Source organism: Mesorhizobium tianshanense, from assembly GCF_007830515.1.
In the GTDB taxonomy this organism is placed as follows: domain Bacteria; phylum Pseudomonadota; class Alphaproteobacteria; order Rhizobiales; family Rhizobiaceae; genus Mesorhizobium; species Mesorhizobium tianshanense.
On the sequence record NZ_VLKT01000005.1, the window covers coordinates 1 to 114,505 of the forward strand.

Here is a 114,505-nt window from a genome sequence, read left to right on the forward strand (position 1 = left end):
GGGCTATCGGTCGGGAGGTCGCACCGTCATAGACAGGTCTCGACCCGACCCGCTGCACAGCGTTGGGGGTGGGGCCACGGTGGGGAACTCCCGTCGCTAGTTATGTGGCCGAGCCAACCCGCTCGACGCCCGCCCTCTAGACAGAGGACAGCCCCGAGACGAAGACACGGAAGGCGGTATCCAACCCGCGGATGAGAGCCTGATCAACCGTCGTCTCTGAGCTCCACCCCCAGCCCTGTGCAGCTTCAGCCGATCCAACTGCTTCGCCCACGCCGAGCAGACCATCCGTCTTGCGCTCAGCCTTGACAGGGAACATGAGAGACTAGCAGCCAGCGGGCACCGATGGCCGTGATCGAGCTTTCGCTCGGTCTGACCGGTGATATGAGCGGCCTGCTCGGCACCCGCCAGACCCTCATCGTCGAGGGTGGAGACGACGCCCTGATCCTGCACAAGCTTTCGGGCATCCTCCGGGGCGAAGGCAAGGCGCATCTTTCCGACCGCGTCTATCTATGGCCGGCGCGCGGCGCGCCGAAGACTCCAATGTATGCTGACTTTGCTGTCGGCCAGGGATGGGACTCGGGCGTGCTGCTCGACACCGACCCCGAAGGGCTTGCTGCTGAGAAAAAGATCGAAGAACTGACGCTGAAAGGGCTAGCGGCGGCGCAGAAGGCCCGGTTTCGCGTGCTGATGCTGGGCAATGCGGCGGGCATCAAGCAAACCGACGCCGCCATCGAGGACCTGTTCGATGATCAGTTTTATATCGACTGCGTCAACGCTGCCTTCGGGATCGCGATCAAGGCGGAGGACCTTCCCGCCGATGGCTCGGACATGATTGCAAGGCGCATCGAGACCGTGCTCACGCAGCGCTACGGCCACAAGGAACTCGATAAGCGCCGCGTCATGGGAGAAATTCTGCGCCGCTTCGATGCCTGGGAGAAGGTTTCGGACCTGCCAAAGGACACAGTCGCCAGGGCGGAAAAGTTGTTCAAGGCAATTAATACCGCTTTTGAGGGCGCGCCCGGCTGAGCCGGACCGGGTTCCCCACGGCGATATCTGAGGTTGGCGCGTCCGGCTGGCGCCGGACCGGGTTCTCGTAAACCGAACTCCGGCTTCGCCACGCTATGCCGAGATTTCGGCCATCCGGCTTCCATCCCTCGCGCTAGTGCGGCCCTTCAGGCCGTGAACTGAACGGGCCGTTTCGGCCCGTGCAACCTTTTCTCTCTTGATCCGGGGCTGCCGCCCCCTGCCGTCAAGGCCGGGCGCTATTCGCGTGAAAATCAAAGGCCGTGTCCTCGCTCCGCTGCGGGCCGCACCATCCTTTGATCTTTCAGCCTTGACCGCATTCCACCCGCTCATTGGCGCGGGGCCTAGTCCGGTTGCAGCAGCAGCTGCTGCGCAACCGTAAAACTAGGAGGAAAGACCAATGAATGCAGATGTTTATGAGAGGGTAACGGCGAGCATTGTTGCCGAACTGGAGAAGGGTGTGCGCCCGTGGCTGAAGCCTTGGAATGCAGGGCACGCCGCCGGGCGGATTTCGCGGCCCTTGCGTCATAACGGCGTGCCCTATCAGGGAATCAACGTCATCATGCTGTGGTCGGCAGCCATGGCGCAGGGCTTTGCCGCGCCGATCTGGATGACCTTCAAACAGGCGCAGGAGATGGGCGCGCATGTCCGCAAGGGCGAGAAGGGCAACCTTGTCGTTTATGCCGACCGTATCCGCAGGACAGAGAAGGACGAAGCGACCGGCGAGGAGCAGGAGCGGGATATCCCGTTTATTAAGGGCTACACCGTCTTTAATGTCGAGCAGATCGAAGGCCTACCGGCGCAATTCTATGCCCCGGCGGAACAGCGCCTCGATCCGGTAGCACGCATCGAGCATGCGGAAACTTTCTTCGCCGCGCTGCGCGCCGATATCCGCCACGGCGGCAATCAGGCCTACTACAGCATGGGCAGCGACCATGTGCAGATGCCGCCGTTCGAGACCTTCCGCAATGCCGAAAGCTATTACGCAACGCTGGCGCACGAGTGCACGCACTGGACGCGCCACCCCTCGCGGCTGGAGCGGGATTTTGGCCGCAAGCGCTGGGGCGATGAAGGCTACGCGATGGAAGAACTCGTCGCCGAACTTGCTTCGGCCTTCCTGTCCGCCGATCTCGACCTGACGCCCGAAACCCGGCCCGACCATGCCGCCTATATCGGCTCATGGCTGAAGGTGCTTAAGAACGACAAGCGGGCGATCTTCACCGCAGCCAGCCACGCGCAGCGCGCCGCGGATTTTCTTCACGGCTTGCAGGAAGAAGCCCGCTTGCTGGAGGCCGCGGAATGAAGCGGCCCGAGACCATCATCATCGGGGGACGCGCCTATAACCGGCGCGTCATCCTCGATATGCGGCGACAGCAGCTTGACGCATGGAAGGCGGCGCAGCCCGAGCAGCCCGCGCTCTTTGCCCTGAAGCAGGACCGGCGCCCGGCAGCAGAGCGAAGCGCCGCACGGCGCTATCAGGAACCGAGCCTGCTTGTGCTGATGCAGGAGCGCCAGCGATGAGCGATGCGAGAAATTTTTCCGCGCCCGCCGGCGATACCGGCGGGCGCGGGATTTGGGCGGGCGCTCGGCGCCGGGGGCGCCTCGCGGGAAAAACCGGGATTTCGCCACGCCCTCTGGTGAGCGGGCGCGGCCAGGTTTAGCGCGGCCCGGCAGGCGGCTTAGGCTTCGAAAGTGCCTGAGGCTGATTGCCGGCCTGCTCGCGCTTGGGACAGACCGGCGAATTCATCATCGAGCACGAGGGCATGCGCGTTCGCATCGATCTGAACGGGATCTTCGGCATCGGCAGCAGCGTCGGGTTCTGGCCCGGCTTCGCCGCCGACGCTGTCGATCTGGACAAGCCGTTCTTGAGTCAAGCCGGCTATTGCAGCTTCCTCGGCATTCATGCCGATCCGGCGCCGGGCCTCCTGCCTGGGGAATTCGTGAGCAGAGTCATTGCCGGCTATGTCAGAAGCGGGCTCAAGGGCAGGCTGAAACCCATCGAAGCCCGCTACCGCGAACGCGCCTCGTAGAAGGCTATCCCGGCGCAGTGCCGCAAGGACGGCGCTGCGCTTGCCTTCTCCTCTTCAGCTTTCGGAAAGCGAGCCGCACGGGACGGCGGGCGGAATGAAGCGCCGGGACGTTGAGCGGGAAGATGGATGCCGCGCCATGGGCGGCCCCATGACTCGCGAGAAAATCCTCGCAATCGGGCGGCGCTGCGATCTGTGGATGAGGGGCGGTGGAGGCCGATGCCTGCTTTCCTGTTTCCGCGTTCCTTATCCAAGGCCGTGCCGGCTTCGCCTTTTGCCCTTTCGTTTCAATGACAATCGGTTCTGGACCGGACGCGCTGCAAAGCAACGGGCTGCCCGCACCACCCCTCCCGCCTGCGGCCCGAAGCCTTGGCGAAGGGCCGTGTTGCCCGTTTCCCTCCGATGCTTTCCCGCGCTGATGCCCGGTCTGATCGCCCCAGTCGTCTTGAAACAAAAGCAAAAGGAGAAGACCAATGGCACGTTACGAAAAGAAGACCACGGAAGAGAAGAAGGCACCGGCCCTGATCGCCTATCATGTTCCCGATCGCGAGAAGGCGCCCTGGACGAGGATCGGCGCCGCATGGGACCACAAAGACGGCGAGGGCTTCACGCTCCAGCTCGATCTGGTCCCGGTATCTTCCGGCCGCATTATCCTGCGGGCGTTCGATCCGAAAGCCGAAGAGGAGCAGAGCGCGTAAGCGCTCTGCCATTTTCACCGCTCCGACGGCAGGCGAGGCGTCTGCCGCCGGGCCTCAATGAAGGAGGTTTCAATCACGGCCGCTTATGTCGCCGTCATCCGCAAAGTGCGGGGCACTGATTACTGGGTCGATATTCCGGACATTCCCGGCTGCATTTCACGCGGCGCAACGCCGGACGCTGCGAAGGCGAATTTTCGCGAGGCGCTGGCCCTGCATCGGGAGAGTGCCGGCGATCCGCCGGCAGCGCCCCGCACAGCGGGCCAGTTGACAAAAGAAGAGCTCGAAGACGCAATCGAAACCTACGTCGTCGAGCTTTGAGGGCGCGCGCCGCCTGGCGGCAAGGTCATCCGAATCGGCGCGGTTCAACCAATCAACTAAATCGGGCATCGCCCGAATCATATCAAGTTTGGGTCAGCCGTCCGAAGGCAAATACTTGCGCAAGTTCGCTGTACTAGGCTTTGGGGCCTATTCGGAGCTCGCCACGGGTGCGACCAGCGGCGTGACGCGGCGGATTGCGACGCGCCGGTTCTCGCGTTCGGGCTCCTGGGTTTCAACCTTCAGGTACTGCTCGCCATAGCCCTGCGTTTCCATGTTCTCGGGCGCGATGTCGAAGACGTTGGTCCCCCGCTGTCGTGGCTCAGTTGAGCGCTTTGCCTATGGCTTCCCAATCAGCCTTGATGGCCGCTTGTCGCTCCGAATAGGTCGCACTCGGCAGGCGGCCATTGATCCCAAGTTGACCGGGATGAGCGAGAGCAAAGATCGAAAACTGACCATGCCTAACCGGCTTCCGCGCGTTCATATGCATTCGCCAGTCAGCGGAACTTCCCAGCCAGCTCATCACACCCTGGAAGGCGGGCTTTCCAAGACAAGCTACAACTCTCAGGTTCGGCATATTCTTGGTGACGAACTCAAATACCGGAGCCGACGCCTTGACCCCCTTCGCTGGCGAGACATTCCCTTCCTTGAGGAAGAATGAGGCGTTGCCGTAAAGCACGCCGCTGTCGACGGATTTCCTGCCTGCGAGGTCAATGTCCCTGCCGATGCTTCCAAGATGACGACAAATGTTTTCGTTGGTGATCATGCCGATGCCATAACGGCCATCTCCGTCATTGTGACGCCAAGCGCCTTTTGAGCCGTGCTTTTTCAGGACTGCTCGTACTTCGTCGGCTGGGGCAAAATCTTGCGCCAACAGCAATAGGTTTCCGTCCCAATCTCCGCACAGTGTTTCTGTGCCAAAGAGGTTCGGGCCATCTATTCCGATCTGCAGCGGGTTGACGAAGTCCAGCGGCGGCTTCAACCGACGAACGCTGTCGGGTATGGATGGTGTCTTAAACATGAGGCTCACTCCCTTTTGCCCCACGTTTCTTTCGCAGCTGTGGGGTGCAATTTACTAAGAAAAACTGATCTGGCATGCAAGAAAATCTGCGTGTAAAAACTGATACCTGGAATTAGCAAGTAAATTCAACAAGGTAATCGAAAGGGGGAAATCGCCCCGAGAGCCAATTTGCTGGAGGGTATTCGCAAAATGTTGGATTTGACCATGCACGTGGAAGGGGCGCTAACTCGCGATAATTGGGTCCCGGGTACCCCAATTGTTTTGCACATGCAGCTCCTCAAGTTTTACCATTGCATTTAACCGAGGGTGATTACTCACCCGGTAGGATAGCGGTAAAAAGCAGGTGAACGTGCTGCTGGTGGGGTAATCTATTGGCCATTCTGCGGAATATACGTCGGACGCGGGTTTATATGCCCAGCGAAGGCCCGGCGAGTTGGCAAGCGTTCCTCGCAGAACCTGAGAGGCAATGGCGAACCGGCTATTCGGCAAAGACGCTTGCTCACTGCTGGGAAAACGCTTGCGGCTTGCCGGATGAGATCGCCCAGATGTTCGACGGCCCAGCCGAGTTACTATTGGCCTTGCCCGAGCACAGGGTGCCGCTCGACGGTGGCAACCATGACAGCCAGAACGATGTTTTTGCGCTTATCCGGTTCGGCGATCAGACTTGTGCTGCAACCATCGAAGGCAAGGTGAACGAGCCGTTCGGCCCGACCGTGGGCGATTGGTTTTCGAACCCGTCGCAGGGAAAGCAGGAACGCATGCGTCACCTATGCAGCTTGCTTGGCTTGGATGAAATCCCACCATCCCATATTCGCTATCAATTGATGCACCGGACGGCATCGGCCCTTATCGAGGCGCGGCGCTTCAAGACCGACGAGGCCGCCATGATCGTTCACTCATTCTCCCCGCAGCGAATGTGGTTTGAGGATTTCGTGATGTTTCTGCGCCTTTTTGGCCTAGAGGCAGCACCCGACACCAGAAGCGTACTGACCCTAAAGTCCGGTCAACGGCTTCGATTGGGGTGGGCTTCTGGCAGCGCCGATTTCTGGCTCGTTGAGATATAGGTGATGGACACGTTGCAGCAAGGAAATCAGCCGTTAGCTCGCAGGCTCTACACAACAAAGCAAATGGGTGATGCCTGCGAAATGATGGTGGCGGCGGAACTCACGCTTGCAGGCATCCCCGCATTGAAAGCTCCCGACAACTGGCCCGGTTACGATGTGATCGCGCAACCATTCGACCGGCCAGCGCAACGTGTTTCGGTAAAGTCGCGGACATTTAAGCGCGGTGCTGCCTATGTCGGCTACAACGACTATGACCAATTCGATTGGCTGGCGATTGTTCTACTGCCATCCGAGGGGTTCAAAGGTTCAAAGGTCGCGCAATCTACCTTGTTCCACGGATCGTTGCCGAGCGGTTGGCTCGACGTGACAAGGCAAGCAGTAAGACCGCTGCCGAACGATACTTTCGTGTCGATGAAGTCCCCGAGTTGTTTGCAGAGTGGGATGCCAATTTCGAATTAGCGGCGGCAGTCCCCAACGTTTACCGTTCCGAAGCTACAGGCGTCGATCTATCCGATGACAGTGCTGTGGCGCGGGTTCTCTGATCGAGCCGTTAACTGGAACATAGCGTGGCGGATTGAGGGACTGGGATCGGACGCGCCGGTCGTCGTTGCCCTCTGTCGCCACCGCGAGGTTCCTTCGCGTTCTGTATGGCGCGGCCACTATTTCATGTTCGGCGGCCGTAGTGTCCATTCATCCGACGTTTCGGATTTCCGGGCGCCAGCGGCTAATAGCAGGCGTTCCGTCGTCTCCCGATCGGCGCTGATGCCAGAGGAAAGTTGAGCTGTCGAGCGGAAGCCCTTCGGAAACCGTTTGTCTCGAAGCATCGTCGTTAATCGTGATTTCTGCCTACGCTCATGCAACAGCTTCCGGCCTTCAGCAGTAAATACATTCAGAAAACTTCCGACTATTTCTCCAACGTAACCCATCGCCCCACCTCCATCGTGATAAATAACTACTACCACGCAAGGATTGCCAATGCACGAGCGCGTCATCGCCCTGCGCACAGAGCCGGCCGCAGCATCGCCGATACGGCACACCTGGCCGGCTGCAGCCCGAGCCAGGTCAAGCGAGTGTGGGCGGAACACACGAAAGGAGGAACACAACGATGACCGACACCACGCCCCCGTTCCGTGTTCGTTCGGTCTTATCGTTGCTGAGCGTACTCTCAACGCGATGCCCTCAAATAGTGCTCCAACTTTCGACCAGTCAGCAGCGCGGGCCTTGATTCACATCCGCAATCCAAGCCTCCTTCAATTCCGCTCTCAGCTGGAAACGGGCGGCGCGACAAACGAAGAGAATGCGAAACCTGCAGCGGCAAATGGAGCAAGCCAGCGTGATAGCATCGGGAAGCCCTCCGGGACACGGGACGAGCTTCACAATATCACCATGGCTGTGAGCTCGGCGAGACCGGCAATCGCCGGGTTTAAACCGCTAAACGAAAGCATCCCTAAATACGGGACGCTGACCGTTGTTGCCGACGCGACCGGAATCCTGAAAATAGGGCGTCGCCACCCTTTGGGCGTTGCCACATGACCGAAATCACACTCCGTGACCTGTACTACTGCACAAGTGCGGGCTTCATCCGTGTCGCAGAAAGCAAGACAGACGGTTCGCGGGTCCATATCGACGACGTCGTGTCAGGCCTCACCTGCCAATGCATGTGCCCTGGATGCGGTCGGGACATGGTCGCCAGAAAGGGCGAGCAAAGGGCGCACGTATTCGCTCACCGGGCTCACCAGGCCGATAACTGCAGATCGCCTGGTGAAACTGCCCTGCACAAGTTTGCAAAGATGGTACTCCGCGACCGGCTGCGACTGAAACTACCAGCCATCACAATGACGGACCAGAACGGCGTGCTGGAAGTCTTCAAGGAAGCCGTTTTCGATTTCGACGAAGCGGCTCTTGAGAAAAGGGCGGGCGAAGTCGTTCCTGACGTCATCTGCCGCCGCGGTGGCCGCGACCTTCACGTGGAATTCCTTGTGACGCATGCTTGCGACCCGACGAAGCTTGCCAAGCTCAATGCCATGGATGTCGGCGTACTTGAAATCGATCTCAGAAAATACCGAAACGAGCCGCTGAAGCACCTCGATGAAGCGATTCTCTTCAAGGCGCCCAGGAAGTGGCTTCAGACGCGCATGTTCGACAAGGGCACGCGGATGATGGAGGAGCGAAAAAACGCGATCGAACGCGAGAAGGACGATGAAGCAAGAGCGCTGTGGCAAATCTATATTGAGCGGCCGGCGGAAAGCCAATTCCCGCTCGGGCCATGGCAAGAAAAGGCAAACGAATACGGGCTCCGCAAAGCGGTCTCTGGTGGTGGTCAACACAAGACATGCTTCGAAGTCCGTGACGCCGAGTGGAAGTCGTTTGTCCTGCTCGAGATCGCCTGTCGAAGAGGCCCTTGGCCTTTCGACGCCTTCATGGCTATGTGCAGCAAAGGATGGGTGCACAAGGCGTTCGTCTTCCGGGACAACGACTTGGCGTCCAGAATGCGAAAGCTGGAACGCGCTTACCGCTCTCCGTATGAACGATATTCGGATTTCTTGAAAGACATGACAAAGGCAGGATTGTTGGGACAAGCGGGATCAGGAATACGTGGGTCGATGCTCCTATGGGGAATTGTCGACAAAACGGAGCGCGAAGCGAATTTGCCTGACATAGGGCGGGCAGTTGTGGAACAGCGCATCGCCGATGACCGCGCGAATTCGCTTTTCAGGCGTCCATCGGTCGCCTCCTTCGGCGAGGACTGAGCACTTGGGGTAAGCAGCATGTTCAGAGTCTCACGATCGTCAAGGGTGTCGCGCCAGGCTACGGCGCTTCGAATCGGCGCAAAAAGGTAAGCAGGGCCTGCGTCGGACGCGGCCAGTTGTAGTTGCCAGCATGAAGCCAGCTGCGGGTGTTGGGCACGTTTGTGTTGGCCTTGACCCAGTCGAGCAGCTCGTCATGTGGCACCACAAAACGCTTGCCGACCGTTGTTATATTTAGGATTACGCCCTTGCCAACAAGCTCTCGCACTACGCCTGGACGGTTTAGCGAGCGAATGTGTGGGGATGAATCACTACCATCTCCACTGGCTCGGCGGCGCGGTGCACGTCGATGCTGGATCCCCTCACCCCCAGCCTTTGGGTGGAACTTGTAGTCTGGTGATCCTGGCCGCAGATCGGGTGCTTGGTCGGAGTTCACGACCCTTCGCACGAAAGTCTGGTAAAGCTCGCCGTACCGCTCCGCATAGGCTGTTTTGATCCACGCAGTGATATCTGCGCGCGCCCCATTGCGATGCCATTCCGTCTTGGCGATCAAAAACCAGTTGCACGGGTGAATGTTGAGCAGGAAGCGCCGCTGGAGTTCGGCCCGCGTCCAGTTCGTCCAGTCAAGATCACGATTCTTGACGGGCACGATATGCGCCAGATGGTAGCCGGCGGAATTTAGGGTCTCGCTGCCCACGATGCCAAACATATGAGTAGGAACCTCAGCAAAGAATTGCGCGGACGCGCCTTCAATGGGCTGCTCGCCCAGCAAGAATGCATGAAGCCACCAACCCGGCGCGTTGTCGGATGGCATCAAAACATCTCCCCGAGCGGTCGTATAGAGAGCGCCTCGCTCCTGCCCCCTGACCTGTCGGAAGATATGCACCGGGCGATCGCTCGATAGATAAATGGAGAGAAAAGCGTCAAAGGCCTTGACCCTTTCGAGGGCCGGCAGATTGGGCCCTACAAAGCCGCAGTAGAAGCCGGCGAAATCGCCATCGAACCTTTCCGGGCACCTGATAAGCGCCACGTTTCCTCCGCTATTTGTCTGACCAAGGACGTCGTTAAGAAGGCATTGTCGCTGAGCTCTAACACCAGAACCTTGGAGGACCAAAAACGTAAAGCAATGGCTGCTTACGAGACGCCTTCTCGCGGCTCGGGTTCTACGTGGGCGTTGCGGCTTTCGCGGTTAACTGGCACAAAGAGTGACGATGGCAACCGATACGACGTTCACTCTTGCCCTGTTGATCGACGGCGACAATGCATCGCCAAAGATCATCGTCGGCCTCCTGGCCGAGATCGCCAATTATGGCACTGCCAGTGTCAAACGCGTCTACGGAGATTGGACCGGCCCAAATCTCAAAGGGTGGAAAGAATGCTTGCTCGAGCACTCGATCCAGCCGGTCCAGCAATTCGCCTATACGACGGGAAAGAACGCGACCGATGGCGCGATGATAATCGACGGCATGGACCTGCTCTACACTGGCCGATTCTCTGGCTTCTGCATCGTCTCGAGCGATAGCGATTTTGCAAGGTTGGCGGCAAGGATTCGCGAGCAAGGCGTCACAGTCTATGGCTTCGGTGAGCGCAAGACGCCCCGTCCTTTCATTACGGCTTGCGACAAGTTCGTTTATTTCGATGTCCTCAACACATCCGAACAGTCGGCAGCCGCCCCCCTGCCGAAGACAGCAGCCACCAAACCGGCTGCTGCGCAGAGCAAGCTCGATATGGCCACGCTCGATATGCTATCAAAAGCGGTCGCAGCCTCGGCCGATGAAGATGGGCGGGCAAACCTTGCTCGCGTCGGGGCACACTTGGCGAAACAGGCCCCAGACTTTGACGCACGCAACTACGGCTTTCCGCGTCTCAGTGATCTCGTCGAGGCCTCCGGCATTGTCGATGTCGAACGCATCGGAGAGAACCCAAAAGTCATTATGGTAAAACTCAAATAAGGAAGCCGTCAGTCCGCGCTCACCTGGTCACCAATCCTTATCGGTTGCCGCGTAGCGTTGAGAACTCTTCGTGCTGCTGTTTCCCGATCGACTCCGCCGCTCCTTTGATCCTTTCAGCTTCTTCGCGAGTTCGGGTGCATAGGGTACCAAGCGTCAGATTTTGACCGCTAGGAACATACAGACCATGTGTCCTGCCATCCGCGGCCATCGGAGAGGCATGACCAATTGCGAAATGTTGCCATTTCTTCTCGAGTGGGGCACTGAAGAAGGTGGGGTGCCAAGGGGTTCATTGGCAGAAAATGGGCCGCTTCAACTTCATCGGTGCAATCTTGCTCGCACTTGGATTCAGTTCTGCATCCGGGGCGGCCGAGATTGATGTGCTGGATATCCAGGCTGGTGTCGACTTTGTCATCATCAAAGGCGAAATTACTGAAGGAGACGGCGACCGATTTATCGAAGTCATCCAGAACCGGGAGAAGGTAACAGTCTATTTAGAGAGTCCGGGCGGCCTTATCCCTGAGGCACTGCGGATTGGAGCGGAAATCCGGTTGCGGAATTATGCAACGCTGGTCGCCGGCGGTGACGGGTGTTTTTCAGCCTGTGGTCTGATTTGGGTTTCGGGAGCTCGTCGATACATGTCGCCGGACTCGTTGATCGGGTTCCATGCTGCCTACATTAAGAAAGCAGGGGGCTATCGCGAGAGCGGCGTCGCAAACGCGGAAATCGGTTCCTTCCTCACGCATCTCGGACTGCGGATCGAGGCCATCCGATTCTTCACGATCGCGGGGCCGAGCGACATCCGTCTTCTTACTCCTTCAAAGGCCAAGGAGCTTGGGATCGATATCTTTCTGCTTCAAGGCGATGATGTCGTCACCCCCAACGATTCCCCCACTGGTGACCGCTATGCCGAACGATGGGTACTCTACAACATTCTGCGGTCGCGTTGTCAGGGGTACTTCCAAGCGGATGCCTCGGCTCTCGAGCAGGGTGCGACAGAAGCCTTTGCGAAGGGCAACGAAATCCTTGGAAGCGAGAAGTGGGTCGATCTATGGCTCCAGCTGCTCGATCAGTGGGCGGCCCAGATCGAACCCAGGGGACCGGTGGTGCTCTGTGTCGAGGTCGAGGAGAACTTGCGAAGTCAGGGACTGCCTACCGGAATCCATGGTCCAAGCTTCGATTGCGCGAAGGCTGCCACGCCAGCTGAAAGGACAATGTGCGCCGATCAGAATTTGTGGGCCAAAGACCGGGCCATGAACGCGATATATTTCTGGATTCGCAACAACGTTGAAGCGGACCTACGGAAGCGAATACTGGCAGTCCAACGCGGCTGGCTTGCAATCCGGAACAACTGCGATGCCGACAGTCAGTGCCTGAACTCTGTTTATGACCAGAGGCTTCAGGAACTTAAGCTGGTGGTGATCCGGTAATAGTTGCCGTGCCGTTCAGTTGGCCGATTTCGCAGCGACGTACCCCGGGCATGCCGCTGAGATCACGACGCCAGGCAAGATGTCCTAGCCGTTGAGATCCGCGTCTCCACCCCCGTTCACTTCGCTAGTTCCTTCGATCGGGCCCGCGCCTGAGGGAAGTATTGGTAGAAGGTGACGCGGCTCACTCCCAGGCGGCGGGCGATATCGGCTACCGAGATATCTCCAGCCGCGAGCATGGCTTTTGCAGCTCTCATATCATCTTCAGTGAGCTTGGGTTTTCGTCCACCTTTGCGACCGCGGGCGAGAGCTGCCTTGAGCCCTTCCATGGTCCGCTCACGATTCAGGTCCGGGAAATATTCCGCCATAGCACCGTGCATCTGAAGAGCGAACCGGCCGTGTGCGGTCTCGCTGTCGAAGTGCTCGGTCAGGCTTTGGAACTTGATGCCGTCCTGGCGGAGCTTGTCAATTGTTCGCATCATTTCGACAAGGGAGCGACCGAGCCGGTCGAGCTTCCCCACCACCAGCACGTCCTGCGGCCGGAGATAGGCGAGGGCGGCCTCGAATTCCGGACGCTTGCTCCCCGTCTTACCGGACTTCTTCTCCTCAAAGATTTTCTCACATCCGGCGCGCGTCAGCGCGTCTCGTTGCATGTCAAGATTCTGGTCTGCGGTTGAGACGCGGGCATATCCAATTAGCATGTAAGGATAGTGCAAACACAGCGTTTTCCTGTCAATAGATATCCTAACATATTTTCCTTACGCAATTACCGCTCTTCTTCGCCTTAATAAGGCGATTCTCAAAAGTGTAAGGAAAACGGTCGATTTGCAGACACAATGCCGTGCAGACCACGAGACCGCGACCGAAATTATAGCCTCCACTGCATAAGCGCGGTCTTTTTTGCCTATCAGGGAGGCCACAGTCGAAGGTCGTGGGGGGATTGAGGCTTTGCCGTTTGATCGGCTGCCGGGAAGGAGCAAGGAGCGCCATAAGGGGACATTCGCAGCTTGAGTGCACAATGCTTGTTCGCCAAGCTGGTCGCCGTCTTGTTAGCGACGCTCATATGCATGTCTTTCATGAGGCCGTCAGATCGGCTGGGGGGACCGGTTGAGCGGCGAGGCTGCCGGCATGTCTCAACTTAAATCGGGAACACCTTATGCGTAGCAGTTTGGCATTTCGCCCTAGATCGGCGGGTGAAGGGACTATTTTGGTGCTGGCGGCTCAAGTAGGTTGGCCAGAAACACGCATTCCCAGTACATGCTTTCACGCCACGACTCGGGCTTCGGCTCACGCTCCCAAACCCATTGAAACCGATTGGTCGAAAGCCGATCAGGGGCGGGGCAAATGCCGAGTGTCGCGGTCACCGTTGCGGCTGTGGTACCAGAGTGAAGGTACTGGAAAAATGGGTTGCCGGGTACCCGCGCGGCGAGGATGCCGGCTGCCTGGCGAAGCTTGGGTGTATCAACGCCGTTGAGCCGTGCGAGGACGATCCCTGCCGCGACAAGGTGCAACGGGTAGCCTGGGTCATTGACGGCGGCTGAACTGACGAGGAAATCGTCGATGTCGAGCAACACGTCCTCGGGAAGTTTCAGCTCCTTCATTACGCGGCGACAAACGCCGCCATCGGTGCCGAGGGAGTGCGCGGCCATTTCAATACGAACACAATCGGCGGGTCGCAGCGTGCACCGCTTGTCGGCGTCGTCACGACAAAACCGCAGCCAACCACGTTGCACACAACGGTCAGCTATTTCGATCGCGCATGGCCGATTAGTTTCGAGCCACGACGTCCAACGGTCGAACGCGGCACGATCGTGTTTTGTCAGCACGTACAGGAGCACGCCGAGTGACTGGTCAGGTGAAAACGAAACATCGTGGGCGGGTGCTTCCCGACCGATCCGTCGCGGCGAACGCCACCAGCGGCCATCGGGGCCCTGCGCTCGCGCAACGCCGTCGCACCCCGCTGCCACCCCGGCGGTGCACAGCAAGCCGTTGAACAGCGTCATGTCACCATCATCGCAATCGTCAGGGTGGCCAAGGGCCTCCTTCGAAGGAAACGCCGGCGGCGCGAGGTCACACAAATACGCATGGGTTTCCCAAAACGCCCGACGCTCGCTGAGCTCAGTTGCAGACGCGCCAGTGACCAGGATACCGAGTGTGACCAAAGCCCCAATCAGGTAGCGCATTGATTCCTCCATCAGTTTGATTGTCATGGCAACTGGTAGGCGATGATCGTCGTGCGGTCGCCGAAAACTGGCAGCGTGATGACCGTGTCGCTAGCTTTGTCGTAGAGGAGGACGTCGGCATTGTTGACGGCAGCAACAGCTTGATCATCAAGGCTGTCTACCAATGCCGTTTCGCCGGTTGTAGCCGACATCGCTGCGACTTCGTCTTCAGTGAAGTTCCAGGGATCCGCCATCAGGGCGTCAGTCAGCTGCTGATCGCATTTGTCGAAGTCGATTGCACCGCAGCTCACGGCGACGACGCGAATCGCGCCGCGATCGATTGCCTGAATACCCGATATCCCAATCGGCACTTCGGCTGCCGTGACATTCGAGCAAAACGTAACCGTTACCGGGTCGTCCGCGGTGGCCCCCGCCATGACCTTTGCAACACCCGGCATGCCGATTGACGGCTTGCTTGTGTTCGCTGCCTCGATCGCGATCGCTCGCATCACACTGGTCAGGTGTCGCTGCTGCTTTACTGGATCATTCAGGTCGGCAGCAGGCATCGACCGCGCCAGGCACCACTGCCGCTGCGAGGGAATGTCCACTTCGCCTATCGTGGCCGCTTGACCCATCGCGGGCAAAGCCGTGGCGAAGGCAAGGCCGACAATGCCGGTCACAGCAAACCACGACTTAATCATAGCACACCACCTGCCCCACATTTATGATGTCAGTCACAGTTGTCAGGACCGAATTGATTAGCGCTGTTCCCGCGACGGTTTGCGCAAGCTCGAAACTGCCCGCGATGATCGCGTTCACGATCGCGTCGGCGCCTGGGTAGTTGGTGACGATTTGCGGCGAGTATCCGCCGACGAAAACCGTGGGTCCGAATGATGCATAACCCCGGTTACAGTACCGAACCTTGCCGTTGTTGAGGTTGACGACCGGGTTGGTCATAAACAACGTAACGGCTGCAAACCGGACTGCCAGTTTGATTTTGTATTTGAAGTTGATTTCGGGGGTCGTCCACTTCCACTTGCACTTGCGCGGTGGGAAATCACAAATTCCCCAGGTCCAACCGCTCTCTTCTGGAACGATGATCCATTTTTCTAGTGGCGAGTCACAGTCGCGCCCCGACGTTGTGTGGAACGCTACGGCGAGCGGGTTGGTTTGCCCGGACCCAGAGAAATCGCCATCTTTGACAGACACGTCGAAGTTCACACCGGCGACAGCCAAGTTGATTTCCGACGGGACCTTGAGGCGCGAACCATCCTCGCACTTGAAGGCAATCTCGGCGTCAAAGGTTCGCCCGCCTGCGAAGGGGCTGACACTCGCCGAGCCGCTGCCATTGAGCCGGTCAGTTGGGCCGCTCGCATTGAGGTCGATGCGGAAGCTCGGCGCATTGGCGAGGCCCGCGTTCAGTATGCCGCTCGCGTTGAACCGAGCGTCGTCGAGGATCACGGCCTCGATGTCATTGACCTTCACGCGATTGACTTGCCTGGAGCTGATCGACACCGCGGCGTTGCCCACCCGAATGTCGCCCCCGAAGTCGATTTGACCGCTCGACATGCCAACTTCAAACCCTCGAACCTGAAGTGCTTCGAGTGACAGCACATCCTTGTAGCCGACCTTCAGCGCGTTCGCGTCGGCGACACTGAGCGGCGTCGTAAGCCGTGCGTCGAACGTGACGTCACTCGGCTTTTCAGGGTCAGCCGGCTTGTAAACACGATGGCCCTGCGCTTTGAAGCCGACCAGTTCGGCGGTACCGAAGTCGAGGTCGTCGGTTCCGACGAATTCAACCCCAAGGTGTTTGAGGGTGATATCGGGCTCCGTCACGCGGGTGCCGTTGATGTCGATTTCACCACCCGGCTCGATGAAGTGAAACCTGACGTCATCGGCGACCAGCTTGCCTCGTGCAATCAGCAATCGACCGCGCTCGAGGTCGTACAGCAGGTCGGCGCCCGCCTCGGTTGTTAAGGCGAGAGTGGCCTTTGCCTTCTTACCATTTTCGCCGATCCTCAGGATCGGTTCTCCAACGACCATTTGGCCTACACTGGTAAAGATCCGCCCTTCCGAAATTCGGCCAACCTTGAGGTCGGTCGGGTTGCTGAACCGCAGGGTCGTTTCCGACAAGGTGGGCTTTACGCCAGCAATCATCGGCTCAAGGAACGCAGCCAGTCCCAAGCCGAGGAAAAAGTCCTTCGCCTTTACGAAAAGGTGACTCGATTCAAGGTCGGCAAGCGGTATTCTGAGCAGCCCTTTGAGCCGCAACCCTTCGAACTTCCCGGTCAACCCGACCTTGTAGTCCTCGGTATGGAAATTCACTTTCCCTTCGCTCGCCTTGGCGTCAATGTCGATCGGGAACTCGAGGGTCGCAGCCACGTCGGCTAGGCTCGCGGTGATATCATTCAGTGTGAGCTTAAGGGGCTCCTCGACGTCGAGCTTACCGAGCGCGAGTGTACTGGTGGCGATCACGCCACCAAGCGTCAGGTCATCGACGTGGCGCGACAGCCTGAGATCCACGCTGTCCGAAAGATCGCTGCCGCCGAGAAGCGACAGCACTGCCGACGATGGGTTTGAAAAGTGAATTGAGCTGCTGAACTGACCAGGGGTGAGTTCGGCGACGGTCCCCTGGCTAGCGCCCTCGATGACAGACGCGCCGGCGGGTCCAGCGATCAATCCCTGGGCCGCATCAAACGACAGGTCGCGCATGGTGGGGTTCGTTGCTACCAAGCCGAGCGGTAGTTGTTCACCGTTTGCCGACAAATCGCCAAGGGCAAAGCTCGCATCGCGGAACGACACTGTACTGATCGCATTCGACTGCAGCGCCTCGTCTACATGACCATCAACACTCTTAAGCGAAACGCTCAGCACGCCCTCACGCGCGCTCAGTTCCACGCGCTTAAACGTGGCAGCGACACCCTTCAGGTCCAGCCCTGAAATCGACAGCGCATAACTAGCGAACGAGCCCGACTGATTTGCCACCAACCGGCCTTGCCAAAGTGTGGTTGTGCCGCCGTCGAGGTCAAAATGGAACGCCACATTATCGCGGTTTGGCCGCTTCGGGGCAAAGTTCAGGCCCGTGAGCTCGACGCCCTCGAAGTTGATCCGTGCCCCGTCGATCGTCCGGTTCCACGCTTCGATTTCGAACTCGCCTGTGAGCTTGCCGGCTTCAGCGAGGATCGTCTCCGTGTTCTTGATCCAAAGCTTCGCACCCGCGAGCTGAGTGGTCCCTCCGAGGACTGGCAGGTCATACTGAAGGACGTGGCCGAGTTTGGCCGAAAAGCGACCTGGCTCGACCTGAAACCGACTGGTGCCGGCATTGGACTCGAAGGCATGCCCATCGATCTCGATCTGCTCTATTCGCCCCGCCAGCAGGGGGCTGTTGCCGACCGCCGTCTCACGCTCGACGATTTGCTGACAGCTTTCGAGGAACGGCGCGGGGGTCGGCACACCTTTGAACACGACGAGCATCGGCTTTTGCGTGCCCTTTTTGGGCGCCCGCTTCAGGACCGCCCGGGTCCACTTTCCATCGACCGTGAAGGTGGTTTCAGTCGTATCGAGCCGCGTACTCGTTCCATCGATGCAGAACGGCCCGATGAGCAGGCCGGCAGCCGAACTGGCGCTAGCCACAAGGCAGAATAGCCCCGCGCACAACATCCGAAGCATTTTCCACCCCCCCGCCGACAAGGTTTAACTAAGGCTAGCTAACCGCCTAACCGCACCCGAAAAAGTAGCAAATAACCGATCCGATCAGAGGTATCCCGGCTATCACGCCAGCAACGTGCTCGTACTTTTCGCGCGGCAAATTTCCGTCACGCGCCTGATTGTAATCCGAAACCATGCAGTTGGGGTATTTGGTGCCGGTTGACACCCTGAGGAACTCGCGGCCTGGGTCGATGTCTCCCGTTTTCCATTCCACAACGAGGTTGGCGTTCTGGCACGATACGTGGAACAAGTAGTCAGTCGCTCGGGCTTCGCTCGCCAGGAAAGTCGGCACCAGCACCGCGACGCAGCATAGTTTGCGGAATTTCATTGCCTTCCCCCACGGCCGGATCACTCAGCAATGTCGTCCGGGATTTTAGGTGTCACCAGCAAAAGACCGGACGACACCTTCGCGTTGAACAGTTTGTCCGAACGGTCTCCGTCTACCGTCAGGTCCCTGTTGTCGAAGGTTTTGACGAACATCGTCATCCTGACGGTGGTGTCGGGGCGGTCGAGCGGGAGGTCACTGTGCCAGACGATATCACCCTTCTTGGCTGGCCCGGGACCTTCGGTGCTCACCATTTTGTAAATGGTGCCACGGAGAGAGCAGGAGACGTAACCGTCCTTCTTTATGATCCCGAACAAATTTCCCCCACTCCTGAATTCGTCCAGTCTGGCGAAGACGGATATTCCGTTCTCGCTCGACTTGTTCATGTCCTTGCCTTCACACCGTCCGGCTTCGCCGTGGCCCTGCAGCACTTCCAGGGGTTTTTCCAAATCCCACTTCCAACCGTCTTTGGGCGTGGCCACTTTGTAGACCCGGTCGTTGCGGGCTTTGAACTGTCCGAGATTTTGAGTGAATGGTTCTTCGACCCTCACATCGTTCTTGACGACGGTCGAATAGTCGTATGTCCCCAACACTTTAGGGAACACGATCAACGCCAAATCCCTGTCGACGACTTCCTTAGTCCCGAACAGGTAGCGGATGACATTCGAGGAATTGACTTTGTAGCTGAATTTGAGCGCTTGCCGACTGATGGTCCTCTCCTCGACAGGGATGGACAGATTGGACAAGGCGAACTGGGCTTCCTGCTGCGTAAGGGAAATCCTCGGCACCAAAGTCGTCCCGATGGTCAGTTGCGGGTCTGCCTCGCCCAAACTGACCCCTTTGACAGTGACAATGGTCTCGCCGGTTCCTCCGACAACGATCCTTGGCCCATAGCGGGTTATGTACGTCTTGCCGCCGATTATGGGGATGTCCGCGATGATCTGGTTTGCATTCTCGCCGATCTGTTGGATGGTCTCGAGCCTATTGGCGGCATGGTCGTTGGCTTGGACCGTCAACGCATCTGCTTTTGCAAAGATTTCCCTGGTCGTTGCTTTGACTTCGTTGAAGGTCTTGTTGATCAGGTCCGTGTTTGCGAGCCGCCAGGCCTCGATGGCGTCTTTTGCTTCCATGGACGCGCGGGCAAGCAGATAATCACCCTCGGCCATGGCTTTGTTTATGGTGCCGTTGAGCTGACTGAAAAGCTGGTCGACCACAATTCCCATCGTAAGGGTGCCGACTATCTCCGCCTTGGCAATGGACGGATTGCCAAGCGACATCAGCGATATGACGGCTACGGCCGAAGTGAGTTTGGAAATGCTCGGCATGCCTTTTGATCCCCCGTTTACGGCGCGCGGGCCGTCATCACGGGCATCATAAGCGGGATGGGTATCGCCCGCATGACCCAATTGGGTCGAATGCGGGGGCGTTTAGGTACCTCCCAGACGCGTGAGCAAAGCCCTTGGTTCGGGCTCTCGATACGCCCGGCTGCCTTCAGTTGTTGCGAGCTGCTTCCTGGATTTTCTGGCCTGTCAAAGAGCCAATTACGCAGAACGAATGTTCCTTGCCAGCATCGGATCGAACAGGTCTCAATTCGAATCTCGTTCCTGAGAAGTCAATGGCGCTCTGTGTGTCGAAGGCAAACTCAAGGACTGGTCCGACAGGAACGGGAACGGCTATTGGGTGGCCGATTCCTATGCCCCACAGAGAGGCGTTGATCGTGACCGGGACCTCTGTTGGCGACAGCAGGTCCACTTTGCCGCTGGCCCATTTATTTGCAACGGAAAACAGGTTGATTGCAAAAGCAACGGAAACCCCGTCTTTGCGGACCGCGACAGTGTTGTGAGAACCGATCCTGGCCAGCATCTTTTTCAGATGTACAGCGCCTTGAACATTTGTGGTGAAGCTGCCCGTCCACCTGATAGGGCCTTCTTCATGGGGGCCAAGTTGAAAATCCGTTATCTGAACACCCAATGTGATGGATGGTCTGTCATGGAACTCAAGAAAGTTGTTGCCGCTCGCCCAGATCTGACCGTCTATGGCGACGCTTCGCCCAGCCACAGCCAAGGGAATGTTCGCGCGAATGAGCGCCAACAAGACCTCCTGCGACTTCTCCAAATCGGCAACTGCCAGAAATTGTGGAGCTTTCGGCGTGAACGATGGGCAGACCTCGACCGCAGAACTTAATCGGCCTTTTCCAGCGTCTGCTTCATCGGGACGAGCATGCGCGGCAAAGTATGCGGCAGCCCCCAACAGTCCCATGAGCACAGTTGTCCGGAACAGCCGCATCGGATCACCCTCCGTCGCCGATTGAGGCAAGCGCTAAAATGACATCGCCGTCCCCTACGACTTGAAAATCGCCGACTGCAGCCTTGAGGGAAACAGGCTTCATCGAGAAACCGAAAGTTACGCCTGATCCGCCAATTCTCTGCGAGAAGTTCGGAATTGCGGCACTGACGTCCTGTGACAACTCGAATGTCGGATTGACGGAGACAACGCCATCTCCAGCAAAGAAAAGGCCGGCGGCTGAAATGATGCGGGAAACCAATCGGGGGATGGGAGTTTCCAAACCTTCGTTAACGATCCGCAACTTATCGATATCGAGAAAGGCGATATCGAGCTTGGCCCCACGATCCTTGGTGAACTCAACTTGCGCGGAAAATGTCCCTTGGATGCTGGGGACGACCGACAGCTCGCTGTCCAAGACAAACGAGCCTTCAATTTCAGGAAAACCGTTGGATGGCAGGAATTTCAACTGATGAATCTGCAATACGGACCGAAGCGGCGCAACCGGGAAACTGACTGCGAAATCGGAAGCGGCGCTGTTGAGGGTATCGATCGGCATGATGACCGATACGTGTTTGGCATCAGCGGATTCCAAAAATTTCTGATGGAGATCGGAGCTTCTGCTGTTTGCTGATTGCTCCTTGAAGAAAAGGAAGGCGCTGCTTGCAAACGACATGACAATCACAGCGCCAACAAGAATGACCGCGGCCGCCCATGTTATTCTCAGCGTTCGCATCGCGTGCTTCAACAGTTCGCTGATCGACACATGTCGCTTTTATTCACATGCAAACGTAGGCATATGCGGGGTGTCCCGGCGCACACATCGCAGGACAAATATTGATTCGGACCATTTGGTTTGCGCAACGGGGTTCCGGTGCAGTTGAAACGGGGGTTGGTCCCCAGCATCCACAAACCTGCATTCCAAAACCTGGTGGGAACCCAGCTCCCGCCGCCGCAGGGGTCGGCACTATGACAGGCGGCACGAGCGCGCCCGTAATCGGCCCTTGAGCCGTGTCGCACCAACAAGGAGTTCCAACTGGAGCGGAACCATTGACTTGGCAGGGACCTATCCAAGTATGGCAGACATTGGAGCTTCCGCTCGCCGAAAAATTGGCGACCGGGCGGTTTACCATGAACTCGTTCGTAGCTTGTCCTGCCGACGAAAACTCGTTGGCGGTACGAATGGCTGCCCACGCCAAATATCTTGTCTCGGCTTCGTAAGCTTCACGCTCGACGCTCTCGTGGCTCCTGAGATAGCGGATGGCGAAGTCGCGCAAGCCCCACTGCTGGTACTGGCCAACGTGCGTCAGTTCATGAACCCAAAGAGTCGGATTGTAGAGGGCGTCAGTTTGCTCCTTGAAGACGATCACGTAGTCCAGCGTAATCGCTTGTGCCTCGCCATATCGAATTGAGTTCACCTGAAGCGTAAGATCGCCGCCGCCCTGAACTCTAAATCGTGCCGCATCGAGGATATGGTCCGGGATGAATCCGGCCAAATTGTTCCGGATCTCGGGAGGTATGGGCTCCACCCCATTGTTCAAAGCGTCGTCTCTCGACCGGGCAATCATTTCCTGCAGGATGGGTGCACCGGACTGAACAAGGGTTTCATTCACGGCTTGCGAGGCTCCCTCCTCTATGGCTTTGTATGGCGGGATTGCCTCCTTTATTTCACGATGCGCGTCATCGAGCTGGGTTCCGACACCCGGGGCGACCTTATTGATTAAATCGCCAATCAGTCCTCCAGCCGTCGCTGTTGAAGCAAAGCAAGCCATTGCCGTGAAGAAGACTGCCTTCCTTATCGCGGAAAAGCCAAAAGTTATGAGCTGGCTCCTTCTCGAAACGAATGCGACTTTCATCGACATGGCGTCCTCCTGCCAAAAAATTGGCATCTGCCCGACCGAGAGCACCATAAAAGGGAACTGTTGCCGTCCGCATGACCCAATTGGGTGACGCCTACTGTGTTCCTACTTGAAGCCTGGAGAGCAGAGCCATCAGATCAGACTGACGATGGGTCTCGGTCTTCGCAAAGACAGCTTTGAGCTGGTTTCTGGCTGTCTCATACGTGATGCAGAGGTGCTCAGCTACGGCGAGCAGGCAATCTCCCCCAGCCAGCATCCCCGCCAGTTTGGCCTCGGCCCGGGTCAGCCCGAAACAGGACATCAAAACCGTCTCCGTCGGCCGCGACCGAATGTCGGGGTCGACGAAGACCGCGGCGGCCTGGCAGGGCGAAAGGGAATTGTGCGTGACCTTCGGTAGCCGCAGCAGGTAAGCCAGCAGCGGACGCCCTCCGGAGTGCGGTCTCGGCAGCTGGACGGGCGGCATCATTGCGGCCGAGCCGGGAGTTCGGAGCAACTCGTTCAGGCTCCTGTCGAATGTATCGGTGGCATTCCTGCTCCCGGAAACAAGCCGCCCGGATACAATCCTGAGATCTTGGTCCAGCAGGGCCTCGGCCGGTCCGTTGATCCCGACAACGGCACCGTCGCGCCCCAACATCGCAGCCGGCGTCCCGGTCGCCATGAAGGCGTCGCACGCCGCCTCGAACCGGGCATAGCCGATCGCACTGGCAAAGGCGGCCGCTGTTCCCAATCGCTGCGACACATCCGCCAGTTCAATGACTTCCCGGCGATTGAACGGTCCCTGGCGGATTGTTCTTTGGATCGAGAGGCACCAGAGGTCATCTCCTGCAGCTACCTTCACCCCGGCAAACCACCGCAAACCAAATGGGGCGAGGAATTCCTGATAATATGGATGGCGTGCCATTTCGGCTTCCGAGACGATGTCGAGATCGACACCGGCACCTCGTTGGTGAAGGACGGGAGCTATTCGGTAGCGGATATCCCTGTCGATCCAACCGCCTCTCACGTACTCATCAAACGAGGGTTCTAACGTGCGGCCGCGCGGGATGCCGGGCAAATGATTGTTCGCGTCGAACAGTATGGCCCCATAGCTGTGTGTTGCTTCCGATACGGTTTCCATTGCCGCGGGCCAGAGACCCGGGTCGAAAGCAGCCTTGGCGAAGGCCGAGTTGATCGCTTCCAAATTGAACGCAGTGCCCATGTCCTATCCCCTCCCAGGCCGGACAGTGCGAAATTTTCTGCGTTATCAAAGCACAGTTGCCGAAAAACTTCGAGTCGCCCGCTCGCAGGAAGAAAGCCTTCCTTCGGAGTAATCAAGAACTTTGGTAACGGCCATCCGTTTGGATGGCTGGACGCGGTAGATGGAGGTCACAGACTAGGAAAGGGACCGCGGGGGTTCTTCTAGGGGAGCCAATGAGACACCTAGCCAAAATGCTTTTTGCCGATCCTCATCGCCGGGAGCACGGCTGCGGCAGCTGACAGTTGTGACACTGTCTTATGGAGAACATCAGGAATGTTACGTCTGACGAGTCGTCGTACACGTCCCTGCACACGTTAAGTCAAACCTTTGCCAAGGGGCTTGGGCCGAGGCGGCGACGAGTGCGAATACCATCATATGTCGTGTGGTGCGTATATCTCGGTACAGCGACGCCGTAATCGAGCAAGCTTTCAAGTCGCCAGATGGAGTTGCCAGGATCGTTTGGCGGCTCCATCTTTCGTTAAGATCGCATCTCGGGCGGCCATTCCCAGTTCCTGGTGTCATAAGTGTATTTGTAGAAGTATCGCTTCATCCGGGAACCGACTTCAGTGAACCCCTCAAGTTCAGGTCCTTCAGGAATTCCACTCCCGATCAATCCGTCACGCTCTTGACCGTTCATTGGGACGAACTTCAGGGAAGTCGCCGTGCCCTCGGCGAGAGTGGTGTCGACGATCGCCCGCTGCTCCTCGCTGGGTGATGAGTGCGCTTGCGCACCTTCGGGCAGTGCCAAGGCCGAAACCCTACACAGAAGCGGACATCGGGTCCGCAGTCTGGACCGGCAACTCGCACCGACACCGTAGCCTCACCGCCCAGGACCTCCGAGCGTGGCCCGCTGCTTCTTGTTCCGTGTCTTGTTGGGATCTTCGATCGCCCCAACCGACTCGATGCATTCGGCAATATACTCCGGGGGCAGGCCGTGTTCCTTGCCACCTGCAAGGACAAAGTCCTTGTACCAGCCATAGGGTTTGAGGCGGTCGTCGATATAGTCGGGGGTGGCGAGATAGGTAAGGACCTTTCGCCTGCGACCTTTGTCGTTAATGATCGTGACCGTCACGTGCTCGTAGCCGCTTCCGACGCCTTCGGCCTTGTCTAGTTCGGCACGTTCGGCAGGATCGAAGCTGAAAAGGACTCCGATCACGCTATTCTCGTTGCCAGTGGCCAATGCGTTGCACTTCCCGGACTTGTCCACGCTATGCTTATGAAAACGGAGCGCATGACCCGGCAGGGTGGCGATCCCGAGTGGCTTGCAGTTCGGCATACGTTCGCGCAGGCGGGCGGTCGACATGTTGGACCCGTAGGCAAAATAGACGACGTGCTCCGGGGCCCCGGCCTCTGTGTTCTTCAGCGGCTCGATTGTGGGATTTCCCGGCTTCAGAATCGTGCGTAGCGGTACCGTCATTATGCTGCACTCGTCGGTTTCTTCGCCTTCGCGTGTGATGATGGGCTGTCCATCCTCGAGGTCGAGGATTGGAACGGGCCTGCCGGCCCATCCGCAGTCGGCGCAGCGCGGTCGTTCCCAGAGTACCCCGGGTGCCTCAGTATTTTCGCCATGTTCGGGTTGGAGATGCCGCGAGCCGCAGTTCGGGCATTCGCGAGGAACCCCGCGCAACTCGCGAATGATCAACGATGTCGCCATGCCGATGGCGTATTGGATCAACGATTGTGCCATCTCGGCATCAATCCAGGTGGCCGACTTTGAATGCGTCAGCCAGTTTGAAAACGTCCATGCGGACTCAAGCGCACTCTTGAGGACCCCGCGACGCTCTTTGTTGGTATCGCCCGGCAGAAGATCGTTGCAGATGATCTCCGTCCACGCGCGGAAGTTCGCACGCTGTGGCGGTGTGTCTGTCCACATTGCCGCGTCCTGCGCGACGCCGATCAGCTCGAGTAGCGCCTCGCGGCAGCGAACGCCGACGGCCTGATAGTCCGAAAGGTTTTGCGCCTGTGTCACGGCGGTGCCAGCTTCTTCCATCTTCTCGAAGACAGGACCGAACGGAAGAATGCGTAGATCGCCTTCCTGTTGTTTTTCCGTACGGGGGATGCGGAGCATCAGGCCAATATGGAAGGTCAGAGCAAGGTCCATATTAGGGAATTGCTCCTGAGAGTAGGTTTGTGCCGCCCGTGATGACCCACCAGCGATCCTTGTTGGTGTGGATGTCCCACACGTCGTGGCGGGTGTTGAGAACGGCCTCCGAGTAGACCTTCTGCATGAAAGTTACTTCGAGGTCGGGCGCCTGCCATTCAAAGTACTCCCGGACCTCCTCGATCTCGTCTTCGGTAGCTTTCAACATCAGCGGCTCCCGCGAGGGGCTCGTCGCACCGCGCTGCAAAGGGTTTTCGAAAGGCTCAACAATATACCGATGTCGCTGAGCTTTCAAAATCCGGCGCGGCAACGCGGGAAGTCCGCTTTGGGTCCAGCCTGTGTGGAAACGCGTTGATTTGGTAGAGTCATTCCCGATCAGCGAGGGGATTCGGGATGAAGCGGTTTGTCGAGGGCGAGGATCGCCGGCAAGCGACACTGCTTCCCGAGTGCCTGGACGATTACGTGACGCCGGACAATCCGGTCCGGGTCGTCGAAGTCTTCATCGACGAACTCGACCTCGGCGCCGTGGGTTTTGCCGGGGTCGTGCCGGAAGCGACCGGGCGGCCTGCCTATCATCCCGCGACGCTGCTGAAGATCTATCTCTACGGCTATCTCAACCGCATCCAGTCGAGCCGCCGGCTCGAGCGGGAGACCCAGCGCAACATCGAGCTGATGTGGCTGACCGGCCGATTGATGCCGGACTTCAAGACGATCGCCGACTTCCGCCGCGACAATGGGCCGGCGATCCGCGCGGCCTGCGCCCAGTTCGTCGTGCTGTGTCGCCAGCTCAGTCTGTTCACCCGGGCTGTCGTGGCCATCGACGGGAGCAAGTTCAAAGCCGTCAACACCCGCGACAAGAACTTCACGGTGGCCAAGGTCGCCAAGCGCATCGAGCAGGTCGAGGCCAGCATCGCGCGCTATCTGGCGGCGCTCGACCGTGCCGACCGGCAGGACGATGATGTCGCCGAGGCCAAGACGGTGCGCCTCAAGGAGAAGATCGAGGGCCTGCGGCGGCAGATGCAGTCCCTCAAGGAGATGGGCAAGCAGGTCGAGGCCGCGCCTGACAAACAGGTCTCCCTGACCGATCCGGACGCCCGGTCGATGGCGACCAGCGGTAAGGGCACCGGCATCGTCGGTTACAATGTCCAGATGGCCGTCGATGCCGAGCACCATCTGATCGTCGCGCACGAGGTCACCAATATTGGCAGCGACCGGGCGCAACTGGCCTCGATGGGGCAAAAGGCGCGGGACGCTACCGGGTGCGAAGAGATCACGGTGCTGGCCGACCGCGGCTATTACAACGGCGACGAGGTGCTGGCCTGCGAGGGCAGCGGAGTTTTGCCCTGCATTCCCAAGACACAGACGTCCGGCAACGCCAAGCGCGGCCTCTTCACCGTGGCCGACTTCATCTACGACGCCGGGAATGACCGCTACACCTGTCCGGCCGGCAAGCACCTGACCAGAGGAAAGGTGCGTTCGGACCGCCGGGACAATATCGATCACTATCGCAACCTCACAGCCTGTTCGTCTTGCGCGCTCAAACCCAGGTGCACGCCCGACAAGCACAAGCGCCTGAAGCGCTGGGAACACGAAGGCGTCCTCGACAAGATGCAGGACAGGCTCGATCGCATGCCGGACGCCATGACCATCCGCCGGCAGACCGTCGAGCATCCGTTCGGAACGCTCAAGGCGTGGATGGGCAGTACCCATTTCCTCACCAAGACCCTCGAAAAGGTCAAAACCGAGATGAGCTTGCAGGTGCTCGCCTACAACATGAAGCGCATGATCAACATCTTCGGCGTCAAGCCGCTGATGACGGCAATCGCCGCCTGATCACGCCCCGCCTGCAGCGGCCTCATCGCTGCCACGCTCAAAATATAGCGGCCGGCATACGCAATCTGCAATCGCGTTTTCACACGACCTCGGTCACAAGCGCCGGTAGCGAGGAAGGTCCGGTCTGGAGAGGAAAAACCGGCGCCGGAAAGACGGCATTGGGTCATTGCTTCCGGTAGACCTTTCTCGAACCAAGGTCCGAAGGGGTCGATTCACGCCAATGCAAGCTGCCCATGGCCAGGTTCTGGGGAACTGGCGAAACCTCGTCATCTGACGGTCAGCACTTTCCCGCCGGCGGTTTGGGCGGATGAACCGTGTTTGCGCGGCAAGCCACGCGATGGGGGGCAGCGCTGCGATATTTGAGGTCTCCGCGCCGCCCGCCATCGGTCATGCCCGGTCTTGCTGTTCCTGCGCGACGGTTGGCGATTCTCCTTTGCGTTCCGCCTCGAACGCCATCTTCCCCAGCTTTGTCCAGACGCCGCGCGCATGTTTGCCGTCCTCGCTCTGGAGCTTGTCGGCCATCCAGAGCAGCGCGCCGTAGATGGTGGCACGATCATCGCCGGTCAGGTCCACGATGCCTGCCTTGACGACGAGGCCGCCCAGTTCGATCAGGTGCCGCGTGCGCTTGCGGCGCTCGACCTGCCATGTGCGCATGTCATGCCGCGCCCGTGCTGCCCTGTGGCGATTGCGGGCCGCCCGAGTGCGTCGCAGCGCCGCCAGCGTTGCGCTCAGATGCCGGAGCAGATCGCCGCGCTCGCCCCTGGAAAAACGTCGCCCCGCGCTTCGCCCATGCCTCCCGCTTTCCGGCTTCTTTGGTCTCCGCCAGCACGATCAGCGCACCCGCCAGTTCCTCGGCGCTGAGCGCATCGGCGCCGGTGGCGATCACCAGTTCGCCAAGCTGCTGCACCTTGCGGGTCTTCAGTTCGCGCGCCCTGTCCTCCAGCGCCTTCAGTTCCGCATCAAAGTCGCGTGGTTTGCGCATCGTCGTCTCCATGAGTTGTCGATGCAATGATGATAGGTGAGCACTTTGCCGAATGCTCCAGGGTTGCCGGGACGGCTCGGGGCGGGCTGGTCGCTCCCGAGATTTTTTCGAGGGAGGGCGCGCTTATACGTCGTGCCGACGTGGGCTTTGTCGTGCAAATGATCCGGTCGCGATGGCGATCTATCATCTTCACGTCAAGGTCATTGGCCGCAAGTCCGGCTCCAGCGCGGTGGCGTCCGCTGCCTACCGTTCGGCCTCGCGGCTGCGCGACGAGCGCATTGACCGTGTCCAGGATTTCTCCGCCAAGCGCGGCGTTGTCCATTCCGAAGTCATGCTGCCGGACAATGCGCCCGAAACATGGAGCGACCGCGAACGGCTGTGGAACGATGTCGAGGCGTTCGAGGTCAGGAAGGATGCGCAGCTTGCCCGCGAGGTCGAATTCGCCATCCCGCGCGAGATGAGCGTGCGCCAAGGCATCGAGCTTGCCCGCGACTTCGTGCAGGCCGAATTCGTGGACCGGGGCATGATTGCCGATCTCAATGTGCATTGGGACAGGGCAGAGGACGGCATGCCCAAGCCCCATGCCCATGTCATGCTGACCATGCGCGCGGTAAACGAAAACGGCTTCGGCCAGAAGGTGCGGGACTGGAACCGCACGGAAATGGTCGAACGCTGGCGCGAACGTTGGGCCGAATTTGCCAATGAGCGCATGGCCGAACTCGACATAGACGCGTGCATCGACCATCGCAGCCTTGAAGCGCAGGGCATCGCGCTTGAGCCGCAAAGCCAGGTCGGCGCGCCTGCGCATCGGATCGAGGATCAGGGGACCGAAGCCGACCGCGCCGAGTTGCACCGCGAGATCGCGCGCGGCAATGGCGAACGCATCATCGCTGATCCCGAGCTGGCGCTGGATGCGATCACGCATCAGCAATCGACGTTCACGCGCCGCGACATGGCAAGGTTCGCGCACCGGCACAGCGACGGGATCGATCAGTTCAACGAAGTGATGGAGGCAATAGGAAACGCGCCCGACCTGGTCGAACTCGGCAAGGATTCTCGCGGCGAGGATCGCTTCACCACACGCGACATGATCGAGGCCGAACAGCGGTTGCACCGTGCCGCCGAACTGATGGCCGAGAGGGAACGCCATGAGGTCAGCGACAGGGACAGAGAGGCGGCGCTTGCTCGCGCCGAACAGCGCGGACTGTCCCTGTCCAACGAGCAGGCCGATGCGCTGGCGCAGATCACGGACGGCCGCGATCTGGGGATCGTCGTCGGCTATGCCGGAACCGGCAAGAGCGCCATGCTGGGCGTGGCGCGGGAGGCATGGGAAGCGGCGGGCTATGAGGTCAGGGGTGCTGCACTTTCCGGCATCGCGGCGGAAAATCTGGAAAGCGGATCGGGCATCGCCTCGCGCACCATCGCCAGCATGGAACATGGTTGGGGACAGGAGCGGGACATGCTCACCACGCACGATGTTCTGGTGGTCGACGAGGTGGGCATGGTCGGCACGCGCCAGTTGGAGCGGGTGCTGTCCCATGCTGCCGAGGCCGGAGCGAAGGTCGTGCTGGTCGGCGATCCGCAGCAGTTGCAAGCCATAGAGGCGGGCGCGGCGTTCCGCTCGATCCACGAGCGTCATGGCGGAGCAGAAATCGGCGAGGTGCGCCGCCAGCGCGAAGGCTGGCAGCGGGACGCCACGCGCGATCTGGCGACCGGCAGGGCCGGCGAAGCGATCCGCGCCTATGACAGTCACGACATGGTGCATGAGGCCCAGACGCGCGAACAGGCCCGCGACGACCTGGTCGATCGATGGGACCGCGACCGGCAGGCGTTACCCCACAAGAACCGCATCATCCTCACCCACACCAATGACGAGGTGCGCGCGCTCAACGAAGCCGCACGCGAACGGATGCGGGCGGCGGGCGACCTCGGTGATGATGTGCGGATCACGGTCGAGCGCGGCGAACGGAGCTTCGCCAGCGGGGACCGCGTCATGTTCCTGCAAAACGAACGCGGCCTTGGCGTGAAGAACGGCACGCTCGGCGCCATCGAAGAGGTCAGCACGCAATCCATGTCGGTGCGCATCGATGATGGCCGTTCCGTTGACTTCGACCTCAAGGACTACGACCGCATCGACCATGGCTATGCCGCGACCATCCACAAGGCTCAGGGCATGACCGTGGACCACACCCATGTGCTGGCGACGCCTGGCCTGGACGCCCATGGCAGCTATGTCGCGCTGTCGCGGCACCGTGACGGCATGGACCTGCATTATGGCCGCGACGACTTTGCCACGCAGGACCGGCTTGTCCGCACCCTGTCGCGCGACCGGGCAAAGGACATGGCGTCGGATTACGAGCAACGCGATCCCGTGCAGGACTACGCCGAGCGGCGCGGCATCGCCGTGAACGCGCACGTTACGGAAATCGATCTGAAGGCCGAGCCGGACCAGCGGCGCATCATTCTCTACGGCCGGAACCTGCCGGCAGAGAGCGCACCGCCCGATCACGCTGCCATAGAGCGGCCGGAAAGGGAAAGCGTCGGGATCGAAGCGGGCCGCGAAGCGAACATTGCGGAAAGAGAGATCGCGAAAGACCCCGAGGAAGAATTGCGCCGCGCCCGTACGCGGGCGCTCATCCGCCATGCCCGCGCCGTCGGCGTGATCTTCGACGCGGACGATGCCGGCCGCAAGGCAAGCCCCGGAGAATGGAATGAACTGGTCGATGCCCGCAGGGAGTTCGATCATGTGCGGCCGCATGGCTGGCAGGATGTCGAAGCCGCTTACGCCAAGGACGAGAGCCTTGCCCGCGAGGCCGGATCGGGCAAGGTCAACCGCGCCATTCGCGCTCTCCAGCTCGAAACCGAACTGCGCATCGATCCGAGCCGCCGCGCGGATCGCTTCGTGGAGCGCTGGCAGAAGCTCGACCAAGCCAGCCAACGCCAGTATCAGGGCGGCGACATGGCCGGCTACAAGGCAACCCGGTCGGCGATGGGCGACATGGCCAGAAGCCTCCAACGCGATCCGCAGCTTGAATCCATCCTTGCCGGCCGCAAACAGGACCTCGGCATCTCGTTCGAATCAGGCCGCAGCCTTGGTCGCGAACTCGCCTTCCATCATGGGCTGGGGCTCGGCAGGGGGCGAGGCATCGGACTCTAGACCCCGTCCGATTTGCCGCCGTTTCCACGTCACCCTACGACGCGGCAGCGATCCCTCTTGCGCGCCCGTATCGGCGCGCCCTGTCTGGTCTCGACAGTTGTCAGAAACGGCCAACAAGAGGCGGGCCAGCCATGCGCGAACCAGACCGTATCATTCGGCTCAAAACCGTCCTTGTCCGGACCGGGCTGTCGCGGTCCACCATCTACCGCAAGATCGCCGAAGGCACCTTCCCGGCCCAGATCAGGATCAGCGTCAACGGCGCGGGCTGGCATGAATCCGACATCAACAGATGGATCGCCGACCCCGTCTCCTGGCGGCCAAAGAACGAGTTCGACTTCGATGACTGATCGCGCGGCTTAGGCCGAAGTGCAAGTAGTCGTGGTAGTGCGAAAATGGCCCAATGCACCAAGGACTGCCGCGATATGGCCGCTTCGCGCCCTATTGCGGTCGTTCGGCTGTCAATTGATCGCCCCCGAAAGCTGTCGCTAACCTAGCTCACGCCTGATCGTCGGCAATTGGGTGGCTAATCGCGAAACGCGTGCTCAGATGATTTCGTGATAGCGGATTCGACAAGTCTAAGGCTTGTCAGCCGACTTCTTTGGCTCATGCTCGACTAATTTGGTCGCCGCACACTAGACTTTTCGCTACCGGCCCACGCTGGCAGCATGCTACACGACGTTAGTCTCGAACAAGCGACCCGGAACGAATCAATCCTCCTCTTTTAGTTTGGAAATAGAAGGTATTTTTCGTATTGGCTTGGTCACTCGGTCCGCTAAAACAAAGTGAGATCGGTACAGAGGGATGAGTGCGTGGACTACGCCACACTTCAAGGGTTCCTGAACAAGGGTCTGATCGACGTCGGCGGGGACGACACCAAGCTAGAGAAGCTCTCGCAGGCCGCAAAGGACCTCGGGGACGCGCTGAAAAAGAACCCGTCTAAAGCGCTGAGCTACTCCCTCATCGCGTTCGACCCCAACGCGCCCGAGGACGATCCCGTGGTCCAGGAGGCGCTGGCGGCGCTCCAGAACAGGTGGACAACCTACCGAAACACTTTCGCGGCGACGCCGATCGCGGTGATCCGCGCCATTCTGCTCGACGCGCTTGTCAATGCCGCCGCAGAGGACGACCGCGTCGGCGTGTGCTTCATCGCGTCGGCGCGCAACGCGCTCCCGCTCCTGCCCGTCGAGAGCTTGCAGCGGAAGGCGCACTACGAATGGCCGATTCAAACAATCGTAGCCTGAAGGTTCCCGTACCCTCGCACCAGACGAAGAAGGTTCCGCGCCAATCGGACGGTGACGGATTTTTCCAGATTTATTCGGGCGGCATGCGTGCCGCTGAGGCCGCCGATAATGCTTGGTTCATCGAACCGGTATTAGATGGTGAAGACCCTTCGGCAAAAGGCGTGATGTTGCCGCGGCAGGTCCAGGCGTTCTTTGGTCAATACGCATTTACCTTCATCGCATTCCATCGGATGGGTTGGTTCAAGGGCGACTATCACTCCAGCTGGTCGCCATTTATTCCGGGCCAAGCGAACCATTTTCAGGGTCCGGCTGACCTATGGAGCAATGTCGCGTCGAACATCTCACGTGTCCGCACGGCGGACGACATCGCGAAACTGGTGCAGCCGACACGCAAACAAATTGCGGCGCTGCTCGACGATCGGAGCGAGGCGGAGCGGCTCGCGCGTTCAATCAGCCTGAGCCTCCGCAACATGGATATCAGCGTCGAGCAGATTGCCGAGTTCTACAACGAACAGTTGGTCAATCACATGGCAGCAGGACGCCTCAAGGGTGAGCGGTCGACCACGACGCTGGATCAAACCCTCTACGCGCATGTGCATTCGTTCTTTATGCATCTTGGTGCTGCCCGCGATTACCTTGCAGCTCTCTGCGCCCTCCGCGTCGGCAAAGACCCGCAAAAGGTGGACTCGTTTGCGCGCCTCGTCGAGGCGGTCCGACAGGAGCATTTCGATCGCGATCCCATGCTTGGCCTGCTCCGGACCCGGGGCTACTTCAAAGTCAAATCGCCGGTTTCCAGCAAATTCGAGGCGGCAGGCTGGATGGCTGAGGTGACGGATTTACGCAACGAATTCATGCACCGGCGACCCTATGGCGACCGGTTTGCGGAGCACATGGGCTATGCGGAAGCCGTTGATTGCGAAGCGGGTGTCTACCGCTATATCAGGCCCATCGTCGTTGATGGATCGGAACGTGATGTGCAGGATGTAATCACACGCCACTATCGCGAGATGACGGGCCTCTGCTATGAGGCGGCGCAGGTGACAGGCGATGATCTGGCGACCTTCACGTTGACGGACGACGATATCATTTCCGTCGATCTCGATGGGGATGCGTAGTCCCAACTCGGGGTCGGCCGGTCGCCCGCACGTGTCGCTAGCTTCGGGTCGATTTTGTAATGCGACGGAACGTCGTTCGTCCTGCAGCTGCGTAGGCGCAAGCGCAGCGTTTGGCCTGCAGCGGGGACACTGAACTTCGAAATTGAGGTCGTAACATGCAGGCCGCTTTCCTTGGCTCGAACTCCTAGGCGGACTGCCGGATACCGGCCCCGAACATGTCATCCGGTGATCTATCAGCCCCGAAGTGGATCCGACGCTAACCGACTTCGGGGTTCTACCGAATGCTCTCGCGCCACCCGTTGATTATGAACCATGTCCAATTTCCGCTTTTAGCACGGAATATTCAACATGAATTATTAGATTTGGGAAAATCATGCCGGAAAATCCGCGTCTAGCGCGGAAAAGTCGGCACGAAAGAGTAAAGGGCCTCCGTTGAGGTGCGTTGAGATTGATAGGTGTAGAAACCAATCAGCGACGCCGTTCCGTCAGAGGCGAAAGTTCAAAAATTCGACTGAAACGCCCCTGCATTCCAAGATCGAAGCCCTCAGGCCTTTACTTCTTCGTTTTCATCTGCGGACGATCTGCTTCTGCAGCCTCGCTCTCAGCCTTGAGATCAGCAATCAGGACTTCGAGCTCAGAAATATGCTCGGTGAACTCGTCGGGAAGCGGAACGGCTACCGTGTCGGCGGCCGGATTGTCATGGCTGTGAGTGTTTGCACGGGTCATGCCCTCGTGGAATCGGATTGCCAGTGCGTCAGGAAAGCGAACGTAGCGCAACAACTGGGTCTGAATGACATCAGTTCCACGTCGGACGATATCCCGGAAGATCACTTCCTCCACCACGCGCTCGTAAGTGTCGCGCAGTCGGCCATAGAGATTCTTCACCTGATATTCGTAGTCCGCCGGGCTCGCAGCATGTAGCTTGGGCAGAGGCGCCGCGTCATTTTTCAATCGGCTGATGCGCTTGGCGACGTTTTGCCCCTTCCACGGCATCCCTGCCGTGTCCACTTTGCCAGCGGCAGTTTTGTCGCTGAACAGTGCAACCGTCACAGGCTCGATGCCAACTTCGTCAGCGGCGCGGGACAGCTCGTTAAAGAAGACAATATCGTGGGTAAACACGACTACCTGTCGCCCAGATGCCTCCTCCGCGATCCGTTCGGCCACCCTGGCGCTTCTATCGCGATCGAGGGACGACACGGGATCGTCAATCACAATTGGTCCTGAACCATCGGTCAAGGCGACTTCCGTGAGGAACCCAGCAAGGGCCAATGCACGCTGCTCGCCCTCGCTCAGGATCTCCGACGTCACCTTGGTCAGTTTGGTCTTGGGATCAACCTCGAATTCCGCCTTGGTCTGACCGCTCTTGCGTGCCAAGCCGACGTTGAGATGCATGATATCGAAGCGTGCCCGTTCGGCATCAAAACGTGTGACAACGGCATTGGTCAGATGAGCGTCTACAAGCTCATTCGCGCGCTGCGTAATCCCCCGGGTCTGAACGTCTGCGAGAGCCTTTGTGTAGCCATCATCAACGACGAGCAAGTTCCGCCGGGTGGTGAGCTTCAACTTGTTGGCCATCAAGAGCTTCCGATCCTCGAGCTCTGCTCTCTCGGCCATCAGCTTGGCCCGCTCTTCGCTATTGCCAGCCTGCGCCAGTCCCTCCTTCTCACCTTTCAGTCTGAGCGCAAAAGCTTTCAGCTCGTCGATCGGCACGACGAGGGGAGGAACCATCCCGACTTCTTGGCCTCTCAGTCTCGTGAGCGCCTCTTCCCGCCTTACGACCGCTGATGTCTGGAGGTTCGCGAGTACATCGGCCAGCACCTCATCGCGCTTTCGGAACTGTTCGAGGCGGTCAGCAAAGTCAGAGGCGCGAAGACAATTCAACTCGTGAACTCCTCTCAGCGCGTCTTGGACCGCTTGCTCCGCCTTCCTGGAGGCGGCATCAAGGGTGTCATCCATGTACTTTTGAAATCGCTGCATGCGAGCAGCACCATCCGGCAAAAGCGGCTGCTGGCACAACACGCATGCCGCGGCCCCACCGTCCGCCATCAAAACCGGGAACTCTTTCTCTTTGTAGGCTTCCGTCACCGAGTAGTCGCGCGCCGCAGCCCAAAGCGACCGCCAGGCATCGCCGCCGACACCTGACAGGGGCTCGTCGGTGAACAAAGCGCCGGCGGCCACCGTGGCCGCCTGGCGTGCCGCGGCCGCTGTTGCGCGGAGCTCTCGAAGTTTTTCCAGCGCGCCATCGGTGAATGCCGATCCGATGGCGTCGGACTCGAGCAGGAGGGCGTCTGTCCATTTCGAAAGCGCATTGACGTCGGCGGCGGCGGCGGCACTTGCGGAAAGGGCAGCAGTCAGTTCTTCGATACGCTGCTCATCGGCATTGCTGAATGACGTCGCTGACTCAATCTGGGCGTCACTTGTCAACTTGTTCAGCTGCTTGTCGAAGAGCTGAGCCTTACTATTGCGCTGAGCGGCGAAAACGATCGAAGTCAGGCCTACCTTGTTGCCGATTGCTACCGCCCGTTCTGCCTCCAGTTTCTCCTTCAAGATGATGCAGATGGCGTTCAGCCGATGCGGGAGGGCTAGTCCGAAGGGAAGAAAGCGGATTTGATTTCCACCATCGACGTAAAGCTGCGCGGACGCCGTATCGAAGACCGCAACTTGCATGAGCTGCGGCGATGCCGCCTTACCGGGCGACCAAGGAATCACCACATCACCATCTCCGGCATCGACCACGATCTCGGCCGTCTGCGGACCGGGCGTGCTGCCATAGACATCAGCAAGAACCTTGAGCTTGACCGGATTTTCAACGCGCGTACGACAAGCTGTGCGTAGGATCCTTACAAAACCGCTCTTGCCACTTCCGTTGCGGCCATAGACGATCGTCAGAGCCTTGGGGCAGAAGGTGAGAGATGCCTTGGGCACCAGCCGATTCACGTTCTCGACATTGGCGATGCGCGTCAAGACGATCGGCTGATACTCGCCGTTTCCAAAATGAGCTTTCGTGAACGGTATGGCAGACGGCGGCCCAGCAGCAAGTTTGAAGCCGGACGCGGACTTGACCATAGCCAGCAGGGCGTCGATGTCAGCGTCTGTAGGCTCGTTGCTGATCGCCAGCCGCCGAAGAGCGTCCCGCTTCCAGGATGAGAGCGTCTCTGACCATTCCAAAACGTCATCAATCGGCGCCCCCGCCATTATACCTCCCCCCGATAATACCACTTGCTCTTTCCTATTCGCTCTGGACGATATGCTGTTTCGCCCTGGCGATTGCCTCGTCCAAGCGTGCACGTGAGACCGCCGCAAGGCGCTCTACCCCGAGGAGACGGGCCAGATCACGTGCAGGATCGGGCATGTCCAAGAGGCCGGGGTTCTCGATCACCACCGAGGCAAGCTCAGCCAGCGGTATTTCGGCAATCGAACGTCGGGCTTCCTCATTGACCGGTTGACGGTATGGCAAGAGGTCCGAGACGGTGCCCTTCTTCCAGATGAACTCCCCGCTCGGCTCTTGTGTCCTGTCGAAATCCCGCAAGTGAAGGTCGATCCTCTCGCGGATGCGCCCTCCTGTGCGGAGCCAACCATGAACCCGAGCAATCCGTTGGGCGAGGACGTCTGTTCGCAATGGACTCTCGGTTTCGACGACGATTTCAATCATGCCATGCAGCGTCGCGCGATAACCAAATTCGAAGAACTGATTGGGGTCTGCCCGGAAGCTTGCGAGATCCGCCACTCCATAACGCCCTTCCCCGGCGCCCCCGGTGGGAAGCTGGCTCTTGGTTGTCGAGGTCATGTCAGGATGGCTGGGTGCTGCGGGGATGTTCACCGATACGAGTTCGGTCTCGGCCGTCATCGATGGCGATGGAGGCTCCTCGGTCGGCGTAGCGTGGTCCTCGGCGAACTCGTCGATCGGCTCGACCTCGTGTCCCATGTCCCAGTGAGACTCGGTTTCCGGTTCCTCGGGGGCACGTTGCGCCCTGCTTTCCTCTAAAAGGGTTTCCAGGCTGGCGTGCAACCGTTCGGCACATCCCTTGGCGTCGAACCACCAATCCGTTGACCAGACGCGCAGGATGTTCCAGCCAAGCCCCTTCAGCACTTGTTCGCGAACCTTGTCGCGATCTCTGGCCGTTGACGACCGGTGATAGGTCGCACCGTCGCATTCCACACCCGCCAGGTAAGCGCCAACCAAATCCGGGTGGCGGATCGCAAGATCGATCCGGAAGCCGGAAATCCCGACTTGTGGGATGACAATCCATCCCCGCCGCTCCAATTGCGCGGCCACGGCTTCCTCGAAGGGAGAATCAAAACCACCGACGGATCCGATGTCCCGAGCTGGTAGCGCGATAGCACCTCTTTCGGCATAGTCGAGGAACGTCTTCAGATGCTGCACGCCTAGCGCCTTGCTTCTCGCAGGGTCGATCTGGTCTGCTGTGAAACCGGAGAAGACGATGAGCTCCTGACGGGCGCGTGTCACGGCGACGTTGAGACGTCGCTCGCCTCCGTCACGGTTCAGTGCCCCGAAATCCATCTGCGGCGGTTTTCCGGAGGCATCCTTCCAGAATGTGATCGAGAACAGGATGACATCCCTCTCGTCGCCCTGCACATTCTCAAGATTCTTGACGATCGTTGGCTCGACGCGATCTTCGGCGAAAAACCATTCGAGTTCAGGATGGTCGCGACGCGCGGCATCGAGCAGGTCCAGGATCAGGGACTGTTGCTGGGCATTGAAGGTGATCACGCCAAGCGTCGGCCGGCCATTCTCCGGGAGTTTTAGCCAGTTCTTCATCCGCGCGACAGCCTCAGCCGCTACAGCCTCCGCCTCGATCCGGTTCGTGCGGCTCTTACCGCGGTCATAGACGCCGTCCGACACCTTACGCAGATGCACTGCACGGTCCTCGACTGCCGGCGAAGGGAACGTCACCAGCCGGTTCTGGTAATAGTGATGGTTGGAGAAAGCGATCAGGGATTCGCTTCGGCTGCGGTAATGCCACCTTAAATCACGGACCGGAATGCCGGACGCCCTTGCCTCGTCCAGAATGCTTTCCAGATCCTTCTCGTGGTCGGCGATCTCCTCTTCGTCCTCGTTGCGTCCGAAGAAATTGGTCGGCGGCAGCTGCTTGGGATCGCCCACGATGATGGTCTGGCGGGCTCTGGCAATGGCGCCCACCGCGTCCCAAGTGGTGATCTGAGAAGCCTCGTCGAAGATCACCACGTCGAACAGAGCCTGGTTCGGGGGGAGATACTGGGCGATGGAGAGCGGCGACATCAACATGCAGGGGGCCAGCTTCGAAAAACATTCCGGCATTCTGCCGATCATGTCTCGGATCGACTGGCTCGGCCGCTGAAGTTCCATCTGATGTCGCAGTAGTCCCAGCTCCGAGTTGCGCGAGACGCCCTGGACAGCCGGCAGGCCATGCGCGATCGAACTGATGACGCGCTGCGTGGCGTGCGATCGCGCCAGATCGTCGATCTCCCGGAACTCCTTGATGGCGTTCTCGTGCTGAAACCTGCGGAAGTTCCGCAGGACAAGATCCTCATCAAGGACCTTCGGAAGCCACCATCGGGCGTAACCTACGCGAAACGCCGAGCGCGCGTGCTCATGGCCGATGGTTCCCTTCTCGATCTGCTCGACCAGAGGGGCAAGGTTGTGGCTGATTGCCCTGCTCCTGGCCCGACACCAGGCCGACCAGTCTCGCAGCAGATTTCGCGCGCCTATGAGAGCAGCGAGCTTCGTGTTGAGCGCCGCGAGATTTGGGCCGTCAGCGCTGTCGGGAATGTCCCGCCCGGCAATCTCACCGAACACGCGACGCGCGACCTCGAGGCTTTTCGTGGCAGCAAGAAGCCGGTCTCCTGCTTGGCGTACCCTGTCATTTTCCAGCATGCCGCGAAGGCTCGGCGCGACAGAACGCAGAACGGATCGTATTTCCTCTTGAGAGCACCCGGGAATATGCAGGGCACCGCGAAGTCGTTGGGCGAGATCAAGGATATCCGCCACCGCCTTTGCATCTGTTGCCAGGCCATCGACCCGCAGCGGCTTCCCAGTCAACGGGCTCTGGTCGATGGTAGAGAGAGCTTGCTTTATCCGCTGCAACAGCGGCAGGTCCCGGCCGGGGTCAGCAATGCCGAGTTCAGCATAGCCCTGCAGAAGCTTCTGGACCCTGCGCCTGCCAAGCATGGAGTTCGGCCAGAAAGATGCCTTCGCTTCGCGCCATTGGCGGTCCAGACCATCGGGATCCATCTCGCGGACCTGGGCAACGCCATAGGTAGCGGCAAGGCCTTGCTCAGCTTCGCGATAAGTGTTGATCGAACGTCCCAAATCAACGAGCGCGGCCCTGCACTGAGCGAAGTCTCGGTCGAACGCAATCGAGATGTCGCGACCTCGGCTTTGGCTCAGGACCTCTGCCAGCTTTGAAAGACTCTCGAATACGGCGTATGGAACCGGCTCTTTTGGGCCGAGGCCCAAGCTGGTGAGGTAGTCCCCGATCGTGCTTGTCAAAAGTTCGATTGCGGTCTGAAGCGATTTCGCTGCGGAAAGCAGGTTTTCTTGCCAACCGATGCTCCACTCGCCAACATCGATCAGGTCGAGTGCCGGCTCACGGTCGACGGATGCAAAGACAAGGCCGACTTCTGCGGCAAGCTCTTCCAGATCGAAGAGTGTTTGCGCGTCGTGCGCATCGTGCGCCTGCCATGTGAGCACAGGCGCAGGCTCATCTGCCGATCTAAGGGCGATCCCCAATGCCAGATAGGGCGTCCAGCCGTTTGTGAAGCGCATCGACGTAGGCATTCAACTCATCGCGCCTCACGCGAAGCCGCTCGTTGACGGCGACCCATTCGGACGCGTCGGTCCGGCCGCCATGTTCCCAGGAAGATTTCAACTGCCCGAGAAAATGCTTGCGGTCGGCCTTGTTCGAATGCAGCTCGATACAGTGATTTCCCAGGCCATGTTCCCGCAACCGGCGATAGACGACGTCGAGAGCCGCCGTCTTCTCGGCCACGAAAAGGACGGTCTTGCCCACACCCAGGCAGTTGGCGATCATGTTGGCGATGGTCTGGCTCTTGCCCGTTCCTGGGGGACCCACGATGACGAAGTCATGGCCCTCGGCAGCCGCAAGACTGGCGGCCGTCTGCGATGAATCCAAAGGAAGAAGGCTTATGATGCTCGAGGGCGCATAGGCGCGGTCCAGGTCACGCCCCTCGCGGAATGGCGATTGTCCATCCGCAGCCTGAAAAGCCTGCTCCGGTGTGTCTAGGAGGTGGCGGACGACCCTGTTTTGGCGCAGCGCCTCGGTCCGCTCCACCAGATCCTTCCACATGAGAAACTTCGCGAAGGAAAAGGTTGATAGCGCGGTCTCGTCGATCACCTCCATTCCGGGAACGTCACGCACGGCCTGCCTCATCATGGTGAGTACCCGCGGGACATCAATGCCATTGTCGTCCAGCGGCAGATCGCCTCCAAACTGCGGAAGGCGCAGATCGAATTCCCGCTCCAGGAACTGAAGAAGCGTCGCGTTGAAACGGGGTTCGTCCTCATGGAAGCGGATCGTGAAGCGCGAAGTCGCACTGCGGCGCTCGAGCCGTACCGGCACGAGAAGCAGTGGTGCCCGATAGCTGCGGTCATCGTCTGGCTTCTTTTTCCAACGTAGGAAGCCCACTGCGAGGAACAGGGTGTTTGCTCCGCCTTCCGCGAAATCGTTACGGACCTGTCGATGCAGGTCGATCAATCTGGCGTCCAGCTGACGGGCGTCCAGCGTCGACGGCAGCTCGTCCCTGAGCAGAGCCTCCGCCGCAAACCCGCGCTGAAGGTCGCGCCCGTGGACGTCGCGATAAAGCACCTCGTCGCGCTCACCCAAGGGGTTCTGGTCCGGGAGCGATATGAGACGGATAGCGACACCATTTGCGAGCCGATCCTCCAGGTAGGCCACGTCGGTGCACAGAAAGGGGATCGTCTTCTTCGAATCCGGAAGATTGAGGAGCCGGTTTCGCAGCGCCAAGTCGAGGAGCTTTTTCTGCCAGCGGTCGATACGGCCGGCGGCATTGGTCGGCTTTACCTCGATAGCCTCGGCCGGCAATTCGCCAATGGCTGGCGCCGGGGGAAGTGGCAGAACGGCGGCGACGTCCGCCTCATCCTCAACGGCATTGCGGCGGATCGGCTCGTGTGAGGCGAGCGGCGTTATGCCGCCGCTGCGAGAGCGGCGTACGTCTATAGCCGCAACAAAGGCGTGCGCCTGGTCCTCCGCCAGACGGTTGCTCAACGCACTTTGCGCCCCGTCAAGTGTGAGCGCAGGTCGATGGGTGACGCCAGTTGTCTCGAAAGCAATGAATTCGCGGGACGCCAAAGCCTTGCGGACCTCCATCTGATCCGTCTCAATGGCATTGGCAAAGGTTCTCTTGGTCAGCCAGACGCCGGCCGCTGCATGCCCATCGAACATTAGGATGCCCGGATGCAAGCCGGCAGCCTCCAGGGCAGCGGCAAACAGAAGCGTGGTGTCGAGGCAGGTCGCAAGACGCTCCTGCGCGATCGTCGTCGGGCGCCTGATCTTCTGGCCTCGGCTCTCGAAGCTGGCCGGCGGCTCCGCATAGTGCAATCCCATCCCAGCGACCGCCGAATAGATGGCGGCGGTCAGCATGTATGCCCGCTGGGGACTCTGGGACTGATAACCGTCCAAGCCACTCGGGTGACCATGCGCGGCAAGTCGTTCCGCCGCGGCCCGTAGGATCTGCGCCACACTCGGGTCATTCGGCATGGCGAATGCTGGCAGCAATTGAGCCATGTCCGCAACGCCACCCCATTCGTCGCGCGCAAGCAGTCTGACTGTCAGGCGTCTTTCGTCGAGAACCTTCCCCGCCGAAGTGAGACGAAGCGTGATCTCACCGCGTTCGGCCTCGTTCAAGCCGGCGAGATAACCGGCATCGAGCTCGACTTTGCGGTCGCTCAACGAAAGCCTGTCGCCGGGGATAAGCCGATCTACTGTCCACGTCTTCGGCCGCAGGAACGACGGTGAAGATGTCAACTCAAGACGGCAGTTTTCAAAATGAGAGGCCGAGTTGTTCTCAATTCGTATCGAGCGGATGACCGGTATCGCATTCTGATAGGATGCATACGTGAAGCTGGACGCGACATCGGCAACGATGCATGGCGCAGCAGAAATATCGGATGCGGAACTGTCAATTGTTGCATACTGAGAATTATCGGCTGATTCCATTGATTCAGCACCCCCCCTTTTAGAGACTAGCGGCTTTTTTCTTTTTGAAGAAGGCTCTTGTCGTATTTTTGGATGTCTGATCAAAACAAGAAGCTATTTTGTCAGCTTGATAGTTTTGGATGTACAGATGAGTTTCTGGGCGGCCGCTGACTGCAGCATTTCCCGGCGAAACCCATCAAGGGTCCTATCGCCACACTCCAAACCCTTGAAGAGAGTTGCCGAAAGCGGTTGGGCTTTGCTAACCGGGTGTGCGGGGTGGCGAAGCCGGCTAGCAAGCGTTTGAATTAAGAGTCCCCTGAGCTCGGACCGCTGGGCCCGAGTGTCGAAAAATTCGCGTCGAACCACGTCCCTTGTTCGGGGTCGGAGATCGCCCAATGGCATTTCGCTTCATACATACGGCCGATATTCATCTCGACTCGCCGCTCCGTTCCCTTGCGATGCGAAACTCCGATCTTGCCGAATTCGTCGGAGACGCCAGTCGCCAGGCGTTTGTCTCCATTATCGATCTCTGCCTTGCGGAGCGTGTCGACGCACTTGTCATTGCCGGCGATCTTTATGATGGCGATCAGACTTCGATGAAAACGGCTCGGTTCCTGGCGTCGCAGATGACTCGCCTCCACCAGGCCGGTATCCGGGTTTTCAAGATCCGCGGAAACCACGACGCAATGTCGCGGATATCGAAACAGCTCGTGTTTCCGGACACGGTAACGATCTTCGGTGGCCGTCCCCAGTCAGTGCTCCAAACAGCCGGCGGGCTGGACGTCATGTTCCATGGATTGAGCTTCGCGAATCCAAAGGCACCGGAAAGCCTGCTCCCCAAGTATTCAGCTGCCCGTGAAGGGGCGGTCAACGTGGGCATCATGCACACCAGTCTGGCTGGATCGCCCGGGCACGACGTCTACGCCCCTTGCAGTGCCGCTGACTTGCACGGCCATGGTTTTGACTACTGGGCGCTTGGGCACATCCATGTCCGGAAAGTCCATCCTGGAGTGAGCACGGTGGTGATGCCAGGAATGCCGCAAGGCAGGGATATCAACGAGGCCGGTGAAAAATCAGTCACACTGGTAACGATACGTGACGACCGTTCCGTTGTGATCGAGGAAAGGCTGACGAGTGTCGCACAATTCGAGCGGGTGAGCGTCGACCTAACCGGGACGATTGAATGGTCTGAAGTCGTCGGACGAATCCGATCCGCGCTCGAAGATATCCGGCCTTCCGTCAGGTCCCGGCATGTTGTGGTCCGTCTCGGTCTGACCGGGGCGTCGCCTCTGTCGTGGACACTGATCCGCGATAGGGACCTGCTCCTCGCCGAAGCCGAGCAGGCCGCGGAACAGGTGGGTGACACATGGGTGGAAAAGCTCGAGCTGGACCTCGCTGCGCCCAAGACGGAAACTGCGGAAGGCGTTGCGGATCCGATCTTCGAACTTGCCGAATCCATGCGCGCCGATGCCAGCTCGGAAGCCTTCCGTGCCGAGGCGAGGGCTTTTGTCCAGAAGATGATTGCGGATCTTCCGCCCGACGGGCGCGACTTCGCCGGAAAGGACGAGGCTGCGCTGGAATTATTCCTCGACAGGGTTCTTGTCAGCGGCGCTGACTTGGTCACGGCCCGCCTCAAGGCAGGTGGATCGCAATGAGGCTCCGGCGCCTTGATCTCATTCGTTATGGAAAGTTCACCGACAGGACGATCGAGTTTGGACCAAAACCGGATTCCGGGCCCGACTTGCATATCGTGTTCGGGCTGAATGAGGCCGGCAAGTCGACCGCGCTCTCCGGCTATCTGGATTTGCTGTTCGGGATTGAAGAACGCAGCCGCTACAATTTCCTCCACGAGTATAGCGCGATGCGCATCGGCGGCGTGCTCGAATTCGGGGGAGAGGAGCATGCGTTCTCACGAACGAAACAACGGAACAACTCGTTGTTGAACGCCGTGGGCCAACCGGTGAGCGAAGTGGCGATTACGGCACATCTCGCAGGTCTGTCCCGGGACGCATATGGCACCATGTTCTCGTTGGACGACGAGACCCTGGAAGCAGGCGGAAAATCGATACTGGAATCGCGTGGAGACCTGGGCAAGCTCCTGTTCACAGCCAGCGCGGGTCTTGGGCACGCGAGCGACACATTGAGCGCGCTCGAGGCAGAAGCGGACGGGCTCTATCGGAAGCAGGCACACGGAACCGAACTTGCGCTGCTCAAGAAGCGACTTGCGGAACTGAAGTCCCGGAAGGATGCGATCGACACATTGGCTTCGACGTTCGAGACCCTTGAGGTCGAACGTCTTGACGCGACGGAAAAATACGATCGCAGCATCACCGAACGGTCGGTGCTGTCGGCCCGGCTCGATACCATTGCGAAGTATCTACGCGCAGTCCCGATCCTAGCGGATATCCGACGTAAGGCAGCCCGTTTGGCTGAGTTGCCGGACATCGCTTCACCGCCAAGGACCTGGACAGGTAGTGTCGCCGAAATGATCGATGAGGACGCCAGCCTGAGAACCCGGCTGTCGGCGAACATCGACGAAGTCGACCGAGTGACGATGAAAATCGCATCGGTTGAGGTGGATGAGGTGATCCTTGCGATCTCCGAGCGGGTTCGCGGACTGGCGGATCGCAAGGTGCGCTATATCTCGGCAGGCTTGGACCTGCCCAGTCGTAAGACGGACCTGCAAATACTCGATAAAGCCGTAGCGACCTGCCTTGCCGCTCTGGGAAGGTCCTCCGAGCCAGAGCCTGCCGCGCTGCTTTTGCCTGCTGCCATTGTTGGTGCTGTTCGCAATATGGTCGAGCAGCGATCCGGAATCGCCACCAGCGTGCGCGTCGCCCGCGACGAAGCCGCGGCAGCCCTAGATGCGCTCCGGACGGCAAGTGAGCGGGTCGGGGAAGAAAGGGCCGTGCCCGAGCCAGCCAGGGCAAGGCTGACATCGGCTTTGTCAAAAGCGAGGGGGAGTGGGCACCTAAAGGAGATCAAGACGGCCCGTGAGGCGGAAGACGAGGGCGGAATTCGATGGGAGGCGGCGGTTCGGCGCCTGCATCCCTGGTCCGGAGATGCTCAGGCGCTGGCTAAGATCTCAGTTCCGACCGCCCGGCAGGTTGGCGCATGGAAAACACTCGCAGCAGAGCTTGGAAAGAGCAGGGCGGTCCTTTCCGAACGTCTTGCCGAATACCAGGGCAATCACGAGTTGCTCTCGGCGCGGCTGGACGCCCTTCGCGCCTCGGTCGACGTAACGGACGATGAAGCCGCCGCAGCCATCCGGCGTGCCCGGGACGAGGCTTGGACAAGGCATCGAGATGACCTTAAGGGCGAAACAGCGGACGATTTCGCGGTAGCGTTGGCTCGTGACGACAGTGTTGGAGCAGTTCGTCTGGCCAACGCGCGGGAGCTCGCCGAGATCCGAACAACGACCCGCAGCCTTGCCGAAACCGCGGCCGTCATCTCGCGTGCGAGCGCCCAACTTTCCCAGGTCGATTTGGACGTGGAAGCAGCACTGTCGGAAATCCGCGTATCGGCAAGAGATCTGCTCGGTGACAGCCTGGTATCGTCGCCTGAGCGTCTCATCGAACTGATCGAGGGCTTCACTTCTGCCCGGACCGATGCGCTCGTGGCGTGGGAGGAGATCGAGGTTGCACGGAAGAAGGCTGGGCGGGCGGCCGACGAGAGGGACCAGATACGCCTGGAGTTAAGCGGCGCGCTGGAGAGTGTCGGAATACAGTCTGACCCCGGAGAGAGTGTGGACACGATCATGGCCGTCACAGAGCTGTTCCTCGACAGGCAGCTCAAAGTGGACGCTGAACGTGCCGAGGCGATCCGAACAGTTAGCGCGAAGGAGGAACATCTGGCAGCCAGACGACGGGCTGCGGACGTGGCAGAAAGGCGTGAGGAGGACTGGCTGGCCGGCGTTGCCGAAGTGCTTAAGGGTACCTGGCTCGAGAGCGGCATATCGGCACCCGGCGTCGGGAACGTACTCGATCAACTGGCTGAACTGTCCAAGACCCTTCAGGATCGGGATGCCATGCAGCTCCGCATCGAGAAGATGGAGGCAGACAAAGATAATTTCATTGTCGAAGTTACCGCTGCTGCAGCCGAAGCGGGTGAACCGGCGAACGATGACGAACCGGAACAGCTGGCGATCCGGCTTGCTGAGCGCTTAGAGCGCGCCGATCGCTCGCGCGAGGCGAAGGCAAACCTCGTCGAAGACCTGCAGCGCCTGCAAGATGTTCGTGACGCCCTCGGCATCGAAATCGCGGCGCATGAGCGACGCAAGAACGAAGTCTTGGGCGTCTTTGGCGTAGCCAGCCTATCCGAAGTCGTGGAACGCGACGAGCTGCTGCGGGACAGAGATCGTCTGCGCGCTGCCGTCACCGAACTTGAGGAGCAGTTGTCGGCTGAGCTCGCGGTGGAAGGCGTCGTGCAGGCGCGCTCGCTATTGGATGCTCTCGATTTCGATGGCCTCGCAATCGAGAAGGCTGAAAGCGAGCAACGGCTTCGGGATCTTGACGAGACGATACAACAACAGCTTATCCGGCAGACGCGAGCGTCCGACAAGCTGGACGCCATTGGCGGCGACAGCGCTGTTGCCCGAATAGATGCCGAACGTCGCACCGTTCTTCTCGAGATCGAGGAAAAGGCAGTCCGCTATATCGAGCTGAAATTGGGAGTCATGTCCGCTGGAAACGCTCTGCGCACATACCGCGAGCGTCATCGCTCCGGGATGATGGCGCGGGCATCTGACGCTTTCGCGCTCATCACGCGCGGTCAGTACTCGGGTCTGGCAACCCAACCGGTGAAAGGCAGTGAGGTCCTCATCGCCTTGCAGCACGACGGGCAATCCAAGGTCGCCGACGCGCTGTCAAAGGGCGCGCGTTTTCAGCTCTACCTGGCCCTGAGGCTTGCCGGTTATTACGAGTTTGCCCAGTTTCGACCCTCAGTGCCATTCATTGCCGATGACATAATGGAAACCTTTGACCATTTCCGTTCCGAGGAGGTTTTCAGGTTATTTGGTGAGATGGCAAGCGCGGGTCAGGTGATCTACCTCACGCATCACCGGCACCTATGCGAGATCGCCAAGGCTGCTGTGCCTGGCTTAAGGATCCATGAGCTTGGATAACCTTTGATGGCCGCTTCGCGCCACAATGTCAGACACTTAGCTCAGCTCTGCCACTACCTGAAAGCTGACGTGCCGACGGAACGCTTTGCGATTAGCGAGATTAACGGCTGTTCAGCACTAAACACTGAATTTGAAATGACACAGGCTCGCGTAACATGCGGCACGACATTAACCGCGATCGCGTGGACGAGAGGGGCGATCAGGCACAGGAGAACGCCTGTGTGCATCAGGCTGATCAGCCCGCATCTCGGCAAAGATCCAGTCACGGAATGCCTTAACCTTCTTCTGCCGCAGCGCGCCTTCCGGATAGACGACGTAATATTTCGACCGCGATTTCAGTGCGAGGTCGAAGGGCCGCACGAGCCTCCCTGCCGCGAGGTCAGCAGAAACCAGCGAGCTCCGGCCGAGCAGCACGCCTTCGCCGTGCACCGCCGCCTCGACGGCATAAGTGGCGGAATCGAACTTCACGCCGCTGCTCGAATTTATGCCTTCGACACCGGCGTGTTGCAGCCACGTCGCCCAGTCGATGCGGAAATTGTCGTGGATAAGCGTGTGATGTTTCAGGTCGCGCGGCAAACGGAGCGAATGCTCCCCTTTCAGCAGCTCCGGACTGCAGACGGGTGAGACATCCTCCTCGGACAAGAATTCCGACACTACCCCTTCATAGCCGCCGGCGCCGTAGCGGATGGCGATATCGATACCGTCGCGAATGAAATCCGCTAGTACACCGGATGTGGCGAGCCGCACATCGATGTCGCGATTGTCGCGGTGGAACCGATACAGCCGCGGCACCAGCCAGCGCCCGGCAAAACCGTCCGACGTACTGACGGTCAGCACATTCGCCGAGCGCGCCGCTGTGGCGACGAGCGTCGCTGCACCGATCCGGTCCAAAGCCGTGCCGATTTCAGCAGCGTAGATGGCGCCCGCGGGTGTGAGCTTAACGGACCGTGTTCCCCGCTCGAACAGCTGCACGCCGAGCCTGTCCTCGATGTTGCGGATCGCCCGGCTGATCGCGCCGTGCGTCAGGTTCAGCTCCGCCGCGGCATTGGTGAAGCTCAAATGGCGGGCGGCGGCGTCGAAGGCCGGGAGAGCGGTCAGAGGCGGGAGTTTCCGGGGCATGGCTATTTGTGAGCGTTGATCACAAATCCTGCACAATTACTCGTTTGTCGTCCAGCCCCGAATTGCCCAGATTACAGCCATTCCACCCCGCCGCCAACACCGGCGCAACCGTGAAAGGAACAAGCTGTGAGCACTGTTCATGCAACATTAAACACCTGCGGACCCGTCGAAATGACCCGCGTCCACTCTCCGCTGGAGGCATTCAACGCGCTGCGCAACGTCGCGACCGCGTTTGCCGCCCGCCTGACCGCCGGCATCCAGCACCGCTCGACGATGCGCACCCTTGACCGCTTCTCCGACCGCCGCCTGCGCGACCTCGGCTTCGAGCGCGACTGGGACGGAACGGTCATCCCGATCGTCGACGGCAAATAACTCAACCGCGTCCTCCCCAACAATCATTAAGGACAAGAGCCATGCCAAAGATCTTCCCCCACCTCTGGTTCCAGAACCAGGCCGAAGAGGCGATGGAATTTTACATATCCGTGTTCAAGGACTCGAAGGTCCTGAGAACGACAAACATCCCGGACCCCGAGATCTCGGTCGTGCGCTTCGAACTGGCCAAGCTGCCGATCGTTGCTCTCAACGCGAACTCGCCGACGCGATACAGCGAAGCGTTCTCCTTCCTCGTCGAGACTGAGGACCAAGACGAGACCGATTATTACTGGAACGCGCTGATTGCCGACGGCGGCAAGGAACAGCCCTGCGGCTGGCTGACCGACAAATTCGGCGTCTACTGGCAGGTCACGCCGACCGCGCTCTTGAAGATGCTTTCAAATCCAGACCGCGAGAAGGCGGAGCGCGTTCTGCAGGCCATGTATAAGATGAAGAAGATCGTCATCGCCGACCTCGAAGCGGCTGCCGCCACCTGCGGCTGACGGCCCTCATCTATCATCCACCACCACATCATTTCATCGGAGCAATGTCATGACGTCTCTCGACGGCAAGAAGATTCTTATTTTTGGTGGCAGCCGCGGCATCGGCCTCGGCGTCGCGAAGGCAGCACTCGAACGGGGCGCGGAGGTGTTCATCGTCGGCCGCTCGCCGGAAAAACTGAAAGCGGCCGAGAAGGTGCTCGGCAAAAGCACGAAGGTGCACGGCATCGCAGCGGACATGACGAAGGAGGCAGACGTCGCCCGCGCCTTCAAACAGGCCGGCGCGATCGATCACTTCATGACGACGGCCGGTACGCCGCCACCCAACGACTCGATCGGCGATATCGACATCGACGCAACGCGCCGCTTCATCGACGAGAAGATGATCAGCTCGATGACGCTCGCCAAGCACGCGTCGAAAGCCTTGAAGCGTGGCGGCTCAATGACGTTCACGTCCGGCATCAACAAGGACAAGCCGCCGGTCCCCGGCGGCTCGGTGGTGGCTGCCGTCGCCCAATCGTTCGACGCCTTCGCTCGTGCGCTGGCACTCGAACTTGGACCGACGCGCGTCAATGTCGTCTCACCTGGTTGGGTCGACACGCCGATGTTCGACGAGATCGTCGGTGACGCGAAGCACGGCTATTTCGAGGAACTCGCTGCCCGCCTGCCGTCCGGCCGCATCGCCAAACCCGCGGACGTCGCGCCCGCCTACATATACCTGATGGAGAGCGACTTCACGACCGGCGAGACGGTGCACATCGACGGCGGCCACCGGCTGATCTAGCGAAGCTCGCCCGAAGTCGATGCAATGGATGCGCCGATCGGCCGGCGAGCGCCGATGTCGATGGTCTCCTCGCTCGCCAGCCCGATGTCCGCCAGCAGGCGATCGTCGAGATGAAGTGTTCGAACGGTGGAGGCAGCCGCGCGGACCGCCGGACAAGGCCGCGGCGAACCGGGAGACCGCCCCATGACCCGGCATGACATGGTCCAGCGTTCAGCCGCAGGCACTCAGCCTCCGGCAACGGACGCATGCGCTTCCATGGTGATCATCGAGGCCGACAGGGCGGCGCCCAGCCGCGCGCCGGGCCGACAATACCGCGCGGAGGCGCAACGAAGCGGCCTGTCCGCATCCATCATGGCGCTTCCCGACGGCGGTCGCACCATCCCCGACATCAGCCGAAATCCGAAATCCCCATAGCCATCGCCTGTGGCCCGCGGGTTCGTTCTTCGGGGACTTTCGTACGCCTGCCGGCGCCCGAAACTCTTCACGCGAGCTGCCAGTCCGCTAGCGGCCCCGCTGCCGACTAGTCCCCTTTCGCTTCCCTTCTGGCCAATGGTGCCCGAAGGAGAAGCACGATGGGACATTTCCAGCACGATCCTGCGATGCCGGAGCGCAAAGCTTGGAATGCTAGCCGGAACGTCGCGCGCGCGATCGAGCGCTCTTTTTCGTCATCCAACGCATCTCTTCGCAACGAACCTCAGGTTCAGGTCCCACAAAAGGTCTTATAGACGCGGCCATCGCGCGGTGGTGGCTCGGCATAGCTCGCGAAGCCTGGCTGGACTTCGTATGGCTTGCCGAGCACGGTCAGAAGGTCCTCGAACGGTCCGAACTCCTGTTTCTCCACGGCGGCCTCGATGACCGCCTCAACGCGGTGGTTGCGCGGGATAACGGCCGGATTGACGCGCTGCATGGAAGCCCGGCGCGCTGAACCTTCCTGCGGCTCTTGCCCGAGCCGTTTGCGCCAGCGCTCGGCCCAATCGTCATATGGGGCAGGGTCTTCGAAGAGGCTGCGCACCGCGACGTCGCCTTCGGGTCCCATAGCGGCCTCGCTCAGGCGTCGGAAAGTCAAGGTGAAGTCCGCCTTGCCAGCGACCATCCGATCGAGAAGATCCTGCGTCAGCGCAAGATCGCCCTCCCGCTCCGACAAAAGTCCCAACTTGCTACGCAAGCCACTATTATACGCGTCGCTGAACCGTGCTGCGAAGGCAGAAAGCGCCTCTTGGGCCTGCTCCACGGATTTGTCCTGATCCTCAGCCAGGAGGGGCAGTAGACACTCCGCCAGCCGCGTCAGGTTCCACTGGGCGATCGCAGGCTGATTGGCATAAGCGTAGCGACCTAACTGGTCGATCGAGCTGAATACCGTCTTGGGATTGTAGATGTCCAGAAAAGCGCAGGGGCCATAGTCAATCGTCTCGCCGGCGATAGACATGTTGTCGGTGTTCATAACCCCGTGAATGAAGCCGACGAGCAGCCACTGCGCTACGAGGTTCGCTTGGCGCGCAATCACACTTTCCAGCAGTGCCAAGTAGGGGCGAGCAGCACCCGCGGCATCCGGGTAGTGCCGGGCGATCGCGTGATCAGCGAGAGCCCTCACCGCATCCACGTCCCCGCGCGCCGCGAAGAATTCGAAGGTTCCGATCCGCATGTGGCTGGATGCGACCCGTGTCAGCACTGCGCCTGGCAGGTAGGTTTCTCGTATCACCTCATCACCCGTCATGACCGCAGCAAGCGCCCGAGTGGTCGGAATGCCAAGAGCCGCCATGGCCTCGCTGACAATGTACTCGCGCAGAACGGGGCCAAGCGCCGCCCGCCCGTCGCCGCCGCGGGAAAACGGTGTTCGGCCGGAGCCCTTTAGCTGGATATCCCGGCGCACTCCTTCCTGATCGACGATCTCGCCTAGCAGGATTGCCCTTCCGTCGCCGAGCTGCGGCACGAACTGGCCGAACTGGTGTCCGGCATAGGCGGTAGCGATCGGCTCGGCACCTTCGGGAATCCGTTTGCCGGCAAGAATCTCAACACCTGCCTGCGTGGCGAGTTCTACCGGGTTGAGCCCGAGCTGGACGGCCAGCTCCTGGTTAAGCTTGAGGAGGTGCGGTGCGGAGACCGGGGTCGGGGAAACACGCGCATAAAACGAACTCGGCAGCCGAGCATAGCTGTTGTCAAATGCAAAGCGTACCGTCATTCACACTCCTCAAACATCAACGGCAGTCGCGAGACGCTTCGTCGGTCGCAAAGATTGTTATTAATGACAATAGTGCCATCAGACTGCCGGTCCGTATGCTGATGTGGCGATGCTCGAACTTCATTTCCAGCTACGTGCCAGAAATGGATGTGTCAGTGCCTTCGGGCAAGTAGCCTCTTCGAGCGGAACGGCTACGACGCTTCTCGCGCCAGCGAACGTTTGGTCTTCGCGAATCGGTAGCCTTAAGCCGCCATTCGGCCCCAAATGAGGCGTTCAATCTCGCCGATTTGGGCGGCTAGCCGCACATGTGCGGCGGCTCAAAAAGCCCATTGTCATGCGCCAGCGGAACGCTGTGACAAGCGAACACCAGCGCCGCCACCGTTCTCCGGAATGAATTCGATCCCGGCCGCTTCGAAGACCGTACGAATTGCAGCGATGGTTGAATTCTTTAACTGCTCGCCTCTTTCTAACCGCGCGATGGTATCGGGAGATACATTCGCTTTTAGGGCTAGCTCTCGAGTCCCCCAGCCCAATGCGACACGTGCCATCTTGCATTGAACTGCATTCATTTCGTAACCGTGGTACGATTTTTGTTGATCCATCGCCGCATCTTCAATATCGTACCTCTGATACGATTTTTCGCTTGAAAGCGGCTGCTGTCGGTGTGCAACCACCCTCAGCAGCCTGACCACAACCCAAGCTGATTGGAGCTCGGATCATGGCTGATTCCGACAATAGCATGACTCTGCCTTTCGTCACTCGCAGGCGAGTGCTTGCGGGAGGGATGTTCGCGTCCACCGCTTTGATGCTTGAGAAAGGTGCGCTTGCCGGCAACGAAGCTGCAGCCAGTATGCCGCCCGACCCAGCGCTGGTGCTCTGGCGCGAATGGCAGAATGCCCACAGGTTGACCGAGCGGCTTTGCCGCAGGCAGCAGCGTCTGGAGACGAGGCTTGTCGAGAGCGTCGGCTTTCCTTGTGTGACCCTCCGCCTGCCCGAGGGTGAGGACGTGACGGTCCACTCGATCGAGGCGCTCAATGAAGTGCTTGGCAAAGAGCCGGATAGGGCGGCTCTCCGCGGGACGGCCGAAGCTGATTTCGCGGTGCATCAGGCACGCTGGGATGCGGTTGCCGAGGAGACCGGTTACACCGCAGCACTCAGGGCCGAGCGCGAGGCTGGCGAGCGGGCACAGGATCTGCTGGAAGCGTTCTCAACCACCCCCGCCACGAGCCTCGCCGGCGTGGCGGGCAAGCTCGATGCCGTGTTGCGCGAGGGCGAAGCCTGGGAGGGCTGCTCCGAGTTCCCCTGGCCGCAAATCCGCTCGGCGCTCAACGATCTGGTGCGCATCGCACAGCAGACGATGCCGGAACAGTTCTTTCAAGGCGAGCAGCAATCCAAGCTCCGCAGGCGGCAGTCCGGCTGCTGTTTCCGCGCCTGAAAGACGAAGAAGGAGATGAGATATGAAGATCCGTCCAGCCCAACTTCCGGCTTCAGCCGAGAACCCCTCAACTCGCAGCGAAGCGTCTGCCTCCCATCACCCTTCAACCGTGAGGGGGTCATCTCACCATCCGACGGCGAGCGATCCCAATCTGCTGGACGCCTTCACCCGCGACGCCGCCCTGGAGAAATGGACCGTGCCTGAAGCTGCAGAGGCAGCGAAAGCCATTTGGGGAGAGACTGCCGCGACCACAATCGCCTGGCACGCCTTCTCGGCGCATTGCGACGGGCGGACACAGGAGTTCCGATTCTGGTTTCGGGTATTCACCCATCTTCAAGCGGGTTCGCCCGATTCCGAAGCGGAAGCAGCGTCCGGCAAGGCTCGTCCATGCTCTTCTCTATAGGGAAGATTATGTCTATAGGGAAGATTATGTCCGGCGAGGGAACTGGCCGCTTGTCGAGAGGAGCCAGCCCGTCAAGGCCAGAGCCGCTTCGCGGTGGCGCGTGCAGCGCCAGCCTTGACCGGCAGTTTTCGGCCCGGCGGCCGCTTTGGACGCAGACAAGGCTCCGGCACGAGCGTTACCGCTCCACCCCTCGGACATTACTCCGGCAATTCGTCGCCCTTGATCGGCGCCTTCCCTTTGCCGGCCCGACTCAGGATGTCCAGCGCCTTGGGGTTATCGGCACGGGCAGCGCGTTCCTGAAAGTAGCTTTCCGTGCGCAGCGCCGAAAGCTTCTCAGCGACTGCAACGTTAATGAACTGGTTGAGCGGCACGCCTTCGCTCTCGGCCACTTTGCGCGCCTCATCGAGAAGCGAGAGCTGAAGCCGCAGGGCGAAATTGCTTCTCCTCATGTCTTTGTCTCCAATCGTCTCAGCGCCTCACCCGGCGACAGCACCATGATACCGAAGCGCTCGGCCACCTTGCCGAAGTCGCGTAGGTTGAACGTCACTATAGCATCCGCCCGTCCGTTTACCGCAGCTTCCAGCACCATGTCGTCGTCCAGGTCGCGAACGGCGGGTCGCCAGAGAAAGAGAAGGCGAACCGGCTCGGCGACGGCCGCCACGGCATCGAGCAACGCGTTCACATCCTCGACCGACAGGCCGGAAGCCTCAAGGTGCTCGGGCCTTGTCATGACCGCCACGTACTCGATCATCAACGGCACCGAAGCGATGAGCGTCAGCCGGCTCTCCAAGGCCGCCACCAACAGTTGGCGCGAGGCGCCAGCGTCACTTCGGATCGCCGCCACCATGGTCGCCATATAGAGAAGCAGTGTCATACAAAGCATACTGGATATCGCGGGCGATATTGCAAGAGGGCAGAGCTTTTGGCGATTTGGCCTGGCTTCGGAATTCCAAATCGCAGTGCTCAAGTATTTGCACGCCACACTACGACAGCGCGGCAACTGAACTTGTCTTGCTGATCATCACGCCGCTCAATGCCCTCGATCTACACAGAAGAGCGGGCATGCCATGGTGGACGAGGCTGGGAACGACAGTGCAAGCCATGATTACAGGGCTGAGATGTCGGCACGAGAGATGGCTGAACGAGCCGTCCTGTCGATCGCCCGTTTGTTGGGTCGGCGGGTTGCTCGGGAGCATTTCGAGGAATTGCAGGCGGCCAACGACAACAAAGCTCATCCTCCTGAGAAAACACCGTCAGAAGGGGAGGGTGGGGACGGCGGCGGACAATAGCAACGAGAGGAAGAGGAGCAATTCATGACCCGTGTCGCGCTGTATGCTCGTTACTCATCTGACAACCAGCGCGAAGCCTCTATCGAGGATCAGCTGCGGCTTTGCCGAGAGCTCGCGGCCAGGGAGAGGTGGACTGTCGTTGGAACCTATGTCGATGCCGCGATATCCGGCTCAAGCATCATCCGTCGACCAGACATCCAGCGGCTTCTCGCCGATGCTCAAAGCGGGCAATTTGAGATCATTCTAGCCGAGGCACTCGATCGCCTGTCACGCGACCAGGAAGACGTTGCCGGCCTCTTCAAGCGGCTGCGCTTTGCAGGTGTCAGGATCGTCACTCTCTCTGAGGGCGCCGTAGACGAACTGCACGTGGGCCTGAAAGGAACGATGAACGCGTTGTTCCTGCGCGATCTTGCCACCAAAATCAGGCGGGGCCAAAGCGGCCGCATATTGAACGGCTACAACGCCGGCGGCCTCTCCTATGGCTATCGTGTGGTCAAAAAGCTCGATGAACGCGGCGAACCGATCCGCGGTCTGCGCGAGATCGATGAAGATCAAGCCGAGGTCGTGCGTCGGATTTTTCGGGAGTTCGCGGCTGGTCAATCGGCGCGTGCGATAGCTGCAGGGCTCAACAAGGAAGGTATCCCATCACCCTTTGGGGGTACGTGGGGCCCCTCGACCATCAATGGCAATCTCAAGCGGAGAAGCGGCTTTCTCTACAACGAAGCCTATATCGGGCTGCTCGTCTTCAATCGTGTCCAAATGTGCAAGGATCCCGAAACTGGGAGGCGCATCTCGCGGCCGAATCTGCCGGAAACCTGGCAGGTCGTTGAAGTGCCGCATCTGCGTATCATCGACGATGAGCTGTGGAATGCGGTGCAAGCCCGCAAGAAGCTTTATGGAGGCATGAAGCTCCATCACCGCCGACGGCCGAAGCACATGTTCTCGGGGCTTGTGCGGTGCGGCCGCTGTGGCGCTTCCTATACGGTGAAAAACAGAGACCAGCTTGCTTGTGCCGCGCACCGTGAGAAAGGCACTTGTACCAATAACAGGACGATCCGTGTTGGCGAGCTTGAGAAGCGTGTGCTTGAAGGCATCCAGCGGCGCTTGCTGGCGCCCGATGCCATTGCGGGCTTCCTTGCTGAATATCATGCTGAGCATAAGCGACTGAACGCCATGAACCGCGAACGGCAAAGGCAAGTCGAAAGGCGGCATGCCGGCATCGACAGGCAGATCGCTAACATCGTCGATGCCATCGCTGACGGTGTCGCGACGACCAGCATGAAATCGAAGCTGCTGGACCTCGAGCGCGAAAAGGAGAATCTGGCCCGAGAGCTTCAGGCGATGGCGGCCGCAGCAAGCATTGTGGAGTTTCATCCGACAGCGGTGACGGTTTACCGTCGGCAAGTATCCGAGCTCCAGGACGCATTGCAATCCGATGAGCGCGAACGCCACGAGGCGGCGAGGATCATCCGCTCGCTGGTCACGGGGATCGAGATCATTCCGACGGAGCGTAAGGGACAGGTTGAGCTGAAAGTCCGCGGTGCTCTGGCGGAGCTTCTCAACCTGCCAAATCGTAAACCAGGAACAGCGCCTAGCGCTGCAGTGATGGTAGCGGGAGAGGGACTTGAACCCCCGACCCCAGGATTATGATTCCCGTGCTCTAACCAACTGAGCTACCCCGCCAGGGTGGCGAAAGGCCCGAAATCCACCTTAAATCGGAAGGCATATCGAAGCGTTCGCCAAGGTCGGGCGGATATAAGGTTGGGACGGCAAGCCTGTCAAGCATCGATGCAGCCGGCATGCCGGGCATATTCCGTCGCATCGGAATCGGTTTTCGGAAAGCACGATGCAAAGATTCAAAGTCTTGAGACGCGCACTGAGACGCGCACTTTGTGCGTCCAAGTGGACGCATGTCGCTCTAGTCGCCGAAAAGGTTTGCCGGGCAGACATTTGAGCGCACATGCCGGGGTTGAGTTCGACGGGGCGCGCCGCTATGTCTCGGCCACGAAATTCTAGAGTTGGAATTGATGAAACCGCGCATTGCAGTCCTCGGTTGCGGATACTGGGGCAGCAACCACATCCGCACCCTCAAGGCGCTCGGCGCGCTGCACGCGGTCTCGGACGTCAACCGTGCCCGTGCCGAAGGGTTCGCCAGTGAACAGGATTGTCTGGCGGTCGAGCCGGAGGCGCTGTTTGTCCGCAACGACATCGACGCCATCGTCATGGCGCTGCCGCCGCAGTTCCATGCCGACATGGCGGTGCAAGCCGTCCAGGGCGGCAAGGACGTGCTGGTGGAAAAACCGATCGCGCTGACGGTGGCGGATGCCGAACGTTCGGTGAAGGCAGCGGCCGACAACGGCCGCGTCTTCATGGTCGGCCATGTCCTGCGCTTCCATCCCGCCTTCGAGACGTTGAAGGCGCTGATCGACAATGGCGAACTCGGCGAGGTCCGTTATATCCATTCGCACCGGCTCGGGCTCGGCAAGTTCCATACCGAGAACGACGCGCTGTGGGATCTTGCGCCGCACGATCTGTCGATGATCCTCGCCATCACCGGCACGGAACCGATCGAAGTGCGCGGCGAGGGGGCAGCGCTCCTCGATAATCTCAGCGATTTCGCGCATCTGCACATGCGCTTTCCCAACGGTCTGCGCAGCCATCTCTTCGCGTCGCGGCTCAATCCCTACCGCGAACGACGGCTGACCGTGGTCGGCACCAAGGCGATGGCGGTGTTCGACGATGTCGAACCGTGGGAGCGCAAGCTCGCCGTCTACCGGCACGCGGTATGGCAAGACAGCGGCCAATGGGCCTTCACCACCAACGAGCCATCCTATGTGGCGGTGGGCGAGGGCATGCCGCTGACGCGAGAGCTCGAGCATTTCATCCAATGCATCGAGACGCGGGCAGAACCGCGCACCAGCGGCGAGGAAGCCATCAGGGTGCTGCGCATCCTGACCGCGGGCACGGTTACCCACACGGGATCGTCTTCCTGAGAGAAAAATGCCGCTGTGTTAGTTGGAGCCTGATCCATCCCGGTAGAATCGGGATCATTCGGCGGGAACTTGCGCTGGCCGGGCTGCCAGCCGCGTCAGCATCGCCTCGGCTTCGGCGCCACGCTCGGAACGCTCGATGAAACCGCCGCCGAACACACGGGCCTCGTTTTCGTCGTCGGAATAGAGCACGCAGGCCTGGCCGGGAGCGATCCCGGACTCGCCGTCGACCAACTCCACCGAGGTGATGCCGGCGCTGTGATGCAGCACGGCCGGGCGTGGCGGGCGTGTCGAGCGGACCTTGGCGAAAAGCTCCAGCCCGGCCGCCGGGATGTCGGACAGCGCAGCGTCGCCCAGCCAGTTCATGTCGCGCAAATAGATCTTGTGCGTCTCCAGCGCTTCGCGCGGGCCAACGACGACGCGGGCCCGGTCGGCGTCGAGATGGACGACGTAGAGCGGCTCGCCCGAGGCTACGCCGATGCCACGGCGCTGACCGATCGTGTAGCGCAAAATGCCTTCATGGCGGCCGAGAACGCGGCCGTCGATATGGACGATGTCGCCCGGATTGGCGGCAGCCGGCTTCAGCTTGGCGATGATGTCGGAATATTTGCCCTGCGGCACGAAACAGATGTTCTGGCTGTCCTGCTTGGCGGCGACCGTCAGCCCCATGTCCTCGGCCATGGCGCGAACCTCCGGCTTCGACAGGCCGCCGAGCGGAAAGCGCAGATAGTCTATCTGTGCCTGTGTGGTGGCGAACAGGAAATAGCTCTGATCGCGGTCCGCGTCGACCGGCCGGTACAGGGCGCGATGGGCGCCGTTGGCGCCGGAGCGGATGTAATGGCCGGTGGCCAGCGCATCGGCACCGAGCTCCTTGGCGGTCGCCAGAAGGTCGGCGAACTTCACCGTCTGATTGCAGGAAACGCAAGGGATCGGCGTTTCGCCGGCCACATAGCTCTCGGCGAAGGGATCGATCACCGCCTTGCGGAAGCGCTCCTCGTAATTGAGCACATAATGCGGAATGCCGAGCGTCTCGGAGACGCGGCGCGCATCGTCGATGTCCTGGCCGGCGCAGCACGAGCCGGCCCGGTGCGTTGCCGCGCCATGGTCATAGAGCTGCAGCGTGACTCCGACGACGTCGTAGCCATCGCGCTTCAAAAGACCGGCAACGACCGACGAATCGACGCCGCCCGACATGGCCACAACGACGCGGGTGTTTTCGGGACATTCGGGAAGATCGAGGCTGTTCATGGCTCTTTCGTTCTGCACGGCACTTGAATGCCAATGGCAGGAATATAGGTCAAGCTTTCCAGGTGCGCCAGCTTCGCGAACTGGCCGATTTTTTTTGAACGGATTCAGCGCTTGCGGGCAGATATCTCAAATGCCGACGAAAAGACTAACGCGGCGTTCATGATCCTTACCTAGCTATTAGGGTCTGCTTAGGCAAATTTTAAAGCTGTGGCGGTATTGTGGTGTGGATTGGGTCTTTGAGTTTTAGTAGAGAGTACGATGACCGATCTTGTTAGACCGCGAGTCAAATATGTTATTGGGCCGGACGGCAGCCCCCTTACGATTGCCGACCTGCCGCCTACGAACACACGTCGCTGGGTTATCCGGCGCAAGGCGGAAGTGGTGGCGGCTGTGCGCGGCGGGCTTTTGAGCCTCGAAGAGGCGTGCCAGCGCTACAAGCTGACCACCGAGGAGTTCCTGTCCTGGCAGGCGTCTATCGACGAGTACGGCCTTGCCGGATTGCGAACGACGCGCATCCAGCAATATCGGCATTAAGACTGATTCGGAGTCAAAAGGCGCGAGAATCCGCGCCCTTTTTTGTTTTGCCGGAACGGTTCTCTCTGCTTCAGAGCGTCAGCACCACCTTATCGATCGGCTTGGTGGCGAGAAAGGCATGGGGAGCGCCTGCCTTTTCGAATGGAAAGGTCTTGCTACGTGGACGGCAAGCTCTTTCGCATCGACAAGCTTGCCAAGTTCCGAGCTTGAGATGCTGGCCAGCAAATGGGTCAATATGGTGGTCTGCGCATTGCGCCGGGGCCGGCTGCGCAACGGTGAATTGGCGCGCAAGCTCGAAGGCATCTCCCCGAAAATGCTGATGCGGACGCTGCGCCTCCTCGAACGCGATGGCCTGGTACGGCGCGAGATCTTTCGGGTTTTCCGCGGGTCGAATACGAATTGACCGAACTCGGTCAGAACCTGGCGGGGCTGCTCAATCAGATAAGGTCCTGGTCGGAGCAACATGCGCCCGACATCAAGAATGCCCGGGCACGGGCGGTCGCGGAACATGAAGGGGATTTGGTAGCGTAGGCGTGAAACTGGTGGCTGCTCGACCAACGAGCGGCGACGTTTCAGATGAGCAACGCCCTTATCGCCAGGCGTTCGATTGGCCTTAAAAGCCTTGTTTTCAACCGATCATGGCGCTGCGGCCGCCGGTCTCGGCGTCGCGGATCTTGGTGTCGCGCGATTCGAGCATTTCCGCTTTGGAAAGTTCCGCTTCGGCTTCGCCGAGCAGTGATTCGGCAACGCTTCGCTGCTGGGCGAGGTCGCTTTGCGAATTTCTGAGGTTGTCGCGGCGCAGGCGCGCTGCCTTGGCGAAGGTTGGATAGGCAAAATGGTTGATGTCGGTGATGCCGGCCTTCTTTTCTTCGGCGGTGATCTGAAGCTCCAGTTCCACTGCCATGCGCTCGAACTCGGCGATCATCATGTCGAGTTGCAGCAATTGCCGCCGCTTCTCGTTCACCTGAAATTGCTTCAGCCGAACGAGGTTTTCACGTGACTTCATGATTCGGTACTCCTGGAAACGCACACCTGCACATATCGTCCAATCCACCTGGCAAACGCAGGCTTCACCCGTCTCCACCGACTTTACCGGAACTATGGGAAACAAACTCCTAAAGTTTTTTACCGGCGGTAACCATTCGTTTACGGGCATTGTTAATCATACGGCTCAGGACTTAAGGCCGGGTAAAAATTCCGGCTCTCGACGCGGAAGCACGGCCGGCGAGTCCGAAGAGTCACTTAGTCTGGCTTATTAATGTTTTGCATTAGCGGTTTGGTCCTGTGATTCGTCATTAGATTCAACAAGGTGTAGAAAGGGGTTAAAAAATCTGATACCGTCATCGGCACGGAATTAGGTTTTGTTAACCATTCGATGGCAGCCTCTGCTCAGGCAATCACTGCTCCGGTCCTGGACGGGTCGTGAAATGGTCCGGCAGCAGAAAAGGGGAATGAAATGCGTGTTCTGCTGATAGAAGATGACAGTGCAACCGCACAAAGCATCGAGCTGATGCTGAAATCGGAAAGTTTCAATGTCTATACGACCGATCTTGGCGAAGAAGGTGTCGATCTAGGCAAGCTCTACGACTATGATATCATCCTTCTCGATCTCAACCTTCCCGACATGTCTGGATATGAGGTCTTGAGAACACTTCGTCTTTCCAAAGTGAAGACGCCGATCCTCATCCTCTCCGGCATGGCCGGCATCGAGGACAAGGTACGCGGCCTCGGCTTCGGCGCAGACGATTACATGACCAAGCCGTTCCACAAGGACGAGTTGGTCGCCCGCATCCACGCTATCGTGCGGCGTTCCAAGGGCCATGCCCAGTCGGTCATCACCACCGGCGACCTGGTGGTCAATCTCGATGCCAAGACCGTCGAGGTCGGTGGCCAGCGCGTGCATCTGACCGGCAAGGAATACCAGATGCTGGAGTTGCTCTCGCTGCGCAAGGGCACGACGCTGACGAAGGAAATGTTCCTCAATCATCTCTACGGCGGCATGGACGAACCGGAACTGAAGATCATCGACGTCTTCATCTGCAAGCTGCGCAAGAAGCTCGACGCCGCTTCCGGCGGCCAGAATTACATCGAGACGGTTTGGGGCCGCGGCTATGTGCTGCGCGAGCCGGAAGATATCCGAGTCAGCGCCTGAGCCGACAACGCCGACCCGATCGGACAAAAATCCGGCTTCGGCCGGATTTTGCGTTTATGTTGCAGATATTAGAGCGTGCGTCCGCTTAAACGCACAAGGTACGCTCCAATGTGCACATGGTCCTTTTCGGGACCGAAGGTCGGCTGACAGTCGGAGGGTCAGGCGGCTGTTTTCAAGGTGCGGAAGCACTCGAGAAGTTGCGGCCGGTTGAACGGCTTCAGCAGATAGCCTTGAGCGCCGGCGCGCTTTGCTCGCATGATCGAAGCCACGTCGACCTCAACCAGCGAAATCAGGATCTGGGGCCGAACCGGGCTTTCCATGGCGCGCACGCGGCGGATGACGTCCACCGCCTGTATGTCCGGCAAGGCGCCGTCGACGATGATAATGTCCGGCATGTCGGCGGCGCACATCTCAACCGCGTCAAGCCCGCTGGCTGCTTCGATAACCAGCATGTCGGAACCATTCAGGATGCGCTTTGCAACCTTCCTGATGACGCTCGAATCGTCGACGAACATGCAGCGTTTCATTTCCGGCCCCCTTTGCCATGCGGCAATCCGGCAACGTTACCGTACTGAAAGACACCATAGGTCCATCCGGTAAAGAAGCCGAAAAGCCATTACGTAAAATTTTTGCAAGAACGGCTTTTACGTAGACTTCTTCATCGATGCTTCAGGTCGAGCTAGGCGCGGAGGCTCGTCGCATTCGAGTGTGGTATCTCATTAAGTATTGCCCGAAAAAATACTTATCTGTTCTTTTCAACCAGCTTGGCAAACTTCAGGCAGCGGAAAGCACGATTTCTTCCGCTGTCGCGTGAATCGATATCGTCATGTTGGCCTCGCGCGCCAGAAGCAGCGTGTAGTAGGGTTGCACCGAATGCGCGTCGATCGGTTCCTCGGGCTTATGGCCGGAATGGAGTTCCAGGAATTTGGGTGGCACGCGCAGCATCGGACCGCTCGCGGCGAGCGCAAAGCGTGGTTCGGTGTCCAGGTTTTCAAGTGTGACTGCAAGCTTGCCGCCACGCGGAATGGCGGCGTTGGCGACGAGAATGAGGTTGAGCAGCAGCTTGACCTTGTTCTTGGGCAACAGCGCGCGGGTTCCGTTCCAGACCAGTTCCGGCTTCTCGTTCTTCAGGAAGGCGATGGCAACGGCCTCGGCGTCTCCGGTATCGATCATCATGCCGGCAGAACCGGCTGCGCCGAACGCGATGCGGGCGAATTGCAGGCGGGCCGAAGCGTTTCTGGCGCTCTGGCGAATCAATTTCATGGCGTCTTCGTCGGCGCCGCCTTCATCGAGCAGCTCAAGCCCGTTGTTAATGGCGCCGACCGGCGAAATGATGTCGTGGCAGACCCGGCTGCACAAAAGCGCCGCGAGATCGGGTGCGGAAAGGGTGAAAAGCTCAGCCATAGGCGAAAGTCCCTGCAAAATTTCACTAGAAATGGCCGGGCGATCAATGATCGGGCCTGTCCAAACGAATCACGCTCTCTCCCAAGGCCTACTGAATACACAGCGCCTGAGCGTGCAGCAACAAATCCGGAATTGTTGTTATCGAAAATGGTGTGTTCACGCAGGGTTCGGGACTGCGCGGGCGACGCGAAACCAGCCTTCTAACCGCCATCTTCATGTGAAAGCTTAATGGTTGAAAAAGGATTACGGCATAGTTTGCCCATAACAGTCATCCTTAACGGCCGCCAAAGAGCCGTACGGATGCGAGGCGTCGGCGAAAGTGCTCCCTGACGGAGATTGGAAGCATGTTTTCCCGATACTACGACCGGACTTTCTTCCGTGTCATCTCTGACCGGAGTTTTTTCCGTGTCATCTCAATGGCGATCGCTCTCGTGGGTCTTGTCGTCTTTTCAACCTCGGCTTCGCGGGCCCAGCAATACACCGCTCAGGAGATCGTCGATTCCGGTCATAAATTCTTCGGCGCGACGTCGGGCGGGCTCGCAACCGTCGTTGAGAAGATCTTCTCCTCCTACGGCCTGCCCAATGGCTATTTGCTTGGCGAGGAGGGCTCGGGTGCGCTGATCGGTGGACTGACCTATGGCGAGGGCACGCTCTACACCAAGAATGCCGGCGATCACAAAGTGTTCTGGCAGGGGCCGTCACTTGGCTGGGATTTCGGCGGCGAGGGCTCGCGGGTGATGATGCTGATCTATAATCTCGACGATGTGAACAGCCTCTACAATCGTTTCGGCGGCGTTGCCGGCTCTGCCTATATCGTGGCCGGCGTCGGCTTCAACGTGATGAAGAACAACAATATGCTGCTGGTGCCGATCCGTACCGGCGTCGGCGCCCGGCTTGGCGTCAATCTCGGCTATCTCAAACTTACCCAGCGAGCCACCTGGAATCCGTTCTGAGCAGGCGGTTGCCTCGTCACCTCGAAACATTGCTGCGGCAGACCCTTGCCGCAGCGCTGGAATTCCGTCATGCGAACGTGGCACAGTCCCTGACGGTTGTTTGCCGTCCATAACGGATAGTCACCTTGGTTCAGTCGGTCCTGTTCTTTGTCCTCGGCTTTCTCTGCGCCGCCTTTCTGGCGCTGATGATTGCCCCGGCCATCTGGCGGCGGGCCGTGATGTTGACGCGCCAACGTGTCGAGGGCTCGATGCCGCTGACGCTGGCCGAGATCCAGGCGGACAAGGATCGCATCCGAGCCGAGTTCGCCATGCCGATGCGCCGGCTCGAAATGAGCGTCAAATCGTTGCGCGAGAAATCGGCTGAACAGCTTGTCGAGATCAGCCACTGCCACGAGGCCCTGAAGGGGCTGGCGGTCGAGCAGAAGGACAAGAAACAGGCACTTTCCGAACTCGAAGCCAAGGACAAAGAACTTCGCCAACGCGAAGACCAGTTGCAGCTTCTGTCGGATCGGCTTGCTCAAGCCGAGCGCGCTCTGGAAAAGCGTGCGCTCGAGCTGGAAAAGCTGGAGCACATGTATGACGACGCCAGCTTTTCCTCCAGCAGCCGCCAGATCGAACTTGTGGCGCGCGAATCCGAACTGCAAAAGCTGGCCGACGACATTTCAGTGCTGCGCAGCCAGCGCAAGGAGGCGGACAGGCGTCAGCAGGAGATCGCAGCCGAGAGCAAAGCCGCGCGAGACGATTTGAAGGCTGAGAAGAAAAGGGCCGGCGACCTGGACAAGAAGGTCGAGCGCCTGCTCGCCACGCTGGCCGATCGCGAGGACAAGCTTGGCCGCCGCGAAAAGGAAATCGCGCGGCTTCGCGAAAAGTCGAAAAACGAAAGCGTGGAAAACGCGTCGGCGGTGCGTCTCGTCGGAGCGCAAGGCAATCAGGCTGGTGCGGCCGTCCAGGGCGACGACGTCGAAAAAGCGATCGCCAAGCTCGACAGCGACCGGGAGCGGCTGGAGGCGACGCTGACGGCGCTGGCCCGTGAGAACAAGAGGCTGAAAACGGATCTTGCCGCCTTCGAGGTATCCAAATCCGAAGACGGCAACGACACGCGCCTCGCCACAGCGGCGTTGCGCGAGCAGATGAGCGACCTGGCGGCGCAAGTCGTCGTCTTGACGGCGAAGCTCGAGGGGCCTGAGTCGCCGATTGCCAAGGTGCTTGCGGCACCCAAGCAACCGGGAGGTGGCGAACGCAGCCTTGCCGATCGCGTGCGGGCGCTGCAGAAGGCCGAATCGACGCATTGAAACGCAGGCAGTGGATGCTGTCTCTCGCGGCTCAGGCCCTGCTTGCGGAAAAATGATGCAATGCGATGGCCGACGCGGCGGCGACATTCAGACTGTCAAAACCTTCAGCCATACCGATTCGCACCGTCAGCAGGCGGGCGAGCAGGCTCTCGGGCAGGCCTTCGCCTTCGGTGCCGAGGTAGAGCGCCAGCCGTTCAGTCCTTTTGGCATCGCGGATGTCGGTTTGCCCGCGTGGCGACAATGCGAACTGGCCGAAGCCCAGCCGGTTGAGCGCCGCGGTGAAGCTGACGGTCTCGGTGAAGGAGGCGAAGGGAACTTTCAGCGCGGCGCCGACCGAGACGCGGATCGCCTTGCGATACAGCGGATCGCAGCAGGTTGCGTCCAGGAACACGGCATCGGCGCCGAAGGCGGCGGCGTTGCGAAAGATGGAGCCCATATTGTCATGGTTGGCAATGCCGACCAGAACGACGATCAGCGCGCCGGCGGGCAAGGTGTCCAGCAAGGCCTCAGCGGGCTGCGCTACGCCCTTGCGACCGATCGCCAATATGCCGCGATGCATGTGGAAGCCGGCGATTCTGTCCATGACCTCGCTGGCCGCGACGTAGATCGGAAGATCCATTGGCGCCTTGCGCAGGGTTTCATCGAGGCCAGCCAGCCGGCTTTCGAGCACCAGCACCGATTCGGCCGTAAAGCGTTTGGCCGCGAGCAGCATTTCGAGCACTACCTTGCCTTCGGCAACGAAGCGGCCTTGCCGGCCGGCAAGATCGCGCTCACGGATGTCGAGATAGGCGGCGACCCGCGGGTCTTGCGGGTCGTCGATATGAATGGGGCGCATCTGTTCCTCAGCGAGGAAAAATTATCAGCGAGGTAAAAAGCACGTGAGCCGGTTCTTGTCTCTATGCATGTCGTCATCCCGAAAGCGCTGCGCCCCAGGGTTCACGCCCAAGAGCATGCTTTGGGGGTGACATGCATCAATCGGTCAAGCCCCGGCACGGCGCAGGCGGTAGGCCATCTGCGACAACTCACCCTCACCGAAAATCCCGTCAAGCATGTTGAGAAGTTCGCGCACGGCCTCGGATTTGCAAGAATAATAGATCATCTGCCGGTCGCGTCGGGTCTCGACGAGATCGAGCGCCCGCAATTTGGCCAGATGTTGTGACAGGGCGGATTGGCTGAGCAGAACCTTCTCTGCGATGGCGCCGACCGACATTTCACCATCCGCCAGATAGTTCATGATCAACAGTCGTTTCTCGTTGCCCATCAGCGTCAGGAACGTAGCTGCTGATTCGGCGTTGGCGATTAGTTTTGTCGAGACCATCGATCCCCCATACCTTCCTGCTTATCCGACGCTATGGGGGCAATAGCGTCTGACTCCATAGACTCACTTGTGAATGTGCGCTGGCGATTCAACGCTACCGGGAAAGGGTAGAACATTTGGCTCAAATCTCAAGGGTTGCTTTCGATCCGAAGCGATTTACTGTCGGGCTGTGTTTGGTCAACCGCCCGGCCGGTCTTTGCCATGTCGACCAGAACGTGCCTGAGTTCGCGCGCCGCCGCCAACGGCTCCGGGAAGAAAACCCGACAGACATCGTCGCCCAACGCCAGGTCCATGCCATCGGCATCGAAGCCGGTGACGACCCAACCGTCACCTCCGGCTCCGGCGAAATGGCGCGCATAGACGGCAATTGCATCGCTATGGTCGGCATTCATGTGGTCGAGGGCGGATTGTTCGCCGGCGGCAAGCTCTTCGACGACCGGTGCGGTTGTGACCAGATCGGCGCGCTCGAGCAAATAGGCCTTGCCGAAGCCGCCGTTGAGGCTGGCGCGCTCCGGCTCGAGGCGGAAGATCGAGAAGTCGCCAAGTCCGACATAGAGCTTCGCCTTGGGATTGCGGTTGAGATAACGCCGTTCGGCGCGGGCGTGCTCGCCGGATCCGCGCTCGATCCTCGCCGCTCGACAGACGAGCGTTATTCGCGGGTGCGCCAGCGGGTCGCCCTTGCCGGGCTCGCCGACAAGCAGCGAACAGCGCGGGTCGGCAAGGATCGCGCCGGTATGCGCGGACAGCATCGATACGAGGACCAGCGGCGTGCCGTCGATATCGGTGGCGACGCCAACCCTGCTGGCCAGCGGCGAACCGGTCCCGGGCTCGATCACTGCCAGCGCGCCGAAACGGGCGCTGCGGATCAGAGTCTTCGCCAGCCTGATCGCCTTGGCGTCGGTGTCGCGAATCACGTCCTTCTTCCGTTCAGTCAAACGCTCACCTCGTTAAGTTGATCTCTTGTCTCTAGTTATCGATCAATCACACCGGATTTGACAAGGGCTTCAGTCTCGCTTTTCGAAAGGCGGAGGCGCGCCAGCACGGCCGCCACCTGACGATCGTGATCGGCCGGCATGGCGGCAAGTGTCGGCCGGGAGCGCGAAAAGCGCGGTGCCGGGGCGGGGCGCTCAAGCGCACCCGACGTTACAAAGGCGTTGCGAGCGCGGTTATGCAGATGATCCCCGGCTTCCCGCAGCGACAGAACCGGTGCAACGCAAGCATCGGTCGCAGCAAAGAGACGGTCCCAGTCGTCCCGTGTCTTCTGTCCGACCCGATCGACAATGGCGGCGCGCATCTCTGGCCACAACGTCCTGTCGTATTGGCCGCGTACAAAACGCTCGTCGAGCGGCAGCAGTCTTGCGAATTCGGCGAAGAACCGGGGTTCAAGACAGCTGACGGCGACGTGCCGTGCGTCCGCCGTCTCATAGGTGTCGTAGAAGGGCGCGCCGGAATCGAGCAGGTTCGCGCCGCGCCTGTCACGCCACAGGCCCGCCGCCATCAAGGCGTGGACAGGCGTCGCCAGCATCGAAGCCCCCTCGGCCATCGCGGCGTCGATCACCTGGCCCTTGCCGGAACGCGAGCGCTCAAACAAGGCGGCCAGCGCGCCGGCGATCATCATCATGGCGCCGCCGCCATAGTCGGCGACGAGGTTGAGCGGTGGGACCGGCCGGCCTGCTTCCTGCCCGATGGTGTGCAGCACACCGGAATAGGCGAGATAGGTGATGTCGTGGCCGGCACGACCCGATAGCGGCCCATCTTGACCGAACCCCGTGATGCGGCCGTAGATCAGCGCCGGGTTGCGCGCCAATGCCGTGTCCGGGCCGAGACCAAGCCGCTCCATGACCCCAGGACGAAACCCTTCGATCAGCATGTCGGCCTTTTCGGCAAGGCGCAGCACCAGCTCGACGCCTTCCTGGCGCTTCAGGTCAATCCGCAGGATGGAGCGGCCGTGACGGTCGATGTCGTACTCATCCGGTAGCGACAACAACGGCTGGGTTGATCCAAGCCGCTCGATGCGCAGCACCTCGGCCCCCATCTCCGACAACATCAGGGCGGTCATCGGCACCGGTCCAAGTCCGGCCAATTCGATCACCGTAAGACCGGCGAGCGGGCCGGTCTTCGCTGCCGGGGAGACTTCGGCACTCATGGTCGGCTACTTCGGCGCCATCCGGATGGCGCCATCAAGACGGATGGTCTCGCCGTTGAGCATCTGGTTTTCGACGATGTGCAGCGCAAGCGCTGCATATTCGGAAGGCTCGCCGAGACGGGACGGGAAGGGCACTGCGGCGCCCAGCGAATCCTGCACCTCTTGCGGCATGCCGGCCATCATCGGCGTCTTGAAGATGCCAGGCGCGATGGTGCAGACGCGAATGCCCGAGCGGGCAAGGTCGCGCGCCACCGGCAGCGTCATGCCGACGACGCCGCCCTTGGATGCCGAATAGGCCGCCTGGCCGATCTGGCCGTCATAGGCGGCGACCGATGCGGTGTTGACGATGACGCCGCGCTCGCCGCCCTCCAGTGGCTCGAGCTTCGCGGCCCGGTCGGCGACGAGGCGGATCATATTGAAGGTGCCGATCAGATTGACCTCGATCACCTTGCGGTACTGGTCGAGCGGGTGCGGACCGTCCTTGCCGATCGTCTTAATGCCAATGGCGATGCCAGCGCAATTGACCAGGATACGAGGTTCGCCGAGCTTTTTTGCCACTTCCGCAATGCAAGCCGCACCGCCGTCGGCGCTGCTCACGTCGCATTGGATGGCGATGCCGCCAATATCGGCCGCAACCTTCGCCGCGCGCTCGATGCCGAGGTCGAGGATGGCAACGCTGGCGCCCTTCGCGGCCAGAGCACGCGCCGTCGCTTCGCCGAGGCCGGAGCCCCCGCCGGTGACGATAGCAATCTGGCTGTTCGGGTTCATGTCGGCGTCCTCCATCCTGCCGGGCGCATGCTACGAAGCCCTACAGGACGGCGCAACAGCATACGGATGGTCACGCCATCGCGGCGACGTGCGCGGCAACCCTTGCCTGATCGGCGTGGCAAACCTCCCCCACCAGCCCTGCCACCGCGCCCGGCACGATCTCATGCGACAATAGCCGGTCGAGATCGACCGGGCGCGGCATGGAGATTTGCCCACGCGGGATTCTCTTGAAGCCGAGCGGGCCGTAGTAGGGCTCGTCGCCGACAAGTATCACGGCTGGTACGCCGGCCTTGGCGGCGGCTCCCAGCGCGATCGCCACCAGCCGGCGGCCGATGCCGAGATTCTTGAAGGCCGGCCGCACGGCAAGCGGCCCGAGCATCAGCGCGCGGCTGGCGCCGGCCGCGATGCGCGTCATGCGCACCGAGGCGACAACGATATCGCCATCGACGGCCACGAAGGACAAAGCGCGCTCATGCGGACCGCCCTCACGGATCTTGTAGGCGGCCAGCACGAAACGGCCCGGCCCGAAGGCTTCGTCGTTGATGGCTTCGATTTCGGGGTCATGCGCCGGGGTTTCCGGCAGGTATTTCACGTCGGCAAGGCTCATGGTCTTTGCGTTCCGGTATACGGGGAAAGGTTTGCTGCAAACGGCAGCGTTCGCCAGTCAGCGCTTCATCAAGCGCGGGCGCCCTTTCGTCGTCGGTCGAACCGGATCAAAGCAAAGTCGAACATGCGGATTTTCCGCTAGCACCAATCTTCAGCCACTGCAATCGGCCGTTTTCGCCTGCCGCCCTTCGTTGCTGCCCTGCGATTGACGAACTGTTCAACGCCTGGCGATTTCCATGCGGTCGCATTGCGCCTACATCCCCTACACAGACGAAAGGACATCGCATGGGATTGCTGGTCGACGGCAAATGGCAGGATCGGTGGTACGACACCAAGGATAGCGGCGGCCGGTTCGTGCGGGCGCAGTCGCAGTGGCGCGACTGGGTCACGGTTGACGGCACGCCGGCCGAAGGTCGCAAGCGCGGCTTCAAGGCCGAGCTCGGTCGCTACCATCTCTATGTCTCGCTTGCCTGTCCCTGGGCGCACCGGACGCTGATCTTTCGAGCGCTGAAGAAACTCAAGGGCGTGATCTCCGTCTCGGTCGTCCATCATTTCATGGGCGCCAACGGCTGGACGTTCGTGGCCGAGGACGGCGCCACCGGCGACACGCTCAACGGCCTCGATTTGCTGCATCAGATCTACACCAAGGCCGATCCTGCCTATTCCGGCCGCGTGACGGTGCCGGTTCTGTGGGACAGGCGAGAGCAGACGATCGTCTCCAACGAGTCCTCCGAGATCATCCGGATGCTCAATTCAGCCTTCGACGAATGGGGCGACGCCAGCCTCGATTTCTATCCGAAAGCGCTGCGCGCCGAGATCGACGCGGTCAATGCGCTGGTTTATCCCTCGGTCAACAACGGCGTCTACCGCGCCGGCTTCGCCACGACCCAAGCGGCCTATGAGGAAGCTTTTGGCGAACTGTTCTCGGCGCTCGACCAACTTGAGGGTCGCCTGTCTCGCCAGCGTTATCTTGTCGGTGACCGCATCACCGAGGCCGATTGGCGGCTGTTCACCACGCTGGTCCGCTTCGATCCGGTCTATGTCGGCCATTTCAAGTGCAACCTGCGCCGCATCGCGGACTATCCGAACCTGTCGAACTATCTGCGCGACCTCTATCAGGTGGCTGAGGTCGCAGGCACGGTGAGCCTGCACCATATCAAGGCGCACTATTACGGCAGCCACCAAACGATCAACCCGACGCGCATCGTGCCGGTCGGGCCGGAACTGGAATACGCCGCGCCGCATGATCGCAATCGGTTTAGGAAAGCGGCCTGATCTACCAGTAGGGTGACACCGCCGCGCCGCCAAAAATCTCGGCAAGCCGCCGCAATGTGGCCGATGTCGTCCCCTCCGGCAGGCGGTCGAGCGGGAAGAACCCGGCTGCGGCGATTTCGCGGTCCGGCAGCTTCGGCGCCGCCTGATTGAATTGTTCGACCAAATAGAAGCCGACATGGTCGCGGCCGCTGGCCCGATGGTTGAAATGCATCGATTTCAGCACCGGCGGCGCCGAAAATGCAATGTTGCCCTCCTCGGAGAGTTCGCGCGCCAGCGCCTCGATCAGCGTCTCGCCCACCTCGACGCCGCCGCCTGGAAGCTGCCAGCCCGGAACATAGGTGTGGCGAATGAGGAAGACGGAATTGGAGGCGCGGTCGTGGACCAGGCCGCGCACGCCGAGCGTCATTGGTCGCCTCAGCACGAAGTACAGATGAAACAGCCTTGCCCTGAGACCCGGCCAGCCGGTCTGGCGTAACGCTTGCTCTGGATCCGGAAGTGTCATCACCCACGAAACCGTGGGTGGAAAGCAGCGCGCGCGTCGCTTATGAAGAGAGAATGTTCAGGCTCGCGCATATTTCCGATATCCATCTGGGGCCGCTTCCCGATGTAACCTATCGTGATCTCGCCTCCAAGCGGGTGGTCGGTTACGTCAACTGGCAGCGCAACCGCCGCCGCCACATGCACGATGCCGTCATCGACACGATCATTGCCGATATGAAGGCGTGCGCACCGGACCACCTTGCCGTCACCGGCGATCTGGTCAATCTGGCGCTCGATGGCGAGATCGAGATGGGTAAGCACTGGCTGGAGACGCTGGGTTCTCCCGATGATGTGTCGGTCGTTCCGGGAAACCACGACGCCTATGTGCCTGGCGCCTTCGACAAGGCCTGCCGGTCATGGGCGGCATGGATGACCGGCGACGGCGTCAATACGCCGGTCGACCGCGACTCTTTTCCCTATCTGCGCGTGCGCGGCAACGTCGCGCTGATCGGTGTCACGACGGCTCGGGCCACGGCTCCGTTCATGGCTAACGGTTTCTTTCTGGAAGATCAGGCGGAAAGATTGCGCGAAGTACTCGATGCCACGGTCAAGCGCGGGCTGTTCCGGGTGGTCATGATCCACCATCCGCCAGTGCGCGGCGCCGTTTCGCAGCCCAAGCGGCTGTTCGGCATCACGCGCTTCCACAAGGTCGTTCACCGGCATGGGGCCGAGCTTGTGCTGCATGGCCATTCGCACGAGCCGACACTGTTCTTCATCGGCGGTCGCGGTGCCAAGATTCCAGTCGTCGGCGTCGCCGCCGCGGGGCAGTCGCCCGGCGGCGGGCACCCAGCAGCGCAATATAATCTGTTGGACATCGATGGCGAAAAGGACAACTGGCGGATCAGGCTGACGCGACGTGGGCTGACTGGGCCGGCCATCCCGCCTTCCGACCTGGAGGTTCTGGAACTTGGCGCGGACGCTATGGCCTAGAGCCTGTTCCATCCCGATCGAATCGGGATGGGGCTCTATCTTCTTGTTTGACCATGATCTTCAGCGAAAACCGGATTCCACTTTTCGCTACGCGGACCTTCGGTTCAGAATCATGGTCTAAAGCTCAGTCCCATCGCAACGAGGCGGTCCCAGAACAATACAATCGATACAGCCAGCCCGACCAGGGCGCCAGCGGCGACCAGGCCCAGGCCGGAGAGGAAGGCCGACCAACCCTTGCCGCGCGAGACGGACCGCAGCGGCGGCTCTGCTTCCAGGACCAAGGCAGGGTTCAGTCCTGCGACAGCGTGCTCGACCCCGCCTTCCATTATTCTCTGGCGTTCGACGACGCGCTCCGCGACATAGCGCGTTACCTGATCGGCAACCGCTTTCATCTCGGTCGATTCTGCGAGCACTACGCGGCCGATGCGGGTGTCCTTGAGGAAGCGATAGGTGCGCCGGTCGCGCGCCATGGCGACATGGCTGACGGCGTCGATCCACAGGCGCGGCTGCAGCCCGGACGACACGGCGAAGTCGAAATTGTCCATGTCGGCGGGCACGTCGGCGAAGATAGGCGCGAGTTCGGCGGCAAGCAATTCGAGCCGCATGCGATGCGCCTCGCGCATGTCGACCACGACGTCGTCGCGGTCGGCGAAGGCGTTCTTCACATCGCGGATGGCGTCGGACAGTTTTCGCGACTGATCGATCTGAGTGATATTCTCGCCTGCGTCCTTCATCGGCGTTTGCCTCGCGGGTTTGGTTAACAACGAATTAACATAGCCGTCGGCAAAATGCACTTGCGAGATAGACAGGCCTTTAAAGCGCGCCGCGCCGGAAAGGGTCGATGCGATGCGCTTTAAGTCCTTGTTTTTATGCATGCCGTTATCCCAAAAACCGCTGCGCACCCTCGGTTCAAGACCGAGGGCACGCTTTTTGGCGACATGCTTAAGCGGCTTGCCGAAAAAACCCGGCCGGAAGCTGCGCCATCATGCCTGGCAGGAGGGATCAGTTCGCTGCAGCGGATTTTGGACGAAGCGGCCGGCTACGGCGTTTCATATTGCGGTGTACGATCCCGGCGATCAGGCCGGGCGCTTCCTCGACCAGCATATGGCCGGCCTCCAACACATGGTGCAGGTGGAAATGCGCCGGCAGAGCATCGGCCTGGGTGAAAGGCAGCACCGCGTCATCTACCCCCCAAACCACCATCACCGGCATGGTCAGCGTTTCGAGCCGTTCGCGCGGGATGGAGCCCTGCCGATCGTCCCTGGTCATGGCGGCCGCGATCTCGACAAGTTTCTGCAACTGGCGGGGACGCGCACGCATTTCGCCGAGAACATCCACGATGCGCTGCGAGGGCAGGCTTTGCGGTCCGGACATGGCGGCGAGGCAGGCGCGAATCTCGCTCCTGTCGGCAGCGGCGGCGTAACGGCGCAACAGTGGCCCATTGATCTCAGTTCCAAAGCCGCCCGGCGCCAGAAGCGTCAGCGACGCTATCCTTTCGGGTTCGGCCAATGCCATCAGCACTGCCGCCGCTCCGCCCATCGAATGGCCGACGAGATGCACCCTCCTAATTTTGCGCGTGGCGAGGTCCGCAAGAACGGCCCGAGCTGCCGCCTTGGCCGGACCGCCACCCGGAAAATCGAGGGATAGCCCATGGCCCGGAAGATCATAGGCCAGCGTCCGTGAACCAGGCGCGAGTGTCGGAACCACCGCGTGCCAGTCGTGGTGGCAACCGCCGAAGCCATGCAGGAAGACAACCGCCTTCGGGCCGGCTCCCCGTTCGGCAGCGTAAAGGGGTGAAATCATGAAAATTGATGGTTTATTGCAAGGTCAACAGGACACGAAATTCCAGAATGTGGCTGGATTGCGCCTTGTCCAAGCCGATAGCCAGTAAAATTTTCGCGATCAGCCGGCCTAATTCAGAAAAGCCTAACTGGCATTGCCAAGCCCGGCGGCACGCAAGGCTTCGACCAGCCGGTCGGTCAGATCGGCGGGGTATCTCCTCTCGACGAAGGTCGCGCGCGGATCGGCAGCGAATTTCGGGAATTTGACAGTCATCTCGTCCACGAGTTCGTTCGCCAGGTGATCGCGGCCGGCTGCCTTCGCGCCGATCAGCCGCGCAGCCAGATAGTGCGATTTCGTCGCCGTCGCTTGCAACGCATCGCTGGCAAGCGCGGCCTTGTTCATATCGCCCGTCATGAACTGGCCGACGAAAAGCCCGTAATCCCACCAGGTCGGATGGGCGCTGGAGGTTTCGGCGGCGTGAGCAAGGATCGGTGTTCCCTCCCTGTACCTACCGGCGAAAATCAGCCCATAGGCGTAAGCTGCTGCCATGCTGAGGTCGTAAGGGTTGAGTTCGTAGGCCTTGCGCATCCAGCGGATCGATTCCTCCGAATTGCCGAGGCGGGAATTGAGATAGCCATAGGCGCGGTGCGCATAGGGGCTTGTCGGCCCCATCTGCACGGCTCGACGGGCAAGCGACATCGCCTGTTCGATCGTTGCGCCGGCTGGATAGGCGTAGTGATCTGTGGCCGCCTCGAGATGCAGGCCCGCGAGTTCTGAATAGACGAGCGACGACTTCGCATCCAGCGTGGCAAGGTTTTCGAGACAGCGATAGGCGGCCTCATGGCTCTTGGCGCTCTGGTCGAGATAATACTTGTCGTTGAGCAGCAGACATTCCGTCAGGCCGGTTTGAATGCCGCTCTGTTCGATATAGTTGTAGATTGTGCCCGAGGCGGGAATGGCCGAACTCAAAATGCCGGCGACGCTGTCCTCGACGGTGGAGGGTGTGCTGTCGGCGGCAGTCAAATTGCGTGACAGCAGGACCCGTCCGGTCGCCACGCTTTGAAGCTCCAGGGTAACATCGCCTGCCGTTGGTCCCGGCAAGACATCGAATACGAAGCTGATCGCATCGGTGACCGGATCTGGCGGGCCTTCGGCGTCCCGGCCGATGAAGTTGACCGTATCGAAGCCGCTGAGGCCGGCGCGCAGCGATGCCGCGACGCGGGCAGCCCCGGCGCTGTCGGCTTTCACCGCAATGTAGACGAGCGGAAGGGTTTCAATCGGAGCCCACGGCGCGATGCTCCCGGTCGCCACTGCGCTTTCGATCGTCGACGCGGCATCGCCTCCCGCCAGCAATGCGCCGCTTCCCTGACGAAGGATCAGCACGCCCAGCATGGCGATGACCAGAACGATCGCCAACCAGAAGAACTGGAGATGGCGCTGCAGCGAGGGTGGCGGCTCGCGACCGACAGGGGGCATCAACGATGCGGCATGTGCGGCGGCCATGCCGGGTTCTTCGAGCGATCCCGACAAGTCGGCCACCGCCTCGACGTGTTCCTTCGGCTCCGGGTCGACCGGCAGGCGGATCGCGTTGAGTTCATAGGATGGAACATAGCCGCCACGCGGAATGGCGATGCGGATCGGCTCGGCAACACCCTCATTGGCAAAGTAATGCTGCAGAAGGTCGCGCAGCCTGCCGGCCTGCACCCGCACCACGGCGTCGGTCGACGGATCGAAATCGCCGTCCTTGCCGAAAACATCCATCGCGATGGAAAAACCCTTGAGCTTGTCGGCATCGCCTGCCTGCTCGCGCTCGACCAGATAGCGAAGCAGTTTACGCGCTCGCTCGGATCGTCCGAACGTTTCGCTGGCTAGCAATCGTTCCAACGTCTCGCGCACTGCGGGGGCGGCAGGCGTGGCATGCTGCAAGTGTCGATCCTTTCGAAGTCGGCACAGGTTGAGACGCGATCATATAGCGCCTGCATGGCCAGACAAGCATGCATCCATTATGCGATCGCGTACCCCACCGGATAATTTTCCGGTGGTTAATGGTGCGAAGGACCAGGGGCAAGATGATACCATCTGAGTTCATCTTGCCCAGCCGTCAGCTTTCGACGGCTGGTCTAGCCGGTCTTTTGGCCGACGATGCGGTTGGCGGCGGAAACCACGGCTTCCAGCGAGGCGGCGACGATGTTGGTGTTGATGCCGGCGCCGAACAGCTTGCCGCCGGGATGCTCCATCTCGACATAGGAGATGGCCGAGGCATTCGAGCCGCGCTGCATGGAGTGCTCGGAATAGTCGAGCACCGACATCGGCACGCCGACATGGCGCGACAGCGCGTCGACGAAGCCGTCGATCGGGCCAGTTCCGGAGCCTGATATCGTCACCTCCTTGCCCCTGTCGAGGATGACCGCCTCCACCGCACGCCGGCCCTTGGTCTCGATGTCCGGATAAGTGTGGTGGTCGAGGAATTTCAGCCGCGCGCCGGGTTGGTCGACATAGGTGTCGAGAAAGCGCTCGTAGATGCGCTTGGCCGGCACCTCCTTGCCTTCGGCGTCGGTGATCGCCTGGATAGCTTGGCTGAACTCGATCTGCAGGTTGCGCGGCAGGTTGAGGCCGTAATCCGCCTGCAGCACATAGGCGATGCCGCCCTTGCCGGACTGCGAGTTGATGCGGATGATCGCCTCGTAGTTGCGCCCGACATCGGCCGGGTCGATCGGCAGATAGGGGACTTCCCAGTACGGCGTGTTGGCTTTGCGCAACGCCTTCATGCCCTTGTTGATGGCATCCTGATGCGAACCGGAAAAGGCCGTGTAGACGAGCTCGCCGACATAGGGATGACGCTCGGGGATCTTCAACTGGTTCGAATATTCGTAGACGTCCTTCATCCGGTTGATGTCGGAGCAATCGAGCTCGGGGTCGACGCCTTGCGTGTACATGTTGAGCGCCAACGTGACGATGTCGACATTGCCGGTGCGCTCGCCATTGCCGAACAGCGTACCTTCGACGCGGTCCGCGCCCGCCATCAGGCCGAGTTCGGTGGTGGCGATGCCGGTGCCGCGGTCGTTGTGCGGATGCAGCGAAATGAGCAGGTTCTCACGGTTGTCGAGGTTGCGGCACATCCATTCGATGCGGTCGGCATAGATATTGGGTGTCGACATCTCGACCGTGGACGGCAGGTTGATGATCAGCTTGTTTTCCGCCGTCGGCTTCACGATCTCGGTGACGGCGTTGCAGATTTCCAGCGCCACTTCGAGCTCGGTACCGGTAAAGCTCTCCGGCGAATATTCGAAACGATAACCGCCGCCGGCTTTCGCCGCCATGTCGGTGATCATCTTGGCCGCATCGGTGGCGATCCGCCTGATGCCGGCGACGTCCTTTTCGAAGACGACGCGGCGCTGCAGTTCGCTGGTCGAATTGTAGAAATGCACGATCGGGTTGGTGGCGCCCTGCAGCGCCTCGAAGGTGCGGGTAATCAGTTCCGGCCGGCACTGCACCAGCACCTGCAGCGAGACATCGGCTGATACATTGCCCTCTTCGATGCACCAGCGGGCGAAATCGAAATCGGTCTGCGAGGCCGACGGGAAGCCGATCTCGATCTCCTTGAAACCCATATCGAGGAGCAGGGCGAACATGCGCGCCTTGCGCTCGTGGCCCATCGGGTCGATCAGCGCCTGGTTGCCGTCGCGCAGGTCGACCGAGCACCAGATTGGCGCCTTGTCGATGACCTTCGAAGGCCAAATACGGTCGGTGAGACCGACGGTCGGGTAAGGTTGGTATTTGCGGGCTGCCTCCGGCATGCCCCGGGCTGCCTTTGCCCCAGGCTTGCCGATCTCCCCGCCATTTGGACGGATGTCTTCTCGTGCGTTCATTGTCGTCTCTCCCGGCGGCTCGCGGGATCCGCCTTCAGGCGGATTTGGTGCCGAGCGGCGCCTTTACCAGATATTCATTCGCTTGATGTGACTTGCCAAGGAGCATGCGCGTGAGCGGCGGTTCGACCGCCGGGCGCTCCTTCAGCGAACCCGGCGATCGCCGATAAGGCCGAGAAGCAGCAGGGTGGAAGCAAGCGCGCGCGCGGTCTCGCCGGCAAAGCCGGTCTGACGGGAAGCGACGGAGGTGGCGCGCGTGTTCATGGCGGTTCTCATACAGGAGCAGCCAAAGCGAGGCAAGTGGGCTGCGACAGTGGTGTCGTAAAGCAGATGAGTTGTCCGGATTAGGTAGCACATGAGTTGTCCGGTTTTATCGCCGCCAATGGAGGCTGGGGATGAAACGAGCAGCATGGGGAGACCATCGACATACCCTGGCTTTATCGGCATGGGCGCGAGGCCGGCGCCGCCGGACTGCTGCCGGTGACGACGGAGATCAGAAGCGGTAGCGCAAGCTGCCGAACAGCGAACGGCCTTCATCGCGGTAGCAATAGCCGGCCGAACAGATGGTCTTCTGATTGTCGAACAGGTTCTTAGCATTGACCTGCAGCTTCACGCCTTCGAGCATGGGGTTGCGGTAGCCGAAATCGTAGGAGAGCGAAGCGTCGACGAAGGCGCGTGCATCGTTTTTGAAAGTGTTGGTGTCATCGCCGTAGCTGCTGCTGGCGACGCGAACGCCTGTGCCCAGCCCCAGCCCCTCCAGCGTGCCGTTTTCGAATTGGTAGTGTCCCCAAAGCGACAGGATGTGATTTGGCGTCGCCGACAGTTCCTTGCCCACGGTTCCGTCGGCGCCGCGTTCGATTTTCACCCGCAGATAGGTGTAGGAGGCAATGAAGCTGAAGCCGTTGTCGAGGGAGGCATTGGCTTCCAGCTCGACGCCGCGCGAGTTCAGGTCGAGCTGGCGCTGCTTGTTGATGCCGTCCCAGACCTGGAAGACGACACCGTCCTTCTGGTCGATGTCGAACAAGGCGGCGCTGACGGTCGCGTTGTAATCCGGAATTTCGTATTTGACGCCGATCTCCTTTTGCGTCGCGATGGTCGGGCGGGCGACACGGGAAACATTGCTGCTGACGTCGTCATAGACGAAGCCGATGTTGGGCGAGAACGACGTCGAATAGTTGACATAGGGCGTTAAGCCCCATTCGGTTTGATAGGACAGGCCGAGCCGGCCGGAGAAGGCGCTGTCGTCCTGCTCGGACTGAGTGAAGTCGGCGGCGGTGGAGGTGGTGTCGACCCAGTCGTAGCGACCGCTGGCGAACAGGGTGAGATCGTTCCACTCCATCTGGTCATGCAAATAGACGCCGACCTGGTTCATCTCCTGCCCGCCGGCGTAGGGGACCGGAGCGGCCTTGATGTCGTCGACGGAGACGTAGGACAACCCGCTGCCGGCATCATAGTCCGACCAGGCGTAGTCGACGCCGGCTACCGCCGTGTGCCTGACCGGGCCGGTATCGAACTCGAACTGCGCCATGTTGTCGACGACGAAGTTCTTCATGTTCTCGGTGTAGTGGCCCCAGTAGCGCAGGAGATCCGGGCCGCTCGGATAATGACCGCTATATTCGATGTCGCTGTCGACGGCGTTGTAGCGAAGGTTCTGCCGGACCGTCAGCACGTCGTTGAAGCGGTGCTCGAATTCGTAGCCGATGCGGCCCTGGGTCTGGTCAAGATCGTTCCAGGCAGGGTCGCCCTCATAAACGTTGGACAATACGCCATAGGCTGAATTGTAGAACGCGGCCGTACCGCCCGTGACGGATTTCGAATATTCGCCGAGAATGGTCAGCTTGGTATCCTCGTCCGGCTTGAAGGTGACCGCCGGCGCCAGATAGATCTTGTCGTCGGGATAGCCGGAGAGGTCGGTGTCGCTTTTGCGGCCGAGGCTGGTGAAGCGGTAGAGGATACTGCCGTCCTCGTTCACCGGCCCGGAAGCGTCAAGCCCCGCCTGGAAGCGATTATGCTCGCCCATGAGCATTTCGACTTCGCGGTACTGCTCCTCCTTGGGGCGTTTGGTGACGACGTTGACGATGCCGCCCGGACCGCTGACGCCATAAAGGGACGAAGCCGGGCCTTTCAGGATGGTGACGCCCTCGATGCCGTAAGGCTCCGTCTTGAACCAGGCCGAAGGGCCGTTGTACTGGCGCAGCCCATCGCGGAACATGCCATTGTAGAAGGCCTGGAAGCCGCGCAGAAAGAACGCGTCGTAGCGAGTATCGAAGCCGAAACTGTTGGGATTGGCACTGGCCGTGTAATTGAGCGACTCATTCAGTGTGCGCGGCTTCTGGTCTTCGATCTGCTTCTGCGTCACCACCGAAACGGCCTGCGGAATCTTGGCGATCGGCGTGTCGACCTTGGTGCCGATGCGGTCCTTCTTGGCGACATAGCCATCTTGCACCAGAATCTCGTCGCTCTCGGCGTCCACCAATATCTTATCGAGGACGGTGATGTCTCCGCCGTCCTGGGCGTGAGCCAGCCCGGACTGGCCGAGCATCGCGGCGCCGCCCAACAATGTTATCCCCAAGCGCCATGCCGTCGGTCGTGTCCGCATTAACTCGTCTCCACTCTCGTACAGGGTTGCGGTCACGCGCTCTCAAATTTGAGTATTTGAGTCAAGTATTTTTTCAACTTGCGCTCCGGCTGGCCGGGATTGTCGCCGGGCGGCAAAACGCGTCCGGTTTCCGAGGAGCCGGCTACGAATGCAGGGGAAGACGCGGCAGGTCCTTATTCCCTCAGGCTTCGCGCCACCAGCCGCGCCACGCTCGGCCCGACCAGCAGCACGACGAGGAAGCGTGCCGATTGCAGCGCCATGACGAAGGAGATGTCGACGTGCTGCGCGGCGGCGGCGATGATGGCGACGCTGTCCATGCCGCCGGGGCTGGTCGCCAGATAGGCGGTCAGCGGATCAATGCCGATCAGATGGCTGATCATGTAGCCGAGCCCGCCGCAGAAGGCGATGAGGATGATGATCGAGCCGACGATCTGCGGCAGCGCCCTCGTCGCATGGCGCAGAATTGCCCGGGTGAAATTCAGGCCGATGGTCCAGCCGATCATCGTATAGCCGAGGGCGAGCAGCCAGGGCGGCAACTGCATCGTGACGCCTAGTCCGAGATGGACCGCGGTGCCGAAAATGAAGGTGCCGAGGAAGAAGGGCGACGGCAGTCTGAGCAGCTTTCCGATGAGACTGCCGACGAGCGCCACGCCAAGTGTTGCGGCAAAGGCTGCCGGCTCGATCGGCGGGAACCAGACGATTGCCGGGATCTCGATGCCTGAAGTGTCGACCCACAATTTTGCGACGATGGCCGCTGTCATCGAGACGAAGATGACGCGCAGATACTGCATGAAGGCGACGAGGCGCTGGTCGGCTCCAAAGGCACCGGCCATCAGCACCATGGCGGTGGCCGCGCCCGGCGATGAGCCCCAGACCGCGGTGGTGCCAGGCAGGATGCGCCAGCGGCTGATCAGCCAGCCGAGCAGGCTGGATGCCGCGACGGTCGCCACCACGGTGCCGAGGAACAGCGGCCATTCCTTGTAGAAGACCGGAAAGATGTCGGCTGAGATCGAACCGGCGACAAGGCAGCCGACGATCGCTTGGGCGGCGCCGAACAGAGGGCGCAGCACGCGCACCGTGGCGCCGTTGGTCCCGGCCAGGATCGCCGCCAGCATCGGTCCGATCAGCAGCGCCGCGGGCAAGGCGGCGAACTCCAGTGCGCCAGCGAACAGGATCGAGAAAATCAGGAGGGCCAGCCACTGCCAGACTTTGGGCATTCGCGCCATGCGTTCGACGGTCGGCTGGTCTGGCAAGGAGTCCATTTTTTTGGTCTTAGACCCGAAGAGGGGAGATGCGAACCCCGCGGCGGCGAAAAATGCGTCCGCTCTCAGGCGTCAGCCGGTTTTGACGGCGGGCAGGCCGAAGCCGCCTACCGGCTGGGTCTCGACCTGGAATTCGAAGCCGGCGATGATCGGCCGCGCCTTGGCGATCGCCGCCTGGACTTCCGGCAGTTGCAGCGAAGCCTTGTGGCTTGCCTGGTCGGTCCACACCTCGGTCACCCAGATCGCGTCGGCATCGGCCGGATCGGTGGCGATGATGTAGCTCAGGCAGCCAGGCATGGCGCCGGTGCTGGCAAGCAGGACATCCATGATCGCGTCGCGCTGGCCGCGCGTTGCCCGCATCTTGCCGATCAGACCGTACATTGCCGTTTTCTCCATTGGCTTGCGCGACAAGTATGCAGGTCGCCGCTCACGGCATCAACTGGCCACCATTCACCTCGATCACCTGGCCGGTGATGTAACCGCTCAACAGAGCCGAGGAGAGGAACAGATAGGCGCCGACGCAGTCCTCGGGCGTGCCGGCGCGGCCCTGCGGAATGGTGGCCACCATGGCCTTCATCTGCTCGTCGGTGGAATAGCGCTCGTGGAAAGGTGTCGCGATGGTGCCCGGCGCCACGGCGTTGACGCGGATGTTGAAGCCGATCAGTTCCTTGGCCATGCCGCGGGTCACATTGGAGACGAAGGCCTTGGCCGAGCCGTAAAGGCCGGCGCCGCCGCCGGCGCCATTGCGCGCTGCGATCGACGAGGTGTTGACGATGAAGCCGCCTTGGCGCTTCAGCCATGGCATCGCCTTGCGCGAGGCCGTCAGCACGGAGCGGGCGTTGAGATCCATCACCGCGTCGTAATGCGCCTCGGTCTGCTCGGCATAGGGCACGCGCCCAAGCATGCCGCCGGCATTGTTGACCAGGCCATCGAGCCGGCCGAAGTGTTGAGCGCTGTCCTCAACGACGCGCTCGACATCGGCGGGGACCGAGAAATCGCCCTGGACGAGGAATACCTCGCCGCCGCCGTTGCGGATGGTCCCGGCCAGGTTTTCGGCAGCCGCCCGACTTGAATTGTAATGCAGCGCGACGCGGCATTTCTGTGCGGCGTAGGCCAGTGCAAGTGCCGCCCCGATGCCGGTCGAAGCGCCGGTGATCAGCACCGCTTTGCCGGCGAGGTCGGGGATGACCAGGGTGGGGATGACGAGGCTGGTTGTGATGGCTGGCACGTCTATTCCTCCGGGACTCTTGCCTACTCTTCGTAGAGGCTCGCCGCCCTCATGTTCAAGTCCGAAGGGACTCAGGGCCGCAAATAGGCGTAGCCCTGGCGCTGCAATTCGGCGAGCTTGACGACGCCACCGGTCTCGGCGGCATGGAAGCCATCGAGCAGATCAGTGAGCGCAACATCCATGCCGTGCATTGTATTGGCGCAAGCATGCGGGGCCAGCCCGTCGCGAACCAGGCTGGAAAAACGGCTGGAGATGGCTGCGGACGCGCTCTTCGACTTGAAAGCGGCGAGTGCCGGGCCATGCACGACCAGCACGATGTCGACCTTGCCGCCGGTGCCGTCATAGTGGTTCCTGATGTTGCCAAGCACGAAGCCGACCTTGTCGAGATCACTGAGGTGATAGGCGACCTTTTGCCTTTCCTCCTCAACGGCACCCGCCTGGACCTGGCGCAGTCCGAAAAGGCCGGTGGCTCCGGCAAGTGCCACGCGAAAAATGTCGCGGCGCCGCATGACTTCCTCCTCCTGTTGCCGGCTTCGCAAATTGCGTGGCCTCGGCCTCGATCCTAGCATAAATTGGAGCCACGTCCTGTCGGGCGAGGAGGGGCACATGATTTCGAAGACCATTATGGGCGCCGGACTTGGTGTCGCCTTGCTTGCCGCACTTGCCGGCACGGCGTACGCCGATGATGCACGCGAGCTCACCGAACTCAGCCCGGACGGCAAGGATGCCTGTTTCGGGCGTGTTTACGATGCAGCGCATCTGAAGGCGCATTCGCACCAGAAGGTGGCGCGGATCTTCTTCTACCATGGCAACGATCCGGTCAGCCACCCGAACGAGGAGCCGAGCAGCGGTCCGTCCGGCTACACGGGCTTCTTGGCCACGACGGTGCGCGGCGCCAAGAAGCCAGAGTGGGTCGGCGGTTGGTGCGGCAAGGGCGATCCGCAGTCGAGCGAGATCCACTGTGGCATGGAATGCGACCGCACCATGGCCTCACTTAACGTCGATGAAAAAGGCCGGCTGATCGTCTCTGGCGTGCAGCGCAACCTTTATCTCGATGCCGGCGCCGAGGAAGAGTTGGGCGAAAAGGAATATGCCAAGCAGGCACTCGGCACCGAGGATGACGGCTTCCGACTCGACCGCATGCCGGCGGAGACCTGTAAGGCCGAATTCGCGCGCATCGATCCGGTCGATCCGGCGCTGGGAGCGCCGCTGCGCGAGCGGCTGAAACCGGACCAGCCCTTCTGCTACGGGCGCGACTACGATGCCGCGCATCTTGGCTCGCATCCAGATCAGCTCACCCAGACCATCCGGGTTTTTCGGGGCCCGATCGAGCTGGCCTCCTTCGTCAAGGACGGCGATCCCACAAACTGGCCAAACGGCGCCGACATCGCCGTCTCCGTCACCACGCGCCAGAACGCCGCCGAGGTCACGCAGAGCTACAGTTGTGAAGGCGAAGCGGACCAGTGGCGCTGTGCGGCGAGCACCAAGATCAGCGACTTTGCCTGCGATATGGCGGCCAGGGAGTTCTATCTGCGTCGCGGGGTCAACGGCACGATGATGCTGGCCAACCCCAACAGCAGCCTGCCGATCGTGGACTTGTGCTCGAAGGCGGCAGAAGGCGACACCAAATCAGACGACAAGGTCTACCGGCTGAACCCGATGCCGCAATCCGCCTGCACGCCTTGAGATTTGTGGCAGGCCATCTTGTCTATGTGACGAAGTGGTATATATCTTTGCCATATAGCATTGAGGAGATTGGCACGATGGAAAAAGCAAAGGTGTTCTGGTCAGGCCGCTCGCAGGCGGTGCGGCTGCCAAAGGAATTCCGTTTCGAAACTGACGAGGTTTCGATTCGCCGCCATGGCCAGAGTATAATCCTCGAACCGCTCGCGAAGGATTGGGCTTGGCTCGACCAGGTGATAGGTCCGCTCGACGATGATTTCGCCGAGGCAGCACTGGAACGTCCAACTGAGCAGGATCGGCCGGCTTTGGATGACGTTTTCAAGTGATCTATCTGCTCGATACCAATGCCGTCATCGCGATCATGAAAGGCGACGCGGATCTGCAGGCGCGGCTCAAGCCACACAGGCCGCAGGATTTCGCACTTTCGGCCATTGTCGTGCACGAACTCTACTACGGTGCTCAAAAGAGCCAGCGAAAGGCCGACAATCTAGCACGCATCGAAGCGCTGCAGTTCCCGGTGCTCGAATTCGATCGGGAAGATGCAAGGCGTGCCGGCGAGATTCGGGCGACGCTCGCGACGTTGGGAACTCCGATCGGTCCCTACGATGCGCTGATCGGCGGGCAGGCGCGTGCCCGGAACCTCACGTTGATAACCCGCAAGGTCCGGGAATTCGAGCGGATCAAAGATCTCGCAGTCGAGACGTGGTGAGCAACTTCATGCGAACGGTACGGCCGTCGTGCCCTTGGGCAGTTTTGCCTCGTCGTCGGGCTCGACATGGATGGTGACGCGAACCGAGGGGATTTCTGCCTTCAGCGCGTCCTCGATGCGGTCACAGATGACGTGGCTGGCGCCCACCGACATGTCGGCATCGACGACCAGGTGGAATTCGATGAAGGTGGCGCGGCCGGCAATACGCGTCTTCAGATCGTGGACTTCCATCGCGCCCTTGCAATTGGCCGAGATGAGGTCGCGGATGCGCATGTGCTCCTGCGTGTCGACGGCGCGATCCATGAGGCCGCTCAGCGATTCTCCAGTAAGCTTCCAGCCTTGGTAGAGAATGTTCACCGCCACGAGGAGCGCAAGCAGCGGGTCGAGGATTTGCCAGCCGGTCATCACTGCGGCGACAAGGCCCACGATGACACCAACCGAAGTCAGCACGTCGGTCATGATGTGCTGGCCGTCGGCGACCAGCGCCGGCGAACGTTTGGCGCGGCCGTTGCGGATCAGCAGGAAGGCCCACATCGCGTTGACGAGAGCCGCGACGGCGTTGATCGTCAAGCCTTCCCAGGGCTGTTCGAGCGGTGCCGGGTTTTGCAGCGACTGCCACACCTTGGCTATGATCAGCAGCGCCGCCACGACGATCAGCACACCCTCAAGTACCGCGGAGAAATACTCGGCCTTGTGATGGCCGAACGGATGGTCGCTGTCGGCCGGTTTATGGCTGATGCGGATCGCCCAGAGAGCGGCGGTCGCGGTGATGACGTTGACGATGGATTCCAGCGCGTCGGAATAGAGGGCGACAGAGCCGGTGATCCGCCAGGCAGCAAACTTCAGTCCCATTACCAGGAAGGCGACGATGATCGACCAGAAGGCGAGGCGCGCGACCTTGCGCTTGGCGGCCGCGTTTGCTGCGGTCGCCGTCCTGTTTTCCGTTTCGGCCATAGTGGCTAAGCCGCCTTTTCTTTGGCCTTGCGCGGCAGATGCGCAACGATGTTCTCGATGATGCGCATGCCGGCGTTGTGGCCGAGCGTCATGATCGATTCCGGGTGGAACTGCACCGCGGCGATCGGCTCCTTGCGGTGCTCGAAGGCCATGATGACGCCTTCTTCCGTCTCGGCCGTGACGATGAAGCCGTCGGGCAAGCGCACCGGGTCGGCGAAGATCGAGTGATAGCGGCCGACCGTCACCTCCTTGGGCAGGCCGGAAAAGATGATGCCCGGCTTCGACACGCGGATGCGCGACGGCTTGCCATGCATCGGCACGTGCAGTTGGCGCAGTTCCCCGCCATAGGCTTCGGCCAGCGCCTGCAGGCCGAGGCAGACGCCGAAGATCGGCAGGTCGCGCGCGCGGGCCCGTTTGATGGTGGCGGCGCAGTCGAAGTCCTTCGGCGTGCCGGGACCGGGCGACAGCACGACCAAGTTTGGCTTCAGCCGGTCGAAGACCTCATCCGGCACCGGCGTGCGCACGGTCGACACATTGGCGCCGGTCTGGCGGAAATAGTTGGCCAGCGTGTGAACGAACGAGTCCTCGTGGTCGACCAGCAGGATGTTGACGCCGTCGCCGACGCGCGCGGTGCTGCGTTCGGTCTCGGCGGCATTGCCTAATTTGGCGTCGCGGATGGCGGAGATCATGGCGGATGCCTTCAGTTCGGTTTCGGCTTCTTCTTCCTCGGGAATGCTGTCGAAAAGCAATGTGGCGCCGGCGCGCACCTCGGCGATGCCGTCCTTGATGCGAATGGTGCGAAGCGTCAGGCCGGTGTTCATGTCGCCGTTGAAATTGACCATGCCGATCGCCCCGCCATACCAGGCGCGCGGGCTCTTCTCGTTCTGCTCGATGAAGCGCATGGCCCATAATTTCGGCGCGCCGGTAACGGTGACCGCCCAGGCATGCGACAGGAACGCGTCGAAGGCGTCCATGCCTTCGCGCAGCCGTCCCTCGATGTGGTCGACGGTGTGGATCAACCGCGAATACATCTCGATCTGGCGGCGGCCGATGACGCGCACCGAGCCTGGGTCGCAGACCCTGGACTTGTCGTTGCGATCGACGTCCGAGCACATTGTGAGTTCGGATTCGTCCTTCTTCGAATTGAGCAGCTTCAGGATCTGCTCTGAGTCGGAGATGGCGTCGTCGCCGCGCTTGATCGTGCCCGAGATCGGGCAGGTCTCGACGCGGCGGCCGTTGACGCGCACGAACATTTCGGGCGACGCACCTATCAGGTATTCGCCTTCGCCGAGATTGATGAAGAAGGAGTAGGGCGAAGGGTTAATCGCCTTCAACTTGCGGGAAATATCGGAGGGCGGCGTCTCGCAGCGCTCGTAGAACATCTGGCCAGGCACGACTTCGAACAGGTCGCCGCGTTTGAAACTCTCCATCGCCTTGCGCACCAGATTGGCATATTCGCCGGGGTCATGGTCGCCGCGCGGCGGGATGCGGTCGGCTATCTTGAACGGCTCGACGATTTCGTCGCGGGGCATTCCCTCGGTCGAAAACCCGTCGCCGGAATAATCGTAGCGGTCGGTCCAGGCCTTGGTCGAATAGTGATCGACGACCAGGATCTCGTCGGGCAGGAACAGCACAAGGTCGCGCTGGCTTCGTTCGCGCTCGAGCTTGTAGTCGACCGGATCGAACTGGAAGGCGAGATCGTAGCCGAAGGCGCCGTAAAGGCCAAGATTGGCGTCTTCCTCCGTCTTGAACAAGGCGGTGATGGCGCGCAGAACGGTGAAGACGGAGGGAACGCGGCTGCGTTCCTCTTCGGTGAAGACGCGGCCGGGCTCGGCCACGTCGAGGCGGATCAGTCTCTTCGACGTCTCGGCGATCGTCACGTCGTCAAACCCGCCGAGCGCCTTGCCGATCACCGGCAGAAGCACCTCGCCACGGCTGTTCAGCGCCTCGATGCGCATGGCGCGGCCGCGCGCCGAGATCACCAGCGGCGGGTCGATGATGGCGGTGTCCCAGCGCGTGTAGCGGCCGGGATATTCGTAATTCGAGGAAAACACGGCGCCACGGCGCGCATTCAGCCCGTCGATATAGGCGTCGATCGCACCTTCGTAAGGCCGGTCGTGGCGCTCGCGGGTAATCGTCACGCCACCGGCCGTGACGAAGCGCTCCGCCCCGTTCTCCAGAATTTTTGTCGTCATTGCCGTCTCCATCAGCGTCTTGCTATTTCAGCTTCTTGGGGCAACGGACCCGGGGATGGCTTGAAAAAACAAATGGCCGCCCGGACATTCCGTTGCGGCCACCCTCTATTTTCACGCGCACGCGTTCGAACAGGCCGCTGTCAGCGAGCCCACCACCAAACGGTCTTGATCGAGCGCATGTTCATGGGCGATTCCAATAGCGGCGATTGAACGGCCGCGCAACTGGATTCAAAGGGGAAGGGCTTGAGCCTCAGTCCTCCAGCGTCCCCGACCTTGCATCGGCGCTCTTTCTGTCGCCGACCAGCTTCAGCAGGTCTTCGCCGGCGCGGATAATGCGGCGGGACCGCCGTGTCAGGATGACGCCCGCCTGCGGCGCGAACACCTGCGTGCGGCCGCCGACCTCACCCGGCGCATGGACGATGGTGGCGAGAAGTGCGCCCTTTGCCACACGGTCGCCGGGCTTCACCTCATAGAGGATCGCGCCGGCCCGGGGCGCCGGCATCATGTCGATGTTTTCGAGCGGTGCGACGATACCGGTGAAAGAGCTTGGACCGGTAAAAGAGTTGGAGCCGGCAAACCCACCAGGCGCGGGCAGGGCCTGATCCTGGATCACGCCGCGCGTCACCAGCAGCCGATAGAGCCCTTTGGCGTCGGAGCCGGCCAGAGCGCCGTCGACATCGAGTATGCCGCGATACTCGACTGTGGTGGCGACGCGCCGGTCGAACCGCGCCACTTCGGCCGGGGCCTCCAGATACGGCATGATCGAGGCACCCTCGAAAGTGCCGTCGGTGTCCTCTTCCCACAGCACCACGGCATCGACGCCCATGGCAGCCGCACAATCAGCCATCGCTGGCCACAGGCTGGCGTGGATATAGAGATAGGCCAGGCCCTCGTCGTCGCAATGCAGGTCGAGGACGATGTCGTGGCCGATCGATAGCTGCAGCAGCCGGGTCTTCAGCCGCTGGTCGGCCGTGCCAAGCGCGGTGTCCGGCAAGAGCGTCGCGTCCGGCGCGGCCAGCAGCGGAAAGCCGCGGTTGAAGTTGGTGCGCGTGCCCAAGTGGAAACGGCCCTGATGCTCGCCGAAATGATACTGGGCGCGGCCGATCGGATTGGCTTGGGGCACCACGGTGATATTGCCCTTGACGCGGCCTTCCGCTTCGGCCTTTTCGAGCATAGGCATCAGCGCATCGATGGCGACGACCCCTGGCAGTTCGCCGGCATGAAGCGCCGCCTGCAGATAGGCTGACGGTGCCGACTTGTCCGCTCCTTCGAAGCGGAACACCGAAAATTCGTAGGAAATGCCCTCGCTGTCGCCGGCGATGCGCTCGATCGATTTCTGCATGGGAATGCCTCCAGGAACAGAGGCCGAACACATGCCCTTTCCCCAATACGCTGTCGATTGGTCCAGTCCGCGGCGCTATGGGCGCAACGAGCGCCGAAGCGCCCACTATTTAGGCCAGCGGCGTCAATTCCTGGGCTATGGTGGGCAGAAGTTCCGAGACGTTGGGGTGGATGTGCACGGCGCGCGCCAGCGTGCTGACCGGCGCCTTGGCGTACATCAGGTCGAGCACGCAGTGGATTGCCTCGTCGCCGCCAGGTCCGAGCACCGAACAGCCGAGGATTTCCTTGGTGTCGGCGTCGACCAGGATCTTCATGAAACCTTGCGTCTCGCCCTTTTCGATGGCGCGGCCGACGCGGGTCATCGGCCGCTGGCCGACCAGCGCGCGACGGCCGGACTTTCTTACCGCCGTCTCCGTCATGCCGCAGCGGCCGAGCGGCGGATCGATATAAAGGGCATAGGCCTCGATGCGGTCGCTCACCTTGCGCGGATCGTTGTCGAGAAGATTGGCGGCGACGATCTCGTAGTCGTTGTAGGAGGTGTGGGTGAAGGCGCCCTTGCCGTTGCAGTCGCCCATCGCCCAGATGCCGGGCACGCTGGTGCGCAACTGGTCGTCGACGACGATGAAGCCGCGTTTGTCGACCTCGACGCCGGCCTTGTCCAGGCCGAGATCGTCGGTGTTGGGAGTCCGGCCCACTGCCAGCAGCACATGCGAGCCGACCGCAGCCGCCTTGCCGGCAGAGAAAGTCACGGCGATGTCGTTGCCATGTTTGACAAAGCGTATATCGTCGGCGCCGAGATGGACGGCAATGGCCTCGTTTTCGAGGACGGACAGGACTGCGTCAGAGACATCCTCGTCCTCGCGGCCGATCAGCCGCGGGCTCTTTTCGATCACCGTGACCTCTGAACCGAAACGGCGGAACATCTGCGCGAATTCGAGCGAGACGTAGCTGCCGCCGACGACGACCAGATGGCGCGGCAGTTCGTCGAGATCCATCATCGACGAATTGGTGAGGTAGGAAATGTCGTTGACGCCTGGCAGGTCGGGCACCGAAGCGCGGCCGCCGGTGTTGAGGAATATCTTTTCGGCGCTCAGCAGGTCGTTGCCGACGCGCACGGTGTCGGCGGTAACGAAGCGCGCATGGCCGCGATAAAGCGTGCATTTGTCCATGCCGGCAATCCAGCTTTCGAGATTGCCGCGGGCGTCGTTCGACACCTTGTCCTTGCGCGCCTTGATCGCCTTGTAGTCGACGCCGACCGGGCCGGAGAGCGTCACGCCGTAGTCGGCGGCGCGGCGGGCCAGATGCGCGGCATAGGCGCTGGCCACCATGGCCTTGGTCGGCATGCAGCCGGTGTTGACGCAGGTGCCGCCGACCAGTTTCCGTTCGACCAGCGCCACGCTCATGCCGGCCGCCGTCAGCCGGCCGGCGAGCGACGGGCCTGCCTGTCCTGCGCCGATGATGATGGCGTCGAATGTCTTCGCCGTCATGCCACGGCCGCCACGATGAGAAGGCCGCCGATGATCGCCACCGCATCCTCGATGAAGGCGGCGGGCGGGTCCTTGCCGAAGGCGGCGGCCAGGCGTTTGCGTAGTTCGGCGCCGCCCAGCGTGCCGATCACCGCGCCGATGGCGCCGGCGATCAGGCCGCCGATGGTGGCGCCGCCGGTCGCGCCGATCACCGCACCGGTGAAAGCGCTCATGACGATGCGCGCGCCGAACTGCTGCGGCACCTTGCGGCTCGGCGTCGACGGTAATTGATCGGTGACCAGCTCGACGATGGCCAGGATGGTGAAGATGCCGACAGCGATCCAGTGGCCCATGAAACCAGCCCAGGTGCCGGCGACAGGCAGCCAGCCGAGATAAGCGCCCCAGGCGACGGCGGCGGGCGCCGTCATGGCGCGCAGGCCGGCGACGACGCCGATCAGAAGTGCAAGCGCGTACAGCATGATTGATCCCCTCAACAGCAGGGCTCAGGACAACCCTGCCGGAGCAGGCTAGCATAGGCGCGGCATTTGACCAGAGGTCTGCGATCTCTGGCGCAGCCCGATATTATGGACTGAGCTTTGACACCACGTCGAACCAGCATGCTAAGTTAGGAGGGCATCGCCTTGGACAGAAGCGAGCGTGTAAAAATGGCGGCGGGCGAGTGGTATACTTGCCTCGACCCAGAGCTGGAGGCACTGCGCATCGTCGCCCGCGACGCGGTGTTCGAGCATAATTCGCTGCCGCCCCGACGACGCGGCGACATGGGATCGGCCCTAAAGTCGCTGCTCGGCGCCGCCGGCGAGGGCGCCCGGATCGAAGCGCCGTTCCACTGCGCCTACGGTTTCAATCTCTTTCTAGGCGACGGCGTCTTCCTCAACGCCGGCTGCACCGTCCTCGATACGGCACCAGTTCGCATCGGCAAGGGGACGCTGCTCGGCCCTAATGTGCAGATCTATTGCGCCGAGCACCACAAGGAGGCAGCGGGTCGACAGGCGGGTCTGGAGATCGCCAAGCCGGTCGAGATCGGCGAGAATGCTTGGATCGGCGGCAGCGCCATCATCCTCGGCGGCGTCAGCATCGGCGATGGCGCCAACGTCGGCGCGGGTGCGGTGGTGACGCGCCACGTGCCTGACAATACCACGGTTGTCGGCAACCCGGCACGGCCGGTCAAGCGCGGCTGAGCATCCAGATCAGCGCGAGGCGGCGCGTTCGTCCTGGGCGCTCTTCGAGAATTCACGCCGGTACTGCACGGGCGAGGTTTTGAGCCGCGTCGCGAAATGCTGACGCAGCGAGGTGGCGCTGCCGAAGCCGGCCTCGAAGGCAACCATGTCCATCGATTTCTCCGTTGCTTCCAGCAGCCGCTGCGCCAGCGCGACGCGCTGGTCGGTCAGCCAGTCGCCGAAGCTGGTGCCGATCGATTTTTGGAAGCGGCGCGTGAAAGTCCGGCGGGTGAGGCCGGCGGTGGCGGCGACACTGTCCAGGCTGTGCGTCTCGCCCAGCGTCTTGCGCACCGTGTCGAGGGCCTGTGTGAAGCGGTCCGCATTCCCGGTCCTGGCGATGGGACGTTCTATGAACTGAGCCTGCCCGCCTTGCCGATGGGGAGAAAGGACGATCTGCCGGGCAAGGCGAAGGGCTGCCTCCGCGCCGTAGCGAGCCCGCACGAGATGGAGACAGCAGTCAAGCCCGGCGGCGACGCCGGCCGACGTCAAGACATCGCCATTGTCGATGTAAAGCATGTCGGCGTCGACGATGATGTCGGGATAAAGCGCCTGCAGCTGCTCGGTATAGGCCCAGTGCGTCGCGGCGCGCCGCCCCGAAAGCAGTCCGGTCGCGGCAACAGCGAAGGTGCCGAGACACAGTCCGACAATCAATGCGCCGTTCCGGTGCGCTCGCAGGAGCGCCTCTGCCAGAAACGTAGATGGCGGATTTTCGAGGTCTCGCCAGCTTGGGACGATCACAATGTCCGCGCCGTCGAGACTGCCAAGCCCATGCGGCGCGGTCACGGTCAACCCTGCTTCGGTATGGATCGGCCCGCTCTCGATTGCACAGATGCGGAAGTCGAAGCGCGGCAGGCCGAGTACCGTGCGATCCTCGCCGAACACCAGGCATGGCACGGAGAGGTGGAACGGGCTGATGCCATCGAAGGCGATGGCGGCAACGATCGGATCGGCCATGATGAGCACCAATGAGGATTAGCCCAAAGTGTCCCAATTCTTTCGAATAAAGTCAATTGGGACACTTTTCGCGATCCGGCGGCAGGCCTATCGTCGACCAATCGAAGCCAAACGGGAAAGGAAAACTCCATGTCGGAACCAGCCAAAGCGCCACGCCGCGCCCTCATAGTCGTCGACATCCAGAACGACTATGACGGCGGCAACCTCGCCATCCAGTATCCGCCGTTTCGCGACAGCGTGGTCAACGCGGCACGAGCTATGGACGCGGCCGCCGAGGCAGGCGTCAAGGTCGTGGTCATCAAGCAGTTGGCGCCCGAAACGTCACCGGTTTTCGCCGAGGGCAGCCATGGCGCCGAATTGCATCCCGAGATATCAACGCGAAGCCGTGATCATTATGTCGAAAAGACCTTGCCGAGCGCCTTCACCGGTTCGGACCTCGAGGACTGGTTGCGCGCCAACGCCATCGATACGATCACGATCGTCGGCTACATGACGCACAATTGCGATCTGTCGACCATCATCCACGCCGTCCATATGGGTTTTGCGGTGGAGTTCCTGTCCGACGCGACCGGCTCGGTGCCTTATGCCAACAGCGCCGGCTATGCTTCGGCAGAGGACATCCACCGCGTGGTGACGATCATTTTGCAGTCGCGCTTTGCCGCCGTTCTCAAGACCGCCGAATGGATCGACTGCTTGAAGACCGGCGCGCTGCCCGAACGCGACACGATCTACGCTTCCAACCAGCGTGCGCTGGCACGGAACGCCGCTTAGAAACTTGTCGCGGAGAAGCAAAAGAGGGCGCTGCAGCGATGCGGCGCCCCCTTATCATTCCGGCCTTCAAAGCCCTCAGAACAGCCCTTCGATCTGGCCGATCTCGTTGAGGAAGATCTTTTCCGAGGACGGAGCCTTGGGCAGGCCGGGCATGGTCATGACCTCGCCGCAGATGACGACGATGAAGCCGGCGCCGGCCGACAGCCTGACCTCGCGCACCGGCACGGTGTGGCCGGTCGGCGCGCCGCGCAGGTTCGGGTCGGTCGAGAAGGAATATTGCGTCTTGGCCATGCAGACCGGCAGTTTGCCGTAGCCGGCGCGCTCCCAGGCGTGGAGCTGGTCGCGCACCGACTTGTCGGCGATGGCTTCAGAACCGCGATAGATGCGCTGGACGATGGTGTTGATCTTCTCGAACAGCGGCATGGCGTCGGGATAGAGCGGGGCGAACTGCGACGCGCCGGATTCGGCCAGCGCCACCACCTTGTTGGCGAGATCCTCGATGCCGGCCGAGCCGTTGGCCCAGTGCTTGCACAGGATCGCCTCTTCGCCCATCGAGGCGACATAGTCCTTCATCGCCTGGATTTCAGCGTCGGTGTCGGAATAGAAATGGTTGATGGCGACCACCGCCGGCACGCCGAACTGACGGATGTTCTCGATGTGACGGCCGAGATTGGCGCAGCCCTTCTTGACCGCCTCGACGTTCTCGTGGCCGAGGTCTTCCTTCTTGACGCCGCCGTTCATCTTCATGGCGCGCACTGTGGCGACGATGACGGCTGCCGCCGGTTTCAGGCCGGCCTTGCGGCACTTGATATCGAAGAACTTTTCGGCACCGAGATCGGCGCCGAAACCGGCTTCGGTGACGACATAGTCGGCGAGTTTCAGCGCCGTCGTGGTGGCGACGACCGAGTTGCAGCCGTGGGCGATGTTGGCGAAGGGGCCGCCATGCACGAAGGCCGGGTTGTTCTCCAGCGTCTGCACGAGGTTGGGCTGCATGGCGTCCTTCAAGAGCACGGCCATGGCGCCGTCAGCCTTGAGGTCGCGGGCATAGACGGCCGACTTGTCTCGGCGATAGGCGACGATGATGTCACCGAGGCGCTTTTCCAGGTCCTTCAGGTCGGTGGCGAGACACAGGATCGCCATGACCTCCGAGGCGACCGTGATGTCGAAGCCCGCTTCGCGCGGGAAACCGTTGGCGACGCCGCCGAGCGAACAGATGATCTCGCGCAGCGCCCGGTCGTTCATGTCCATGACGCGGCGCCAGACGACGCGGCGGATGTCGATGCCGAGGTCGTTGCCCCAGTAGATGTGGTTGTCGATCAGCGCCGAAAGTAGATTATGCGCCGTGGTGATGGCATGGAAATCGCCGGTGAAATGGAGGTTCATGTCCTCCATCGGCACGACCTGCGCATAGCCGCCGCCGGCGGCACCGCCCTTGACGCCGAAATTGGGGCCGAGCGAGGCCTCGCGGATACAGACGATCGCCTTTTTGCCAATGCGATTGAGACCGTCACCGAGGCCCACCGTGGTCGTCGTCTTGCCTTCGCCGGCCGGCGTCGGGTTGATGGCGGTGACGAGGATCAGCTTGCCGTCCCTGTTTGCCTTCACCGACTTGATGAACTCGGCGGAGATCTTCGCCTTGTCGTGGCCATAGGGCAAAAGATGCTCGCTCGGAATGCCGATCTTCTGGCCGATCTCCTGGATCTGCTTCTTCTTGGCGCCGCGCGCGATCTCGATGTCGGACTTCACTTCGGCCATGGCGGCTTTCCTCTGGATTGGACGGTGGAGGGGACGGGTTTGATCAGTGTGGTCGCAAGCCTGTTCGAAACAGCCCGGCATTGCAGGCGAGGGCACGTTCTAACCCCGTCGCTGCCGTGGCGTCAACTTGCATGCAACTATGTTTCCTATGAAGAAAGATGACTCTGGTCTCCCGGTCGACCTGTTCCGGGTCTTTGCGCCCGGTTGTCGCGCCGTATAGAAGCCAGAGCACGCGCCGTTTCGCCGTCTCAAAACAGCCGCGGAATGCACGGAATGCGACAGGGTTCGGGCGCTGGTCGGCGCTTCGGGCGGTCGCGTTAGAATGCGCCGATCTGATGCATCAGACCCAAGCCGTCAAGTTGACCGAAATGTTCGACCACGATGCCGTTCTCAACGCGATCAATGTGAATCACACCAACCGAGACGCGATTTCCGCTCGGTTCGACGCCATGGAAGATGCCGGTGTGCGTGCCCTGAAAGCGGCAGCGCGTGACCACGCTGCCGGCTTCGCTGACATAGCCGTCGATGACGTGATGTCCGTCCGGGAATCCGACAAAGAATTCAGCCAGGGATTTCTGCCAGTCATCGAAGCCGATCGGGTTGGCGCTGCCGAGATGAACGGCCAGATCCGGAGAGGCCAGACTGGCCAGTTTGTCCCATTCCTGCGTGTCGATCGCGGCATAGAAGTTTCGAGCAACTTCCCGGATATCCATCTCGTGTCCTCGCTGGCAGCGCCCCGCGGTTGAGCGACGACGAAACGATCAGGTTCCACCTTTCACAATTTGCTTCGTTCACCGATCCAGAACGGACCTGACCTCGACGAGGTTCGATCGTACCCTAAGCACATAGAATCCCATCGTGGTGAGGTGGGTGGGCATGATCCAGCCATCCTCGCGGCCGTTGGAGATTATGAAAGGCCGGATGGCGAGCGCCGCCTTGAGCTGGCTTTCCACGTTATTCCACAGCGGTGTGAGGCCGCGATTGTCGATGACCTGCTGGAAGTCGTGACGCGCCGCCGTCAGGATGCCGTAATAGCCGTAGAGCTGGCCGTAGGCGAACCAGAAGCGGTCGTCAGCGCGCGTGTCGAACCAGCCGCTGTTGAAGTTCTGCGAACGGTCGCGGATCATGTCCGACGTCGAACCTATGTCGCTCGCGATCCGGTCGACGAACTGCATCAGATTGTCGGCGCGCGCGTTGAAGGCAGTCTCGCATTTCATGAGCCGGTCGTTGAAGGCGCGAAGGCTGGTCGCCGCCGTGCGATAGAAACTCGGCGTCGGGGTTTTCGGACCAAAGGGCCTGAGGCCGAAATACCAGGTTTCCTCGTCGAATGTGATCGCGCCGCGCGCATCCTGCAGGTTCTGGTCGATCTGGCTGGTGCCGCGGACGCGGCCCAGCGTGTCGACAAGCTCGATCGTGGTGCGCCGGATGGCCTGATTAACCCCGCGCTGGAAGGAGGCCTTGTTGTCGAGAAACGGCGTGTGGTCCCAGTCCATGCCGAAGAGCCCGAGCTTGTAGAGTATCATTGACGAGATCCATGCGTTCTCGTTGACGTTGAAATCGATGAGATCGGCCGCGACCTGGACAATGGCCGAGTTGGTGCAGGTCTTGACCTCTCCCTCGACGCCAGCGGCTTCCCCGGTGGCAGGAGGAGCGGGCTGCGCCGGGGCGGTTCCGGCCGGCTGCATGAAATTATACGCCTCCGCGTAGGCGGGATTGAAATTGCTCCAGACCTGCGTGTTCCAGATGAAGTAGCCGTAGAGTCCGATCAGCACGAGCAGTGCGAGGCCGAGCACCGCCTTCAGGATCCAGCCGCGCTGCGTGTACCAGCGCCCGGCCCACATGAACGGCCACAGGATGACGCCGATGACGAAACCGATGCCGCGGCCGATCCACTGGAAGATCCAGGTGAAGAAATTCACGATCGGATCAAGCATGGCGATGTCACCCCCTCAGTCAGTCAGGCCATAGAGGCGTGTGCGAAACGCCACCTTGTCTTTCAGATATGTGGTTTTCAGAACGTCCACAACATGCGATCGCCAGGCGTCGCTGAAGCCGCCATAGTCCCTGTAGAAGCCCGGTTTGTTGAAGACGTAGCGCGAGACGAAGTCCTGCGGCACGAAATCCGAGATCAGCTGGTTGGTCAGCCAGGCGTCGGGATGGTCGGGCTTGGCCCGGATCACCAGGAAACGCTGCTGCGGGAACACGTCCTCGATCTTGAGATAGCCGAGGTGAGCGATCTCGCGCTTGGCGGCGTTGAGAAAGGGAAAACTGCCGTCCCTGGCGATCAGGTCGGCATGGCCGTGGATCCAGGTCTGCAGCCAGACCTTGTCGACGTCGGTCAGATTGCGGTCGGGCTCGGCGTCGCGGATCAGCGCGCGCACCACCATTTCGGCGCGATGTTCGAGATAGCCTGACGTTTCGATCCATGAGGCTCGCGGCAGCTCGATGCGTCCGGTCGCGGCGAGGAACTTGAACACCCTGTCGGCATCATTGATCGAGAGGTAGCTCACTTGCCACGGCCGCGAGCGGCGGAAGCCGGGTGCTGCCGGGTCGCTGATCACGGTCGTCATGTCCGGGTCGACGAACACGTAGAGCCCGCCGAAATGGCTGGTCCAATAGGCGCTGTGGCGAAAGATCACCTGATCCGGCACCAGCGCGTTCTCGCGGATGTCGCCGCAGATCTTGGCCAGCTCCACCATGCGGGCGAGCATGGCGTTGTCGCGCCAGGCGTCCGGCTCCTGCTTCAGCCGGTCGACGAGCTTGCCGAGTTCGGCGGCCTTGCCGAGCACGTCCTCCGCCGACAGCACCTTGAACTCGACCTGGTTGATCGACAGCAGATCCTCGATGTCGTCGACCTTGGGAACCGAATCCTCGATCTCGCCATAGATGACATCCTTGATGGTCAGCGCGTCGATGGCGCGCTGGTTCTTCGACATGAACTCGAACATCAGTTGCGACGTGTTGGAAAAGGCGGTGTGCACCACCGGCAGGTCGATCTGCGACGGCGTCAGGATGATGAAGCGGCGGTTGATCTCGTTGGGATCGAGGTAGTTGTAGTCGCCGCATTCCTCGGCTACCTGCGGCGAGAAGCCGGTGCGGTCGATCTCGAAGCTCTTCAGCTTCGTCGGCTTCAGGCCGAAGGCGACCATAGCCTTGTTGTAGCGCTGGATGAGATGCGGCTCGTCGATGGTCAGAAGCCGGCCGTAGATCAGCTCATTCTCGCGCAGCAGCTCGGATTTCCTGGCGGGGCTCATCTATCCCTTCTTCCACAAGGGGGAAGGGGGCGTCGGCGCATCTCACGCATTCCACAGGCCCTTCTTCTTCATCTCCTCGATCTCGCGCACGGCGCGGTCGCGCAGGCGGGTTTCGCGGATCATTTTGGTCACCGCCGCGTCGTCGGACTTGTCGGAGTAGCGGAACTCCGAGTCGGCGTAGCGGTTGACCTCCTGCATGACCATGTCCATCGAGAACGGCCCACGCAGTTCCTCGATCATCGCCTTCTTGTCGTCGTAGCTCTTGTGAATGAAGACTTCCGGCTTCTCGAACCATTCGTCCGGCAGCTCGATGTCCATGGCGCGCATCTTGATCGCGTCGGTGACGTTCTTGATGGCGCGGCCGGTGAAGCGGGGTTCGGCGTCCTTGATCATGTGCAAATAGGTGCCGATGTCGGCCATCGACTTCGGCGCGCCGTTCTCCTTCATGTAGCGCTCATAGACCCGTATGAGCCCGTCTTCCCTGGGCTTCTCGTGCTCTTCATAGGCCTCCATCACCGCGCGCTGGATTTCCTGGGCGGCGTAGAGCTTGTGGTCGCCGAGCGGGATCTTGTGGTTCTTGCCGGCGAGCAGCACGAAGATGTCGATGTAGTCGTCGCGCGTTTGTGGCCCATCGACCAGCCAGCGCGCGCCGGCGCGCTGGCGCAGCGCGTCGTCGACATTTTCGGGATAGTTGGAAAACATGCCGAAGGAGCAGTTGCCGCGCACTACGGTCGCCGCGCCGGCAAAGGCATCCATCAGGACGCCGGTGATTTCCTGCTGGCCGGCCGAGGCGCGGTCGTCGGAACGGCGCGCCGCGACCTGGTCGATATCGTCGATGGTGCCGAAGCCGATGACGCGCGGGTTCAGCACATTGTTGATGAACTGGCGGCAGTTCTGGCCCGACTTGCCCTGGTAGGACGAGATCTGGTCGACGCCGAAATTCTCGTAGGCGAAGGGATAGCCGGCGACCTGGCAGTAACCGTTGACGAGGCCGGCGATCATCTGGATCAGCGTCGTCTTGCCGGTGCCGGGGGCGCCATCGCCGATGAAGGTGAACAGGAAGCCGCCGAGTTCGACGAACGGATTCAGCTCGCGCTCGAAGTCGTAGGCCATCAGCATCTTGGCGAGCTTCACCGACTGGTATTTGGCGATGTGGTTGCCGACGACCTCTTCCGGCTTCTTGAAGGTCATCACCAGCGGCTTCGACCGCTTGCCTGGTGCGACGTCGAAGCCGTCGAGGGTGAAGTCGTCGACGTCGATGCGGATATGCGCGTTCTCGAACGGGCCGATGCCGTCGAAGCGGGCCTTTCGCGCCAAAAGCCCGTCGATCGCGACACGGGCGAAGGCGCGCGCCCTGGTCATCAGGTCGGCGTCGTCCTTCGAGCCTGATATCGCCCTGTCGAGGCCAGCCACGATCGACTTAACCGCATCCTGCGGCGTGTCGAACAAGAAGTCCGGCTCGGGCGTGTCGTTCGGCGCCTCGCCGTCGCTGTCGATCAGCTGGTACAGATAGGAGGCGAGGCTGAAGGCCGAAATGTAGGCCGAAGCCGACAGCAACTTCTTGAAGGTGGCGGCATCGTCGCCTTCGAGCGGGGCGCGGGCGTTCCTCGCCTGCAGGCTTTCGAGGTCCGAACCTTCGGCGAAGACATCCGATATGGCCAGCGCAATCGCCAGCCCGCGCCGGGTGCGAAACAAAAGCATGTGCTGCGCAATGCTCAGCAGCTGGTCGTCGGGATGGATGGCGCCGACGGTCTTGGAAAGCTCGACCTCGCGCGTGCGCCGCACCGAGCCGACCGAGACGGTCGAGACGAAGCGGCGGTTGGTGCCGGCCAGCGCGGTGCCGGATTCACGTGATGGGTCCTCCAGCACGACGATGCGGGTGATGAAGCTCTGCGCGGTGGCGCGGTGCTTTTCGATTGCGGCTTCCGAAATGGTGGTCAGGCCGGTGTCCATGAAGGATGCTCCGCGGTTTGACGGTCAGACGTCACTGATGACCTGTCCCTTCGACAGGATGTGGACCTTGTAGCCCGAAAAGATCTTCTGCGCCTCGCCGGCGGCGTAGAGGGCCTGATAGGCCTCATGCGGGATCAGCGCGTGGTTCTCGTAGCTCGACACGCCTTGGCGCGCGGCCTCCAGATCGTCGGTGTTGATGAAGAACTCCTGCGTCGTCTTCTCGCTCGAAAACAGGCCCTTGCGGCCGGGTTTCTCGGCCTTCGAATAGACCTCCTGGACGGTCCAGGTCAGCAGCCAGGCATTTTCCGGCTTGCGCACCTTGGCCAGCACGTCGCTCACCGTCGAATTGTTGTCGGTGATGCCGGCCGAATAGAAGGGGCCGAGCACGACGCGGCGCAGCTGCTTGGGGTGGAGCGGCTCGAAATCCTTGTCGAGGTTGACGGCGATCGTCGCCGGCGACAGCGTGTAGGCGGAATTCTTCTCGGTGAAGTCGTCGAAGCGGTGGGCAAGCTCAGGATTGAGCAGCCCTTCAACGGGAAGCGGAATGTCGACCTTGTCGTTGAGCTTGCCATTGCGGTCGACAAGCTGCTCGACCATCTCCTCGGAGGAATCCTCGACCGTCACCATGTAGACCAGCGGCAGGTTGGCGCTGCCGTCGAAGGTGGCCCAATGGACGAGGTAGTAAGGCCGCCCCGTCTTCGGATTGACCGAGACTTTTGCCGTCTGCGCCAATGTGAACGGCCCGAAGGTCGTCTCGCTCCTGACGCCCTCCAGATAGAGCCGCTCGGCCATCGATTTCTGCAGCGCCTCGGGGAATTCCTTGTGGCGCAGGATGAAGTCGGCCATTTCCTCGCGCAACTCGCCGGCCAACGGTATGTTGGCAAGCCGCGTATCGGCCTGGCGGCGGTCGTTTTCCAGTTCGAGCACGTTCTGGAAGACCGGAAAGCCGCTTTCGGCGCGCGAAATGCGGAACGTCTCCATGAAGCCCAGCCGATTGCGCCAGCAGGAAAAGGAGTTGTCGAGCCGCGCAATGTATTCAGCGACGATCTTGGCAACGATGCCGTGCCGGTAGAGCGGCGAGCGGTCGTCGCGCATGAACACTTCGAGGCCGCTGAGGGCTGCCGAGATCGCCGAGAAATAGCGCGCCGCCGCTTCGTTTTCAGGGGTCATGATACTGATAAGTGCGGCAATTACGACTGCACGTAGTTGGCCGAATTGTGCTTCTTCAGCACATCGTCGAAGCGGCGGGCAAAGGCATCGTCGGCCAGCTTCTTGCGGCGCTGGATGTCTGCGGTCGCCACCATGTTCTTCTCGTGCATTTCGAGGAGATCGCCAATGTGCTTCTGCGAGGCCGCGCCGATGCCGGCCATGGTCTCCTCGGCGGTGTTGTCGACCTGGCTGCCCAGCGTGTTGATCTTGTGGGCGACGTCCTGCTGGGCGGCGGTCTTCAGCGAGTCTTCCAGGGCCTTGTAGAGCACGATGCGCTGCTCGGTATCGATGGTCAGCTTGTTGATCAGCGTCGACTGCGCCGCGATCTGGTTGTTGAGCGAATCGACAAAGGTCTGGAACATCGAGGTGTAGCGCTCCAGCGTCTGGCTTTCGGCCAGCAGTTCCTGCTCCTTGGCCTGCTTCTCGTTGTACTCGGTGGCCAGTTTCGAACGCTCGCCTTCGAGCTGCGTGCGCTCCTTCTGGCTGGTCGAGGCGGCGATCTTGTTCTCGATGTCGAGCAGCATCGGGTTGAGCTCCTCGATGCGCTTCTGCACGGCCTCGAGATTGGACATGGTCGTCTTGCGGCGTTCGATCACCTGCGAGAGGCTGGCCTCGGACGTCTTGTAGCGCTGGTCGAGGACCTCTTTCTGCGCCTTGAGGATGCCGACGATGGTGTCGGACTTCGCCAGCAGCTCCTGCAGATTGCCGGCCAGCGACATGTTGCGGACACGGTCGGTGCGCATGCGCTGCTTGCTCTGGCTGGAAAACATGCCGATGAAGTTTTCCCAGCCGGTGTAGTTCTTCATGCTCTCGAATTCGGCGCCGAAGACGTTGGTGGCATCCTCCAGCCCGATGATCAGATCGGCGATGTTGCCTTCCATCACCTTCTGCTGCTTCAGCACATCCTCGATGCGGGCGTTCTCGAGTTCGAAATTGGCGTCGCCGATCTTCTTGTCGGCCTTGGCGAGCGTGTCGAGCACTGTGCCGGACTGCTCGATCTTGGAGCGCATGTCCTGCACGACCTGCTTGGTCTTGGCAATTTCGGCATCGAAATTCTGCAATGTCGCCATGGGGGCCTCCCGCTTCGGCATCTGTTTCATGTCGCGAACCGCCGCGAATATATGTGTGGCATGGGGGGAAGGGAAGGCGGAAGATTAGGAGCCGTCTTAAGGATGGCGCCGAACCCGGCACAAAAAACCGCCTCGGCGGCGGGTCACTGGCGCAATCAGTACCATGCTGGAATTATTAGCATAACTGCCGGCACAAAGCAAGAACAAACATGTGATGATCACGTTTCTTCGCACCTCCCTTTGTCCCGGTCGGGTGCCGTCACTGCTCCGGTCAGGCTTTGGTGAAGCCGATGAAATCGTCGGGCGTGGCGCGGCCCATTTCTTCTTCCCAATGGCGGCGGCAGAGCGAGACATAGACGTCCTTACCGATCGCCACCTGCTCGCCCTGTCTGGCCACCTTGCCGTCCGCGCCGAGGCGCACGACCATCGTCGCCTTGCGGCCGCAGCGGCAGATCGTGCGCACCTCGCGCAATTCGTCGGCGATGGCGAGCAGCGCGCGCGAGCCGGAAAACAGCTTGCCCTGGAAATCGGTGCGCAGGCCGTAGCACATCACCGGGATGTTCAGCCGGTCGGCGATGCGGGCGAGCTGCCACACCTGCTCCTCCTCTAGGAACTGCGCCTCGTCGACGAAGACGCAATGCACCGTCGTATGGTCGTGATGCTCGGCCATCCGGGCGAACAGATCGTCGCCGTTGCGAAACATCTCGGCTTCCGTCTCCAGGCCGATGCGCGACGAGATCAGCCCGGTATCGCCCTTGCGGTAGTGGCCGGCGACGAACAGCATCGTCGTCATGCCGCGCTCGCGGTAATTGTACGACGCCTGCAGCAGCATCGTCGTCTTGCCGGCATTCATCGTCGCATAGTGGAAGTACAGCTTGGCCATGCCGCCCTTTTGGGTGTGTTGATATTCAGGTGATGCCGGCCTGCAAACGGCGGATTCCTGCGCTCACGTACCAAAAGTACGCTCCGCTCCGGTTCTCGGAAACCACCGTTTTCGACTCGGCCTGACCTGAATCTCAACACACCCTAAGCCGAGTTGTCCCGGCGCGGGGAGGGGGCGTCCTCACATTCCACCAGAAAAGGCGCATTTCATCAAAAAAGCGGCTGGCCGCCAGAAAAGCGGCTGGAGCAGCGGGTGGCGTGTCGCTGATCGGCCAGCCGGCGCCGTTGTTCGCGATTGCCTTATCGCTTGAAACCGCACCAGAATGGTGTTTGGCTGACGAAACAAGGCGGAGATAAAAACCGTAACTTCGCTTCGCCAAAGAATCGAAATGGGAGAATAACATGTCGCGTATGAATTCCTTTGTCGCCGGCCTCGGCCTGGCGGCCTTTTTGTCCACCAGCGCGGCTTTCGCCGCCGATCCGGAAAGCTGCAAGACGGTGCGCCTCTCCGATGTCGGCTGGACCGACATCCAGGCCACAACCGGCGTCGCCTCGGTGCTGCTCACCGCGCTCGGCTACGAGCCGGAGGTGATCCAGCTTTCGGTGCCGGTGACCTATGCGTCGCTGAAGAACAAGGACCTCGACGTCTTCCTCGGCAACTGGATGCCGTCGATGACCAACGACATCAAGGACTACACCGCCGACGGCTCGGTCGAGACCGTCAGCGAGAATCTCAGCGGCGCCGGTTACGGCATCGTCGTTCCGACCTATGTCGCCGATGGCGGCGTCAAGACGCTGACCGATCTCGGCAAGTTCAAGGACAAGTTCGATGGCAAGATCTACGGCATCGAGGCCGGCAATGATGGCAACCGCATCATCCTCGACATGATCAAGGACCCGGCGGCCAATCTCGAAGGCTTCGAACTGGTCGAATCCTCGGAGGCTGGTATGCTCACCCAGGCCGAGCAGTCGATGAAGGGCAACGAATGGATCGCCTTCCTCGGCTGGACGCCGCATCCGGTGATGGGCGCCATGAAGATCACCTATCTCGACGGCATGGGCGACAGCGGCTTCGGCGCCGCCACCGTGCATACCAATGTGCGCCAGGGCTACATGACCGAATGCCCGAATGCCGGCAAGTTCATCGCCAATCTGAAGTTCGATCTGGACATGGAAGGCGAGATGATGGACGGGATCCTCAAGGGCGGCGACGCCAATACGGTCGCGACCGACTGGCTGAAGGCGCACCCGGACGCGATCACCCCCTGGATTGCCGGCGTGACCACTTTCGACGGCGGCGACGCGGCCGCGGCGGTCAAGACCGCGCTCGGAAGCTGAGCCGATTTTGCATTCGGTAACCGGAACAAGGGCAGCCACGGTAGAAAGGGCTGCCCTTTTTCATATCCTGTGACAAGATGACCGTCCGGCAAGGACGGCGCCGACAGAAGAGGGGCTAGATGGATCCGATTTCAAAATTCCTGGTCAGCTACCAGATTCCCATAGGCGCCTGGGGAAAGGCCTTCTTCACCTTCCTCACCGACAATTTCAACACCGTCTTGAGGGCCTTTTCCAACGGTCTCAATTTCCTGCTCGACGGGATGGTCGACGGGCTTCTTTTGTTGCCGCCGGTCCTGCTCATCGCGCTGATCGCCTTGCTCGCCTATGTGCTGCAGCGTTCGAAGGGGCTGGCGCTCGCCGTCTTCCTCGGACTGCTGTTCATCCTCAACCAGGACCTCTGGAAGCAGACGGTGGAGACGCTGGTGCTGGTGGTTGCCGCCGCCGCCGCCTCGATGGCGATCGGCGTGCCGCTCGGCATCTGGGCCGCGCACAAGCCGAAGGTCTACCGCTTCATGCTGCCGGTGCTCGACCTGATGCAGACGCTGCCGACCTTCGTCTACCTGATCCCGGTGCTGACCTTGTTCGGGCTCGGCAACGCGCCCGGCCTCGTCGTCACCATCATCTTCGTCATCCCGACCCCGGTCCGCCTCACCCATCTCGGCGTCACCTCGGTGCCGAAGTCGATTATCGAGGCGGGCGAGGCTTTCGGCGCCACCAAGCGCCAGCTGCTCTGGAAGGTCGAGCTGCCTTCGGCGCTGCCCACCATCATGGCCGGCTTGACCCAGTCGATCATGCTGTCGCTGTCGATGGTGGTGTTCGCTGCCCTTATCGGCGCCGGCGGCCTTGGCACCGAGATCAACCGGGCGCTCGGCTCGCGCAGGATCGACCTCGGGCTCGAGGCCGGCCTCGCCATCGTCGTGCTGGCCATCGTGCTCGACCGGATGACCCGCATTGGCGTTGGAGGCAAGAAATGACCGTCGCCGTCGATTTCAGGAATGTCGACATCGTCTTCGGCTCCGACCAAGCCGGCTCGCTCGCGCTCATAGACAGCGGCGCCAGCCGCGCCGAGATCCTCGAAAAGACCGGCAATGTGCTGGGCTGCGCCGGCGCAAGCCTCACCGTGCATGAGGGCGAGATTTCCGTGCTCATGGGCCTGTCAGGCTCCGGCAAGTCGACGCTGTTGCGCGCCGTCAACCGGCTGAACGTCGTTTCGCGCGGCCAGGTTCTGGTCAAGGACGGCGACAAGACGGTCGATGTCGTTACCTGCGACGAGGCGACCCTTCGGCGGCTGCGGCAGAAGCAGGTGGCGATGGTGTTCCAGCAGTTCGGCCTGCTGCCGTGGCGCACGGTGGAGGAGAATGTCGGCCTCGGCCTCGAACTCGCCGGCGTGCCCGAAGCCGAGCGCAAGGAACGCGTGCATCGCCAGCTCAAGCTGGTCAATCTCGACCAGTGGGCGAAGAAATATGCGCACGAGCTTTCCGGCGGCATGCAGCAGCGCGTCGGGCTGGCGCGCGCCTTTGCCACCGAAGCGCCGATCCTGTTGATGGACGAGCCGTTCTCGGCGCTCGACCCGCTGATCCGCACCAAGCTGCAGGACGAGCTGCTGCAGCTTCAGGCCGAACTGAAGAAGACCATCATCTTCGTCAGCCACGACCTCGAGGAGGCGCTGAAGATCGGCAGCCACATCACCATCATGGAAGGCGGGCGCATCGTCCAGACCGGCGCGCCGGAAGACATCGTGCTGCGCCCCGCCAACGACTATGTTCGTGACTTCATCGCCAATGTGAATCCGCTCTCGGTGCTGACCGCCTGGAACGTGATGCGCGACCGCCGCGACCTCGACCACGGCGAGGACGGCTGGGTGTGGCTCGACCGTCGCAAGACGACGCGTTTCAAGATCGACGAGCACGGGCTGGTGGTGGCTGCCGAACGCAATGGCAAGCCGGCGGTGTGGGTCTCCTGCGCCGATGTCGAGGCGCATCCGGAGGAGACGGCGCAGGTGTTTTGGGCCAATCCCGGCACGTCGCTGAAGACGGTTATGTTTGCCATGTACCGCTCGCAGACCGCACCGGTTGCGCTGTTCGACGACCAGTCGCGCTTCGTCGGCGCCATCGGCGTCAGGGATGTGCTGTCAGCGGTATTGCGGCGATAGAGGGATGCGTTCAAATTGAGCTGCCCACCCCGCTCAATCTATTGGTTTTAGCCGCATTTCTGCGACGCCCAGTGATTCCAGGCACAAGGTTGCTATACCGGCGAACTGGAAAGTCGGCGAGGATGTCATCACGGCTCCGTGTCGGAAGAGGACGCCATGAAGTAATATCCGCAGGGCTGGAAAGCGCCCAAACCCTACATCCGGATCGTGCCGCAGCCGCGCGGACAGGTGTGCAGGAGAGCGTGATCGCGAACCGAAGGTCCGCGTCGGCGAAAAGTGGCGACCGATTTTCGGGATCATGGTAAATAGAGCCCATCCCGGCTCTGTCGGAGAGGCGGGAATTCAACGGAGCATGTGGCAGAAATGATCTTCCGGCAGCTCTTCGACTCTGTCTCGGGCACCTACTCCTATCTGCTCGCCAGCCGCCGGGGCGGCGAAGCGCTGATCATCGATCCCGTGCTGGAGAAGGTCGATCGCTATCTCCAGCTCGTGCGTGAGCTCGACCTCAAGCTCGTCAAGGCGGTGGACACGCACCTGCACGCCGACCACATCACCGGCCTGGGTGCGCTGCGCGACAAGACCCAGTGCATCACCGTGATGGGCGAGCAGACCAAAGCGGACGTGGTTTCGATGCGACTTTCAGATGGCGACAAACTCACCATCGAGGGGCTTGCGCTCGACGTGATCTACACACCCGGCCATACCGATGATTCTTACAGCTTCATTCTGCCGGACCGGGTCTTCACCGGCGATACGCTGCTCATCCGCGGCACTGGCCGCACCGATTTCCAGAATGGCGATCCGCGGCAGCAATATGAATCGATCTTCGGCCGCCTGCTCAAGCTTCCCGACGAGACGCTGATCTACCCGGCGCATGATTACAAAGGCGAGACCGTCTCGACCATCGGCGAGGAAAAGGCCTTCAATCCGCGCCTGCAGGTGAAGTCGATGGAAGACTACGTCGAGATCATGAACAATCTGAAGCTTGCGAATCCGAAAATGATGGATGTCGCCGTGCCGGCCAACATGAAGGTCGGGTTTCATCAGGAAGAGATTGCGCGGCGTGACTGGGCTATCACGGCCGAGCAGGCGCTTGCGCTGGTGGGAAAGCCCGAAGTCGTGCTGATCGATCTGCGCGAGCGCTCCGAGCGAGAACGGCACGGTATCATTCCGGGGGCGCTGCATGTGCCCTATACGACGCTGCAGGAGAACATCGCCGCGGGCGGCATGCTGCATGAGCTCGCCAGGTCGACCAGCAGGCGACTGCTGTTTTATTGCGCCTTCGGCGAGCGCTCGGCCATGGCGGTTCAGGCGGCACAGGATGCGGGGATTGCCAGCGCCTGGCACATCCATGGCGGCATCGACGCCTGGCGGAAGGCGAGCGGCCCGCTCACGCGCTAGTGTGGCTGTCTGATCCCAGGCTTTGGTGATGCAATCCCCGCCGCCAGCGGCAATCTCGGACTTGTGAACGGCCGCGCCCGCCGGACCGCGGTTCGCGGGCGGCTCAAAATGGACGACCGCTTTTGCCTATGTCAGAATAAAAGCGAAATTCTTGCGCGCAACTGCCGGTTCCGATGCCTGAGATCGTCACCAAACCCAGCACTAAAACGAAGCCGAAGATCGAACGGCCGAAGCTCTACAAGGTCATCCTCCTCAACGACGATTTCACGCCGCGCGAGTTCGTGGTGACGGTGCTCAAGGGCGAATTCAAGCTGAGCGAGGACCAGGCGCGGCGGGTGATGATCACCGCGCACCAGCGCGGCGTCTGCATCGTCGCCGTCTTCACCAGGGACGTCGCCGAGACCAAGGCGACGCGGGCGACGGATGCCGGCAAGGCCAAGGGCTATCCGCTGATGTTCACGACGGAGCCGGAGGAATGAGAAGCGGTCGCCCGTAGGGGCGGCGGGCAGGGCCGCCTTCCCTTCTCCCGCAAGGAAAGAGGTGCTGCTACCGCCCCTCGCGGTACCACATCGAGCCCATGGCCAGAAGCAGCAGGCCGAGGCCGAGGAACCCGCCGAACAGCGGCACGCGCGAGACGGCCTTCAGCACGCTGTCGTCGGTGGTGCGCAGGCCGATCCAGTCGTTGCCGGTGGCCGCGCCCGAGGCGCGGACCGGGACGACCGAGGGCAGCGTCACGCCGCCGGCGAGGTTGCCAAGGGCCGATGACGGCGCCAGCCGGCGCACGCTGCCGCCGGTGGCCTCGGTCGGCGCTTTCAGCCGGCCCTCTGTGGAGACGACGTCGGTGAATTCAGGCGCGTTGACCGGGCCGACATGGGCAAGCGCCTTCAAATCGCCATTGCCGACCTGATAGAGGCCGATCTCGTTGGTCTCGATGCTGCCCAGGAAGACGCCGGGTTCGGATCCCTCGAGCTTCACGGTCATCGCTTTGCCTGACGGGGTGATGATTTGCGCCGGGCCGGGGTCGTCGCTCATCGTCTGGCGGCGGATTTCCAGCATCATGCCGCGGCCGTCGGCGATCAGCCGCTCCTCTTCGAGTTCGGGCTCCTTCATCAGCCAGTGGGCGATGCGGCGATAGAGCTGGACATGCGGGCCGCCGCCCTCGAAGCCGCGCGCCCACAGCCAGCCCTGGTCGGACAGGAACATGCCGACGCGGCCTTCGCCCTTGCGGTCGAGCAGGAGCAGCGGGCGGTTGTCGGCGCCCTTCATTACCGCCTCGCCTTCGGGGTTCTCGACGCCGATGGTGCGGAACCAGCGGCTCCAGTGCGGCGGCTCGGTGGCGGAGCCGTCGAGCGCGCGCGTCACCGGATGGCGCTGGCCGAGGTCGGTGAGGCGCGGGTAGAAGGCCTTGTCGACGACCTCGCCGGTCGGCATCGCCGGCAGCGCCGACATTAGCGGCGTGCGGGCGATGGAGCTTTCGCCGGCGTACTCCGGTCCCGCGGCGATCAGCAGCGCGCCGCCCTTTTCGACATATTCGGCGATGTAGTCGTAGTAGAGGATGGGCAGCACGTCGCGGTGCTGGTAGCGGTCGAAGATGATCAGGTCGAAATCCTTGATCTTCTCGACAAACAGCTCGCGCGTCGGGAAGGCGATCAGCGACAATTCGTTGATCGGCGTGCCGTCTTGCTTTTCCGGCGGCCGCAGGATGGTGAAATGGACAAGGTCGACCGAGGCGTCGGACTTCAGCAGGTTGCGCCAGGTGCGCTCGCCGGCATGCGGTTCGCCGGAGACCAGCAGCACGCGCAGATTCTCGCGGATGCCGTCGATCAGCGCGATGGCGCGGTTGTTGGTGTCGGTAAGTTCGCCGGGCTCGGGGTCGATGGCGAGTTCGACGATGTTGCGGCCGGCGCTGGGAATGGTCACCTGCAGCGGCATGGCCTGGCCAATGACGGCGCGCTCCACCGAAACCTGCTCGCCATTGACCGACACGCGCACATCGACCGAGCCGGCCTCATTGTTGGTGGCGATGACGCGATAGGTCATTTCGAGCGGCTTGCCGACCAGACCGAAGCGCGGCGCATTCTCGAAGCGGATGCGGCGATCCTTTTCCTGGTCGTTGCCGGTGATCAGCGCGTGCAGCGGGGCGTTGAATTCGGGTGTGCCGGCGGGGACGTCATGCACCTCGCCGTCGGTGATCATGATGGCGCCGCCGATGCGCGAAGGCGGCACGTCGCGGAAAGCGCTTTCAAGCGCACCGAAAAGCCGCGTTTCAGTGCGCTCCTCGGCGGCTTCCGACTTGCCGGCCTCGACGACGCGGACGTCGAACTGCTTGAAGCGGCCCAGGCGCTGCTGAAGCCCGGCCAGCGCCTCGTCGGTCTGCTTGGTGCGCTCGCCGATGTCCTGGCTCTGGCTGCGGTCGACGACGACGGCGACGACGCTTTTCAGCGCCTCGCGCTCTTCGTCGAGGAACACCGGGTTGAGCAGGGCCGCACCCAGCGCGAGCAGGGCGGCGAAACGGAAGACTGCGCCGCGCTGTCGAAACCACAGGCCGGCCAATGCCAGCAGCAACAGCGGCGCCAGCACCAGGCCAAGCAGTGGCAAGGAGATGAGCGGTTCGAAGGCGAGCGACCAGTTCAT

General features: G+C 61.0%; 104 protein-coding genes, 1 tRNA gene and 2 pseudogenes. 45 read left to right on the forward strand and 62 right to left on the reverse strand.

Annotation, left to right across the window (positions count from 1 at the left end; translation table 11 throughout):
- Window positions 1–342 precede the first annotated feature (342 nt).
- The 6 genes from IQ26_RS04995 to IQ26_RS05020 all read left to right on the forward strand — a co-directional run bounded on the left by IQ26_RS04995 (window position 343) and on the right by IQ26_RS05020 (window position 4,066).
- Complete coding sequence (locus IQ26_RS04995) at window positions 343–1,026, forward strand: hypothetical protein (RefSeq protein WP_208760104.1); 684 nt, start codon at window positions 343–345, stop codon at window positions 1,024–1,026.
- Window positions 1,027–1,423: 397 nt separating this feature from the next.
- A complete protein-coding gene (locus tag IQ26_RS05000; protein ID WP_145714517.1) occupies window positions 1,424–2,326 on the forward strand; it encodes an ArdC family protein in 903 nt (300 codons plus the stop codon).
- Window positions 2,323–2,544: a hypothetical protein gene (locus tag IQ26_RS05005; protein WP_145714520.1), complete on the forward strand. Its 222-nt coding sequence runs from the start codon at window positions 2,323–2,325 to the stop codon at window positions 2,542–2,544. Before IQ26_RS05000 ends, IQ26_RS05005 begins: the two co-directional genes overlap by 4 nt.
- Window positions 2,545–2,747: 203 nt before the next feature.
- On the forward strand, window positions 2,748–3,053 hold the full coding sequence (locus tag IQ26_RS05010) for a hypothetical protein (protein WP_145714522.1): 306 nt from the start codon (window positions 2,748–2,750) through the stop codon (window positions 3,051–3,053).
- 470 nt (window positions 3,054–3,523) lie between these two features.
- Complete coding sequence (locus IQ26_RS05015) at window positions 3,524–3,748, forward strand: hypothetical protein (RefSeq protein ID WP_145714525.1); 225 nt, start codon at window positions 3,524–3,526, stop codon at window positions 3,746–3,748.
- A gap of 57 nt (window positions 3,749–3,805) precedes the next feature.
- Window positions 3,806–4,066: a type II toxin-antitoxin system HicB family antitoxin gene (locus IQ26_RS05020; protein WP_208760105.1), complete on the forward strand. Its 261-nt coding sequence runs from the start codon at window positions 3,806–3,808 to the stop codon at window positions 4,064–4,066.
- A 147-nt stretch (window positions 4,067–4,213) separates the two neighbouring features.
- Here the strand turns inward: IQ26_RS05020 and IQ26_RS05025 are convergent.
- Together IQ26_RS05025 and IQ26_RS05030 are read right to left on the reverse strand one after the other, a co-directional pair.
- Window positions 4,214–4,369: pseudogene (locus IQ26_RS05025) on the reverse strand (OmpA family protein); the annotation flags it as partial.
- Between the two features lie 16 nt (window positions 4,370–4,385).
- On the reverse strand, window positions 4,386–5,084 hold the full coding sequence (locus tag IQ26_RS05030) for a uracil-DNA glycosylase family protein (RefSeq protein WP_145714527.1): 699 nt from the start codon (window positions 5,082–5,084) through the stop codon (window positions 4,386–4,388).
- A gap of 410 nt (window positions 5,085–5,494) precedes the next feature.
- Here IQ26_RS05030 and IQ26_RS05035 point away from each other — a divergent pair, with 410 nt between their 5' ends.
- The 3 genes from IQ26_RS05035 to IQ26_RS05050 all read left to right on the forward strand — a co-directional run bounded on the left by IQ26_RS05035 (window position 5,495) and on the right by IQ26_RS05050 (window position 8,898).
- On the forward strand, window positions 5,495–6,148 hold the full coding sequence (locus IQ26_RS05035; RefSeq protein WP_145714529.1) for a DUF6946 family protein: 654 nt from the start codon (window positions 5,495–5,497) through the stop codon (window positions 6,146–6,148).
- A 3-nt stretch (window positions 6,149–6,151) separates the two neighbouring features.
- Window positions 6,152–6,607, forward strand: a complete 456-nt coding sequence (locus IQ26_RS05040; RefSeq protein WP_208760106.1) for a hypothetical protein — start codon at window positions 6,152–6,154, stop codon at window positions 6,605–6,607.
- Between the two features lie 1,070 nt (window positions 6,608–7,677).
- Window positions 7,678–8,898, forward strand: coding sequence for a competence protein CoiA family protein (locus IQ26_RS05050; RefSeq protein ID WP_145714533.1), 1,221 nt, complete (start codon window positions 7,678–7,680; stop codon window positions 8,896–8,898).
- A 58-nt stretch (window positions 8,899–8,956) separates the two neighbouring features.
- Here IQ26_RS05050 and IQ26_RS05055 read toward each other — a convergent pair whose 3' ends face one another.
- Window positions 8,957–9,925 (reverse strand): hypothetical protein, encoded by a 969-nt coding sequence (locus IQ26_RS05055; protein WP_145714535.1) that lies wholly within the window; start codon window positions 9,923–9,925, stop codon window positions 8,957–8,959.
- Window positions 9,926–10,106: 181 nt separating this feature from the next.
- On the opposite strand from IQ26_RS05055, the gene IQ26_RS05060 reads away from it, so the two are divergent.
- Together IQ26_RS05060 and IQ26_RS05065 are read left to right on the forward strand one after the other, a co-directional pair.
- Entirely contained in the window at window positions 10,107–10,847 is a 741-nt protein-coding gene (locus IQ26_RS05060) for an NYN domain-containing protein (RefSeq protein WP_145714537.1), read from the forward strand.
- Between the two features lie 299 nt (window positions 10,848–11,146).
- Window positions 11,147–12,274 (forward strand): hypothetical protein, encoded by a 1,128-nt coding sequence (locus IQ26_RS05065; protein WP_145714539.1) that lies wholly within the window; start codon window positions 11,147–11,149, stop codon window positions 12,272–12,274.
- A gap of 116 nt (window positions 12,275–12,390) precedes the next feature.
- On the opposite strand, the gene IQ26_RS05070 is transcribed toward IQ26_RS05065, so the two are convergent.
- From IQ26_RS05070 to IQ26_RS40275, 12 genes are all read right to left on the reverse strand, one after another.
- A complete protein-coding gene (locus tag IQ26_RS05070; RefSeq protein WP_145714819.1) occupies window positions 12,391–12,972 on the reverse strand; it encodes a recombinase family protein in 582 nt (193 codons plus the stop codon).
- A gap of 501 nt (window positions 12,973–13,473) precedes the next feature.
- Entirely contained in the window at window positions 13,474–14,454 is a 981-nt protein-coding gene (locus IQ26_RS05075) for a hypothetical protein (RefSeq protein ID WP_145714540.1), read from the reverse strand.
- 23 nt (window positions 14,455–14,477) lie between these two features.
- The gene (locus IQ26_RS05080) at window positions 14,478–15,134 is read right to left on the reverse strand and encodes a hypothetical protein (RefSeq protein WP_145714542.1); all 657 of its coding nucleotides are present in this window, start codon (window positions 15,132–15,134) and stop codon (window positions 14,478–14,480) included.
- A complete protein-coding gene (locus tag IQ26_RS05085; protein WP_145714544.1) occupies window positions 15,127–18,102 on the reverse strand; it encodes a translocation/assembly module TamB domain-containing protein in 2,976 nt (991 codons plus the stop codon). The genes IQ26_RS05080 and IQ26_RS05085 overlap by 8 nt, the downstream gene beginning before the upstream one ends.
- A gap of 46 nt (window positions 18,103–18,148) precedes the next feature.
- Window positions 18,149–18,469 (reverse strand): hypothetical protein, encoded by a 321-nt coding sequence (locus IQ26_RS05090; RefSeq protein WP_145714546.1) that lies wholly within the window; start codon window positions 18,467–18,469, stop codon window positions 18,149–18,151.
- 20 nt (window positions 18,470–18,489) lie between these two features.
- The gene (locus IQ26_RS05095; RefSeq protein WP_145714548.1) at window positions 18,490–19,791 is read right to left on the reverse strand and encodes a hypothetical protein; all 1,302 of its coding nucleotides are present in this window, start codon (window positions 19,789–19,791) and stop codon (window positions 18,490–18,492) included.
- 166 nt (window positions 19,792–19,957) lie between these two features.
- Window positions 19,958–20,752, reverse strand: coding sequence for a hypothetical protein (locus tag IQ26_RS05100; protein ID WP_145714550.1), 795 nt, complete (start codon window positions 20,750–20,752; stop codon window positions 19,958–19,960).
- 4 nt (window positions 20,753–20,756) lie between these two features.
- Entirely contained in the window at window positions 20,757–21,515 is a 759-nt protein-coding gene (locus IQ26_RS05105) for a hypothetical protein (protein WP_145714552.1), read from the reverse strand.
- 13 nt (window positions 21,516–21,528) lie between these two features.
- A complete protein-coding gene (locus IQ26_RS05110; RefSeq protein WP_162457868.1) occupies window positions 21,529–22,611 on the reverse strand; it encodes an eCIS core domain-containing protein in 1,083 nt (360 codons plus the stop codon).
- Window positions 22,612–22,702: 91 nt separating this feature from the next.
- Window positions 22,703–23,806, reverse strand: coding sequence for a helix-turn-helix transcriptional regulator (locus IQ26_RS05115; protein ID WP_145714555.1), 1,104 nt, complete (start codon window positions 23,804–23,806; stop codon window positions 22,703–22,705).
- A gap of 859 nt (window positions 23,807–24,665) precedes the next feature.
- Window positions 24,666–25,946, reverse strand: coding sequence for a gamma-glutamylcyclotransferase family protein (locus IQ26_RS05120; protein ID WP_240547011.1), 1,281 nt, complete (start codon window positions 25,944–25,946; stop codon window positions 24,666–24,668).
- Window position 25,947: 1 nt separating this feature from the next.
- Window positions 25,948–26,154 carry an aegerolysin family protein gene (locus IQ26_RS40275; protein ID WP_240547012.1) on the reverse strand — a complete coding sequence of 69 codons (207 nt, stop codon included), beginning with the start codon at window positions 26,152–26,154 and terminating at the stop codon, window positions 25,948–25,950.
- A gap of 185 nt (window positions 26,155–26,339) precedes the next feature.
- Here IQ26_RS40275 and IQ26_RS05125 point away from each other — a divergent pair, with 185 nt between their 5' ends.
- Both IQ26_RS05125 and IQ26_RS41400 read left to right on the forward strand, forming a co-directional pair.
- Complete coding sequence (locus tag IQ26_RS05125) at window positions 26,340–27,779, forward strand: IS1182 family transposase (protein WP_145714557.1); 1,440 nt, start codon at window positions 26,340–26,342, stop codon at window positions 27,777–27,779.
- Window positions 27,780–28,006: 227 nt separating this feature from the next.
- Entirely contained in the window at window positions 28,007–28,090 is an 84-nt protein-coding gene (locus IQ26_RS41400; protein WP_407660238.1) for a hypothetical protein, read from the forward strand.
- A gap of 76 nt (window positions 28,091–28,166) precedes the next feature.
- Here IQ26_RS41400 and IQ26_RS05135 read toward each other — a convergent pair whose 3' ends face one another.
- Window positions 28,167–28,433, reverse strand: a complete 267-nt coding sequence (locus IQ26_RS05135; RefSeq protein WP_145714559.1) for a conjugal transfer protein TraD — start codon at window positions 28,431–28,433, stop codon at window positions 28,167–28,169.
- A 1-nt stretch (window position 28,434) separates the two neighbouring features.
- Window positions 28,435–28,761: a conjugal transfer protein TraD gene (locus IQ26_RS05140; protein WP_208760107.1), complete on the reverse strand. Its 327-nt coding sequence runs from the start codon at window positions 28,759–28,761 to the stop codon at window positions 28,435–28,437.
- Window positions 28,762–28,933: 172 nt separating this feature from the next.
- Here IQ26_RS05140 and traA point away from each other — a divergent pair, with 172 nt between their 5' ends.
- From traA to IQ26_RS05160, 4 genes are all read left to right on the forward strand, one after another.
- Window positions 28,934–31,918: a Ti-type conjugative transfer relaxase TraA gene (gene traA / locus IQ26_RS05145; protein WP_145714563.1), complete on the forward strand. Its 2,985-nt coding sequence runs from the start codon at window positions 28,934–28,936 to the stop codon at window positions 31,916–31,918.
- Between the two features lie 131 nt (window positions 31,919–32,049).
- Window positions 32,050–32,265, forward strand: a complete 216-nt coding sequence (locus IQ26_RS05150) for a helix-turn-helix transcriptional regulator (protein ID WP_145714565.1) — start codon at window positions 32,050–32,052, stop codon at window positions 32,263–32,265.
- 462 nt (window positions 32,266–32,727) lie between these two features.
- The gene (locus tag IQ26_RS05155) at window positions 32,728–33,159 is read left to right on the forward strand and encodes a GTPase-associated system all-helical protein GASH (protein ID WP_208760108.1); all 432 of its coding nucleotides are present in this window, start codon (window positions 32,728–32,730) and stop codon (window positions 33,157–33,159) included.
- Window positions 33,132–34,274: a hypothetical protein gene (locus IQ26_RS05160; RefSeq protein WP_145714567.1), complete on the forward strand. Its 1,143-nt coding sequence runs from the start codon at window positions 33,132–33,134 to the stop codon at window positions 34,272–34,274. Before IQ26_RS05155 ends, IQ26_RS05160 begins: the two co-directional genes overlap by 28 nt.
- A 552-nt stretch (window positions 34,275–34,826) precedes the next feature.
- Here the strand turns inward: IQ26_RS05160 and IQ26_RS05165 are convergent.
- The 3 genes from IQ26_RS05165 to IQ26_RS41410 are packed head-to-tail and all read right to left on the reverse strand — an operon-like array spanning window position 34,827 to window position 43,555.
- Window positions 34,827–37,469, reverse strand: coding sequence for an AAA family ATPase (locus tag IQ26_RS05165; protein ID WP_240547013.1), 2,643 nt, complete (start codon window positions 37,467–37,469; stop codon window positions 34,827–34,829).
- A gap of 34 nt (window positions 37,470–37,503) precedes the next feature.
- Window positions 37,504–41,040, reverse strand: coding sequence for a DUF3320 domain-containing protein (locus IQ26_RS41405; protein WP_407660236.1), 3,537 nt, complete (start codon window positions 41,038–41,040; stop codon window positions 37,504–37,506).
- A complete protein-coding gene (locus IQ26_RS41410; protein WP_407660235.1) occupies window positions 40,988–43,555 on the reverse strand; it encodes a DUF4011 domain-containing protein in 2,568 nt (855 codons plus the stop codon). Before IQ26_RS41410 ends, IQ26_RS41405 begins: the two co-directional genes overlap by 53 nt.
- A 290-nt stretch (window positions 43,556–43,845) precedes the next feature.
- Here IQ26_RS41410 and IQ26_RS05175 point away from each other — a divergent pair, with 290 nt between their 5' ends.
- Together IQ26_RS05175 and IQ26_RS05180 are read left to right on the forward strand one after the other, a co-directional pair.
- Entirely contained in the window at window positions 43,846–45,105 is a 1,260-nt protein-coding gene (locus tag IQ26_RS05175; RefSeq protein ID WP_145714569.1) for a metallophosphoesterase family protein, read from the forward strand.
- The gene (locus IQ26_RS05180) at window positions 45,102–48,572 is read left to right on the forward strand and encodes an AAA family ATPase (RefSeq protein WP_145714571.1); all 3,471 of its coding nucleotides are present in this window, start codon (window positions 45,102–45,104) and stop codon (window positions 48,570–48,572) included. Before IQ26_RS05175 ends, IQ26_RS05180 begins: the two co-directional genes overlap by 4 nt.
- 168 nt (window positions 48,573–48,740) lie before the next feature.
- Here the strand turns inward: IQ26_RS05180 and IQ26_RS05185 are convergent, their stop codons facing one another.
- On the reverse strand, window positions 48,741–49,691 hold the full coding sequence (locus IQ26_RS05185) for a transcriptional regulator GcvA (protein ID WP_145714573.1): 951 nt from the start codon (window positions 49,689–49,691) through the stop codon (window positions 48,741–48,743).
- A 171-nt stretch (window positions 49,692–49,862) separates the two neighbouring features.
- Between IQ26_RS05185 and IQ26_RS05190 the strand changes: the two genes are divergently transcribed.
- From IQ26_RS05190 to IQ26_RS05200, 3 genes are read left to right on the forward strand one after another with little or no spacing between them, the layout of a single operon-like run.
- The gene (locus tag IQ26_RS05190) at window positions 49,863–50,063 is read left to right on the forward strand and encodes a YjiS-like domain-containing protein (RefSeq protein WP_145714575.1); all 201 of its coding nucleotides are present in this window, start codon (window positions 49,863–49,865) and stop codon (window positions 50,061–50,063) included.
- A gap of 41 nt (window positions 50,064–50,104) precedes the next feature.
- Window positions 50,105–50,566 carry a VOC family protein gene (locus tag IQ26_RS05195; RefSeq protein ID WP_145714577.1) on the forward strand — a complete coding sequence of 154 codons (462 nt, stop codon included), beginning with the start codon at window positions 50,105–50,107 and terminating at the stop codon, window positions 50,564–50,566.
- 49 nt (window positions 50,567–50,615) lie between these two features.
- Window positions 50,616–51,347: an SDR family oxidoreductase gene (locus IQ26_RS05200; protein ID WP_145714579.1), complete on the forward strand. Its 732-nt coding sequence runs from the start codon at window positions 50,616–50,618 to the stop codon at window positions 51,345–51,347.
- On the opposite strand, the gene IQ26_RS39425 is transcribed toward IQ26_RS05200, so the two are convergent.
- Window positions 51,344–51,571 carry a hypothetical protein gene (locus IQ26_RS39425; protein WP_162457867.1) on the reverse strand — a complete coding sequence of 76 codons (228 nt, stop codon included), beginning with the start codon at window positions 51,569–51,571 and terminating at the stop codon, window positions 51,344–51,346. The two genes, IQ26_RS05200 and IQ26_RS39425, sit on opposite strands and share 4 nt — an antisense overlap.
- Here IQ26_RS39425 and IQ26_RS05205 point away from each other — a divergent pair.
- On the forward strand, window positions 51,531–51,761 hold the full coding sequence (locus tag IQ26_RS05205; protein ID WP_145714582.1) for a hypothetical protein: 231 nt from the start codon (window positions 51,531–51,533) through the stop codon (window positions 51,759–51,761). The two genes, IQ26_RS39425 and IQ26_RS05205, sit on opposite strands and share 41 nt — an antisense overlap.
- Before the next feature lie 286 nt (window positions 51,762–52,047).
- On the opposite strand, the gene IQ26_RS05210 is transcribed toward IQ26_RS05205, so the two are convergent.
- Entirely contained in the window at window positions 52,048–53,526 is a 1,479-nt protein-coding gene (locus tag IQ26_RS05210; protein WP_145714584.1) for a protein adenylyltransferase SelO, read from the reverse strand.
- Window positions 53,527–53,858: 332 nt separating this feature from the next.
- A complete protein-coding gene (locus IQ26_RS05215; RefSeq protein WP_208760111.1) occupies window positions 53,859–54,095 on the reverse strand; it encodes a helix-turn-helix domain-containing protein in 237 nt (78 codons plus the stop codon).
- A gap of 149 nt (window positions 54,096–54,244) precedes the next feature.
- Between IQ26_RS05215 and IQ26_RS05220 the strand changes: the two genes are divergently transcribed.
- The gene (locus tag IQ26_RS05220) at window positions 54,245–54,961 is read left to right on the forward strand and encodes a hypothetical protein (RefSeq protein WP_208760109.1); all 717 of its coding nucleotides are present in this window, start codon (window positions 54,245–54,247) and stop codon (window positions 54,959–54,961) included.
- A gap of 600 nt (window positions 54,962–55,561) precedes the next feature.
- Here the strand turns inward: IQ26_RS05220 and IQ26_RS05225 are convergent.
- Both IQ26_RS05225 and IQ26_RS05230 read right to left on the reverse strand, forming a co-directional pair.
- On the reverse strand, window positions 55,562–55,813 hold the full coding sequence (locus tag IQ26_RS05225; RefSeq protein ID WP_145714586.1) for a hypothetical protein: 252 nt from the start codon (window positions 55,811–55,813) through the stop codon (window positions 55,562–55,564).
- Window positions 55,810–56,247: a PIN domain-containing protein gene (locus tag IQ26_RS05230; protein WP_240547015.1), complete on the reverse strand. Its 438-nt coding sequence runs from the start codon at window positions 56,245–56,247 to the stop codon at window positions 55,810–55,812. Before IQ26_RS05230 ends, IQ26_RS05225 begins: the two co-directional genes overlap by 4 nt.
- A 430-nt stretch (window positions 56,248–56,677) precedes the next feature.
- Here IQ26_RS05230 and IQ26_RS05235 point away from each other — a divergent pair, with 430 nt between their 5' ends.
- Entirely contained in the window at window positions 56,678–58,303 is a 1,626-nt protein-coding gene (locus tag IQ26_RS05235) for a recombinase family protein (RefSeq protein ID WP_145714827.1), read from the forward strand.
- Here IQ26_RS05235 and IQ26_RS05240 read toward each other — a convergent pair.
- A tRNA-Met gene (locus tag IQ26_RS05240) sits at window positions 58,260–58,336 on the reverse strand. The genes IQ26_RS05235 and IQ26_RS05240 overlap by 44 nt on opposite strands.
- Before the next feature lie 344 nt (window positions 58,337–58,680).
- On the opposite strand from IQ26_RS05240, the gene IQ26_RS05245 reads away from it, so the two are divergent.
- Complete coding sequence (locus tag IQ26_RS05245) at window positions 58,681–59,646, forward strand: Gfo/Idh/MocA family protein (protein WP_145714590.1); 966 nt, start codon at window positions 58,681–58,683, stop codon at window positions 59,644–59,646.
- Between the two features lie 54 nt (window positions 59,647–59,700).
- Here IQ26_RS05245 and mnmA read toward each other — a convergent pair whose 3' ends face one another.
- A complete protein-coding gene (mnmA, locus tag IQ26_RS05250) occupies window positions 59,701–60,891 on the reverse strand; it encodes a tRNA 2-thiouridine(34) synthase MnmA (protein WP_145714592.1) in 1,191 nt (396 codons plus the stop codon).
- Between the two features lie 258 nt (window positions 60,892–61,149).
- Here mnmA and sciP point away from each other — a divergent pair, with 258 nt between their 5' ends.
- Genes sciP through IQ26_RS41015 form a run of 3 tightly spaced genes read left to right on the forward strand, consistent with a single transcriptional unit; the run spans window position 61,150 to window position 61,956 of the window.
- The gene (gene sciP, locus IQ26_RS05255; protein ID WP_006203587.1) at window positions 61,150–61,425 is read left to right on the forward strand and encodes a CtrA inhibitor SciP; all 276 of its coding nucleotides are present in this window, start codon (window positions 61,150–61,152) and stop codon (window positions 61,423–61,425) included.
- A complete protein-coding gene (locus tag IQ26_RS41010; protein WP_276316403.1) occupies window positions 61,382–61,828 on the forward strand; it encodes a winged helix-turn-helix transcriptional regulator in 447 nt (148 codons plus the stop codon). The genes sciP and IQ26_RS41010 overlap by 44 nt, the downstream gene beginning before the upstream one ends.
- Window positions 61,825–61,956 (forward strand): hypothetical protein, encoded by a 132-nt coding sequence (locus IQ26_RS41015; protein ID WP_276316404.1) that lies wholly within the window; start codon window positions 61,825–61,827, stop codon window positions 61,954–61,956. The genes IQ26_RS41010 and IQ26_RS41015 overlap by 4 nt, the downstream gene beginning before the upstream one ends.
- Window positions 61,957–62,053: 97 nt before the next feature.
- Here the strand turns inward: IQ26_RS41015 and IQ26_RS05265 are convergent, their stop codons facing one another.
- Complete coding sequence (locus tag IQ26_RS05265; protein ID WP_029349790.1) at window positions 62,054–62,431, reverse strand: flagellar export protein FliJ; 378 nt, start codon at window positions 62,429–62,431, stop codon at window positions 62,054–62,056.
- Window positions 62,432–62,881: 450 nt separating this feature from the next.
- Here IQ26_RS05265 and ctrA point away from each other — a divergent pair, with 450 nt between their 5' ends.
- The gene (ctrA, locus tag IQ26_RS05270) at window positions 62,882–63,577 is read left to right on the forward strand and encodes a response regulator transcription factor CtrA (RefSeq protein ID WP_006203583.1); all 696 of its coding nucleotides are present in this window, start codon (window positions 62,882–62,884) and stop codon (window positions 63,575–63,577) included.
- 158 nt (window positions 63,578–63,735) lie between these two features.
- On the opposite strand, the gene IQ26_RS05275 is transcribed toward ctrA, so the two are convergent.
- Window positions 63,736–64,104, reverse strand: coding sequence for a response regulator (locus IQ26_RS05275; RefSeq protein WP_145714595.1), 369 nt, complete (start codon window positions 64,102–64,104; stop codon window positions 63,736–63,738).
- Between the two features lie 247 nt (window positions 64,105–64,351).
- The gene (gene chpT, locus IQ26_RS05280; RefSeq protein ID WP_126034453.1) at window positions 64,352–64,981 is read right to left on the reverse strand and encodes a histidine phosphotransferase ChpT; all 630 of its coding nucleotides are present in this window, start codon (window positions 64,979–64,981) and stop codon (window positions 64,352–64,354) included.
- Window positions 64,982–65,397: 416 nt separating this feature from the next.
- On the opposite strand from chpT, the gene IQ26_RS05285 reads away from it, so the two are divergent.
- Entirely contained in the window at window positions 65,398–65,934 is a 537-nt protein-coding gene (locus IQ26_RS05285) for a DUF1134 domain-containing protein (protein ID WP_240547018.1), read from the forward strand.
- A 125-nt stretch (window positions 65,935–66,059) separates the two neighbouring features.
- Complete coding sequence (locus IQ26_RS05290; RefSeq protein WP_145714599.1) at window positions 66,060–67,226, forward strand: coiled-coil domain-containing protein; 1,167 nt, start codon at window positions 66,060–66,062, stop codon at window positions 67,224–67,226.
- A 31-nt stretch (window positions 67,227–67,257) separates the two neighbouring features.
- Here IQ26_RS05290 and IQ26_RS05295 read toward each other — a convergent pair whose 3' ends face one another.
- From IQ26_RS05295 to IQ26_RS05320, 6 genes are all read right to left on the reverse strand, one after another.
- Window positions 67,258–68,061 (reverse strand): TrmH family RNA methyltransferase, encoded by an 804-nt coding sequence (locus IQ26_RS05295; protein WP_145714601.1) that lies wholly within the window; start codon window positions 68,059–68,061, stop codon window positions 67,258–67,260.
- A gap of 144 nt (window positions 68,062–68,205) precedes the next feature.
- Window positions 68,206–68,544, reverse strand: coding sequence for an ArsR/SmtB family transcription factor (locus IQ26_RS05300; RefSeq protein WP_126034449.1), 339 nt, complete (start codon window positions 68,542–68,544; stop codon window positions 68,206–68,208).
- Between the two features lie 128 nt (window positions 68,545–68,672).
- Window positions 68,673–69,479 (reverse strand): HugZ family pyridoxamine 5'-phosphate oxidase, encoded by an 807-nt coding sequence (locus IQ26_RS05305; protein ID WP_145714603.1) that lies wholly within the window; start codon window positions 69,477–69,479, stop codon window positions 68,673–68,675.
- Between the two features lie 35 nt (window positions 69,480–69,514).
- Complete coding sequence (locus tag IQ26_RS05310; protein WP_145714605.1) at window positions 69,515–70,690, reverse strand: CaiB/BaiF CoA transferase family protein; 1,176 nt, start codon at window positions 70,688–70,690, stop codon at window positions 69,515–69,517.
- Between the two features lie 6 nt (window positions 70,691–70,696).
- Entirely contained in the window at window positions 70,697–71,458 is a 762-nt protein-coding gene (locus IQ26_RS05315) for a 3-hydroxyacyl-CoA dehydrogenase (protein ID WP_145714607.1), read from the reverse strand.
- Between the two features lie 70 nt (window positions 71,459–71,528).
- Window positions 71,529–72,065, reverse strand: a complete 537-nt coding sequence (locus tag IQ26_RS05320; protein WP_145714609.1) for a GNAT family N-acetyltransferase — start codon at window positions 72,063–72,065, stop codon at window positions 71,529–71,531.
- 284 nt (window positions 72,066–72,349) lie between these two features.
- Here IQ26_RS05320 and IQ26_RS05325 point away from each other — a divergent pair, with 284 nt between their 5' ends.
- On the forward strand, window positions 72,350–73,339 hold the full coding sequence (locus tag IQ26_RS05325) for a glutathione S-transferase family protein (protein ID WP_145714612.1): 990 nt from the start codon (window positions 72,350–72,352) through the stop codon (window positions 73,337–73,339).
- Window position 73,340: 1 nt separating this feature from the next.
- On the opposite strand, the gene IQ26_RS05330 is transcribed toward IQ26_RS05325, so the two are convergent.
- Window positions 73,341–73,841 (reverse strand): NUDIX domain-containing protein, encoded by a 501-nt coding sequence (locus IQ26_RS05330; protein ID WP_145714614.1) that lies wholly within the window; start codon window positions 73,839–73,841, stop codon window positions 73,341–73,343.
- Window positions 73,842–73,894: 53 nt separating this feature from the next.
- On the opposite strand from IQ26_RS05330, the gene IQ26_RS05335 reads away from it, so the two are divergent.
- On the forward strand, window positions 73,895–74,809 hold the full coding sequence (locus IQ26_RS05335; RefSeq protein ID WP_145714616.1) for a metallophosphoesterase family protein: 915 nt from the start codon (window positions 73,895–73,897) through the stop codon (window positions 74,807–74,809).
- Between the two features lie 110 nt (window positions 74,810–74,919).
- Here IQ26_RS05335 and IQ26_RS05340 read toward each other — a convergent pair whose 3' ends face one another.
- The 9 genes from IQ26_RS05340 to IQ26_RS05385 form a co-directional block, all read right to left on the reverse strand.
- On the reverse strand, window positions 74,920–75,543 hold the full coding sequence (locus IQ26_RS05340; protein WP_145714618.1) for a hypothetical protein: 624 nt from the start codon (window positions 75,541–75,543) through the stop codon (window positions 74,920–74,922).
- 268 nt (window positions 75,544–75,811) lie between these two features.
- Window positions 75,812–76,612, reverse strand: a complete 801-nt coding sequence (locus tag IQ26_RS05345; protein ID WP_145714620.1) for an alpha/beta fold hydrolase — start codon at window positions 76,610–76,612, stop codon at window positions 75,812–75,814.
- Window positions 76,613–76,735: 123 nt separating this feature from the next.
- Entirely contained in the window at window positions 76,736–78,517 is a 1,782-nt protein-coding gene (locus tag IQ26_RS05350) for a tetratricopeptide repeat protein (RefSeq protein ID WP_145714622.1), read from the reverse strand.
- Window positions 78,518–78,711: 194 nt separating this feature from the next.
- On the reverse strand, window positions 78,712–80,460 hold the full coding sequence (gene leuA / locus IQ26_RS05355) for a 2-isopropylmalate synthase (RefSeq protein WP_145714624.1): 1,749 nt from the start codon (window positions 80,458–80,460) through the stop codon (window positions 78,712–78,714).
- A gap of 490 nt (window positions 80,461–80,950) precedes the next feature.
- Window positions 80,951–83,056: a TonB-dependent siderophore receptor gene (locus tag IQ26_RS05365; RefSeq protein ID WP_145714628.1), complete on the reverse strand. Its 2,106-nt coding sequence runs from the start codon at window positions 83,054–83,056 to the stop codon at window positions 80,951–80,953.
- A gap of 173 nt (window positions 83,057–83,229) precedes the next feature.
- A complete protein-coding gene (locus tag IQ26_RS05370; protein ID WP_145714630.1) occupies window positions 83,230–84,318 on the reverse strand; it encodes an AbrB family transcriptional regulator in 1,089 nt (362 codons plus the stop codon).
- A 72-nt stretch (window positions 84,319–84,390) separates the two neighbouring features.
- A complete protein-coding gene (locus IQ26_RS05375) occupies window positions 84,391–84,699 on the reverse strand; it encodes a putative quinol monooxygenase (protein WP_145714632.1) in 309 nt (102 codons plus the stop codon).
- 46 nt (window positions 84,700–84,745) lie between these two features.
- Window positions 84,746–85,537, reverse strand: coding sequence for an SDR family NAD(P)-dependent oxidoreductase (locus IQ26_RS05380; protein ID WP_407660237.1), 792 nt, complete (start codon window positions 85,535–85,537; stop codon window positions 84,746–84,748).
- 80 nt (window positions 85,538–85,617) lie between these two features.
- A complete protein-coding gene (locus IQ26_RS05385) occupies window positions 85,618–86,055 on the reverse strand; it encodes a DsrE family protein (RefSeq protein ID WP_145714636.1) in 438 nt (145 codons plus the stop codon).
- 97 nt (window positions 86,056–86,152) lie between these two features.
- On the opposite strand from IQ26_RS05385, the gene IQ26_RS05390 reads away from it, so the two are divergent.
- The 3 genes from IQ26_RS05390 to IQ26_RS05400 all read left to right on the forward strand — a co-directional run bounded on the left by IQ26_RS05390 (window position 86,153) and on the right by IQ26_RS05400 (window position 87,938).
- Window positions 86,153–87,232, forward strand: coding sequence for a hypothetical protein (locus tag IQ26_RS05390; RefSeq protein ID WP_145714638.1), 1,080 nt, complete (start codon window positions 86,153–86,155; stop codon window positions 87,230–87,232).
- A gap of 77 nt (window positions 87,233–87,309) precedes the next feature.
- A complete protein-coding gene (locus IQ26_RS05395; protein ID WP_145714640.1) occupies window positions 87,310–87,555 on the forward strand; it encodes an antitoxin in 246 nt (81 codons plus the stop codon).
- Window positions 87,552–87,938, forward strand: coding sequence for a type II toxin-antitoxin system VapC family toxin (locus tag IQ26_RS05400; RefSeq protein ID WP_145714641.1), 387 nt, complete (start codon window positions 87,552–87,554; stop codon window positions 87,936–87,938). The genes IQ26_RS05395 and IQ26_RS05400 overlap by 4 nt, the downstream gene beginning before the upstream one ends.
- A 6-nt stretch (window positions 87,939–87,944) precedes the next feature.
- Here IQ26_RS05400 and IQ26_RS05405 read toward each other — a convergent pair whose 3' ends face one another.
- From IQ26_RS05405 to IQ26_RS05425, 5 genes are all read right to left on the reverse strand, one after another.
- Complete coding sequence (locus tag IQ26_RS05405) at window positions 87,945–88,892, reverse strand: cation diffusion facilitator family transporter (protein ID WP_145714643.1); 948 nt, start codon at window positions 88,890–88,892, stop codon at window positions 87,945–87,947.
- Window positions 88,893–88,897: 5 nt separating this feature from the next.
- Window positions 88,898–91,087: an anthranilate synthase gene (locus IQ26_RS05410; protein WP_145714645.1), complete on the reverse strand. Its 2,190-nt coding sequence runs from the start codon at window positions 91,085–91,087 to the stop codon at window positions 88,898–88,900.
- Window positions 91,088–91,337: 250 nt separating this feature from the next.
- On the reverse strand, window positions 91,338–92,429 hold the full coding sequence (locus IQ26_RS05415; RefSeq protein WP_145714647.1) for a M14 family metallopeptidase: 1,092 nt from the start codon (window positions 92,427–92,429) through the stop codon (window positions 91,338–91,340).
- 109 nt (window positions 92,430–92,538) lie between these two features.
- Window positions 92,539–93,915 carry an FAD-containing oxidoreductase gene (locus IQ26_RS05420; RefSeq protein WP_145714649.1) on the reverse strand — a complete coding sequence of 459 codons (1,377 nt, stop codon included), beginning with the start codon at window positions 93,913–93,915 and terminating at the stop codon, window positions 92,539–92,541.
- A complete protein-coding gene (locus tag IQ26_RS05425; RefSeq protein ID WP_145714651.1) occupies window positions 93,912–94,373 on the reverse strand; it encodes a DUF4126 domain-containing protein in 462 nt (153 codons plus the stop codon). Before IQ26_RS05425 ends, IQ26_RS05420 begins: the two co-directional genes overlap by 4 nt.
- Before the next feature lie 162 nt (window positions 94,374–94,535).
- Here IQ26_RS05425 and IQ26_RS05430 point away from each other — a divergent pair, with 162 nt between their 5' ends.
- A complete protein-coding gene (locus IQ26_RS05430) occupies window positions 94,536–95,093 on the forward strand; it encodes a sugar O-acetyltransferase (protein WP_145714653.1) in 558 nt (185 codons plus the stop codon).
- Between the two features lie 9 nt (window positions 95,094–95,102).
- On the opposite strand, the gene IQ26_RS05435 is transcribed toward IQ26_RS05430, so the two are convergent.
- Entirely contained in the window at window positions 95,103–96,086 is a 984-nt protein-coding gene (locus IQ26_RS05435; RefSeq protein ID WP_145714654.1) for a helix-turn-helix domain-containing protein, read from the reverse strand.
- Window positions 96,087–96,215: 129 nt separating this feature from the next.
- Here IQ26_RS05435 and IQ26_RS05440 point away from each other — a divergent pair, with 129 nt between their 5' ends.
- A complete protein-coding gene (locus IQ26_RS05440) occupies window positions 96,216–96,857 on the forward strand; it encodes a cysteine hydrolase family protein (protein WP_145714656.1) in 642 nt (213 codons plus the stop codon).
- Window positions 96,858–96,932: 75 nt separating this feature from the next.
- On the opposite strand, the gene IQ26_RS05445 is transcribed toward IQ26_RS05440, so the two are convergent.
- The 8 genes from IQ26_RS05445 to IQ26_RS05480 form a co-directional block, all read right to left on the reverse strand.
- Complete coding sequence (locus IQ26_RS05445; protein WP_145714658.1) at window positions 96,933–98,612, reverse strand: formate--tetrahydrofolate ligase; 1,680 nt, start codon at window positions 98,610–98,612, stop codon at window positions 96,933–96,935.
- A 317-nt stretch (window positions 98,613–98,929) separates the two neighbouring features.
- Window positions 98,930–99,325, reverse strand: coding sequence for an ester cyclase (locus tag IQ26_RS05450; RefSeq protein ID WP_145714660.1), 396 nt, complete (start codon window positions 99,323–99,325; stop codon window positions 98,930–98,932).
- Between the two features lie 78 nt (window positions 99,326–99,403).
- A complete protein-coding gene (locus IQ26_RS05455) occupies window positions 99,404–100,546 on the reverse strand; it encodes a DUF2333 family protein (RefSeq protein WP_145714662.1) in 1,143 nt (380 codons plus the stop codon).
- A gap of 15 nt (window positions 100,547–100,561) precedes the next feature.
- The gene (locus IQ26_RS05460; protein WP_145714664.1) at window positions 100,562–101,866 is read right to left on the reverse strand and encodes a DUF6638 family protein; all 1,305 of its coding nucleotides are present in this window, start codon (window positions 101,864–101,866) and stop codon (window positions 100,562–100,564) included.
- Window positions 101,867–101,908: 42 nt separating this feature from the next.
- A complete protein-coding gene (locus IQ26_RS05465) occupies window positions 101,909–103,819 on the reverse strand; it encodes an AAA family ATPase (protein ID WP_145714666.1) in 1,911 nt (636 codons plus the stop codon).
- A 24-nt stretch (window positions 103,820–103,843) separates the two neighbouring features.
- Window positions 103,844–104,989, reverse strand: coding sequence for a hypothetical protein (locus IQ26_RS05470; protein ID WP_145714668.1), 1,146 nt, complete (start codon window positions 104,987–104,989; stop codon window positions 103,844–103,846).
- Window positions 104,990–105,009: 20 nt separating this feature from the next.
- Window positions 105,010–106,098, reverse strand: a complete 1,089-nt coding sequence (locus IQ26_RS05475) for a hypothetical protein (RefSeq protein ID WP_145714670.1) — start codon at window positions 106,096–106,098, stop codon at window positions 105,010–105,012.
- Between the two features lie 271 nt (window positions 106,099–106,369).
- The gene (locus IQ26_RS05480; RefSeq protein WP_145714672.1) at window positions 106,370–106,981 is read right to left on the reverse strand and encodes a thymidine kinase; all 612 of its coding nucleotides are present in this window, start codon (window positions 106,979–106,981) and stop codon (window positions 106,370–106,372) included.
- 401 nt (window positions 106,982–107,382) lie between these two features.
- On the opposite strand from IQ26_RS05480, the gene choX reads away from it, so the two are divergent.
- The 6 genes and pseudogenes from choX (at window position 107,383) to clpS (ending at window position 112,350) form a co-directional block, all read left to right on the forward strand.
- Window positions 107,383–108,318, forward strand: coding sequence for a choline ABC transporter substrate-binding protein (gene choX, locus IQ26_RS05485; RefSeq protein WP_145714673.1), 936 nt, complete (start codon window positions 107,383–107,385; stop codon window positions 108,316–108,318).
- Between the two features lie 119 nt (window positions 108,319–108,437).
- Window positions 108,438–109,292 carry a choline ABC transporter permease subunit gene (choW, locus tag IQ26_RS05490; RefSeq protein ID WP_145714675.1) on the forward strand — a complete coding sequence of 285 codons (855 nt, stop codon included), beginning with the start codon at window positions 108,438–108,440 and terminating at the stop codon, window positions 109,290–109,292.
- Window positions 109,289–110,470 carry a choline ABC transporter ATP-binding protein gene (gene choV, locus IQ26_RS05495; RefSeq protein ID WP_145714676.1) on the forward strand — a complete coding sequence of 394 codons (1,182 nt, stop codon included), beginning with the start codon at window positions 109,289–109,291 and terminating at the stop codon, window positions 110,468–110,470. The genes choW and choV overlap by 4 nt, the downstream gene beginning before the upstream one ends.
- Before the next feature lie 76 nt (window positions 110,471–110,546).
- A pseudogene (locus IQ26_RS40280) lies at window positions 110,547–110,716 on the forward strand (hypothetical protein); the annotation flags it as partial.
- Between the two features lie 117 nt (window positions 110,717–110,833).
- A complete protein-coding gene (locus IQ26_RS05505) occupies window positions 110,834–111,871 on the forward strand; it encodes an MBL fold metallo-hydrolase (RefSeq protein WP_145714678.1) in 1,038 nt (345 codons plus the stop codon).
- Between the two features lie 173 nt (window positions 111,872–112,044).
- On the forward strand, window positions 112,045–112,350 hold the full coding sequence (gene clpS / locus IQ26_RS05510; RefSeq protein WP_145714680.1) for an ATP-dependent Clp protease adapter ClpS: 306 nt from the start codon (window positions 112,045–112,047) through the stop codon (window positions 112,348–112,350).
- A 67-nt stretch (window positions 112,351–112,417) separates the two neighbouring features.
- Here clpS and IQ26_RS05515 read toward each other — a convergent pair whose 3' ends face one another.
- Entirely contained in the window at window positions 112,418–114,505 is a 2,088-nt protein-coding gene (locus tag IQ26_RS05515; RefSeq protein ID WP_145714682.1) for a hypothetical protein, read from the reverse strand.

Excerpts from the sequence above, each read along its gene's own strand:
- IQ26_RS05095 (WP_145714548.1), bottom strand. The coding sequence starts at position 19,791 with ATGCCGAGCATTTCCAAACTCACTTCGGCCGTAGCCGTCATATCGCTG.
- IQ26_RS05435 (WP_145714654.1), bottom strand. The coding sequence starts at position 96,086 with ATGGCCGATCCGATCGTTGCCGCCATCGCCTTCGATGGCATCAGCCCG.
- IQ26_RS05455 (WP_145714662.1), bottom strand. The coding sequence starts at position 100,546 with ATGCTTGATCCGATCGTGAATTTCTTCACCTGGATCTTCCAGTGGATC.
- IQ26_RS05325 (WP_145714612.1), top strand. The coding sequence starts at position 72,350 with ATGGGATTGCTGGTCGACGGCAAATGGCAGGATCGGTGGTACGACACC.
- IQ26_RS05425 (WP_145714651.1), bottom strand. The coding sequence starts at position 94,373 with ATGCTGTACGCGCTTGCACTTCTGATCGGCGTCGTCGCCGGCCTGCGC.
- IQ26_RS05220 (WP_208760109.1), top strand. The coding sequence starts at position 54,245 with ATGGCTGATTCCGACAATAGCATGACTCTGCCTTTCGTCACTCGCAGG.
- IQ26_RS05265 (WP_029349790.1), bottom strand. The coding sequence starts at position 62,431 with ATGAAGTCACGTGAAAACCTCGTTCGGCTGAAGCAATTTCAGGTGAAC.
- IQ26_RS40275 (WP_240547012.1), bottom strand. The coding sequence starts at position 26,154 with ATGTTGAAAGCTACCGAAGACGAGATCGAGGAGGTCCGGGAGTACTTT.
- IQ26_RS05505 (WP_145714678.1), top strand. The coding sequence starts at position 110,834 with ATGATCTTCCGGCAGCTCTTCGACTCTGTCTCGGGCACCTACTCCTAT.
- choX (WP_145714673.1), top strand. The coding sequence starts at position 107,383 with ATGTCGCGTATGAATTCCTTTGTCGCCGGCCTCGGCCTGGCGGCCTTT.
- IQ26_RS05385 (WP_145714636.1), bottom strand. The coding sequence starts at position 86,055 with ATGCGGCGCCGCGACATTTTTCGCGTGGCACTTGCCGGAGCCACCGGC.
- IQ26_RS05160 (WP_145714567.1), top strand. The coding sequence starts at position 33,132 with ATGGCCGATTCAAACAATCGTAGCCTGAAGGTTCCCGTACCCTCGCAC.
- IQ26_RS05465 (WP_145714666.1), bottom strand. The coding sequence starts at position 103,819 with ATGGACACCGGCCTGACCACCATTTCGGAAGCCGCAATCGAAAAGCAC.
- mnmA (WP_145714592.1), bottom strand. The coding sequence starts at position 60,891 with ATGAACAGCCTCGATCTTCCCGAATGTCCCGAAAACACCCGCGTCGTT.
- IQ26_RS05345 (WP_145714620.1), bottom strand. The coding sequence starts at position 76,612 with ATGATTTCACCCCTTTACGCTGCCGAACGGGGAGCCGGCCCGAAGGCG.
- IQ26_RS05460 (WP_145714664.1), bottom strand. The coding sequence starts at position 101,866 with ATGAGCCCCGCCAGGAAATCCGAGCTGCTGCGCGAGAATGAGCTGATC.
- IQ26_RS05175 (WP_145714569.1), top strand. The coding sequence starts at position 43,846 with ATGGCATTTCGCTTCATACATACGGCCGATATTCATCTCGACTCGCCG.
- IQ26_RS05100 (WP_145714550.1), bottom strand. The coding sequence starts at position 20,752 with ATGCGGCTGTTCCGGACAACTGTGCTCATGGGACTGTTGGGGGCTGCC.
- IQ26_RS05230 (WP_240547015.1), bottom strand. The coding sequence starts at position 56,247 with ATGCTTTGTATGACACTGCTTCTCTATATGGCGACCATGGTGGCGGCG.
- IQ26_RS05035 (WP_145714529.1), top strand. The coding sequence starts at position 5,495 with ATGCCCAGCGAAGGCCCGGCGAGTTGGCAAGCGTTCCTCGCAGAACCT.
- IQ26_RS05070 (WP_145714819.1), bottom strand. The coding sequence starts at position 12,972 with ATGCTAATTGGATATGCCCGCGTCTCAACCGCAGACCAGAATCTTGAC.
- IQ26_RS05335 (WP_145714616.1), top strand. The coding sequence starts at position 73,895 with ATGTTCAGGCTCGCGCATATTTCCGATATCCATCTGGGGCCGCTTCCC.
- IQ26_RS05135 (WP_145714559.1), bottom strand. The coding sequence starts at position 28,433 with ATGCGCACATGGCAGGTCGAGCGCCGCAAGCGCACGCGGCACCTGATC.
- IQ26_RS05275 (WP_145714595.1), bottom strand. The coding sequence starts at position 64,104 with ATGAAACGCTGCATGTTCGTCGACGATTCGAGCGTCATCAGGAAGGTT.
- IQ26_RS05125 (WP_145714557.1), top strand. The coding sequence starts at position 26,340 with ATGAAGCGGTTTGTCGAGGGCGAGGATCGCCGGCAAGCGACACTGCTT.
- IQ26_RS05515 (WP_145714682.1), bottom strand. The coding sequence starts at position 114,505 with ATGAACTGGTCGCTCGCCTTCGAACCGCTCATCTCCTTGCCACTGCTT.
- IQ26_RS05480 (WP_145714672.1), bottom strand. The coding sequence starts at position 106,981 with ATGGCCAAGCTGTACTTCCACTATGCGACGATGAATGCCGGCAAGACG.
- leuA (WP_145714624.1), bottom strand. The coding sequence starts at position 80,460 with ATGAACGCACGAGAAGACATCCGTCCAAATGGCGGGGAGATCGGCAAG.
- IQ26_RS05475 (WP_145714670.1), bottom strand. The coding sequence starts at position 106,098 with ATGGCGACATTGCAGAATTTCGATGCCGAAATTGCCAAGACCAAGCAG.
- IQ26_RS41405 (WP_407660236.1), bottom strand. The coding sequence starts at position 41,040 with ATGCGCTTCACAAACGGCTGGACGCCCTATCTGGCATTGGGGATCGCC.
- IQ26_RS04995 (WP_208760104.1), top strand. The coding sequence starts at position 343 with ATGGCCGTGATCGAGCTTTCGCTCGGTCTGACCGGTGATATGAGCGGC.
- IQ26_RS05205 (WP_145714582.1), top strand. The coding sequence starts at position 51,531 with ATGACCCGGCATGACATGGTCCAGCGTTCAGCCGCAGGCACTCAGCCT.
- IQ26_RS05165 (WP_240547013.1), bottom strand. The coding sequence starts at position 37,469 with ATGGCGGGGGCGCCGATTGATGACGTTTTGGAATGGTCAGAGACGCTC.
- traA (WP_145714563.1), top strand. The coding sequence starts at position 28,934 with ATGGCGATCTATCATCTTCACGTCAAGGTCATTGGCCGCAAGTCCGGC.
- IQ26_RS05245 (WP_145714590.1), top strand. The coding sequence starts at position 58,681 with ATGAAACCGCGCATTGCAGTCCTCGGTTGCGGATACTGGGGCAGCAAC.
- IQ26_RS05120 (WP_240547011.1), bottom strand. The coding sequence starts at position 25,946 with ATGGACCTTGCTCTGACCTTCCATATTGGCCTGATGCTCCGCATCCCC.
- choW (WP_145714675.1), top strand. The coding sequence starts at position 108,438 with ATGGATCCGATTTCAAAATTCCTGGTCAGCTACCAGATTCCCATAGGC.
- clpS (WP_145714680.1), top strand. The coding sequence starts at position 112,045 with ATGCCTGAGATCGTCACCAAACCCAGCACTAAAACGAAGCCGAAGATC.
- IQ26_RS05060 (WP_145714537.1), top strand. The coding sequence starts at position 10,107 with ATGGCAACCGATACGACGTTCACTCTTGCCCTGTTGATCGACGGCGAC.
- IQ26_RS05310 (WP_145714605.1), bottom strand. The coding sequence starts at position 70,690 with ATGAGTGCCGAAGTCTCCCCGGCAGCGAAGACCGGCCCGCTCGCCGGT.
- IQ26_RS05420 (WP_145714649.1), bottom strand. The coding sequence starts at position 93,915 with ATGACGGCGAAGACATTCGACGCCATCATCATCGGCGCAGGACAGGCA.
- IQ26_RS05005 (WP_145714520.1), top strand. The coding sequence starts at position 2,323 with ATGAAGCGGCCCGAGACCATCATCATCGGGGGACGCGCCTATAACCGG.
- IQ26_RS05190 (WP_145714575.1), top strand. The coding sequence starts at position 49,863 with ATGACCCGCGTCCACTCTCCGCTGGAGGCATTCAACGCGCTGCGCAAC.
- IQ26_RS05075 (WP_145714540.1), bottom strand. The coding sequence starts at position 14,454 with ATGCGCTACCTGATTGGGGCTTTGGTCACACTCGGTATCCTGGTCACT.
- chpT (WP_126034453.1), bottom strand. The coding sequence starts at position 64,981 with ATGGCTGAGCTTTTCACCCTTTCCGCACCCGATCTCGCGGCGCTTTTG.
- IQ26_RS05405 (WP_145714643.1), bottom strand. The coding sequence starts at position 88,892 with ATGGCCGAAACGGAAAACAGGACGGCGACCGCAGCAAACGCGGCCGCC.
- IQ26_RS05295 (WP_145714601.1), bottom strand. The coding sequence starts at position 68,061 with ATGCGCCCCATTCATATCGACGACCCGCAAGACCCGCGGGTCGCCGCC.
- IQ26_RS05395 (WP_145714640.1), top strand. The coding sequence starts at position 87,310 with ATGGAAAAAGCAAAGGTGTTCTGGTCAGGCCGCTCGCAGGCGGTGCGG.
- IQ26_RS05050 (WP_145714533.1), top strand. The coding sequence starts at position 7,678 with ATGACCGAAATCACACTCCGTGACCTGTACTACTGCACAAGTGCGGGC.
- IQ26_RS05440 (WP_145714656.1), top strand. The coding sequence starts at position 96,216 with ATGTCGGAACCAGCCAAAGCGCCACGCCGCGCCCTCATAGTCGTCGAC.
- IQ26_RS05210 (WP_145714584.1), bottom strand. The coding sequence starts at position 53,526 with ATGACGGTACGCTTTGCATTTGACAACAGCTATGCTCGGCTGCCGAGT.
- IQ26_RS05450 (WP_145714660.1), bottom strand. The coding sequence starts at position 99,325 with ATGGATATCCGGGAAGTTGCTCGAAACTTCTATGCCGCGATCGACACG.
- IQ26_RS05015 (WP_145714525.1), top strand. The coding sequence starts at position 3,524 with ATGGCACGTTACGAAAAGAAGACCACGGAAGAGAAGAAGGCACCGGCC.
- IQ26_RS05470 (WP_145714668.1), bottom strand. The coding sequence starts at position 104,989 with ATGACCCCTGAAAACGAAGCGGCGGCGCGCTATTTCTCGGCGATCTCG.
- IQ26_RS05080 (WP_145714542.1), bottom strand. The coding sequence starts at position 15,134 with ATGATTAAGTCGTGGTTTGCTGTGACCGGCATTGTCGGCCTTGCCTTC.
- IQ26_RS05225 (WP_145714586.1), bottom strand. The coding sequence starts at position 55,813 with ATGAGGAGAAGCAATTTCGCCCTGCGGCTTCAGCTCTCGCTTCTCGAT.
- IQ26_RS05030 (WP_145714527.1), bottom strand. The coding sequence starts at position 5,084 with ATGTTTAAGACACCATCCATACCCGACAGCGTTCGTCGGTTGAAGCCG.
- IQ26_RS05330 (WP_145714614.1), bottom strand. The coding sequence starts at position 73,841 with ATGACACTTCCGGATCCAGAGCAAGCGTTACGCCAGACCGGCTGGCCG.
- IQ26_RS05215 (WP_208760111.1), bottom strand. The coding sequence starts at position 54,095 with ATGAATGCAGTTCAATGCAAGATGGCACGTGTCGCATTGGGCTGGGGG.
- IQ26_RS05040 (WP_208760106.1), top strand. The coding sequence starts at position 6,152 with ATGGACACGTTGCAGCAAGGAAATCAGCCGTTAGCTCGCAGGCTCTAC.
- IQ26_RS05390 (WP_145714638.1), top strand. The coding sequence starts at position 86,153 with ATGATTTCGAAGACCATTATGGGCGCCGGACTTGGTGTCGCCTTGCTT.
- IQ26_RS05340 (WP_145714618.1), bottom strand. The coding sequence starts at position 75,543 with ATGAAGGACGCAGGCGAGAATATCACTCAGATCGATCAGTCGCGAAAA.
- IQ26_RS05415 (WP_145714647.1), bottom strand. The coding sequence starts at position 92,429 with ATGCAGAAATCGATCGAGCGCATCGCCGGCGACAGCGAGGGCATTTCC.
- IQ26_RS05140 (WP_208760107.1), bottom strand. The coding sequence starts at position 28,761 with ATGCGCAAACCACGCGACTTTGATGCGGAACTGAAGGCGCTGGAGGAC.
- IQ26_RS05315 (WP_145714607.1), bottom strand. The coding sequence starts at position 71,458 with ATGAACCCGAACAGCCAGATTGCTATCGTCACCGGCGGGGGCTCCGGC.
- IQ26_RS05375 (WP_145714632.1), bottom strand. The coding sequence starts at position 84,699 with ATGTACGGTCTGATCGGCAAGATGCGGGCAACGCGCGGCCAGCGCGAC.
- IQ26_RS05110 (WP_162457868.1), bottom strand. The coding sequence starts at position 22,611 with ATGTCGATGAAAGTCGCATTCGTTTCGAGAAGGAGCCAGCTCATAACT.
- IQ26_RS05445 (WP_145714658.1), bottom strand. The coding sequence starts at position 98,612 with ATGGCCGAAGTGAAGTCCGACATCGAGATCGCGCGCGGCGCCAAGAAG.
- IQ26_RS05020 (WP_208760105.1), top strand. The coding sequence starts at position 3,806 with ATGAAGGAGGTTTCAATCACGGCCGCTTATGTCGCCGTCATCCGCAAA.
- IQ26_RS05370 (WP_145714630.1), bottom strand. The coding sequence starts at position 84,318 with ATGGACTCCTTGCCAGACCAGCCGACCGTCGAACGCATGGCGCGAATG.
- ctrA (WP_006203583.1), top strand. The coding sequence starts at position 62,882 with ATGCGTGTTCTGCTGATAGAAGATGACAGTGCAACCGCACAAAGCATC.
- IQ26_RS05085 (WP_145714544.1), bottom strand. The coding sequence starts at position 18,102 with ATGCTTCGGATGTTGTGCGCGGGGCTATTCTGCCTTGTGGCTAGCGCC.
- IQ26_RS05150 (WP_145714565.1), top strand. The coding sequence starts at position 32,050 with ATGCGCGAACCAGACCGTATCATTCGGCTCAAAACCGTCCTTGTCCGG.
- IQ26_RS05320 (WP_145714609.1), bottom strand. The coding sequence starts at position 72,065 with ATGAGCCTTGCCGACGTGAAATACCTGCCGGAAACCCCGGCGCATGAC.
- IQ26_RS05180 (WP_145714571.1), top strand. The coding sequence starts at position 45,102 with ATGAGGCTCCGGCGCCTTGATCTCATTCGTTATGGAAAGTTCACCGAC.
- IQ26_RS05365 (WP_145714628.1), bottom strand. The coding sequence starts at position 83,056 with ATGCGGACACGACCGACGGCATGGCGCTTGGGGATAACATTGTTGGGC.
- choV (WP_145714676.1), top strand. The coding sequence starts at position 109,289 with ATGACCGTCGCCGTCGATTTCAGGAATGTCGACATCGTCTTCGGCTCC.
- IQ26_RS05185 (WP_145714573.1), bottom strand. The coding sequence starts at position 49,691 with ATGCCCCGGAAACTCCCGCCTCTGACCGCTCTCCCGGCCTTCGACGCC.
- IQ26_RS05065 (WP_145714539.1), top strand. The coding sequence starts at position 11,147 with ATGGGCCGCTTCAACTTCATCGGTGCAATCTTGCTCGCACTTGGATTC.
- IQ26_RS05300 (WP_126034449.1), bottom strand. The coding sequence starts at position 68,544 with ATGGTCTCGACAAAACTAATCGCCAACGCCGAATCAGCAGCTACGTTC.
- IQ26_RS05410 (WP_145714645.1), bottom strand. The coding sequence starts at position 91,087 with ATGACGACAAAAATTCTGGAGAACGGGGCGGAGCGCTTCGTCACGGCC.
- IQ26_RS05285 (WP_240547018.1), top strand. The coding sequence starts at position 65,398 with ATGGCGATCGCTCTCGTGGGTCTTGTCGTCTTTTCAACCTCGGCTTCG.
- IQ26_RS05235 (WP_145714827.1), top strand. The coding sequence starts at position 56,678 with ATGACCCGTGTCGCGCTGTATGCTCGTTACTCATCTGACAACCAGCGC.
- sciP (WP_006203587.1), top strand. The coding sequence starts at position 61,150 with ATGACCGATCTTGTTAGACCGCGAGTCAAATATGTTATTGGGCCGGAC.
- IQ26_RS05090 (WP_145714546.1), bottom strand. The coding sequence starts at position 18,469 with ATGAAATTCCGCAAACTATGCTGCGTCGCGGTGCTGGTGCCGACTTTC.
- IQ26_RS05200 (WP_145714579.1), top strand. The coding sequence starts at position 50,616 with ATGACGTCTCTCGACGGCAAGAAGATTCTTATTTTTGGTGGCAGCCGC.
- IQ26_RS05115 (WP_145714555.1), bottom strand. The coding sequence starts at position 23,806 with ATGGGCACTGCGTTCAATTTGGAAGCGATCAACTCGGCCTTCGCCAAG.
- IQ26_RS05000 (WP_145714517.1), top strand. The coding sequence starts at position 1,424 with ATGAATGCAGATGTTTATGAGAGGGTAACGGCGAGCATTGTTGCCGAA.
- IQ26_RS05195 (WP_145714577.1), top strand. The coding sequence starts at position 50,105 with ATGCCAAAGATCTTCCCCCACCTCTGGTTCCAGAACCAGGCCGAAGAG.